85 protein-coding genes and 2 tRNA genes (1 of these 87 cut by a window edge) are annotated in these 115,343 nt (G+C 59.2%); 62 read left to right on the top strand and 25 right to left on the bottom strand.

What is annotated here, in order from left to right; translation table 11 throughout:
• The 8 genes from Mal15_RS30315 to Mal15_RS30280 form a co-directional block, all read right to left on the bottom strand.
• Nucleotides 1–6: the 5' portion of a glycosyltransferase family 2 protein gene (locus Mal15_RS30315; protein WP_147871180.1), read on the bottom strand. It extends 1,074 nt beyond the left edge of the window; only the first 6 of its 1,080 coding nucleotides appear in the window; the start codon lies at nucleotides 4–6; its stop codon lies off the left edge, out of view.
• Between the two features lie 57 nt (nucleotides 7–63).
• Nucleotides 64–729 (bottom strand): class I SAM-dependent methyltransferase, encoded by a 666-nt coding sequence (locus tag Mal15_RS30310; RefSeq protein WP_147871179.1) that lies wholly within the window; start codon nucleotides 727–729, stop codon nucleotides 64–66.
• A 63-nt stretch (nucleotides 730–792) separates the two neighbouring features.
• Nucleotides 793–1,668, bottom strand: a complete 876-nt coding sequence (locus Mal15_RS30305) for a motility associated factor glycosyltransferase family protein (protein ID WP_147871178.1) — start codon at nucleotides 1,666–1,668, stop codon at nucleotides 793–795.
• The gene (locus tag Mal15_RS30300) at nucleotides 1,668–2,345 is read right to left on the bottom strand and encodes an acylneuraminate cytidylyltransferase family protein (protein ID WP_167547145.1); all 678 of its coding nucleotides are present in this window, start codon (nucleotides 2,343–2,345) and stop codon (nucleotides 1,668–1,670) included. The genes Mal15_RS30305 and Mal15_RS30300 overlap by 1 nt, the downstream gene beginning before the upstream one ends.
• A 155-nt stretch (nucleotides 2,346–2,500) precedes the next feature.
• The gene (locus Mal15_RS30295; RefSeq protein ID WP_147871176.1) at nucleotides 2,501–4,477 is read right to left on the bottom strand and encodes an ABC transporter ATP-binding protein; all 1,977 of its coding nucleotides are present in this window, start codon (nucleotides 4,475–4,477) and stop codon (nucleotides 2,501–2,503) included.
• Between the two features lie 152 nt (nucleotides 4,478–4,629).
• Nucleotides 4,630–5,592 carry a S1 family peptidase gene (locus tag Mal15_RS30290; protein ID WP_167547144.1) on the bottom strand — a complete coding sequence of 321 codons (963 nt, stop codon included), beginning with the start codon at nucleotides 5,590–5,592 and terminating at the stop codon, nucleotides 4,630–4,632.
• A gap of 38 nt (nucleotides 5,593–5,630) precedes the next feature.
• The gene (locus tag Mal15_RS30285; RefSeq protein WP_147871174.1) at nucleotides 5,631–6,281 is read right to left on the bottom strand and encodes a hypothetical protein; all 651 of its coding nucleotides are present in this window, start codon (nucleotides 6,279–6,281) and stop codon (nucleotides 5,631–5,633) included.
• Between the two features lie 11 nt (nucleotides 6,282–6,292).
• Entirely contained in the window at nucleotides 6,293–9,736 is a 3,444-nt protein-coding gene (locus Mal15_RS30280) for an archaeosortase/exosortase family protein (RefSeq protein WP_167547143.1), read from the bottom strand.
• Nucleotides 9,737–10,116: 380 nt separating this feature from the next.
• Here Mal15_RS30280 and Mal15_RS30275 point away from each other — a divergent pair, with 380 nt between their 5' ends.
• The 18 genes from Mal15_RS30275 (at nucleotide 10,117) to Mal15_RS30190 (ending at nucleotide 29,713) form a co-directional block, all read left to right on the top strand.
• Nucleotides 10,117–10,527 carry a hypothetical protein gene (locus tag Mal15_RS30275; protein ID WP_147871172.1) on the top strand — a complete coding sequence of 137 codons (411 nt, stop codon included), beginning with the start codon at nucleotides 10,117–10,119 and terminating at the stop codon, nucleotides 10,525–10,527.
• An 84-nt stretch (nucleotides 10,528–10,611) separates the two neighbouring features.
• Complete coding sequence (locus Mal15_RS30270; protein ID WP_147871171.1) at nucleotides 10,612–11,709, top strand: polysaccharide biosynthesis/export family protein; 1,098 nt, start codon at nucleotides 10,612–10,614, stop codon at nucleotides 11,707–11,709.
• 15 nt (nucleotides 11,710–11,724) lie between these two features.
• Nucleotides 11,725–12,207, top strand: a complete 483-nt coding sequence (locus Mal15_RS30265; RefSeq protein ID WP_147871170.1) for a hypothetical protein — start codon at nucleotides 11,725–11,727, stop codon at nucleotides 12,205–12,207.
• A gap of 74 nt (nucleotides 12,208–12,281) precedes the next feature.
• Nucleotides 12,282–13,682 (top strand): O-antigen ligase family protein, encoded by a 1,401-nt coding sequence (locus tag Mal15_RS30260; protein WP_147871169.1) that lies wholly within the window; start codon nucleotides 12,282–12,284, stop codon nucleotides 13,680–13,682.
• Between the two features lie 52 nt (nucleotides 13,683–13,734).
• On the top strand, nucleotides 13,735–15,294 hold the full coding sequence (locus tag Mal15_RS30255) for a lipopolysaccharide biosynthesis protein (protein ID WP_147871168.1): 1,560 nt from the start codon (nucleotides 13,735–13,737) through the stop codon (nucleotides 15,292–15,294).
• A 55-nt stretch (nucleotides 15,295–15,349) separates the two neighbouring features.
• Complete coding sequence (locus tag Mal15_RS30250; RefSeq protein WP_147871167.1) at nucleotides 15,350–16,390, top strand: class I SAM-dependent methyltransferase; 1,041 nt, start codon at nucleotides 15,350–15,352, stop codon at nucleotides 16,388–16,390.
• Nucleotides 16,387–17,427, top strand: coding sequence for a glycosyltransferase family 2 protein (locus tag Mal15_RS30245; RefSeq protein WP_147871166.1), 1,041 nt, complete (start codon nucleotides 16,387–16,389; stop codon nucleotides 17,425–17,427). Before Mal15_RS30250 ends, Mal15_RS30245 begins: the two co-directional genes overlap by 4 nt.
• A complete protein-coding gene (locus tag Mal15_RS30240; protein WP_167547140.1) occupies nucleotides 17,424–18,554 on the top strand; it encodes an acyltransferase family protein in 1,131 nt (376 codons plus the stop codon). Before Mal15_RS30245 ends, Mal15_RS30240 begins: the two co-directional genes overlap by 4 nt.
• On the top strand, nucleotides 18,547–19,710 hold the full coding sequence (locus Mal15_RS30235) for a glycosyltransferase family 4 protein (protein WP_167547139.1): 1,164 nt from the start codon (nucleotides 18,547–18,549) through the stop codon (nucleotides 19,708–19,710). Before Mal15_RS30240 ends, Mal15_RS30235 begins: the two co-directional genes overlap by 8 nt.
• Nucleotides 19,707–20,636: a glycosyltransferase family 2 protein gene (locus Mal15_RS30230; protein WP_147871163.1), complete on the top strand. Its 930-nt coding sequence runs from the start codon at nucleotides 19,707–19,709 to the stop codon at nucleotides 20,634–20,636. The genes Mal15_RS30235 and Mal15_RS30230 overlap by 4 nt, the downstream gene beginning before the upstream one ends.
• Nucleotides 20,636–21,334, top strand: a complete 699-nt coding sequence (locus tag Mal15_RS35025; RefSeq protein WP_167547138.1) for an acyltransferase — start codon at nucleotides 20,636–20,638, stop codon at nucleotides 21,332–21,334. The genes Mal15_RS30230 and Mal15_RS35025 overlap by 1 nt, the downstream gene beginning before the upstream one ends.
• Nucleotides 21,331–22,404, top strand: coding sequence for a glycosyltransferase (locus tag Mal15_RS30220; RefSeq protein ID WP_147871161.1), 1,074 nt, complete (start codon nucleotides 21,331–21,333; stop codon nucleotides 22,402–22,404). Before Mal15_RS35025 ends, Mal15_RS30220 begins: the two co-directional genes overlap by 4 nt.
• Nucleotides 22,404–23,789, top strand: a complete 1,386-nt coding sequence (locus Mal15_RS30215; RefSeq protein ID WP_147871160.1) for a phenylacetate--CoA ligase family protein — start codon at nucleotides 22,404–22,406, stop codon at nucleotides 23,787–23,789. The genes Mal15_RS30220 and Mal15_RS30215 overlap by 1 nt, the downstream gene beginning before the upstream one ends.
• Nucleotides 23,786–24,775, top strand: coding sequence for an endonuclease/exonuclease/phosphatase family protein (locus Mal15_RS30210; protein WP_147871159.1), 990 nt, complete (start codon nucleotides 23,786–23,788; stop codon nucleotides 24,773–24,775). The genes Mal15_RS30215 and Mal15_RS30210 overlap by 4 nt, the downstream gene beginning before the upstream one ends.
• Nucleotides 24,772–25,953, top strand: a complete 1,182-nt coding sequence (locus tag Mal15_RS30205; protein WP_147871158.1) for a glycosyltransferase — start codon at nucleotides 24,772–24,774, stop codon at nucleotides 25,951–25,953. Before Mal15_RS30210 ends, Mal15_RS30205 begins: the two co-directional genes overlap by 4 nt.
• Nucleotides 25,953–27,257 (top strand): glycosyltransferase, encoded by a 1,305-nt coding sequence (locus Mal15_RS30200; RefSeq protein WP_167547137.1) that lies wholly within the window; start codon nucleotides 25,953–25,955, stop codon nucleotides 27,255–27,257. The genes Mal15_RS30205 and Mal15_RS30200 overlap by 1 nt, the downstream gene beginning before the upstream one ends.
• Before the next feature lie 140 nt (nucleotides 27,258–27,397).
• Entirely contained in the window at nucleotides 27,398–28,594 is a 1,197-nt protein-coding gene (locus Mal15_RS30195; protein WP_167547136.1) for a glycosyltransferase family 2 protein, read from the top strand.
• A 48-nt stretch (nucleotides 28,595–28,642) separates the two neighbouring features.
• Nucleotides 28,643–29,713, top strand: a complete 1,071-nt coding sequence (locus Mal15_RS30190) for a hypothetical protein (protein ID WP_147871155.1) — start codon at nucleotides 28,643–28,645, stop codon at nucleotides 29,711–29,713.
• Between the two features lie 123 nt (nucleotides 29,714–29,836).
• On the opposite strand, the gene Mal15_RS30185 is transcribed toward Mal15_RS30190, so the two are convergent.
• From Mal15_RS30185 to Mal15_RS30165, 5 genes are all read right to left on the bottom strand, one after another.
• The gene (locus Mal15_RS30185; protein ID WP_147871154.1) at nucleotides 29,837–30,739 is read right to left on the bottom strand and encodes a sugar transferase; all 903 of its coding nucleotides are present in this window, start codon (nucleotides 30,737–30,739) and stop codon (nucleotides 29,837–29,839) included.
• A complete protein-coding gene (locus tag Mal15_RS30180; protein ID WP_147871153.1) occupies nucleotides 30,736–33,090 on the bottom strand; it encodes a GumC family protein in 2,355 nt (784 codons plus the stop codon). The genes Mal15_RS30185 and Mal15_RS30180 overlap by 4 nt, the downstream gene beginning before the upstream one ends.
• Nucleotides 33,091–33,574: 484 nt before the next feature.
• Nucleotides 33,575–33,880, bottom strand: coding sequence for a hypothetical protein (locus Mal15_RS30175; protein ID WP_147871152.1), 306 nt, complete (start codon nucleotides 33,878–33,880; stop codon nucleotides 33,575–33,577).
• Between the two features lie 269 nt (nucleotides 33,881–34,149).
• Entirely contained in the window at nucleotides 34,150–35,148 is a 999-nt protein-coding gene (locus Mal15_RS30170; protein WP_167547135.1) for an SGNH/GDSL hydrolase family protein, read from the bottom strand.
• 344 nt (nucleotides 35,149–35,492) lie between these two features.
• Complete coding sequence (locus Mal15_RS30165; RefSeq protein WP_147871150.1) at nucleotides 35,493–37,820, bottom strand: GlmL/MutL family protein; 2,328 nt, start codon at nucleotides 37,818–37,820, stop codon at nucleotides 35,493–35,495.
• A gap of 314 nt (nucleotides 37,821–38,134) precedes the next feature.
• On the opposite strand from Mal15_RS30165, the gene Mal15_RS30160 reads away from it, so the two are divergent.
• On the top strand, nucleotides 38,135–38,413 hold the full coding sequence (locus Mal15_RS30160) for a hypothetical protein (protein WP_147871149.1): 279 nt from the start codon (nucleotides 38,135–38,137) through the stop codon (nucleotides 38,411–38,413).
• Between the two features lie 591 nt (nucleotides 38,414–39,004).
• Here Mal15_RS30160 and Mal15_RS34300 read toward each other — a convergent pair.
• Nucleotides 39,005–39,163 carry a hypothetical protein gene (locus Mal15_RS34300; RefSeq protein WP_167547133.1) on the bottom strand — a complete coding sequence of 53 codons (159 nt, stop codon included), beginning with the start codon at nucleotides 39,161–39,163 and terminating at the stop codon, nucleotides 39,005–39,007.
• Between the two features lie 57 nt (nucleotides 39,164–39,220).
• Between Mal15_RS34300 and Mal15_RS34960 the strand changes: the two genes are divergently transcribed.
• The 7 genes from Mal15_RS34960 (at nucleotide 39,221) to Mal15_RS30120 (ending at nucleotide 45,243) form a co-directional block, all read left to right on the top strand.
• Nucleotides 39,221–39,346, top strand: a complete 126-nt coding sequence (locus tag Mal15_RS34960) for a hypothetical protein (protein ID WP_261344542.1) — start codon at nucleotides 39,221–39,223, stop codon at nucleotides 39,344–39,346.
• A gap of 52 nt (nucleotides 39,347–39,398) precedes the next feature.
• Entirely contained in the window at nucleotides 39,399–40,031 is a 633-nt protein-coding gene (locus tag Mal15_RS30155) for a phosphopantetheine-binding protein (protein WP_147871148.1), read from the top strand.
• An 879-nt stretch (nucleotides 40,032–40,910) separates the two neighbouring features.
• Nucleotides 40,911–42,143 (top strand): hypothetical protein, encoded by a 1,233-nt coding sequence (locus tag Mal15_RS30145; protein ID WP_147871146.1) that lies wholly within the window; start codon nucleotides 40,911–40,913, stop codon nucleotides 42,141–42,143.
• A 440-nt stretch (nucleotides 42,144–42,583) separates the two neighbouring features.
• Nucleotides 42,584–43,024, top strand: a complete 441-nt coding sequence (locus Mal15_RS30135) for a DUF4279 domain-containing protein (protein ID WP_167547132.1) — start codon at nucleotides 42,584–42,586, stop codon at nucleotides 43,022–43,024.
• 319 nt (nucleotides 43,025–43,343) lie between these two features.
• Nucleotides 43,344–44,057 carry a hypothetical protein gene (locus tag Mal15_RS30130; protein ID WP_147871143.1) on the top strand — a complete coding sequence of 238 codons (714 nt, stop codon included), beginning with the start codon at nucleotides 43,344–43,346 and terminating at the stop codon, nucleotides 44,055–44,057.
• A 25-nt stretch (nucleotides 44,058–44,082) separates the two neighbouring features.
• Entirely contained in the window at nucleotides 44,083–44,601 is a 519-nt protein-coding gene (locus tag Mal15_RS30125; protein WP_147871142.1) for a hypothetical protein, read from the top strand.
• Between the two features lie 3 nt (nucleotides 44,602–44,604).
• The gene (locus Mal15_RS30120; protein ID WP_147871141.1) at nucleotides 44,605–45,243 is read left to right on the top strand and encodes a hypothetical protein; all 639 of its coding nucleotides are present in this window, start codon (nucleotides 44,605–44,607) and stop codon (nucleotides 45,241–45,243) included.
• A gap of 444 nt (nucleotides 45,244–45,687) precedes the next feature.
• Here the strand turns inward: Mal15_RS30120 and Mal15_RS30115 are convergent, their stop codons facing one another.
• Together Mal15_RS30115 and Mal15_RS30110 are read right to left on the bottom strand one after the other, a co-directional pair.
• Nucleotides 45,688–45,987 carry a hypothetical protein gene (locus tag Mal15_RS30115; RefSeq protein ID WP_147871140.1) on the bottom strand — a complete coding sequence of 100 codons (300 nt, stop codon included), beginning with the start codon at nucleotides 45,985–45,987 and terminating at the stop codon, nucleotides 45,688–45,690.
• A gap of 1,088 nt (nucleotides 45,988–47,075) precedes the next feature.
• Nucleotides 47,076–47,159 (bottom strand) — tRNA-Leu (locus tag Mal15_RS30110).
• Nucleotides 47,160–47,824: 665 nt separating this feature from the next.
• Between Mal15_RS30110 and Mal15_RS30105 the strand changes: the two genes are divergently transcribed.
• A complete protein-coding gene (locus Mal15_RS30105) occupies nucleotides 47,825–48,319 on the top strand; it encodes a DUF4870 domain-containing protein (RefSeq protein ID WP_147871139.1) in 495 nt (164 codons plus the stop codon).
• 314 nt (nucleotides 48,320–48,633) lie between these two features.
• Here the strand turns inward: Mal15_RS30105 and Mal15_RS30100 are convergent, their stop codons facing one another.
• Nucleotides 48,634–49,473 (bottom strand): MBL fold metallo-hydrolase, encoded by an 840-nt coding sequence (locus Mal15_RS30100; protein ID WP_147871138.1) that lies wholly within the window; start codon nucleotides 49,471–49,473, stop codon nucleotides 48,634–48,636.
• 77 nt (nucleotides 49,474–49,550) lie between these two features.
• The gene (locus tag Mal15_RS30095; RefSeq protein ID WP_147871137.1) at nucleotides 49,551–50,741 is read right to left on the bottom strand and encodes a hypothetical protein; all 1,191 of its coding nucleotides are present in this window, start codon (nucleotides 50,739–50,741) and stop codon (nucleotides 49,551–49,553) included.
• A gap of 252 nt (nucleotides 50,742–50,993) precedes the next feature.
• Between Mal15_RS30095 and Mal15_RS30090 the strand changes: the two genes are divergently transcribed.
• Both Mal15_RS30090 and Mal15_RS30085 read left to right on the top strand, forming a co-directional pair.
• Complete coding sequence (locus Mal15_RS30090; protein WP_233903120.1) at nucleotides 50,994–51,662, top strand: HEAT repeat domain-containing protein; 669 nt, start codon at nucleotides 50,994–50,996, stop codon at nucleotides 51,660–51,662.
• A 98-nt stretch (nucleotides 51,663–51,760) separates the two neighbouring features.
• Nucleotides 51,761–52,024: a hypothetical protein gene (locus tag Mal15_RS30085; protein ID WP_147871135.1), complete on the top strand. Its 264-nt coding sequence runs from the start codon at nucleotides 51,761–51,763 to the stop codon at nucleotides 52,022–52,024.
• Between the two features lie 108 nt (nucleotides 52,025–52,132).
• Here Mal15_RS30085 and Mal15_RS30080 read toward each other — a convergent pair whose 3' ends face one another.
• Nucleotides 52,133–53,383, bottom strand: a complete 1,251-nt coding sequence (locus Mal15_RS30080; RefSeq protein ID WP_147871134.1) for a thioredoxin family protein — start codon at nucleotides 53,381–53,383, stop codon at nucleotides 52,133–52,135.
• A gap of 1,191 nt (nucleotides 53,384–54,574) precedes the next feature.
• On the opposite strand from Mal15_RS30080, the gene rho reads away from it, so the two are divergent.
• The 5 genes from rho to Mal15_RS30060 all read left to right on the top strand — a co-directional run bounded on the left by rho (nucleotide 54,575) and on the right by Mal15_RS30060 (nucleotide 60,606).
• Nucleotides 54,575–55,888: a transcription termination factor Rho gene (gene rho / locus Mal15_RS30075; RefSeq protein ID WP_147871133.1), complete on the top strand. Its 1,314-nt coding sequence runs from the start codon at nucleotides 54,575–54,577 to the stop codon at nucleotides 55,886–55,888.
• A 100-nt stretch (nucleotides 55,889–55,988) separates the two neighbouring features.
• Nucleotides 55,989–56,071, top strand: a tRNA-Ser gene (locus Mal15_RS30070).
• A 435-nt stretch (nucleotides 56,072–56,506) separates the two neighbouring features.
• Nucleotides 56,507–60,019: a GEVED domain-containing protein gene (locus Mal15_RS30065; protein ID WP_147871132.1), complete on the top strand. Its 3,513-nt coding sequence runs from the start codon at nucleotides 56,507–56,509 to the stop codon at nucleotides 60,017–60,019.
• Between the two features lie 260 nt (nucleotides 60,020–60,279).
• Complete coding sequence (locus tag Mal15_RS34295) at nucleotides 60,280–60,417, top strand: hypothetical protein (protein WP_167547131.1); 138 nt, start codon at nucleotides 60,280–60,282, stop codon at nucleotides 60,415–60,417.
• Between the two features lie 6 nt (nucleotides 60,418–60,423).
• On the top strand, nucleotides 60,424–60,606 hold the full coding sequence (locus Mal15_RS30060) for a hypothetical protein (RefSeq protein WP_147871131.1): 183 nt from the start codon (nucleotides 60,424–60,426) through the stop codon (nucleotides 60,604–60,606).
• An 18-nt stretch (nucleotides 60,607–60,624) separates the two neighbouring features.
• Here Mal15_RS30060 and Mal15_RS30055 read toward each other — a convergent pair whose 3' ends face one another.
• Entirely contained in the window at nucleotides 60,625–61,563 is a 939-nt protein-coding gene (locus Mal15_RS30055; protein WP_147871130.1) for a hypothetical protein, read from the bottom strand.
• 425 nt (nucleotides 61,564–61,988) lie between these two features.
• Here Mal15_RS30055 and Mal15_RS30050 point away from each other — a divergent pair, with 425 nt between their 5' ends.
• The 13 genes from Mal15_RS30050 (at nucleotide 61,989) to Mal15_RS29990 (ending at nucleotide 83,543) form a co-directional block, all read left to right on the top strand.
• The gene (locus tag Mal15_RS30050; RefSeq protein ID WP_147871129.1) at nucleotides 61,989–63,965 is read left to right on the top strand and encodes a sigma 54-interacting transcriptional regulator; all 1,977 of its coding nucleotides are present in this window, start codon (nucleotides 61,989–61,991) and stop codon (nucleotides 63,963–63,965) included.
• Between the two features lie 235 nt (nucleotides 63,966–64,200).
• Nucleotides 64,201–64,533 carry a putative quinol monooxygenase gene (locus Mal15_RS30045; protein ID WP_147871128.1) on the top strand — a complete coding sequence of 111 codons (333 nt, stop codon included), beginning with the start codon at nucleotides 64,201–64,203 and terminating at the stop codon, nucleotides 64,531–64,533.
• A 48-nt stretch (nucleotides 64,534–64,581) separates the two neighbouring features.
• On the top strand, nucleotides 64,582–65,481 hold the full coding sequence (locus Mal15_RS30040; protein ID WP_233903119.1) for a YybH family protein: 900 nt from the start codon (nucleotides 64,582–64,584) through the stop codon (nucleotides 65,479–65,481).
• A 140-nt stretch (nucleotides 65,482–65,621) separates the two neighbouring features.
• Nucleotides 65,622–67,040 (top strand): hypothetical protein, encoded by a 1,419-nt coding sequence (locus Mal15_RS30035; protein ID WP_147871126.1) that lies wholly within the window; start codon nucleotides 65,622–65,624, stop codon nucleotides 67,038–67,040.
• 17 nt (nucleotides 67,041–67,057) lie between these two features.
• Nucleotides 67,058–68,317 (top strand): efflux RND transporter periplasmic adaptor subunit, encoded by a 1,260-nt coding sequence (locus Mal15_RS30030; RefSeq protein WP_147871125.1) that lies wholly within the window; start codon nucleotides 67,058–67,060, stop codon nucleotides 68,315–68,317.
• A gap of 217 nt (nucleotides 68,318–68,534) precedes the next feature.
• Entirely contained in the window at nucleotides 68,535–71,615 is a 3,081-nt protein-coding gene (locus Mal15_RS30025) for an efflux RND transporter permease subunit (RefSeq protein ID WP_147871124.1), read from the top strand.
• Between the two features lie 198 nt (nucleotides 71,616–71,813).
• Complete coding sequence (locus Mal15_RS30020; protein WP_147871123.1) at nucleotides 71,814–72,515, top strand: transposase; 702 nt, start codon at nucleotides 71,814–71,816, stop codon at nucleotides 72,513–72,515.
• An 861-nt stretch (nucleotides 72,516–73,376) separates the two neighbouring features.
• Nucleotides 73,377–73,580 carry a hypothetical protein gene (locus Mal15_RS30015; RefSeq protein ID WP_147871122.1) on the top strand — a complete coding sequence of 68 codons (204 nt, stop codon included), beginning with the start codon at nucleotides 73,377–73,379 and terminating at the stop codon, nucleotides 73,578–73,580.
• A 40-nt stretch (nucleotides 73,581–73,620) separates the two neighbouring features.
• The gene (locus Mal15_RS30010; RefSeq protein WP_167547130.1) at nucleotides 73,621–75,321 is read left to right on the top strand and encodes a mechanosensitive ion channel family protein; all 1,701 of its coding nucleotides are present in this window, start codon (nucleotides 73,621–73,623) and stop codon (nucleotides 75,319–75,321) included.
• Complete coding sequence (locus Mal15_RS30005; protein WP_147871120.1) at nucleotides 75,318–76,040, top strand: LOG family protein; 723 nt, start codon at nucleotides 75,318–75,320, stop codon at nucleotides 76,038–76,040. The genes Mal15_RS30010 and Mal15_RS30005 overlap by 4 nt, the downstream gene beginning before the upstream one ends.
• A 162-nt stretch (nucleotides 76,041–76,202) precedes the next feature.
• A complete protein-coding gene (locus Mal15_RS30000; protein WP_147871119.1) occupies nucleotides 76,203–78,533 on the top strand; it encodes a transporter substrate-binding protein in 2,331 nt (776 codons plus the stop codon).
• Nucleotides 78,534–78,807: 274 nt separating this feature from the next.
• The gene (glgX, locus tag Mal15_RS29995) at nucleotides 78,808–80,883 is read left to right on the top strand and encodes a glycogen debranching protein GlgX (protein WP_147871118.1); all 2,076 of its coding nucleotides are present in this window, start codon (nucleotides 78,808–78,810) and stop codon (nucleotides 80,881–80,883) included.
• Between the two features lie 182 nt (nucleotides 80,884–81,065).
• On the top strand, nucleotides 81,066–83,543 hold the full coding sequence (locus Mal15_RS29990; protein ID WP_147871117.1) for a glycogen/starch/alpha-glucan phosphorylase: 2,478 nt from the start codon (nucleotides 81,066–81,068) through the stop codon (nucleotides 83,541–83,543).
• 178 nt (nucleotides 83,544–83,721) lie between these two features.
• Here the strand turns inward: Mal15_RS29990 and Mal15_RS29985 are convergent, their stop codons facing one another.
• The gene (locus Mal15_RS29985) at nucleotides 83,722–85,563 is read right to left on the bottom strand and encodes a cyclic nucleotide-binding and patatin-like phospholipase domain-containing protein (RefSeq protein ID WP_147871116.1); all 1,842 of its coding nucleotides are present in this window, start codon (nucleotides 85,561–85,563) and stop codon (nucleotides 83,722–83,724) included.
• Nucleotides 85,564–85,810: 247 nt separating this feature from the next.
• Here Mal15_RS29985 and Mal15_RS29980 point away from each other — a divergent pair, with 247 nt between their 5' ends.
• Together Mal15_RS29980 and Mal15_RS29975 are read left to right on the top strand one after the other, a co-directional pair.
• On the top strand, nucleotides 85,811–87,091 hold the full coding sequence (locus Mal15_RS29980; protein ID WP_147871115.1) for a tyrosine/phenylalanine carboxypeptidase domain-containing protein: 1,281 nt from the start codon (nucleotides 85,811–85,813) through the stop codon (nucleotides 87,089–87,091).
• A 384-nt stretch (nucleotides 87,092–87,475) separates the two neighbouring features.
• The gene (locus tag Mal15_RS29975; RefSeq protein ID WP_147871114.1) at nucleotides 87,476–88,723 is read left to right on the top strand and encodes a carbohydrate porin; all 1,248 of its coding nucleotides are present in this window, start codon (nucleotides 87,476–87,478) and stop codon (nucleotides 88,721–88,723) included.
• Between the two features lie 74 nt (nucleotides 88,724–88,797).
• Here Mal15_RS29975 and Mal15_RS29970 read toward each other — a convergent pair whose 3' ends face one another.
• Complete coding sequence (locus Mal15_RS29970) at nucleotides 88,798–89,556, bottom strand: HpcH/HpaI aldolase family protein (RefSeq protein ID WP_167547129.1); 759 nt, start codon at nucleotides 89,554–89,556, stop codon at nucleotides 88,798–88,800.
• A gap of 220 nt (nucleotides 89,557–89,776) precedes the next feature.
• Here Mal15_RS29970 and Mal15_RS29965 point away from each other — a divergent pair, with 220 nt between their 5' ends.
• The gene (locus tag Mal15_RS29965) at nucleotides 89,777–91,234 is read left to right on the top strand and encodes a sulfatase family protein (protein ID WP_147871112.1); all 1,458 of its coding nucleotides are present in this window, start codon (nucleotides 89,777–89,779) and stop codon (nucleotides 91,232–91,234) included.
• A gap of 110 nt (nucleotides 91,235–91,344) precedes the next feature.
• Here the strand turns inward: Mal15_RS29965 and Mal15_RS29960 are convergent, their stop codons facing one another.
• The gene (locus Mal15_RS29960) at nucleotides 91,345–93,603 is read right to left on the bottom strand and encodes a hypothetical protein (RefSeq protein WP_147871111.1); all 2,259 of its coding nucleotides are present in this window, start codon (nucleotides 93,601–93,603) and stop codon (nucleotides 91,345–91,347) included.
• Between the two features lie 576 nt (nucleotides 93,604–94,179).
• On the opposite strand from Mal15_RS29960, the gene Mal15_RS29955 reads away from it, so the two are divergent.
• The 6 genes from Mal15_RS29955 (at nucleotide 94,180) to Mal15_RS29930 (ending at nucleotide 104,219) form a co-directional block, all read left to right on the top strand.
• Nucleotides 94,180–95,295: a hypothetical protein gene (locus Mal15_RS29955; protein WP_147871110.1), complete on the top strand. Its 1,116-nt coding sequence runs from the start codon at nucleotides 94,180–94,182 to the stop codon at nucleotides 95,293–95,295.
• Nucleotides 95,296–95,867: 572 nt separating this feature from the next.
• Nucleotides 95,868–96,536, top strand: a complete 669-nt coding sequence (locus Mal15_RS29950) for an RNA polymerase sigma factor (protein ID WP_167547128.1) — start codon at nucleotides 95,868–95,870, stop codon at nucleotides 96,534–96,536.
• Between the two features lie 96 nt (nucleotides 96,537–96,632).
• The gene (locus Mal15_RS29945) at nucleotides 96,633–100,664 is read left to right on the top strand and encodes a family 16 glycoside hydrolase (RefSeq protein WP_147871108.1); all 4,032 of its coding nucleotides are present in this window, start codon (nucleotides 96,633–96,635) and stop codon (nucleotides 100,662–100,664) included.
• Nucleotides 100,665–100,687: 23 nt separating this feature from the next.
• Entirely contained in the window at nucleotides 100,688–101,560 is an 873-nt protein-coding gene (locus Mal15_RS29940; protein WP_147871107.1) for an FHA domain-containing protein, read from the top strand.
• Between the two features lie 8 nt (nucleotides 101,561–101,568).
• On the top strand, nucleotides 101,569–102,969 hold the full coding sequence (locus tag Mal15_RS29935) for an FHA domain-containing protein (RefSeq protein ID WP_147871106.1): 1,401 nt from the start codon (nucleotides 101,569–101,571) through the stop codon (nucleotides 102,967–102,969).
• Between the two features lie 77 nt (nucleotides 102,970–103,046).
• Nucleotides 103,047–104,219 (top strand): hypothetical protein, encoded by a 1,173-nt coding sequence (locus tag Mal15_RS29930; protein WP_147871105.1) that lies wholly within the window; start codon nucleotides 103,047–103,049, stop codon nucleotides 104,217–104,219.
• Nucleotides 104,220–104,315: 96 nt separating this feature from the next.
• Here Mal15_RS29930 and Mal15_RS29925 read toward each other — a convergent pair whose 3' ends face one another.
• Together Mal15_RS29925 and Mal15_RS29920 are read right to left on the bottom strand one after the other, a co-directional pair.
• Nucleotides 104,316–107,270, bottom strand: coding sequence for a mechanosensitive ion channel domain-containing protein (locus tag Mal15_RS29925; protein WP_147871104.1), 2,955 nt, complete (start codon nucleotides 107,268–107,270; stop codon nucleotides 104,316–104,318).
• A gap of 82 nt (nucleotides 107,271–107,352) precedes the next feature.
• Nucleotides 107,353–108,081: a hypothetical protein gene (locus Mal15_RS29920; RefSeq protein ID WP_390623435.1), complete on the bottom strand. Its 729-nt coding sequence runs from the start codon at nucleotides 108,079–108,081 to the stop codon at nucleotides 107,353–107,355.
• Between the two features lie 326 nt (nucleotides 108,082–108,407).
• Here Mal15_RS29920 and Mal15_RS29915 point away from each other — a divergent pair, with 326 nt between their 5' ends.
• From Mal15_RS29915 to Mal15_RS29895, 6 genes are all read left to right on the top strand, one after another.
• Nucleotides 108,408–109,655 (top strand): DUF1559 domain-containing protein, encoded by a 1,248-nt coding sequence (locus Mal15_RS29915; protein WP_390623434.1) that lies wholly within the window; start codon nucleotides 108,408–108,410, stop codon nucleotides 109,653–109,655.
• 112 nt (nucleotides 109,656–109,767) lie between these two features.
• The gene (locus tag Mal15_RS34290) at nucleotides 109,768–109,932 is read left to right on the top strand and encodes a hypothetical protein (RefSeq protein WP_167547127.1); all 165 of its coding nucleotides are present in this window, start codon (nucleotides 109,768–109,770) and stop codon (nucleotides 109,930–109,932) included.
• Nucleotides 109,933–110,514: 582 nt separating this feature from the next.
• Entirely contained in the window at nucleotides 110,515–111,738 is a 1,224-nt protein-coding gene (locus Mal15_RS29910) for a sensor histidine kinase (protein ID WP_147871102.1), read from the top strand.
• 16 nt (nucleotides 111,739–111,754) lie between these two features.
• Nucleotides 111,755–112,312, top strand: a complete 558-nt coding sequence (locus Mal15_RS29905) for a response regulator (RefSeq protein ID WP_147871101.1) — start codon at nucleotides 111,755–111,757, stop codon at nucleotides 112,310–112,312.
• On the top strand, nucleotides 112,309–112,827 hold the full coding sequence (locus tag Mal15_RS29900) for a hypothetical protein (RefSeq protein WP_147871100.1): 519 nt from the start codon (nucleotides 112,309–112,311) through the stop codon (nucleotides 112,825–112,827). The genes Mal15_RS29905 and Mal15_RS29900 overlap by 4 nt, the downstream gene beginning before the upstream one ends.
• Nucleotides 112,828–112,853: 26 nt before the next feature.
• The gene (locus Mal15_RS29895; RefSeq protein WP_167547125.1) at nucleotides 112,854–114,980 is read left to right on the top strand and encodes a transglutaminase family protein; all 2,127 of its coding nucleotides are present in this window, start codon (nucleotides 112,854–112,856) and stop codon (nucleotides 114,978–114,980) included.
• Nucleotides 114,981–115,343 lie beyond the last annotated feature (363 nt).

Genomic DNA, 115,343 nt, shown 5'->3' with positions numbered 1-115,343 from the left:
GATCACTAGTCCTGAATTTCCCTGGTTGAGTAGTGTTGGACGATCCGCGAACGATGCCGCGTGCTACAGCACGTACAATCGCTCGGCCAACCGGGTCGGTCCGCCGAATTCCTTGACCGCTTTGATGACGCCGGGAAAGTCATCGCAGTAGTCGTGTCCACACACGATTTTTGCACCGACTTCTTTTGCCCAGACGATGTCCTTTCTGGTTTCCTTGTAGTCATGCATGGCGTCGAGGAAGACCAACGAGGGCGTGGGACCGTCATAAGTCCGAAAGAATTCGTCTTTGTCGATGCGGCAGATTTCGACGTGTCCTGTTTCGACCAGGTACCCAAGGGAAAGCTGGACCAGGCTGAATTGCTCGTCCGGTGTCAGCCCCCAACCGTTCCAGCAAAAGTTGTCGACGGCAAGGATCTTTTGCTCGGGCGATTTGACCGTCGCGATCCGTTGCGTGGTGCGTCCGGCCAACACGCCGATCTCGACGATCGGACCGTCGTGCTGGGCAGATTCGCGGACCAATTCGGCCAACAGTTCCCATTCCTTGTCCCAGACGGAGAACTCCGAAAAATTGGCCTCGGGCCGGGGCTGGTGGACGACCGCGTCCATGCCGCGGCCCATCGACTTGGTGTACTTAATCTCTTTACCCCGCATCACGCGGTAACCGTCACGGACAAAGCGGACAAAATCCTGCGTTCCGCCCTTCCGGGCATTCGTTTTTTCAACAATCATGATTTCTGATTAATGAGGTGGGCAAGTGGGTGTGAGGAAGTCGGGCGGATGACTCGCGAAACGTCATGCAGCGAGTCGTGGAGTCTTTCGTGAAAGCGCTTCTGCAAGCGGCATTCGATCGATCGCGTCGACCTTTCCCCGCGGCGTCGCATTGATGAACTCAATGCCCGACTTGCGGAGCTTTTGGTCGATCAACTCGAACATCGGCTTGGCGTGGTATTCATAGCTGAACCCGTCCCAAGTCACATTGACGCCGGGAACGAAGTTCGTGCCCGAGTCGTAGTCCATGTCGATGCCGATGCAAACGATTCGTGCGGCACCGAAGTAGGCGGCAAATTGAATCGCGCTGAAGATGACGCTGAATCCGTAATAGACAAACTGCGTCGGATCACTCGAGAATCCAGGTTCGAAATCCGGTATCGGTTCCAGCTGGTCTTCTTCCAACTGCCATCGCAACCGTGGCATGTAAACCGACAGATTACGCATTTTCGGCGTGACCCATTCCGGGGGCACGCCCCGCTGGTCGTAATAGATGTTGCCCAGATGGAGCGGGCACTTCAGTTGGCGAAGATCCTGGCCCAATTCGGCAACCCGTTGATTGTCTTGGACGACCAGGTGGAACTCGCGCGGGGTGAACCGGTCGAGCAGTTGGTAGGCACGGTTCGTTCCGACGATCAAGGCCCCGTCCAAACAGCTCAGGTCCATTTGATTGATCGAAGGACCGTTGCCGACACAGACGACCGTTTCGCCCGACCACTGTTCCTTGCACCGGGCGATCCTCGAACGGGTCGCGCGGTTGAGCTCGACCCAGTCCGGGAGATGTCCCAGTTCCGACTTCGGCAGTTGCAGATCGTCGTGCCACTGATCGACAATCGGTTGTTCCAGGCCGAAACGTCGCGCGAGCGACGGACCCCAATTTTCGGCGAAGTCCTGATACATCAAGCCGCCTCCCTCTTCTCGGCCTGCAACGCGTTGTACAGCGTCGACGCGATGAAGAAGTCTTCCTGGGTATCGATGTCGATCGATTCCAGACGCGAGGTTTCGATCATCAGCGGTCGCTTGCCGACGATGTTTCGGAGCTTGATCATGTCGTCGCGGCGGATGATCGAAAATCCGTAGTTGACCGCCATGATGCGGGGCAGGTCCTGTGATCGGACCTGGTTCTGCGGATCGTAATTCAGCGCGACGCCGTCGCGATACAGAAACTCTTTGATCCGACAGCACGAAGTCACCGAGTCGTGTTTCGCATAATCCGCCCGGCGGAACGCCTCGATGCCCTTTTGGTAGCTCTCCACGGTAAACAGGGGAGTGGTCACCGATGCCGAAAGAATGATCTCGGCGGGGCAATTCTCGGCGACGTGCTGATAGTAGTCGCTCGATGTGATGTGATCGTTGGCAAACTGTGGATCACGTTTGATCGTTTCCGCACCCGACGACCGAGCGATGTCAAGCAGGTGGTCGCATTCGGAATTGACGATCACGCGAGCGATGCCGGGGACCCGCCTGAGCGTCGCGATCTTTAATTCCAGCAGGTTGCTGCCGGCAAACGGTCGAGAATTCTTGTTCTTGACTCGTTTTGACCCCCCGCGCACTCCGATTAAGGCAACGATTTCCATATCCCTGTGTCTCCAACTTGATTCGGGTCCGTCCATGTCTACGACGGATGAATTGCCTCCATTCGTCGCGGGATGATCAAGTTATGCAATCTGCTTTGACGCGGTCAAGGTGAATCCCCAACACCCCGATGGTGTCCAAAGGCTCGCCCGATGGACTACGCAACGGCACCGAGTCGAGGTTCCTGGTCGTCTCCCTGACGGTTGTTCTGCAACGCCTGGACGCCACGTTCCACCGAAATCTTTTGGTCCTCGAAACGCAGCACAATGTCGGCGATGTCCAGCATGCCGGGACGGTGCGTCACGAAAAACACCGTGCGATGCTGGCACTGGTCGCGAATGGTGTCAAAAATCAGACGCTCGCTCTCGACATCAATTTGGCTGGTCGCTTCGTCAAGAATCAGAATGTCGGGATCCCGAATCAATGCTCGGGCCAGCGCGATGCGCTGCCGCTGGCCACCGCTCAGCCGGTGCCCGTCCTGGCCGATCACGGTTTCATAACGCTGTGGAAGCTCGTTTTCGATGAACGACTCGGCATGGGCCGCCCGCGCCGCGGTGATGATCTGGTCCCGCGTCGCACCCTCCGACCCGTACCCGATGTTGTAATACAAATCCTCGTTGAACAATTCGGTGTTCTGTGTCACCAACGCGATCCGACCCCGCAGATCTTTCAGCTTCATCTGCCGGATGTCCGCATCGTCCAGGCAGATCCGGCCGCCCTGCGGATCGTAAAACCGACACAACAGGTTGATCATCGACGATTTTCCCGAACCGTTGGCGCCGACCACCGCCACGGTGCTGCCGTGGGGAATCTCCAGCGACACGTCGCTCAAAATCGGATTGCCTTGCTCGTATGCAAAATGCACGCCCTCAAGCTTCAAACTGCGGTGGGGACGGGCAGTCGTCACCGCGTCGTCCGCTTCGACGATTTGGCTGGTCTGGTCCAACATGGGATACAGCAAGTTGGCGGCAACCGCCCCCGTATTGATCCCGTCGATCACCGAGGCGAGCTTCCGCACCGGATCGCTGGCCCCGACCAACATCCCGAAAAAGATGATCATCGATGCCGGGCCCAAGGGCTGGCTGGTGATCTGGATCCCGAAAATGTCCGTCGCCCGGTTCATCACCAAATACGACCCCGCGACGATCGCCGTGCTCATCATGCCCAATGCTAGCAACTCGGTGAGGGGGCGATTGAGCGCGTTGAAACTGACGATCCGCATCGTGAATCGTTGCATGTCCAGGGTCGCCTTGTCGAAACGTTCTTGTTCGTGATCTTCGCGACAGTAGGCTTGGACGGTTTTGATATTGTTAAGCGATTCCAGCATGACGTGGTGCAGTCCCATCGCCCGTTCCAGCAAGTTTTGGCAAACCCGCTTGAGCGACCGACTGACCAGGTACAGCAAACCGAAGACGACGGGAACGACCAGCATGGTCAGCAGCAGCAAGCGGGGGCAAATCACGGCCGCGCCGAACAGACAGGAGGCGAGTTTCAGTGGTTCTCGCACCGCACCGCCATACACGCTGGTGATGCCATTTGACAGCATATTGGTCGTGTAGGTGATGTGGGCGACGAAGCCGCTGCTGGTGTGGCCGGCGAAACTGGCCGGGTCCAGCGTCAGGGCTTTGGAGAAGATCCTGGTTTGAATCCGCCGCGTGATCCGGGCGGCGATCAGCGCCACGATCGCGGTGTTGGCGAATTGAAAGACGTGTTTCAGTGCCGTGCAGAACAAGACGCCCAGCATCACATAAAGAACCGTTTGGAACGGATCTTGGGGCATGTAGCGGTCGATATAGGGTTGGATTTTCAGCGACGAATCCAGTCCGGCTTGCTCGGCATTCTTGCGCGACTGCAGCAATTCCAGTTCGATTTCCCGCTCGCTGCCCGGTTTGACGTTGGCGCGAAGATCGGCGATCTCGCGGTCGATTTTGGCGATTCGGACGTGGCTTTCGGCGATTTCGCCCTTGACCCAATCCTGCAGCGATTCACCGACCATCGTGACTTTGATGACCGGGAACAGCGCGCCGATATTCAGTCCCCAGATCGCACCGTTGCCGACGGCGCAGAGGGTCGCGACAAGCAACAGCGGCCAAAAACCCAGCGCATCGGCAAGTGCTCGACCAAAATTCTTCATCAGTGCTTCTTCTTGTTGTGCAATTGCAGCTTGGGACGGGGCGACACAGATATCGGGTATATCGTCCCCATCGATCGAATCAGCCGCACTTTTAGCGAAGATCACTCGATGACTTCAATCGGAATGTCAGCACAGAATGCCAGCAAAATGAACTAAATCCGGCGTGTCGCCGATCGCGAACTCATCAGCAGCCCGACGCCCAGCACCATCCACATCATCCAGGAGGACAATTCGGGGGCCACGGGATCGTTGCCGGCGGAAATGGTCGATGTGATCCAGGAGGCGTACGAGGAAACCTTGATCGAACCGGCCAAGTCTCCATAGTCGGCGTCGGTATTGCCGTCCACGCTGGCGATGAAGGAGTGGACGCCGGCCAGGACGTCGCCGCTGCCAAAGTCCATGAAGATCGCGCCCCCGCTGTCCCCCCCGGCGATCAGGTATTCCAGGTCCAGTTGTGTTGCCGACCCGAAAAAATTGTCGCCCGCCGATCCGCTGTCAAAGTCTTCGAACAAGATGTCGTCGCTGTAGCCCCCGACGACGCTGCCATCGACATCGACGACATTCTGCCCGGCGCGCTTGGTGCCTGCCGGAGCGGTGATGCCCGTCGCGCCGGTCCCGGTCACGCCATAGCCGACGTGCGTCGCGGTTTGTCCGACTTCCGAAGTGTTGGTATTGATCGTCGCCGGCGTCACGCTCAATTCACTCGTGGCGAGCCGCAACAGTGCGATGTCGGTCCCGGTGGTCAGGTCGCCCGTCCAGCCGGAATAGACGAATCGCTCGGCACCCACGTGGACTCCGCCCCCGCTGTCGGTCAGGTCGAACGTCCAGTCGCTGGCCGAAAAACCGTCGGCGTCCAAACAGTGCCCGGCCGTCAGAATCCAATCCTGGTCGATCAACGTGGCCGAGCAGATCATATTGCTCCACGTCAACGCACCCACGGCGGGATAGCTGGCCGCCAGACTGGTGTAACTGGAATCGGGGCGGTCGTGTCGGATCGTGCCGGCTGTCGCTGACGGCAAGGAGGCCGTTCCCAGCAACAGCAGACCGGCCCCGACCCGCAAACGGGTCAGCGCACGGCAGACCCCAGGCCACGGATCGCGGATTCGTCGTTTCATCGTCTCTTTCGAACGGTTCACCACGGACATCGGTTCGGTTACTTTTGGGTTGAAGGTGGGATCGCAGCGCGGGCCGATCGGAGTTGCGACGGTTGATGGGGCTTGTTGACAGTCAATTCAAGGACCTGTTGCAGCACCTGGCGGGCTTCGGTCGTCAGCCCCCCCGGATGCCGCATCGTGACCAACATTCGCTGCAACGTGCGGCTGCCGGCGAATTGAAAACGGGGTGAACGAGGCGCGCTCCAACGCGTCCCATCATGCCACCCGTAGGCGATCGTCAAAGCCGGTTGGTCCACGTCGCGTGGATGAAGGGTCTGGAACCGAAAGCTGTCCGACGTCTCGGGAAACTTCCAAACCACCGCATCGCTGTGCGAGCTGTATTCCTGGCGGGCATAGCATGTCTCCGGCAGGTGGCTCGCCAGCGGACCGGCGGCACCCGCGATCAAGGTCACCACCACCACCTGCCGGGTTTGCGGATGCTGATAGCCGACCCGCCAATGATCGCTCGCCCGCAGAATTGCTAACTCGCTGGCTTGCAACTCGCCGTGTTCGAGCAGCTGCCACGGGCCGAGCGTCTGTGCGGGCTCGAACGCGCAGCGCGGTGGCGTTTCGGTACGCCAGGTGGAGGTCGCCAGACAACTGAGCAGCGAAAGGACGCATCCGAGCACGGCGATGTTCGACCGAGTCAACGTGAACTCCATCAGTTTGCGCTCCGATCGGTGGGGGCCAGCGCCGTGATTTCCTTGGGCTGCGTAAATGCGTCCTGCAGCCGCGTCCACGCGTGCCGCTCGCTGTGATTGAGTTGGTCCAGGACGATCTCGCCCGACCGCGCCGCGTCGAACGACTCGTTGGCTTGATCGCGATCACCGACGGCCAAGTAGGCGGCGGCCAAATGCAAATGCGCGACGGGATCGCTCGTGTCGGACACCTCGACGGCGTGTTTTAATATCGACAACGCCTCGTCGGCACGACCCATCTGCACCAAGATCCAGCCTTTCGTGTCCAAGAATTCGGGTTGGGGGCCGGTCTGTTTCAGAACATGATCAATCAACTTCAGCGCCCGCGGCAGTTGTTGCGCCCGCGGCAGTTGTTGCGCCCGCGGCAGTTGTTGCGCCCGCGGCAGTTGTTGCGCCCGCGGATCATCGCGGGCTTGATCAGCCAACAGCATGGCCAGATTGTTGGCCGCGATCACGTTTTGCGTGTCGGCTGCGACGGCCCGGTCCAGCAATTCGATCGCGGCAGCAGGCTGTTGCCGGTGCGCGTACCAATCCACGATCGCCAACAGCAGTGTCGTGTCGTCGACCGCTCGCGGCTCTCCGCCGCGGACAATCGGTTCCAATTTCGCGATCAGACCGGGCGACAGCCCCGCGGCGCTGACGCCGACGACGGTTGCCGTGTGGGCTCGCAACGAGGCGTCGACCGTCCAGCGTGGATCGGCGACCAGGGCGACTGCTTCCTCGGCCCGGCCATGCCGCGCTAGCGCGATCGCCAGTGCCGCAACACCCTGAACATCGCTCTCGGCAGCACTGCGATAGTGCCCGATCGCTCGATCCGAATGTCCCACCATCTCCCAGGCTTGGGCAAGCAACTGGTCGGCAGGGGGAGCCGTCTGATCGCGGGGCTGTTGCCGTCGCCGGATCTCCTCGACCGCCCCGGTGGGACCGTAGCGGTCTTTTAACAAACTGACAAATTCCAACCACACCTCGCTGTCGTGTCCGACCGCGGCGACGGCGCTGCGATAACAATCTTCCGCGGCCGGCCGATTGCCGTCGCTGCGCCAGGCTCGCGCGGCAGCCGTCCATTGATCGGCCGCAACGTCGCTTTCGACGGCGCGGGATTCGAACACTCGGGCCGCGTCGCCGTATCGGCCCAAACGAACCAGACATCGGGCCTCAAGCGACTGAAGCGTCTGTAGCCTGCGGGCCGACTCCGCTGGCGATGACGCATGGATCGCGACCAGCGTTTGACACCGCTGGAGCGTTCGCAGCGCGTCTTCATACTGATTGGCGTGGACATCCAGGCGGGCCTGGACCAGCATCAACCGAATTCGCAGTGGGCGACTGACGGCGTGAAATGCATGGTTGTTTTCCGTCACCAGTTGCGCCACCAGATGGGCCGATTCCGCATGCCGTTTCGATTGCAGCAGCGCCTCAGCTAATTTCACGCCCAACTCCGTTGGACGATCGCCCGCCAGTCGCCATGCCCGCAGGTAGGCCGCGGTGGCTTGCGGCCACTGGTCACCACTGGCACACACGTCACCCAGGACCACGTATGCGGCGTGATCTTCGGGGCTCTGCTCGATCGCTTTCCAAAGAAACCGCTTCACGTCCTCGCGTCGGTTCTCCAACCCAGCTTCTCGCGCCGACGCCAGGTAGATTCGATAGGCCACGTGCGTTGGGCAATCACCGTCGATGCTCGAGCGGGCGCGTTCGATCGAAGGTCTGGCGGTTCCAAACAGATGCGCGTAGCGCCAAGCCTGGAAATGGGCCGGCGCCGAATCGATTTGACCGGCCGCTCGGGTGATGGCCGGAGCAAGTTCACGCGCCGCACGGCGGTCGATCGAGTCCTGGTGATCGCAGCAGTACTGGGCGATTGCCATGGCCAACCGGTCACGCCACTCGGTCGCCGGTCCCAGCTGCTGAATCGATCGATTAAATCGCTGGACCGACGTTGCCGAATCGTCGGCGGCGGCAAAACGCAATTCGGCTTCCAAACACAGGCGTTGTGCGGCGACGTTGGTTTGGCCGAGCGCGGTAAGACGAGCCGCACTTCGAAGTGCCGGTTTTGCCAGATCAAAATCCAACGCCAATTCCAAATGCGATTCCAACGCCGCGACATGGCTGGGGGACTGCTTCAAAACCGCATCCAATTGGTCAAAGACCCGCATGCGATCGTCCGATGATGTCGCATCCTGAAGTAAAACCCAGGCGTAGCGATAGCGCTGCTCGACCCGCGCGGGTTGCAGCGTCAGGAGTTGACGGTAGCAGGACGCAGCTTGTTTCCAATCGGCATCGGATTCATGGCTCCGCGCTGCCGACAGCGTTTGGCGAACAATCCGAGTGCGCTGAGCCGCGTGGTGGCCGATCGTCGCAAGCGTCATCACGGCTAGAGCAACGGGAACTGCCGCCAATCGCAATCCTACCTTGCCCCATTGCCGCCACTCGATTTGCGCGTCGGTTCGACCATCTTTCGAATCCCGAAAGGACGTAATGGTACGCAACAAATCACGGACGTTCGCGATCCAGGCCCGCAGTGCGAGGAACAGCATGGCGCAAAACGGCAGGACCAACCAATCAACGATGTCGTGGGTCCAACTGGTCGCTGCGTCATCTTGATAACGGTCCGCAACCCATGCGATGGTTGCGATCCGCGCCGCGTTGGCGAAGACTGCCACCGGAATCACCGACAGCATCACGATGACAAATTCCACCGCCTCGCGTCCGGCCGGTTGCCGGCCGACTCGCGCGGTCCCCGGCCCCCGGCGGTTCAACACCGTGATGACGTAGCCCAAGGCCGCCACCGCCACCGTCATTCGCATCCCGCTGCAATCCTTCGTGATCCCCACACCACCGCCGGCCATCGTGACGGTGTAGCCGTCGGTGATTGCAAACGTCTGCGTCAGTCCCAGCAGAAAACAGCCGCCCCACGCCGACGCCGATTGCAAGCATTGATTTGCCAGCATTTCAAGCTGAAACGGCAGCGGGATCATGAAGGCCAAGAAGCCGACCCCCGGCAGGCTCCAACGCAGCATCGGACGACCGGCCAGCAATCCGATCATGCCGCACAGCTGCAGCGGGATGGTCCAACGCTCCAGTGCGGGCAGATAAAAGTATCCGCCTAGCCACAGCAGGCCGTGAGCGGCTACAAGCAACGCGAGTCCGGGGACCCACGGTTTCTGGACGTTGGGGATGGACGACCGTCGCATCCACAACAGCCAGATGGCGATCGGCAGGACGACCGACCCGTGCGAATAGCTTGCGTTCAATTGCCATTGCCCAAGCAAATCGCCAATGACATGACGGTAGCTGCACAATGCCAATGCGACCCAGACCAGAACCAGCACCCAACGAGCGGTCTCGCCGGGCGATTTCGTTCGCCAGACGCGATGGAAGCGCGCTCCGATAGCCAACAACTGCGAGTGCACGAGAGGGTTCTGTGGGTCAATGGAATGGACACAGCGGTTACTTGTCGATCGGTGCGACCGTCGGCAGCGGACCATCGAATTGTGTCAGGGCCGCCCAGGTGGAGGTTTCGTTAGGACTGGATTGTTGGGACGAACCCGAACAAGCGTGTAGGTCCGAGCGGCCGCGTCGCTTTCGACGACCGATTCTCCAGGTGCGATTGCCCTTCCGGGCCGTCGTCCGTGGGACTCTCCTCGACGACCTGGAAAAGCCGTGGTTCAACGACGTTTGTCTTGAGGCGATCTCGGAACAATCCGGAGTTTTTTTCAGAACGGAGGAAAGATGTGCCGGTTAAGCAGACGATACGGTGGGTAAGCCTGGAACACCCAGTGGAAAACCCGCAATGATGAAACAACTTCGCAAGACCGCCGCCCGATCGATCGCCTTGGTGTGTGTCGGCCTGACCGTGCTGTCGTCGGCTTCAGAAAGCCACGCCCAAGCGCCGGGCGGCCGACTGGGCGGAGGATCGGCGGGTGCGACCAATTCGCCGTACCAACAGCGACTCTCGCCCTACCTGGACCTGCTCCGCAGCGACAACAGCATCCTCAGTCCGTATCACTCGTTCGTGCAGCCGCGGCAACAGTTTCGCCAGAACCAGACCCGGCAGTTCCAACAACTGCAAAAGCTCCAGCGCGCCTTCGAGCGATCCGCGACAGGCGCGTCAGCCCCATCGGAACGGACACAGACCGGACGTGGCGGGACGTTCAACAACTACTTGCACTACTATCAATTTAATTCCGCCTCTCGTCGTTGATCGATCGCAAGTGCCAGCAACACGAACGCGACTGCCGATCGGCAGGCTGCCCACATCCTCCCCCCATCCACAGCAATCAACAACGTGAACTACGCCGTCCGACCTCTGCAACGCTTCGCACTCGCGGTGCTATCGGTGTGCGCGCTGGCAAGCACCGGGTGTCAGCTGATGCACGTTGCTGGCGACCCGATCGGATTGTCGTCGATGGTGGAAACGAACTGCGATTCCGAGGGCGCGGTCGCCTTCGTGCCACGCGAGCTGGACAAAGTGACGGTGCCGATGTATCGCATCGAACCGCCGGACATCCTGACGATCGACGTCCAACAAAACGTGTCGCAAGAACAACATGCGCTGCAACCCGGTGACTTGGTCACGATCAGCGTCAGCGGGACGTTCCCCGGCGAACCGATCGACGGCGAATACCAGGTCGACCTGGGTGGCGTGATTCAACTGGGATTCAGTTATGGGGCGGTCGAGGTCGCCGGACTCGGGGTCGACCAGGCGACGCGTCACATCGAAGCCCACTTGAAGACCCAGCTGCAACAACCCGGCGTCTCGATGTCGCTGATCGGCGTGGCGGGGATCCAGCCGATCGCCGGAGAACACTTGGTGGGTCCCGACGGCACGGTGACGCTCGGCCAATACGGTTCGGTCCGACTGGCCGGATTGACGTTGGACGAGGCCCGTCATGCGATCGCCGCACAAATGGCGACCGAATTCAGCGATCCCAAAGTCTCGGTGTCCGTCTATGCCTACAACAGCAAGGCCGTTTATGTGGTCACGCAAGGCGGCGGCATGGGGGACGAATTGGTCCGTCTGCCGTACACCGGCAATGAGACCGTGATCGACGCGCTGAGCCAGATCAACGGCACCAGCTACGTCTCGTCCAGCCGGATGTGGGTCGCCCGACCGAATCGCGAGCAGGGCACCAGCGTGATGCTGCCGATCGATTGGGAGGGGATCACGCAAATGGCTGATGTCACCACGAATTACCAACTCCTGCCCGGCGACCGCATCTTCATCGCGCACAACAAGTTGGTCGCCATCGATTCGGCGATCGCGAAGTTCACGTCGCCGCTGGAGCGGATTTTGGGCTTCACTTTACTGGGCACCGGGACGGCCTCGCGGTTGTCCGGCAAAGTGCTTGACAAGACCAGCGGAGGCGTCGGGTTCGGCCAATAGCCCGGCACAAGACAGATGCAGCATCGCCTCACATCAACGACACACAAAACAACGGCGATCGCCGCGATCGCCGCGATCGGCCGGCTCGTCCTGGCCGGCGTCCTGTTGACGCTGGCCGGTTGCCAGTCAGGGCGGCTTCGCCAAAAAGCCGGGGTCGTCACGCCCGCGGCCTACGATTCGATCGTCAACAACGCCGGGTATCGCGAAACCAATTGGACCGCCCTGGATCCTTGTGACCCGTGGCAATCGCCGCCGCACTACGAGCAGGTCGAAGAAGAATGGTATCTGAACGAAAGTGGCCAAGTGTTCCCCGGCCCGATCGAACAGACCAGCCACGAAGTCCCCGTCGAGATGGCGAACATTGACCTGGGGTCCGTCGCCCCGGAAATCGAAGCCGCCTCATCGGCACCGGCCGAACCGGGCAAGTGGTACGAAATCGAATCCGAGTCCGGCGACGAAGACCAACTCGAACAAGTCGAAATCGAGTATCTGCGTTAGCAACGTGGGATAGGCTTCCAGCCTGTCAATTCATCAATCGAAAATCCACGCCTGGCAAGGAAGCAACAAGCGAGATGGCAACGGCGGTTTTCAACACCACCGATCACGGCACAGTGCCCCGCATCGACACCGACGTCGATGACCGCCACGGCTGGGGGTTTGCGCTGTTGCTGGCCACCACGGCGACGTTGTTTGTGCGTCCGGCCGACTTGATTCCTGCCCTGGACAAATGGCCGATCTATCAATTCTTGATCGTGGCCTGCATGATCGTGTCGGCGCGGGCCTGTCTGAACCAGCTCAGCCACGCCAAGTTGATCGAACGCCCGATCACCGCATCGCTGTTGGCCTTGCTGCTGGCGGTTGCCATGTCGCATCTTTCGCACGGCTTTCTCTGGGCGGCCAGGATGTCGACCTATGAAGTCGGCAAGTTGATCGCGCTCTATGCCTTGATCACCGGCCTGGTCAACACTCCATCACGCTTGGCGTTTTTTGTCCGCTGGTTGACGATCACCATCACGACCATGGCGACGCTGGTCCTGCTGGATAGTTTTGGAATCATCTCCATCGCCGCACTCGAATCGATCGAAGACCGGGGCGTGATTCAGGACGGAATGGCCGAGCGTGTCGAGCGGATTCGTGGAACGGGGATCTTTCAAGACCCCAATGACTTGGGGCTGATCCTGGTCACCGGACTCGTGTTCTGTGCCTCCTTCTTCACCAAACCCGAAAGGGGATGGGTCCGCTATGGCTGGCTGATCCCTGCCGCGGTGCTGCTGGCCGCACTCGCGATGACCCATTCGCGCGGTGCACTGCTGTCATTGATTTGTGCCATTTCCACCGGGCTGTGCTACTTTCGCGGAGGCAAATTCGGCGCGTTGGCACTTCCCGTCCTCTCATTGATGGCCCTCGCATTCTCCAGTCGGATGTCGGACTTTAGCGCCGTCAATCAAGGGACCGGACAGGATCGAATTCAAATTTGGTCGGACAGCATGGGCGTCTGGCGACAATACCCGCTGTTCGGATTGGGCGAAGGATTGATCGTCGATGAAATCGGCGTCGTCACGCACAACTCGTTCCTGCACTGTTTTGCTGAATTGGGCTTCTTCGGCGGCACCGCGTTCGTCGCCTGCTTTTTAGCCGCCGGGATCGGTCTCTGGTCTTGGCGCCGCCGGCGATCGAGTCGGATCGCCGGCCCGAGGTCGACCGACGAACACGCCCGGTTGTGCGGATTCCTGTTTGCCGCCTTGATGGGTTGCGTCGCCGCCATGCTGACGATCTCGCGACAGTTCGTCGCGCCGACGTACTTGATTCTGGGGCTCGTTGCCGCCGCGACGAATATGCCGTTGGACGCAACATCCCACGGTGGTGCCGTCGGCATGCGAATCGGCAACCGGTTCATCATGCTTTCGCTGCTGGCCGGTGCGGCATCGTTGTTGGTGTTTTACGTGATCATTCGCCTGTTGGTCCGCTGGTAAAAGCTGTCCGCTGGTGATTCTGTGCAGGGTGAATAATCAATCATTGACTTCTATGGTTAGTTTCCGCGTCCTTTCCCGCAACATCTTGAGCAATTGGATGGCGTACGTCGTCCAAGTGGCGATCACGTTTTTCCTGACGCCTTTCGTGCTGCACCAGATCGGTGACGCACGCTACGGCGTATGGACGATCGTGATCAGCATCACCGGTTACTATGGGGTGCTGGACTTGGGATTGCGAGCCGGGATGACGCAGTACATCACGCGGTATTTTTCCAAGGGCGATTTTGAACGCATGAATCGCGCCGCCAGCAGCGGGTTTACGTTGCACTTGGGTTGCGCCGCTTGTGCGCTGGTGGTCACGCTGGCGACGGCCGTGGTCGCGCCGCTCTGTTTTTCGTTTCCGCCCGAGGTCCAGGCGGAATCGGTTTGGTGCGTTTTGATTCTGGGGTGTTCGACCGCGATCCAGTTGCTGTTGTTTCCCTTTTCGGTCGCCTTGACCGCGCGGCAGCGTTTCGACCTGATCACCGCCGCCAGTCTGTTCAGCCGGATCGTGTCGGCCACCGCCACGGTGCTGTTGTTGCTTTCCGGATACGGACTGATCGGTGTCTGTGCGGCCGGTGCGGCGGGAAATCTGCTCGATTACGCACTTCGTTGGGCGATCGGAAGGAGAGTCCTTCCCGAACTGGCGATCTCGTTGCGTCTGGCCAGCTGGGACAGTTGCCGCGAATGCATGACGTTCGGTTTTTGGAGCGCGCTGTTGGCGGTCAGCCATCTGGTCATCAGCTTTTCCGACGCACTGGTGATCGGGCTTTTCATGCCGGTCTCGGCGATCGCCTACTTTGCCCTGGCCAACAACCTGATGAAGTACTTTGCGAACATCTTTGTTCCCGTCAGCCAGGTCTTCTACCCGGCGGCGACGGACTTGGACGCGCACGATGACTTGCGCGGTCTGCAAGCGATGTACCTGAAGGGAACCCGGATGTTGTCGCTGGTCGCAATCAGCGCGGCGTTGATCACCGGTCTGTGGGCCAGCGACTTTTACCGTTTATGGGTCGGCGATCGATACGTCCACACCGACTCGTACCACTCGGTCGCACTGCTGTTTCAGATTCTGCTGGTCGGAGCGTTGTTCACCGCAGGCACCGGGATCGGATCCAAGATCCTGCTGGGCCGGCGCAGATTCAAAGGGTTGACCTGGTTGATGCTGGTCGAGGGGGCGTTGAATCTGTTGATCAGTGTCGCGTTGATCCGGCCGTTGGGGCTGTTGGGTGTGGCGATCGGAACGACGTTGCCGGCCGTCCTGTGCCGCGGCATCGCGCACCCGATCATCGTCTGCGGCAACCTGCAACTCCGCTTCAAAGACTACAGCCGGCAAATTCTCTGGCCGGCCGTCATCGTCGCCGGCGTGCTGACGCCGATGGTGGCGGCGGTCCACCACGTCACGGCAAAAAGCAACTGGACCGAAATGGTGTTCGGGGGAATCCTGGCCACGGCGATCGCCGCGGTCATGATCGGTGGATTTGGCCTCAATACGTCCGATCGACAGCGCTACCTTTTCCCGACCCTCCGACGGATCGCCAGAATCCGCGGCGTCTTGGAGGCGAAACCTTGAACCCGTTTTCCCGCGATCGTCACTTGCCCCACGGCAGCGAAAGGAATCCCCACCGATGAGTACATTTACAGCAACCTGCCGACGGATCACGCGAGCACCGCGAACGCTGGTGTCCCGCGTGATGGCCGGTCGACGGTCTGTCGCGATCAAACGTGACCAGTGGTTTGTCGACTATCACTCCGATCCCGCTCGACAGGTGGTCGGATTGCGTGACAAAACCGACCAGCGGTTGAAATTATTTCGTGCCGAAGACATCGCGGGCAAACGTGTGTTGGACGCCGGGTGCAACATGGGCGCGATCGTCAACCACTGCGTGAAACTGGGGGCCCACCGAGTCATCGGATTGGACTTTGACGGCGCCGCGGTCGATCGTGCGCGGGGGCTGTACAGCGGTCCGACGACCGCGTTCCGATGTGACGACTTGGACAATCCCCTGGCCGCACTCGAGCCGCATGACACCGTCATGTTCCTTTCCGTCTATGGAACGAAAGAACTGGAAGACCGCAATTCCATCCTCAGCCGATTGGCCGGGTTGTCACGCGTCATGTATTTCGAGGGGCATCATGGCGATGACCCGCGTCAATGCGCCTGGGTGTTGCTGAAATACGGTGGGTTTCAAACGATCGAATTCTTGGGGTTTACCAACGATGAACTGCGTGAAGACTCCATCGGACGTCCGTTCTTTCGATGTGATCGTGTCGCACGCGACGTGACGTGGGTGCCGGAGTGGGTCGAGAAACACACTCGCGGTGATTCGGAATTCCGGATGGCGGTGGTCGGTCGATCCGGCGCGGGCAAGTCCTTCCTGGCGAATCAATGGTCCGGTGACAGTCGCTTTGACGGCGTCACGATTCTGGACGACGTCAACGATCGGGATCTGATCGCATCGACCCGACGTCTGGTGCTGCTGGACTATCGCGCCGCCACGTACATCGATCAAATCGACACGCTTGTCTTCTTGGATGTCGACGAGAACACTCGACTGGCACGTTTCGACGGGGATCCTGTTCGACAAGACGAATACAACGCGTTGCTGCGCACGCCGCCGGTGCAAGCGAACTTTTTGAGCTTCTTTCGAATCGAGGCGAGGGCATGATGGCTAGCAACCCGGCCGGGCTCACCGGTCGCACGATGTCTGCGTTCGTTCCGCCACGCACCCGACGCACGGGTTTCGGTCGGGTGTCGGTGATCATCCCGACGTACAACTGCGCCCGATACATCGCCGGCGCGCTGCAATCGGTTGCGACCCAAGCCTATGCCGACTTGGAAATCGTTGTCGTGGACGACGGTTCCAACGATGACACCTCCGCTGCGGTCGACCAGTCCGGTGTGCCATGCACGTACTTGATGAACCAGCGGTCGAAGGGCCCGGCGGGAGCCCGCAACCAAGGGATACAACATAGCGACGGTGACTACATCGCGTTCTTGGATGCCGACGATGCTTGGCTGCCGAACAAATTGAATCTCCAACTCGCTGCTTTGCAGGCCGACCGGCACTTGGTCGCCGTCGGTGGGGTGATGATCCCTTGGGACGACACCTCGCCGTCGATCGCCATCCCCGCGGCGGTTCGTTGCTACAGCTTTGACGAAATGATCCTGCGCAATCGCTTGGGCACACCGACGGTCGTCTGTCGTCGCGATGCGCTCACGGCGGTCGGCTTGTTTGACGAACAGCTGAACATCTCCGAGGACTACGACCTGTGGCTACGTCTGAGCCGAGTCGGGGCGGTCGGCCGAATCGAAACGCCGCTGGCCCGGTACCGCCAGCGGCCTGATGGCATCAGTGCCGGAAATCGTGACCGCACCTTCGCGCTGGACATGCAATTCGCCCGCTCGTTGCCCGGGCGATACGCCGATGTTCCGGGGATCGGGCGTCTGGTCCAACGCGGGCTCTCGGCGAGGGAGCTGGAACGGGCGATCGAATTGTGCGACGTGGAACGGCGATATTGGAAAGCGTTCTGTGCGACCGTCCGCTCGATCCGCCGTTGGCCTTGGACGAATCCGCTCGGCCAGCAACGTCCCCTGACGCGTCTGCGGCGCGTTCGTCGCATCATGCTGGATGCCGTGCAGACGTGGCGATTGTCAGCAGCAAACCGGTCCCATGCTTACGCGGCACAGGAGATCGATCGGTGAAAGAATCACATCCCAGCGGCACGCCGACCTACATCACCGAATTGGACGCATTGCGGGGGATCGCCGCGATCGCCGTTTTGTGCTGTCATCTTCCCCGCGGATTCTGGTTCGGTGCGACGGGCGTGGATCTGTTCTTCGTCCTTTCGGGGTTCTTGATCACCGGCATCATTCAGCGAAACCTCGATCAACCGCGATTTTTGCGGGCGTTCTATTGGCGCCGAAGCCTGCGGATTTTGCCACTGTATTACTTGGTGATCCTGATGGCCTATGCCGTCAATCTGATCCGCGCGACGCCGGCGGACACATCGGGAATCGCCTATTACCTGGTCTATCTTCAAAACATCCATCAGTATTGGGGCGCCGAAACACCACCGGTGGACCTTGGTCTGGGACATACGTGGACCTTGGCGATCGAGGAACAGTTCTACCTGTTTTGGCCGGCAGCGTTGCTACTGATACGCGGGCGTGCAAAGTATTGGCTTGCCGGTGTGCTGGTCGTGTTGCCGATCGCGTTGCGTGTCCAGGGGTTACCCAAAACGGTGCTATTCGGCCACACCGACAGCCTGGCCATGGGGGCGCTGTTGGCGTGGATCATGCACCGAACCCGGTCCATCGGGCGCGAGCGTCAGGCGGTCTGCTACGCGTCGATCGCAGTGACGTGCTTCGCCAGCTATTGGGCACTGTATTGGATTCTTTGTTCCAGAAACCCGACACTGACCGGTGGAGAGTACCTGCAATTGTCGCTGCCGGTCGCCATCATCAGCCTCGCCTATCTGGGCGTTATCGGGCTGTTCGTCTCGATGACCGGCAGCCGTTTGCTGTCGCCGTTTCGCAACAAGGTTTTGGTCGGCCTGGGGACGATCAGTTACGGACTGTACCTGTACCACCTGGTGCTGTACGAGAACTTGGACACGCTGGTGAAATTCCGCTGGAAGATGGGCGACCCCTGGTGGCTGGACGTGAGCAAGCTGATCGTCTCACTGGTCGTTGCCGCGCTGTCATGGCGGTTCTTTGAGCAACCCATTCTGCGGCTGAAAGATCGCTTCCGCTACAACGACGATGCGGTCGTCGTCGCCGATCAACGGGCGCCGTCACTGGCGACCGCGGGAGCTCCGGTCCATGAATAAGATCTGCATTGCATCATCGGGATTGGGACACGTCGCGCGGGGGATCGAAGCCTGGGCCGACGATTTGGCAAGCGCGCTGGCCGCCCGCGGTGAAGACGTCATCCTGTGCAAGGGAGCCGGCGAACCCCAACGTGACATCGATCGCGTCGTCCCCTGCTGGACCCGCGACGCCGTCAAGACGCGTTTGCTGTTGCGGTCTCTGCCCGCGGCACTCGGTTGGCGGATCGGTATGGGCAGCGGCTACGCGGTCGAACAGACCACGTTTGCCCGCAATCTGATCAAAGTGCTGCGAGCGGAAGACGTTGATGTGCTGCACGTCCAAGACCCCTTTGTCGCACTGCAGGTGCAAAAGGCTCATCGCCGCGGCCGCATCACGACGCGAACCATCCTGGCCCACGGGACGGAAGAACCGCTCGATTTTCAGCGGCAGATCACCTACCTGCAACACCTCGCCCCCTGGCACCACGGGCAAGCCCGCGACGCCGGATTGGATCGAGACGGCTGGACGACGATCCCCAACTTTATCGATACCGATCACTTTCGCCCGGGCAGCAATGCTGCACTGCGCAACGAGCTCGGTATCCCCCGAGACGCGCTCGTCGTGTTGGTCGCCGCCGCGATCAAGCGAAAACACAAACGCATCGACTATGTGGTCAACGAATTTCGCACGCTGCTGGATCGACATCCCGATTTGCCGGCTTGGCTGGTTGTGGCCGGAGGTCGGGAACCGGAGACCGACGCCCTGATCGCGATGGCAAACGAAACGTTAGGAGACCGTGTTCGATTCCTGGTTCGATTTCCCCGAACCCGGATGGCCGATCTGTATCGCGCGGCCGACGTGTTTTCGCTCGGCAGCCTGAAAGAGATGATGCCGATTGCGTTATTGGAAGCCACCGCCAGCGGGCTGCCCTGTCTGGTTCATCGGCACCCCGTGATGCAATGGATGATCGGTGCCGGTGGTCGAGCGATTGATCTATCCCTCCCGGGGAATTTGGCCAGCGCTTGGGCGGAATGGTTGACCGATCCCGGTGAATCCCAGCGGATCGGTCGGGCCGCGCGACAACATTGCTGCGATCACTTCAGCACTGACGTGGTGGTCGACCAAATCATGCATTACTACCGTCGGGTCGGCGATGGCAGGAGGCGGGCCGCATGAACATTCCCACCGTCAGCGTCGTGATCCCGGCCTACAACGCCGCGGCAACCATCGCCCGTGCGATCGACAGTTGCCTGGCACAAACCGTCCCGGTATCGCAAGTCATCGTGGTCGATGACGGCAGCCGTGACGGTCTTGCCGACATCGTCCAGCAGTACGCCCCGCCGGTTGTGTTGATCCGGCAAACCAATTCGCGAACCGCCGCCGCCCGCAACCGGGGTCTGGACGCGGCGACCGGCGACTTCATCGGTTTCCTTGACGCCGATGATCATTGGGAACCGAACAAGATTGAGCGTCAACTGGCGATCTTCACGGCGCATCAGCAGGTCAACGTGGTCGCCGGCAGGTTCTACTGCGAAACGCCCGGTCAATCGAGGGAATTGAACCCCTGCAAATCCGAACAGTGGTACGACCGACCGATCCGAGCCACAGGGTCCGACGCCTTCATGGTCGGGACGTTGCACTGGACCGGGACGGTGCTGGTTCGGCGTGCGGCGATCGAAAAACTGCGTTTCGTTTCAGGGTTGGAACCTGCCGAGGATCGCGACATGTGGATTCGTCTGGCGGCCGCTAACACGGTGTTCTTGGATTCACAACCGTTGGCGACCGCCGTACTGGAACCCGGCAGCCTGTCGCGCGGCAGCATCGAAGTCGATTGCACCAAGATGCTGGAAGTCATCGACCGCCACGCCGTGCTGCTCGGCCTTGCGTCGCGGTTGTTCTGGACCTCGTACGTTCGTTATCGCTGGGCCGCGATGGATCCCTCGCCGTCGACGGCGCTTCCCATGCTGATGCGGTCGGTGCTCGGCTGGCCGTTGCCGTTTGCGGGGATGCCCGCCATGAAACGCTTGGGCCGATTGAAGCGACTGGTCGTCTTGTTGCGGCAATCGATGTTGCATCGCAACCAACCCGAAGGAGCGGCATGATGCGTGAACAGCTCAAGACAGTGGCGCGATGGTTGTTGCAATGTCATTTGCCGGTGACAAACGTCAACCGCCCGGTCGTCGCAGGGTTGTACCGGTTGCACGTCGCCGCGCGAGAGTCGATCGCTTGGGCGACTCGGTTCTTCTGGTACGAACCGCTGTTTCGCGGTCAATGCGAAACCGTCGGGCAGCGATTTCGGATGGAACAACTGCCCTATCTGGTCGGTCGCGGAACCTTGTCCATCGGCGACGATGTCAGGTTGTCGGGAAAGTCCTCGTTCGCCTTCAGTTCACGGCACGTCGCTTCACCGGAGCTGACGATCGGAAGCGGGACGTTCATCGGTCACAACTGCGCGTTCGTAATCGGACGCGAGATCCGCATCGGTAACCATTGCCTGATCGCCGGCGGTGTGCGCGTCAGCGATTTTGATGGCCACCCCATCAACGCGGTCGATCGGCGGAACGGGTTGACCACACCGTCAAGCGAAGTGGCGGCCGTTTCGATCGGTCATGACGTCTGGATCGGGCACGGCGCGATGGTGTTGAAAGGTGTTCGAATCGGCGATCGCGCCATCGTGGGGGCGCGGTCGGTTGTGACCAAAGATGTTCCCGATGACACGATCGTGGCCGGCAATCCGGCGCGCGTGGTCAAGTCGCTTGCCCCGGCCGCGGTTTCCTTGTTCAGCGAGGAGGCCGCATGAACGCCCGACACGTCGTTCACATCTCGCTGGGGACTCAGGTCGGCGGGATGGAAAAACTGCTCGTCGAATTCGCCCGCTTCACCGACCGTTCCCGGTACCGGTTGAGCTTCGTCTCGCTTCAGCGGCGGGGCGAACTGGCGGCGGAAATTGAATCGCATCGCTGGCCGGTGATCGCAATGAACAAGGCCGAAGGGCTGAAACCCGCCCTGGTCGGACGGCTGGCCAAAACGCTGCGCCGCATGGTGCCCGATGTCGTTCACACTCACAACACCGCGGCTTATGTCTACGGCGTCGCCGCGGCGCGGCTGGCCGGTGTGCCGCGTGTCATCCATACGCGACACGGCCAACGCTTCGAATCCTCGCGACGACAAACGACACTTTTTCGCGGTCTGTCGCGATGGGTCGACCGGGTGGTCAGCGTGTCCAGCGACGGCGCCCGATTGTCGGTCGACGAAGGCATCGCGGCCGACAAAACGGTCACGATTTTTAACGGTGTTGACCTGGATCGGTTTGCGATGGTCCATCAACGACCCCGCGGACGGGCCGTCGTCGTGGCCCGGCTGAGCCCCGAAAAAGACGTCGCCTCACTGATTCACGCGATCCGAGTCGCCAAACAAAATGGACGCCGACTGGAATTGGACATCATCGGTGACGGCAGCGAGCGGCCCCATTTGGAATCGCTGACGCAATCGTTTCATCTGTGTGATCAAATTCGATTCCACGGCATCCGCGACGACATCCCCGTGGTGCTCGCCCAGGCATCCATGTTCGTCTTGCCCTCGGTCACCGAAGGGATTTCGTTGACGCTGTTGGAAGCGATGGCGACCGGATTGCCGGTCGTGGCCTGTGATGTCGGAGGCAACCCCGAAGTCGTCGCCGACGGCCGGACGGGAATCCTGGTGCCCCCCCGTGACCCCGCGGCCCTTGCCGGCGCGATCCGACGGCTGGACGAAGACCGAGATTTGGCCCGGCGATTTGGCAGCGAAGGACGCGCCCGCGTCGAGTCCAAATTCTGTGTCCGCAAGATGGTGCACGCCTACCAGCAACTCTATTCCGCCGAGGCAGCGTGATGATCGATTGGGCCTATCAAAACGTCATCATTCGCGGGTTCGAATCGGGGCTGAAGCGTCGCAAGACGTTCCCGTATTGGCGCGAACTGGAATCGAGCCAGTGGCGGTCGCGGCGAGACATCGAATCCTTGCAAGTCCGCCGGCTGCGCGTGTTGCTGAACTACTGCAACACGTACTGCCGTTGGTATCGTGATCGTTGGGCCCAGCACGGGATCGACGTCCATGGCATCTCATCGCTCGCTGATTTGCGAGCGTTTCCGATCACGACCCGCGCCATGATGCGCGACAATGCGGCCGACATCCGCTCGTCCCAAAACGGCATCGGATTTGTGTCCAAGGCGACCGGAGGATCCAGCGGTGCCCCGCTGCGGTTCTTGATCGAACGGGACGCCAACGATCGTCGCGTGGCGGCGGCGTTTCGCGGTTACGGCTGGGCCGGAGCGTCACCGGGGACTCGGCAGTCCCATCTGTGGGGAGTCAATTTGAACCCGATGTCGATGCGGCGGAGGATGAAGGAGCATTTCTACGCCCGCCTCCTGTATCGCCGCGACCTCTTGAACAGCTTTCAGATGTCGGATTCCAACGCCGGCGGCTACGTCGAACGTCTGAACCGGTTTCGCCCCAAAGTCCTGGTGGCGTACGCCAATCCCCTGTTCGTCTTGGCCAGGGCCATCGATGAACGCGGCATTTCGGTTCACCGCCCGGAGTCCATCATCGTCGGATCGGAAAAACTGTACGAACACCAACGGGCATTGATTGAGCGTGTCTTCGGATCCCCTGTCTATGAAACCTACGGTTCGCGCGAATTCACGCTGATCGCGGCCGAGTGCGATCACCACCAAGGGTTACATGTGACGAGCGAGAACATGATCGTCGAAGTGGTCGACGACCAGGGCAACGCGGTCGCACCCGGCGAAGAAGGTCAAATCCTGGTCACCGATCTGTACAACACGGCGATGCCGTTCGTCCGTTACGCGATCGGCGATCGTGCGGTGGCAGCCGCCGGCGACTGCTCCTGTGGCCGTGGTTTGCCTTTGTTGGAAAAAATTGTCGGCCGGCAAATGGATGTGCTGCGATTGCCCGACGGCCGCAACCTGCCCGGGGCGTTCTTTCCACATCTGATCAAAGACATCTCGTCGGTTCGCCAATTCCAAGCCGTCCAAACCCAGCCGGACAGGATCCAGTTGAAGTTGGTCGTCGATGAAAGCTGGAACGCCGATGACGGCGCCGAGCTGAGGCGGCGGATCATCAACACCATCGGTGAATCGTCCCAGTTGGAAATCCGGCGGGTCGATCGAATCGACTTGACGGCCGCGGGAAAACTGAGGGTCGTTGTTGCCTACCCCGATCATCGCACCGTCCGTCAACCCAGGATTGCGGGATGAGACGCGCGACGCTGATTCTAGCGATCCTGTATTTGTTGTTGCTGGTCATCGGCGCCGCGTTGATGCACACGCGTCTGAATTCGTATTGGTTGATCACCGTCTTTCTGTTCTCTCCGCGCTGGGTCGTTGCGTTGCCGCTGTTGTTGCTCGTCCCGCTGACACTGGTGTTTCGACGGCGATTGGCTCCCGTCTACTTGATCCACGTCGGTTTGGTCCTGTTTCCGATCCTCGACTTTCAACTCCCGCGTTTCGCCCCGGCGTCCTCGGAGGTGAGACCAACCCTGCGTGTGCTGACCTGCAACGTCGGCGGCGGCACGCTGGATGATCGCCGCCTGATCGAACTGCTTCGCGACCACGAAATCGACGTGATGATGCTGCAGGAATGCACCCAAGCGGTAGCCGATCCGCTGTTTGAACAACTCGGTTGGAACCGCCGACAACTGCACCATGTCGTCATCGCAAGCCCGCTGGAGTTGAGCCGGCCGCGTGTGCTGGGCCGGCAGCCGCGGAACAATTTTCATGCCGTGGCGGCCATCGGGTGCCAACTGACCCTGCCGCAAGGTGAACGCGTTCAACTGGCGTCGATCCACCTGCCCACCTTCCGCCCGGCACTGGAAAAGATTCAACACTTTGATTTCCAGCGCGGCCCAGAAGCCATCGACCGACTGGGCCAGACGCGGCGCGGCATCGCAAAGCAGGTCGCCGAAGCGGTCGGCGACGTCGATCTGCCCACAATGCTCGCAGGCGATTTCAACGTTCCGGTCGAAAGCGTTTTTTATCGCGATTACTGGGGCGAGTATCAAAACGCGTTTTCGATCGCCGGAGGCGGACTGGGTTACACCAAGTACACCCGTTTGCACGGAATCCGAATCGATCACATCCTGGCCGATCAGAATTGGGACGTCTTGGCCGCCCACGTCGGGCCCGATCTGGGCGGTGACCACCGACCGGTGATCGCGGAATTTGCCAGGAGGTCTTCCCAATGAACATTCTGTACATCGCGACGACCTATCCGACGCCGACCAGCCCGCGGCAGGGGATGTTCAATCGCAACTTGGTGGACGCTCTACGCCAACGCCATGACGTGCGAGTGATCGCACCCGTTCCGTGGGTCCAGCGGCTGCGACCGCTCGGCTCGGGCAGCGTGCACCATCAATCACCACACGATTTTCATCCCACTTACGTCTACCCGCCGAAATTGATGCGGAGTCGCTATGACGATTTCTATTGGCAATCGATCTTACCCGCACTCAAGCAGATCGAAGCATCCTTCACACCGGATTTGGTGATGGGCTATTGGCTGCATCCCGATGGCCGCGCAGCCGAGCGTGCTGCGTTGCACTTCAAGTCACCGTGCGTCGTCTTTTCCGGCGGAAGCGACTTGCGGCTCCTGCCTCGCAACTCCGCTCGGCGGCACGCGATCCGAAAGGTTTTGGCCGACGCCGATCGATTGGTCGTGGTCAGCCGTGACTTGGCGGCCAGGGCGATCAATCTGGGCATGCCGGCCGACAAGATTGACGTGGTTTATCGCGGTGTCGACCAACATTGTTTTCATCCGCGTCCTCGCCGCGATGCCCGTGCCGCGTGCGGTCTACCCGATGACGGGATCGCACTGATGTGGTCCGGCCGATTGGAACCGGTCAAAAACCCGACACTACTGTTCCGCGCCGCCCAACGCTGGCGACAGCGATGGGGCGACCGGCTGAAAATCATGATCGCCGGTGATGGTTCAATGCGGAAAGACCTGATCAAGCTTCGCTCACAACTGAACTTGGATTCGTGCGTGCGATTCGAAGGGAATCTCAGCCAGCAAGAACTGGCCGTTCGCTACAACGCGGCCGATGTGATGGTTTTGACCAGCCACAGCGAAGGCGTTCCGAACGTGTTGCTGGAATCCATCGCATGCGACGTGCCCTTTGTTGCGACCGACGTCGGCGGTGTGTCCGAAATTGCGACTCCAGGCATCGACCGACTCGTTCCCGACAACGACCTGGACCGGTTGGTCGACGCCGTCGTGCGACAGGCTGAGCAACCGGTCGAGTCTCCGTCGCAATTCCCGCGGGCGTTTGTGCCCGACGGGTTGCCGCAGATGGCGGCACGCTTCGAAGCGGTCTTTCGGCGGACGCTGGCAGTTTGGAATTCAAAACTCGGCAAGGCGGGATGATGGCTTGCGATCCACGACGCCTGCTTTTGATCAGCTATGCCTACCCTCCCGTGGGCGGCGGCGGTGTTCAACGCAGCGTGAAATTTGCCAAGTACCTGCCCCAGTACCAGTGGCGGCCGACGGTGCTGACCGCGGCCGATCCCTCGGTGCCGGTCCGCGATAGCGATTTGTCGATGGAACTGGATCCGGAAACAACCGTGCTGCGCGCCCGGACGTTCGAACCGTCATATCGAACGAAGCAGAAACTGATCGCGACGCAGCCTTCGTCTTCGTTTTCGCCGAAGCAATGGATCAGGCAATCTGCCCGCAAGGCGGCAATGGCGTTGCTGCAACCCGACCCACAAGTCCTTTGGAACCCGTCCGCGTCACGACTGGCGACGCGGACGCTTCGCGGCATCCCGCACGACGCGGTGTATGTGACCGGTCCACCGTTTTCCTCCTTCTTGCTCGGCCGGACGCTCAAGCGTCGCTTCGGATTGCCGCTGGTCTTGGATTTTCGCGACGAATGGCTGCTGGCCATTCGTCACTTCGAAAACCACCAACGTTCGGTGATCGCAATCCGTCGACAACGGAAAATGTTGGACAAGGTCTTGCGGGCGGCCGACGCGGTGGTGGCAACGACGCAATCGAGTGCGAACGAACTCGCACGCCAGATCGACGCTTCCGGCGGGCAGGCTTCGGTGCACTGCATCTACAACGGCTACGACCAAGACGACTTGACCGGACTGCCATCCGCGCCGCCGATCTCGGAGCGGTTGCGGATCGTCTACACCGGCACGCTCTGGAAGCTGACGGACATTTCGCCGATCGTTGACGCGCTACTTCGACTGTCCACGACGGATCCCGATTCGGCCGCGCGGATCGATTTGATCATCGCCGGCAGGCGCACGCCGCATCAAGACGCGATCGTCGGAAAGCTTGATCCGACGCGCGTCAATGTCCAGCGACACGACTACCTGCCGCACGGCAAGTCGCTTGAACTGGCCGCTTCGGCCGACGTGTTGTTGTTGCTGTTGGCCGACGAACCGGGCGCCGAGCGTGTCGTGCCGGCCAAACTGTTCGAATACCTGGCACTCAAGCGACCGATCTTGGCCGTTTGCGGCGACGGGGAAACGGCCTCGTTGGTTGGTCAGCACAGACACACGTTTCGGTTTTCACCCACTCAGACCGACGGCATCGCCGGTTGCCTGATCAAGCTGTTCGACCAGCGGCCGTCGGTCGTCGACGGGACCTGCCTGGACCAATTCTCGCGCCGCCGACAGGCCGGCCAACTGGCAGGCATCATGGATTCGGTCTGCCGATGAGGTTGATCCCTCACGTGATCCCCGCAGATAGGGCGACGAAAACGGCCCCCAAATGTCGACCCTAAAGGGGTTTCGACGATTGCCGTCGCGTCGTGGCCTCGCTCCGGATCCGTGTAGTGCATGCTGTTCTTGTTACCATCTTGTCGGGCTCCCTCGTGGGGCTGTTCTACGCCTACCTGGGTTACCCGCTTCTGATCGCCGTGCTGGCCCGTGTGTTCGGACGCGATGAATCCCCGGTCGCCGCGGCACGGCGCCAGGATTTGCCCGAAGTCACGGTGCTGATCGCGGCCCACAACGCCGCGAACTATCTGACCGAACGCATCGAAAACATTCTCGCGTGCGACTATCCGCCCGAGCGATTGAACATCCTGGTCGCCTCCGACGGAAGCACCGATCAAACCGGACGCGTCGTGTCGGAATTCAACGACAGCCGGATCAAGGTGATCTCATTCAAGACCCGCCGCGGCAAGGCGGCCACGTTGATCGACGCCGTCGGATCGGTCGCCAGCCCCGTGGTCATCTTTACCGATGCGACCACGCGGTTCGACAAGCATTCGGTGCGACGACTGGCGCGACATTTTGCGGACCGGCACGTCGGCTTGGTCGCCGGAAAGGTCACGATGATCGACGAGCACGGATCGGCCAGCGAATCGCTGTACTGGAAACTGGAAAACAAGATCCGTGCCTGCGAAGCACGCCTGGGAATCACGCTGGGGGCCAGCGGTGCGATCTATGCCATTTCGCGATCCATGTTCGTTGCCCCATCGCGTCCCACCATCAACGACGACATGGTGCTGCCGATGTTGGTCCGGATGACGCATCCGTGTCGGCTGGTGTTTGACCCGACGGCTCAAGCGTATTCATCCAGCACCGGTGGGATCCGGGCTGAGTTTTCACGTCGTCAACGCATCGGTCTGGGAGCGATGCAGTGCCTGGCGGTACTGCGTGGTTTGCTGCGTTGGAAGAATCGTGGCCAAGCGGCCGCCTTTGTCTCGCACAAGCTGCTCCGCTGGGCCGGCCCGTTCTTGTTGATCGCGGCTTTCGTCAGCAATCTCTGCCTGGCCACCACACCGATCTATCAGACGCTGGTGGTGCTGCAAGTGCTGGCCTATGTCGCGGCCGGCTACGGCGTCGTCGCTTCCGGTCGCAGCCTTGCGGCGCGATTGGCGCGTGCCGCGACGTCATTCGTGGTCATGAATGCCGCGATCGGCGTCGGGATTTGCCGCTGGTTGGCCGGTCATGATACAGTGATCTGGAACCCGACCCAGCGACCGAGTTGGAGCCACATCCCGGCGACATCTGAAATGGTTCCTACCACTGAAAAACGTGCGGCGTAACGTCCATTTGATCGCTTTCCCACCCACGACCGTCAAGGTTCCCCAGTGATGCTGATTCGGGGAATGGGGCCGTTGACGTTTGCCCGCGCTTACCGAGCCGGCAAGCGGCTGGTACCGCGGCCGACACACGTTTTCATCGCCGTCACCGACCACTTTGAACCCGAGCGTGACGGAGCGTCGCTGCAACGTCAACGGCAGCGCGTCGATCGCTGGCTGGCAGAATACCCCGCGTCGGTCGATGGATGCTGTGACTCGCGTGGCCGACCGCCGCAACACTCGTTTTTCTATCCCATCGAATGCTACAGCGCCGAGCATTTGGACAAACTCGCCAAACTGAAACATTCGGGCTATGGCGACGTGGAAGTGCATTTGCACCACGACGATGACAACGCCGACTCGCTGCGAGAATTGTTGTCCAAATCCGTTGAAACCATGCACACGCGCCACGGATTGTTGCACCAAGACGCCTCCGGCCGGATCCGCTACGGCTTCATTCACGGCAATTGGGCACTCGACAATTCACATCCCGATCGGTGCCACTGCGGCGTCAACAACGAGCTGACCGTTTTACGCGAAACGGGCTGCTACGCGGATTTTACGATGCCGGCCGCTCCCCACGCCGCACAAACACGAACGATCAACAGCATCTATGACGCCATCGACGATCCGCAGCGGTCCAAGTCCCACGATGTGGGCATACCGGTGACCGTCGGTAAGGAACGCCCGGCCGATGGGTTGCTGATGATCCAAGGCCCGTTGCTGGTCACCCACCGACGGGCGTGGCAAAAACCACGGATCGAAAACGGCAATGTCGCCGGGACCCAACCGCTGTCGCAATCCCGAATCGATGACTGGCTGAAAGCCCGCGTCGGTGTTGCCGGGCACCCCGCATGGCAATTCATCAAACTGCACACGCACGGTGCTTGGGAAGCCAACACCGACCAGTGGCTGGGCCCCCGGGCAACGGAATTTCATCGCCGCTTGCGACAAACGGCCGATCGGTACGGATTCCGGTACTACTACGTGACCGCGCGCGAAATGGCGGCGCTCGTCGAACAGGCCCGACGGGGATTAGGCGAACCCGATTTTGACGACCTGACGATCACGGCACAACCGTAGCGGAACTCGCCAAGAGTTTCGCCTCTCGCTCCCCCGTAGCGGAACTCGCGGAGAGTTTCAATCCCCTGCCGGCTCGCCGAAAGCCTTGGCGGCTTCCGCTACGGTCCGTCTGAGAACGAAATCTCAGGCCACGTTCTGCGTCAGCTCGATCACGGTTGCCTCCTCTGACTCCACGTCGCCCGATCGCGTGACGTCCACCGCGGCGGTCTCTCGCTGCGGATGCGATTTGGGTTTCGCCCTCAACTTGAAACACAACTGCCCCGCGATGTACGGCAGCGTCGACAGCAGCAGCTTCAGATCCTCGACCAGACTCGCAGTGCAAATGTAGTGCAGATCGCAAGCAACTTTTTGCGGGATACCGACGATCGACTCGTCATAGCCCAGCTTCAATTGTGCGAGCCCGGTGATTCCCGGACGCACCCGAGTCCGCTGTAAGTAGCCCGGCACTTCTTCGGACAGGGTGCGTACGAATTCGGGGCGTTCCGGACGCGGACCGACCAGACTCATGTCGCCCGCCAACACGTTGATGAACTGTGGCAATTCATCCAGATGGCAGCACCTCAACCAACGACCCAACCGGGTGACCCGCGAATCGTTGGGGCTGCTCCAAACCGGGCCGGTGTGCTTTTCCGCACCGGTTTTCATGGTGCGAAACTTCCAGATGCGAAAGTTTTTGCCGTTTTTTCCCACCCGCACCTGACGATAAAAAATCGGACGTCCGTCGCACACCAAGATGGCGATCGCAACGAACGCCATGATCGGAATCGCGACCGACATCAACAGCATCGTCATCACCAATTCGACGATCGTTTTGACGCGAAAGTAAGGTGTTGGAACCGCAGGCGATACCAGTGCGGCTTCGACTGCGGCCAGCCGGGTGACGGGCATATCGGGAGCCGCGGCGTCGGTGGTCGTAGCGCTGGACGGATTTGACACAGGAGGATGCGCCGGATGGACGATCCTGTCCGAGTCGGTCGCAAATGCCACCACGGATGCTGCGGGAGTGGTCAACGGTGCGTGCTTCATGAATGGGTCGCTTTGCCTGTGTGGTTCGTCACGTCGGGGGAGGTTTTCTGTTGATTCGATTCGTCTCCGTCCGCCTGAACGCGACGAATCTCTTCTTGCAACGCACCGATTTCCATCTGGAGTGCGGTTTCACTTTCGGTGCCGTCGGCAGCCAGTGATCGGTTCGGCAATACTGGCTTTTGATCGGGGTTTAGACGCAGCCCCGGCTTCCCGGTGCCCGGGTGCAGAATCGAACCGGACAGCGGGATTCCAGATTCAGCGGCCGACTGCTCGCACAACACCAGCTGGTTCCAGCGGCTGTGGTCGACGAACACTGCGATCACACTCGAATCGACTTCTTCGGCCAGCAACGCACCTTCGGCCGACCCCATGATCGATGGGCCGTTGATGATGATGGCGTCATAGTGTTGACGCATGGCGGCGACCACTGCGCGAAGCATTCGTGGATCGATCCAGGTTTGGTCGTCGGCCATGGTTCCGATCGGCAGGAAATCCACCGCCGATTGATTCGTCGCGATCAAACGTTCCGTGATCGCCTCGGCCGACAACGACTCGCTGCCGACGGACAGTTGGCGGATGCCGGGCGACTGTGCCGCCCCCAGTGCATGACTTAATTGAGACCGGTCGGTGTCGCAGTCGACCAACAGGGCGCGCCGCCCAAAGTTGCCCAACAGCATGACCAGCTCCTGCGAAATCAGGTGCCGCGGTTCATCGGCGATGCAGCTGCTGACCATCAGCGCGACGGGACGCGACGCGTCCTGATTCCGCAAAATGATCCTCGCGGCCGCTTCACGGACACCGCCGCTGACATGTTTTTGACGCCGTCCGAACCACGATTTCGGCTGCGATGCGGCGTAGGCATTGGTGCCAAAAACCGGAAACGCGGATCGGGAAATCAGGTCCCGTGCCGACCGCACGCGGCAGTCCCGCCATTCGAGGTAGCCGATCATGAACATCACCAACATCCATCCGCCCACCCCGCTGACCGCCGCGGCTCTCAATTGACGCGAATGATTGGCCTGCTCGGGCAGCGTCGCCAGAGACTGCAACGCAACCCGCGGCTGAGATTGGGATTCGATCCGAAATTCCTGCAGTGCCTTCCACAATCCGTCGGCCAGCCGGCTTTGGCGTTCGACGGCGTGACGTGACATGTCCAACGGCACGGCGGTCTTGGGCGTCGTGCGCGACACGACAGAATTGAGTTCCGTCATTCGCTCACGCAAGTACTCTTTCTCGCTGCGATTGAGTTCGATCTGTTGTTTGAGCTTGGCGAGCGATTGCTGGCGTTCCGATTGTGCCTGGATTTGCAACGTCTCGCTGATTTCAGCCCGTGTTCGATTGACCAGCTCTTCGAGTTCACCGGCATACAAGTCTCGCTGGTCGGTCAATCGCCGCATCTGGGGCGATTCGGCGCTGGCGGCGATCTTTTGCATCTGCTGACACTGCAGCTCCAGCCCCAGCAGTTGCTTGCGAGCGGCGATGATCTCGGCGTTCTGTCGCAGCAATTTTTCGACGACCTCATCGCTGACCGTGGACGGTCCGCCATGGTTGGCCTGGTACTCTTCCAGCTGGCTTTGCAATTGATTGCCCCTCAGCTGTGCCGCTTGCAACTGTTGGGCGTAATCCCGATAGGACTGGAACTGCATTTCGTCGCGAATCGTCAACGATTCCGAACTGTCCGAGCCCACCGACCGCGCAACGCTGTTCAGTTCGTCCCAGAGGGCGTCCAACTGGGCATCCGCAGCCGCGACGGCTTGTTCCAACTGGGTTTCACGAAGTCGGCGGTCCGAGGCGATCCGGTGCGTGATCTCGTCCAAATACGCCCGCGTGATTGCGTTGCAGTACGCTTGTGCCACTTGCGGGGATTCGTGATGAACGGTGATGCTGATCACCTCCGATCCCGACTGGGTCTCGACCCGCAGTAACCCATCCAGCCATTCGACTCGATCCCCCTCGGGGATCGCATCGGGCAGTTGGCGGACCTCTTCATCGTCAAACGCAGCCGACAGGACTTGGTGAGATCGTACCAGGGCGGCCTGGGAACGAAAGAACGCGATGTCTTCTGCCCTCGAGGTTTGCGGCGCAAACACCACGTTGGATTTTTCGCGGACTCGCACCAAAGCTTCCGCATGATAGTTCGGCCGGATCATCGTCCACGCGGCCAGCGCGAGTGACACCGCAAACACACTGCCCACGACGAAGGTCAACACGGCATGGTGCCGACACGCCAACATCAGGTCGCTGAACTCCGGAATTCCGCGATGAAACGATTTCCCGATCGCGCTGTGCATCGTCGGCGGTTGGCCAGGGGCGGTTACCGAGCGGCAACCGGTGTCGGAAGGAATTGACATAGAGTTTGGTTGCTCGCTCGTGCCGAAATTCTGCGGCCTCCAGCCGCCGCGTCTTGAAGACAATCAAAACGCCTGCGACGACTGAATGGTTGGTGGCTCGGACCCCCGACGGATTTTCGTCATCCCCGGACGGACTTGTGAGACAAACACGCATGCCCCGCACAGGGACAGCAATCGGGCGAACTTAAGCCAACGGGATCGCTGACGCGTTCGACAAACTGATCGCCAACCTGCCCAACAGCCGCGCCGACGTGAGGTTCAACCGACAAACCTAAGATCCCGGTGAACTTGCGAATCTTCCTGTGGCGGAAAAGGGGACAGCGACCAAAACTGCGAAGCACCCTTCGTCCAATCGGTTTTGCGTACCTGACCCGAGTGACACGGGCATCAACGCTGGTGTCTAGCCTTTAGGCGATTCCCCCTCGCTGCTTTGCAGCGACAGTGGACGGCCAATGCCTCCACACCAACACGTATGCCCGCCCGATCAAGCGAGCGCCCGCATCAGGCTGAACAGCGGCAGCCCGAACCCGATCGCCATCACCAGAATCACAACGAGTGCCAGAACCAACGCCCGCCATCCGATCCGGCGACGCGACTCGATCGACGCCACGGTCAACCGTCGCAGCACCAGACCGACCGCGATCATCACAAACAGGATGCTGACGGCGGGGTGAAGCAGCAGACGTGTCACCCAAGGCAATTCCAGCTCGAAGTCCGCGAACAACGAAAACAGGATCGGCCGCAGCACGATCATCTTGATCGCCAACCCGCACCACAGCAGACAAGCCAACAGGTAGATGATCGATCCACGTTCAGGGCGAGCCTCTGTCGCACCTGGGTCCGATCTACCCGCCTCCGGTCCACCGGGCGGGCGAAATGGATTGCTCTGCCGGCTCGGCTCGTCGGATGGACGGTGTGTCATAATTCACCCCGCGCGGAGCGTGTCGGTGCCCCGCAACTCACTCGCCGGCTGACGGGGCCGACGGGGTATCGGGATTCGAGGAAGCTTTGAGCGAGAATAGTTTATCGATCCAGCTCCCTGGAAAACACTCCGACGACTTACACGCGGAGCACGAATAGACGACGTCGTACCAAAATAATGTATATCAAAGCGACGGGTATCCAGATCGCCGCGCTTGCCGGTTCCGGCACGGGCCGCACCAACGCCGCCGCTCGCTCACCGATCAGGCTCTGTACCGCCGCTGTCGGATGCACTCCGTCCCACCACAGGTATTCGTCTGGGTTGCCGACAACGTCGTAGGGAAAAATCGGTATGCTCGTGGAGAGTTCGACGTGGAGGGCAGGGTCAACAGTGTTGGTGAATCCGAACGCAGCGGGATCGGAGCTGACCTCCTCAAACAATCCCGCCACGTCCAACTCATGAATGGTCACGTCCAGGTCCGTACGCAGCGTGCCGATTTCTGTCGCAAGTGTCGTATTGAAAGCATGAGAAAATGCCGTTGCGGAGGCAGCCGTCGGCGTGCCCGCAAGCGACGGCGTCAGGCTGAGTGGGATGAGGTTTGCGACGAGAAACTCACGAGCCCCCGCTCCGGCAAGCAACTGGATCTGGTCGGATAGGTTGGATACGGCGAGGCCAGGATCGAATTGACCGAAGAAAAAGTCATTCGCACCGCCCCATAGGGCAAAGATGTCATCGGGTGGGGCCACGCCAGCGTTGGACGAAAGGTAGAGACCGACCTGCTCGGACATGCTAGGGACTCCGAACGGCGACGAAACCTGCGTCCCGGTCATCGCCCCGATGAACGCATAATTCGTCCCACCAATTAGGGCTGGTCCAGGCGGCGTTTCGCCCAGACGGCTCGCCAACACGTCAACCCACAGCACCCCGTTGCTTGCCACCCCGCTCGCAAAGGGCGGCGAAGGAAACCGGCTGCCCGGAGCGTGGGCAAATGCCGCGCCGCCACTTGCAGCGAACACATTCCCGGTGTCCGACAGGCTGTCCCCGAAGACAACGACGCCGGCTTGGACACACTGCGGGGCGGTCACTCCCACCGACAAGGCCAGCACCAGGATCGTCGCAAGTGGTCTGGCCGCCAACTTTCGTGGAACGATAGAAAACGCTGGTCTCCGCATCGCGATAGCCTCAGGTGTCTTAAGGGGCATTCGTAAAGCTCAAGATTCATTCAACGGAGAGGACGCCGGCTGACACTCAAGTGACGCGTGCCCCGCTAAACCAGACAACGGAGGCTGGCGAACCGACCGCGGCATTTGAAAATCAATCGCCCCTTTTTCTGGTCGCTGACGACACCCAGATTTTCTTGCCTCGCTGGCACGGATTTCAGAAAGCCTTGGCAGATCATTAGGCGAAGCTTTGCTCGACGCCGACCTCGGAGAGGACGGCGACTGTCAAAATCAATCGAATCGTACGCCGCAGTCGACAACTAGTGCATCACGCTCTGGTCGGCCTCACGCAAAAACCAACGCGCATGGCCGAGACGCCTGAGCGGTTCCCAGCCGCCGTCGGTCCAGAGGTCGCGTTCCTTCTTGAAGTACCAGGGCATCGCCGGACCTTCGGTCGCATGACGCTGCAGCATCTCGTACGCTTGAAACGGCTCGCCCTGTCGTCGTAAGTACCGCACCAACGTCAGGACGAAACGATGGTCGGTGATGTCGACCATCCCGCACAGCTGGGCAAAGGCCGATTCGTACGCGCGATCCTGCGCTTCGGGGTCTCGGACCGGATGATCGACCACGACATCGGGAAGCTCACGGTAGCCGATCGCACGGACCTTGCGATACACGGCGTCCACCGCCCAGGCATACCACCGAATCGCGTCCGGCGTCGTCGGCACGTCGATGTTCGAGTCCTCGTTCATCCTCGTTTGCGCAACGATCTGGTCGGGATCAACCGGTGCCGGCAATCCACCCAGCTCTTTCTCGCAGCGTCGTAAAACTTGGTCCGCCGCCGCGATCACACGATCCAGATGCCGCTTGCGAAGCGACGGCTGATCGAGTGCCAGTAGGTGAGATCGCCACGCGTCGATGTCGGCCGCAGCGTCCTCGGGCTCTCCGTGTCGCTGCAGGACTTCCCCCGGTGTCGCCCCGGAAACGACACGCTGCTGCAACGATTCCTCCGCCGCGTCATGGTCGTAGTACCACAGCCAATCTCGCCGGCCCGGCGTCGGACTCCGGCGATCACTGTCACCACCCACCGATTCAACCAACTGCGGCGGGGCAACATCGACAGACGAGCCGGCGACAGCTTGCAAAAGAATCCAGGCGGGCTGATGTGTCGCAAGTCCCGGTTCTCCCATCCGCCTGCTGCGTCGATCCAGCCATCCGGATTCCAAAAACGTCCACGACTGCAAACGACGATCATCCCAGCGCGGCACGGTAGCGTCGGTTGCCTGAAACAATCGCCCAGCGTCAGCGGATCCGTCGCCAGCCGCCCCGCGATACCACCAGGATCGCACCAATGGCCCGCGATCCAACAAAGGACGCGCGTTACGCAGCACGACCTCCGGCACATCTGCCTCCGGCACCCGCGGCAACGAAACGCATCGCATCGTCGCCGGCGGCGCGACCGCCTCCGGTCGCGCCAATGCCTCAGCCGCCACTTCGTTTTGATCGGTGTCGGGCAACGGGAGAGGACGACGAAGCATCGCGTTGACCCTCCGCTCAAACGCGACACCCTCATCTAACCGAGGATCGACGGCGTCGGATCCCGCGGCCCGGGATGGCTGAACCCAATGGTCTGGCGAAACCGTCGTCCGCTTGTTCACCATCACCGGAATACCACATCGATGCGACAGTTCGGCAATCAACGGAGTCATCTCCGCCGCATCTCGGTTTGCCGCAATCACGTCGATCAAGACCACGTCGCAGCCGATCTCCTTGGCTGCCTGCATCGACGCCGCCATGTCTGCCGGCATCCAACCGGCGACGTCCAGCCAAATCAGTTCATACTCCGCTGAGTGATGCGCGGGATTCAGCAAGGCTGCCAGCGGTGATCGGCCCCAGTCACCTGTGCGGTCTTGTGCCGTGCCCGTGATCGTCCACAGGCGAAGCTGAATGTGATCCATCGATTGACGGTCAACCGTGTGGTCGGTCGATTGCGCGAGCTGCATCATCACGATCCAGTCGTCATGTCGGAACAACTTCGCTTGATCAAACTCATCCGCCGGGACGACAAACAATTCCTTGCCGTCCAGTTTCAGGTCGGCATCCCAGTCGCAAGCCACGTGCAGCGTCCCCCGCGGATCGATCATCGCGATCACGTCATTGGGATAGTTCGATTCAATGATCGGTCGGAGCGACGCCCACGACGATGGAGCTTGCCCGATCTGCTCGGCACGTTTCTCGGATTCGGGGCGGTCCGGCCCACACGCAACGCCTCGATAGAGTGTGCTTTCCGGTCCCAGCGTCCACGCATCGGGAAGCCGCACGTTGCGACCACAGACGGCTTCGACCGTCCGGTCCGAAATCGAAATTTGCTGCGGTTGGCAAGCCGCCAGATGAATCGAATTTCCGAGCGTCCCGGAAACATCCACCCCAGCAAGACGTTGCTGCAGCGATTCGAACTGCTCGACCGGAACCCCGGTTCCGTCGATCGGGCCGATCACCCCGACACGCGGCCGCTGGGCACGTCCGGGTTCCGCCGCGACTCCCGCGGCCAAGACCAATGCGCAAAGGAAAAAGAGTGGCAATGGGAAACGACGAATCATGAAGTATGCCTGACCGGGAAAACTGAATCGGATCATCTGGTTCATTCTATTGAAACAACAACCTCCCGAAAGTTGTCGTGAAATCTGGCCCCGGCACGGGACCAATCCCGCCCGATCGAGGTGCCGTCGTCGATGTCGACGCGATCCAAAAACGACTGAATCGCCGTGTTTGTGGGCCGTTTCGCCTGGAGATCTCAAGAATCGCGAAAAAGTTTTAGGGGGGCGATGGGGAATCTCGCAGGTACGTGTGAACCAAGAAATCGGCTGGCGAGATTCGCTCCACAGCCCTTCTCCGAACGATCCCCCGCCTCGCAGGAAACAACAACAGTCAAGCTCGCGCGGTCGCCAGAAACGGAAGCGTGTCACGGGCCTACGCCTCCGGCGGCAGCGTCGCCAAATCGTACGCCGTCAACGGCAGTCGGTCCTCGGCGATGGCCCGTTCGGGCAGCACGGCGATCAGTTTTGCGGAATACGGCAGCTACGCCAACGCGGCGGCCAGCAACCAATCCGCTGCGGAAGCCGTCGCGATCGACGGAAGCATCGCCGAAGCCTTTGCCGGAAACAACTTCGCCGATTCACCGTTGACGGAAAACACGGGCCTGACCCTGGCAGGCCTGGACGTCAGCGGCAGCCTGTAAGAAAAGGACGGCATTGGTCCCATTGCACGATCGCTGCCACACCAGCGAGGAATGGCAAAACGATGGGGGCAAAACGATAGAAAGAAAGACTTTTCGGTAACCTGACGACACGCCGCAGCCGGATCATTCTGTCCCGAATCATCCTGCCAATCTCTCCCCATCATCGTCTTGCCACCATCGTTTTGCCGCTTGTTCGATCATCCCAAGACGATCTCTTCATGATCCGGCGTCGGCCACCGGAGCATGGATTTTGTCATGTGTCAGCGAGGAGGTGAATCTGACCGCCGTGGTGAAGGCGAGTTCGCTTCGAGCTAGCGGTCGATGCAGCCGCCTGCACCATACCATCGCGGTTTTTGTGATCGGTGTGATCGTACGCTTTTTATTCTGGCTCCCTTCTCCCCCGCAAAGCCGGGGGAGAAGGGTGCCAGGGTAGGTGCGCGATGCCAGCGGGACGCGTGAGCGACCGGCGCGTGACGGAATGCTTGGTGCGCGGGCGGACTCGGGCCACTAGCTTACGCTGCGTGCTGGCATGCCAGCGGGAAGCGTGAGCGAGCGGCATATGGGAAAGCGAAATCGTCTGAAACGCTTCACTCAATTCGGCAGAAAGTACATCGCAATCGTCTTGAGAATCCATAGCCCAATGACCACCGCTCCCGCGATCAGCATCGTCCACTCCCAGTCCGTGATCTTTCGCGGCGGTGGCCCTGTGGTCGAGTCGTTAATTTCGGTTGGTGGCGTGTAGGGGTTCATGGTGCACCCCCAGTCTATCACAGCGCCGGCTCCCTCACGCACCTGTACCCGACTCGCATGCCACTCAAACGCCTGCAGGACATTCCAACGCACAATGCGCTGGCAGTGACGCAACTCAACATTTTGGAGGACGAAACCGCAATCAACGGATCTCACAGCCCATTGGAACCGGTCATGGGCTAGACTAAATATCCGGCGCTCGCGCCGGAGAATTACTAGTTCTGCCACAGGATCTATGAAACAACTTGTCGTCGCGATTTACTGTGTTCTCATCATCGGTTGCGGACAACGCGGAGCAGTTGTTCGTCACAAAACCGAAACGCCTATGCTCAACGAGATCAAGTCCGTAATCGCGTCGCACCTCGACATGTCGGCCGATGAAATTGCGTCCAACGCCACGTTTGCGGAGCTAGGCGCCGATGACCTTGACCTTGTAGAAATCACAATGGATGTCGAAGATCAATTGAATCTAGTCATTCGAGATGATGCCCTTATAGCAAAAACGGGTTCGGCTTCGGCAAATGATCTTTGTAGACGACTGACTGTTCAGGGATTTGCCGAGGTTGCCTCCGCCGCGCCACCTCCAGTTGCACCGGACGCTCCTCATCCAGATGCGCCTGAGAGTGGAGTGCTTCGAGAATCGCAGGTAGGCACTTACGAACAGTTGATCGCGTTGCCAAATCCAGACAATCTCGAACTGGTGTTCATTCCAAACTTCGATGATGTTCGCCGATTCATGGAAGAGGAGGCAGGGCGGGCACTGGCGGATAATGAGATCGATGTGATTCGCGCATCGTCGGTGGTGATTGCCTTGACTCCCGAGATGGCTGCTAAAATGCGTCAACGCGATTCGGATTCGCAGCCATGAGTAAGAACCGAAAGGCAGAACCATGGGTTGCAACGGAGGGCGGGAGTCACGTTTTTTTGTCGGCTTGCAAGTCGCTCGCCCGTCCCGCGTGATTTCAGCCGTTACCCGACGGAACCGGTCAGGGTCCTGCGTTTAGAGGCATCAATGCAGCACGTTCACCCGAACTTAATCTTCTTCACGATTTACACGCTTTTTGCATGCTTGTCGCTGCCAGTCCTCGAATTGATTCCACCCAAGGGAATAGTACATCCCTGGGAGTGGGTCTTTCTTCCGTTTACCTTATTTCCCTGCGTATCGATCTTCGGCAATCGATTAGACCGGGTCGAAGCTGCATATCCCTATCTCGTTGTGGCCGGAACCACCGCGATCGCCCTCTGGTTTCTTTCCCGCCTCGCTACTTGGGCCTTCGTCAATTTCAATAGCGGGTAACCATGTCGTGAACCGGAGGCCGCGATCCGGCGTTTCACGAGATCAATGTCAATTGCGCGGCCCCGGTCACGACTGACGTTGGACGGCGCGAGTTTGGCGATGAATTGGTAATGAAATCAACTGGTGACAAACTTAGGATCTGAATACGTCATGCTGGACCTCCTAAAGCATGTCGGTGATTGCGGGGCGACAACGAACCTCAGGTTCAAGCAGGATCGATGCAGGATTGCAACTCCAATGTACTCCGCTACATGCGGCGATACCCTCGCGCCGCCCAACAACGCGTTGCAGTGGACGTGCTAGTTGGCCGCGTGGTTGCGAGATGTGCTAGAATCACGTTCGAGTGGTGAATCAAAGAGGCTTGGCACTTCGCCGCACGCCACTGAACGCTCCCGTTCGCCGAAGTCGAGAAATCCGGACGTCAACTTGCAATTTGAGCGATACTTGCACATGACGCGTATTGTGCCGACTACGGAACTGTCACAATTGATTCTTAGTTCAATCGAGAAGTGTTGGGCTGACCTTACTTCACGTGTTGATTCACCGGTTTATGGTTTCTCATTGATCGCGATTGCTGATAGTCCTCGAATTTTCTGTGCAATTGGCGCGTCAGCCTCGACAGAAAAGGGATTCAGCGACAGGAAGAATGAAGCGTTGGAAGACCCTTCTCGATTCGCACTTGCACGCACGATGGGCGTTTCAGTTGACGAACTGATTCAAAGTGCTGAACGCTGGGATCCATTGAGATGGGAGCACCAGTATCTGTGTGGCAGCTACAAAAAGCCGACGGGATTCTTTAAAGAGCCAGAAATATGGGTCCGAGACAAAGAGCGATCGCTACATCACGATCATCATTCTTATCGGAAGTCCGAACTTACGCCAGAAACTCAACGTCAACTGAAGGTGGAAGTGTTCGCGGCAATGACAATCGCTCTCCAGCGATTTTTACCATCAGTTGCTCTTGACTCGGATTCATCGACGATTGTTTGGCTTTGCACCTATCCCATGTCAAATGATTCTGAATGGCTGGAGCGCGAGTCGGCAAGATTCTTGAATCCGAAAACACGCTATGATCAATTTGCTGCGGAACGCGGCTACATGGATGCCTCGAAGAACAGTTCCGCCAGTAGCCTCTTCCGCGAAATCCTCTCAGAACATGCGGGTTATATGATCGAACCCGGAGAGGAGTCGCAGCATCGGAATCCGGCTCGAATTGCAGAAGACAAAGAAACGGAGAAGCGGACGCTACTGATCCGCGAGATCATGCGTCAATACGATCTCGAAGAATTTGAAACATTGCCTTTGGTCCGTTTTGAACAATTCTTCGATGACAACTTCGACGAGCAGTCCATAGCGGCAAACGCTGTATGGAAGGAGATTCCCAACCTCGATGGGATATTTGCTGAACTCAGGCGAATCTCCGAACTTCCAACTGTTGCAGACGTTTACGTAACAATTCATGAGTGCCCGGAAGAGGACGATGAAGAAGACTTGAATATTTGGCCGCAGGCCGAAGGATTGGTTGTTATTACCACGCTTGGACGGGAATCGCTTCAATCAGAACTTTCGGCGCTGAAACCAGATTTTTGTTACGAGGGGTGGGCGTATGATGGGCACGAGGCAACGCGTCCGGTTCCTGAGCTCGAAGAAGGGTATTGGGCGTACACAATCGGATGGGATTGATTCCCGGCGAACCATGCGATGAACCGAAGTCGCGGAGTCGTCGTTTTCGACAATGGAAAATCATTCGCCGCGACTCGGTTATCGCGGTCGTTGGGCGGCGCGAATTTGGCAATCAATTGGTAAAGAAATCAACGGGTGACAAACTTAGGATCTGAATAGGTCATGCTGGACCTCCTTAAGCATGTCGGTGATTGCGGGGCGACAACGAACCTCAGGTTCAAGCAGGATTGTTGCGGGATTGCAACTCCGATTGACTCCGCTACATCCGGCGATAGCCTCGCGCCGCCCAACAACGCGTTGCAGTGGACGTGCTAGTTAGCCGCGTGGTTGCGAGATGTGCTAGAATCACCTTCTAGTGGTGAATAAAGAGGCTTGGCACTTCGCCGCACGCCACTGAACGCTCCCGTTCTGTGCATATGAATGATTCATCCGGACCGAAGATGTTTCGCACGCTACGTGGATTTCTCGACGGCGATGAATCCGACGAGGAAAACTATTTCCACTTCAGCGCCACACTGCGCATCCATGGCATGGACATCCCATTTGACGAAATCACTGAGCAGCTTGGCGTTAAACCAACGATGCATCGACGCAAGGGCGAACGCCGTGAGCCTCGCTCTCCGCAATTCAAAGATGACGCATGGCATTACGAGCCTGACTTGTCAGAAACTGAACCGCTCGAAGCCCACATCGAAGGGCTCATGAACGTGGTTCGTCCGAATCTCAACTATCTCAAATCACTGAAATCGCGATTCAAGATTGACGTATTCTGCAGTTACCGCTCCAACTGCGATCACGCTGGTTTCGAGATACCACACACGGCGCTGGAGTTGTTCAAGACACTAGAGATTCCGTTCGCTGTTTCCGTCATCGTCGCGTAAAGTACGGCACAGAACCATGCCGTGAACCGGAGCGGCGAATTCGGGCGGTTATGAAATGGACAATCTTTCGTCGCCGCCCGGTTACGGCGGACGTTAGACGGCGCGAGTTTGGCGATGAATTGGTAAAGAAATCAACTGGTGACAAACTTAGGATCTGAAGTAGGTCATGCTGGACCTCCTAAAGTATGTCGGTGATTGCGGGGCGACCACGAACCTCAGGTTTAAGCAGGATCGTTGCAGGATTGCAACTCCGGTTGACTCCGCTACATGCGGCGATACCCTCGCGCCGCACAGCAACGCGTTGCAGTGGACGCGCTAGTTGGCCGCGTGGTTGCGAGATGTGCTAGAATCACGTTCGAGTGGTGAATCAAAGAGGCTTGGCACTTCGCCGCACGCCACTGAACGCTCCCGTTCTGTGCAAGACATGAAAACACTCGCCCCATTTGCTGTCGGCTTGGTGATTCTCGTTGGTTGCGACTTTCGCTCGTCATCCGGCGACGCCTGGGATGGCAAAACAGTCGCACTTTTGAATCATGCAACGCTTTTCGCAGCGGAACAGGACGTCACCGCAGATTTGATCGATGATGGGGAAAGGGCATGGCGACCGTGTGACATCGCGAAGGATGAATTTGGCGCAATTGTCCAATACGACAAGGTCGGAACATTCGAGGAACTGCGATCGCGACTAAACACCGAGTACCCAAGTCACGAAACCGCCAACTTTGCCAACGATCCCGACATGGGGATTTGGCGGATTGACGATCCGGGATTCACAATCCAACTTTCACAGGATGACGAGGAGGATGTGTATACCGCGATTTACCTTAGATTCGTCGATCCAACTACAATGGCTGACGCGATTGAAAACGTCGCAACCGACAATCCTGACCTCGTGAACGACTTCAATTGGCAGGGCTTTGCGGATGGCTTGCGCGCGAGCGAGAGGAGCACAGAACAATCCGATGTACCCGAGTCCGCGAGTCGGGGCGATTCGAAAATGGAAGATCAACCGCGCGGACCGGGTGATCGGTAACGTTCGCCACACAGAGAGATTCCGAATGCGATTTATTGCGTTTGCCTTTTGTCTGGCCCTGTTGCTTCGATGCGTGTGTGCCGCTGAGTTCAGAGTTGACCGCGATGTTTTCGTTGTCAAACCGTCCATTTTAGAAAAGACTCCCAAATGGGATCCATCAACCGAAGATATCCCACTGAACGCCGCACAGGCCATGAAGTTGGGGTGCGCGTATCATGACTCGCGAGAGATTGGGCTATTCAAATGGGAACTATCCGGATGCACGTTGGTTCGAGAACAAAATCGCAGATGGTATTGGGTGGTTCAATTCCGCGGCAAATTTGCTCCTAGCGAGATGATGCCGAAAATGCGCAACCCGCCTATTGCGATCTCGTATGGCGGACCAAAAACACTGTATCATCGCGTACCGGTGTTGATGAATGGTAAGCTCGCGCCAAGAAACGCTGGCACAATTGATCCTGATCGACTTCCCGCGGCAGTGAGAAAAACTGAGGACGTTGGCGAACCACGCGATGAACCGAAGACGCGGAGTCGCCATTTCTGACCATTGAAAATCAACCGCCGCGCCTCGGTGATGGCCGCCGTTCTGGCGTATGAATGGGCAGGACTCGAACTACTGAGGATAGTTTTGGCTTTGACCGTGAATCGCAATCGCAAACGTCTAACGATACTTGGTGTTCTGGCGATTGGTCTTGCCGCTGCGTTGCTTCACTGGCAATCGCGTTTCCGACGTGTCGATGTCGTGATCTGCGATATTGGATGCGTTCTCGATGATGGAATTGTTCTCGCAGAAATACCCCTCGTTCGTCACGCGTCGGAGATGCCGTTTCTCAATTCTTTGGTAATCTCTGAACGCAGGGATAGGAACGATAACTGGGTAGCGATGTACGGTGAAACGCAACATGGTCGGCCAATCGCACCTTTTCGTAGTTGGTTCTCTCAGGAACGCATGCAGAACATTTCCGAGTTCGCGGGATTCGGCTACTGGGCGCAGAATAATCAATACAATAATCGCCGTCCTGGCCGATCAATTATGCTGTTCATGCCGGTGTGGGCAGTGGTGATTGTGCTGTGTGGGATATTCTCTCTTATAGTATCTCGCAGGCGGCGCTGGTCGATTCGTACGATGGGAGTGATGGTACTGGTATGTGCTCTATTTATTCGATTGGCAACGCTGACAGATTGAGTGGCGAGCCATAAATCGGGTAAGAGCGTCCCTTTCGGGACGCCCTCGCCACACCACCATGCGTGCGGGTCCGCATACGGCGGCAGAGCGACGGTGAGCAAGCTCGGCCCACAGACTCTTTCAACTCAAAATGCCTTGCGCGGCGAGCCATGCGTTGGTCAGACCAACTCCGCTGGCGATGGTCTTAGACATGTGCCAAGGACCTTGCCGGCTACGGGCATGGCGAATCGCTTGACGACGCGGGACGCCCAAGGCAATCAGATGGCGGCGACGAATCCAGCCATCCATATGGCAACGCGTCGGCTGCACTGCACGACGCAAGTACCGCAATCCGCCAGCAGAGTGGGATCGAAAACGCCTTCGCAGTTTGGTGCAGGGGCCTGCCCGCTTGAGTCGCCCTCGCTTCACGCTGAACAAGGGAGAAATGCCGACTCCACGGATAGCTTATGCGGGCTTTGCGTTACTCACACGCTCCAAGAGGTTCTTCCGGATTCGGATTCTCCAGTTCTGGTAATCGAACAGGTAGCTGCCCCGCTCGATGCTTAGTGGCTCGCCGAGTCGCAAGTCTTTCTGGGTTTGGTAGCTGAACCAGTCGGTCGGTTTGGCGTTGGGGCGGCGGACGGTGACGCGCGTCCCTTTCTTGATGAAGTAGCTCATGTGAGCCAGTTTGCTGGCTTTGCCGACACGTTTGGTCCGCTGGCTGGCGGGGCGGATGGTCGGCGTTGGGGGCAAGCGTGACCGCACGATTTGCCTTGGTTTTCTGTTAGGCGTTTGCGCCCAAGCACTTCGGGTTTGTCGCTGACGGGCTTTCCACGTGCCCTCAAACTGGCCCTGACCTTCCGTGTCATTTTCGCCGGGACAATCCTAGCAAAAGAAAAAGACAGTGCGTTCGCCAGGGTCGGCGGCACCGATGAATGGGCACGTGGAAGGGCGAGCCGCCCCGCTACCCGACGGCTCGATGCAACATGAGTGACAACTGTGGATACGACCTGCGTTTGCGTTACCGGTCTCGGGCGGTATCCTGGAACGCTGACAAAACGACGAAGGGGGCGGACGATCCGGCAAGATCGAGCCGCCCACCATCAAAGCCCATCCGGTTACAGCAGACGGGATCGATGACAGTTGCTCCTTCGTGCGCGTGTTGCTGCGCACGTGCTCAAGCTGGGCTGGTAAAACCGATTCCGCGGTACGAGGTTGCGTTCGTGTTCGATTCATTCGCCGCCCGATCAGTACTCGGGCGTGAATTTCGATCGTGGCCACTCGCTCTGACGATGCGTTCCGCTCCACTGTATGCTTCGTCGGCATCAAGACCAGTCGCTTAGGACATGGCTCACCATCTATGGTCGCGGGTTTGCCGTTGGACGTAAGTCGTGATTGTTTGCTTTCGCTACTGCTACGGTCGATGCAACCGAGGCGCCGTCGGTTTTCGGTGTGTAGGGCGCGATTGGGCAGCGAACGATGGGCAAGACGATGGGGGCAAAACGATCACAGTCTGAAATTATTTTGCCATTCCTTCGAGAATGGGGCCACGATCGTGCAATGGGGCCGATAGGCCACGCACGACCAACAGGTCCCAAATATGAATGAGACGGGGGTATGGAAGAAGGGTCTGCAACCGTTGGTGTTTAGCCTTAAGGCGATTTCCCGGTCGCTGCGAAGCAGCGACAAAGGGCGGCTAAAGTGTGCACACCAACACGTGTGCCCCTGCAATTCGTCCCTTATGTCCGATTGGTCCTATCGATCGCGGGCCCATTCACCGCCGCGGTTGAGCCAACCGACGTCGCGTTCGACCGCTCAGCACTACGGCCAACCGGACGCGCGTTTCTGCGGTATACCGAAGGTGGGACTCGAACCCACACTCTGTTGCCAGAACTGGATTTTGAATCCAGCGCGTCTGCCAATTCCGCCACTTCGGCTGCTGATGTCGGTCGGGCGGTGGGAAAACTCCGCCAGCCGAGTAGGGAGATTATTCAACACGAATCGGGTTCGTGCAAGCGGCGGTGTTTGGCGGTTTTTTTTAAACCTTTTCTCGGTTCGCTTGCGGTGGGGGGCTCGGCGGGCAAAATGGACTCTCGCGATCCACACCACTCCGGCTCCATGCTCCGCCATGTCCAGCGTTCCAAGGCCGTCGCTTTCCGAAGCCGATTAACTGGCCCGAGAACGTCAGGTCGACTCCGAGAGCGAGTTCGATCGGGGGGAAGTGTTTGCCATGGCAGGCGTTAGCCGGCGTCACAGTTTGATCAAAGGTATTTATCGCAAGGTCGACGTTTCCGGTGCCCAAGAATACGGCGGTGGAGGCGATTGTCCGACTCTGGGACGCTGAGCTTTTTGGCGCCCCGTCGCTCGCCCGCGTGAGCCTAGAAATCAACCGCAGCTCAACTTCCGTCCTTTATGATGTGTTCCGAGAGTCGCCGTGTTCTCCGAACTCGGCGCACCCCAAAAGCGAAGCTTTTCCCGAAGTCGACCTCGGAGAGGACGGCGATTATCCCGGGGAAACCGAAAGCCTTGGCGGCTTCCGCTACGGATTGCAGCTTCGTCCTTCCACCACCGTTTTCCCAAACCTTTGGAGTGTTCCTCGACGATGACGATTGCAGATGAACTGGCTCGGTTGCAGGCACTTCGCGATGCGGGGTCGCTGACCGAAATCGAGTTCGAAGAGGCCAAGCGAAAGGTGCTTCATGAGCAGCCCCAATCGGCGGTGTCGGGATTCGGCGGCGGGTCGGTGGCCGGCCAGATTCACGGTGTCAACGAGGACACCTATTGCACGCTGATGCACCTGTCGCAGCTGCTGGTCGTCTCGGGATTGGGGATCGTGGCACCGATCGTGATGTGGGTGATCAGCAAGGACGAATCCGACCTGGCGCGGCGCCATGGCAACCGCATGATGAATTGGCTGATCAGCAGCCTGATCTATGCCTTTATCGCCGGGCTGTTGTGCATGGTGCTGATCGGAATCCCGTTGGTGATTCTGATCGTGATCCTGGACTTCGTGTTCCCGATCATCGCCGCGGTCAAGGCCAACAACGGCGAGCTGTGGTCGTATCCCGGTGCGATCCGGTTCTTTGAGGAGGACTGAATCGATGGCATCGACGGCCCGGAAGGGCCATCGTACTTCGGCATCGACGGCCCGGAAGGGCCATCGTACTTCGGCATCGACGGCCCGGAAGGGCCATCGTACTTCGGCATCGACGGCCCGGAAGGGCCATCGTACTTCGGCATCGACGGCCCGGAAGGGCCATCGTACTTCGGCATCGACGGCCCAGAAGGGCCATCGTACTTCGGCATCGACGGCCCGGAAGGGCCATCGTACTTCGGCATCGACGGCCCGGAAGGGCCATCGTACTTCGGCATCGACGGCCCAGAAGGGCCATCGTACTTTGGCAGCGACGATTAGATCCAAAGTTTGAGGCGTCCTTTGAGCATGTCGGGCAACACGCGGCGGACCATCGTTTTGACTTGCTTGTCATGGTAGCGCGTGCTCAAGTGCCCGGCGATCACGAGTTCATTTTCAAAGCGATCGGCGCGTTGGCGGTAGTCATCGACATGCATGTGGCCGTGCTTGTGGATCTTTTCCTTGCGATGCTCGGGCGCGACGAAGGTCAGTTCGCTGACCAGCACCTTGGCCTTGTAGAACTCCGGATTGTTGTCCAGCCCCGGCGGTGACGTGTCGCCGGTGTAGGCAAACACGGGAACGCGCTGCTCGGTCGTGATCTCGGTGCCGGCGAGTTTCAGGTCGCGGATTTCAGGCCCGGACAAGTTGACGAATTCGGGTTTCAGTTTGTGGCGACGGTGATAGACGATAAAGCCGAGCGAGGTGATCGTGTGCCGCGTCGGCACGGCCGTCACCAGGTACTCGCGGCCGTGTTCGATTTCGTCTCCCGCGTTCAGCCCGACCAATTCGCAAGGCATCGCGCCGCGGTCCAGGCGACGGAACGTTTGCAACATGTCCCAGGCTTCGTCGACCGCCGAGTCGGGCAGGTAGATCACCGGAGGGTCCATCTTCATCATCCGCCGCCGCGACACATAGGATGGCAGCGACACGATGTGATCCAAATGGGCATGGGTGATGAACAACGTGGGTGTGCCCATGAAGTCCCAGGGTTGAGCCCCCACGTCGAACAGCAGCTTCAACTCGTTGACTCTCCAACACGTCTGCACGGCCGCGCGTGAAAAACCCTCGATCGTAAGACCATCGTGGTGGTGCGAGATCAGGGGGATGTTTTCGACCATGATGTGGGATTCGTTCTGGGGTGACTCGTTCGTCCTTCACGAGCATTCGGCCGGGAGAGAGCCAAAAGACGAGGCGGTTAGTTCGTTGCCGAGACGCGAAGCTTGTCGCCGGCAGCTTCGATCTTCAAGGATGCTTGGTCAGTGATCAACCGTACAAGTTGCCAAAGTGTTTGGTCAACGGCCGACAGCGAGACCCGTTTCTCCAACTGGGGGGTCGCCGCCGGGTCGAATTGACACTGCAGCCCCAGCTGTGCCACCAGCGCTTGGATCAATGCCCCGGCCGGCTTGTCCGTCACCTCCAGTGAGAACACTCGCTCGTTTTGCTTCAAAATCTCCAGGGCGTTGGCCCCGGCCGGAACCGGTTGATCGGCTGGTGAATCTCCCCTGGGAATTGACAGCATTTGTCGGCAAAACGCTTGGTGGGCGGCCGGAGTGGCTTGCAACCGAAGTCGGCCGCCGCTGACATCAAAGCGGAGATTCGGATCGATGTTTTGAATCGATTTCAAAGCGTCCTGCGCAGCTGCAAACTGATACGTCCGAGCGAACGGCGCATCATTTTCGTCGGCTTTCCGGACGTCCAAGAACTGTCCGGCGATCAAATGCAAGGCCAGCTGCGGTGAAATGTCACGCAGTAAGGTTTCCGGCCACAGGTCATGTGGAAACGTGTTGGTCGCTGGCAGATCGGCGCGGCGGTCGTCCATGTGTCCCCGAATCATTTCCAGCGCTTCGTTCGGAGTCGTCAGGTCGGGCCATTGCAGGTCGATCCGGTTTCCGGCAGGGCCGCGAGTGGCGTGACGGTTCGGCGCGGCGTCGTCGGCTTGGGAGTAGACTTGGCGTGAGAGTTCGGCAACCCATGCGGGGCGTCCGATCACGACACAGTTGTCCAGCGGATAGCAAACGCAACCGGCCGATGCGGCGATCTTGCAAAGCGATGCATAGCGCGTTGGCCCGAGGTTGCCGGGTGAAACTGGAGAGTCTGGGTTGACCCTGCGATCGACCCAAACGTTGATGTGTCGACTGGGTTGAGTTTGATGCGCGGCGGCGATCTGGAGGGCGAGGCGTAATGACCGGCCATCAACGAGCCCGGTGTGTGGTTCTTGTAGCCACTGCGCGAATTCGTCTTTCTGGCTGAGTGGTTCCGCCGCGGAGATTTGATTAGACAGTTCGCCAGGATACAGAAACGTGATGACCGCCAGGACGCCGGCGCCGAGCAGCGTCTTGAAGAGCGCGTCTGGGATCCTGCAGCGAGCGTCTGAAGGCGTCGTCATCGGTGATGGCAAAGTCTGGATACGCAAGACACTTTTTGCGGTATTTGACGGGAAGGGGCTTGATCGGCGGGTTGTGGTTGATCCGTCGCGCCGGCGCGGTGAAGTGGCGAGTTGTGGAGGCCCGGGCGGGCAACTAGACTCGTGAACCACCGGGGCTGGAATTCTGGCATGGATCGGTTGCCTGTAACACCTTTGTGCCTAGTATACACGCGACTTGCACCACGACTTCTCCCACCTTCGACGGATGGCAAAGTGACTTCACCTCTCGTGCGGACAACCCGACTGGCCACAGCCTATCGCCGACTTCTTTCCAGCGCGGACGCGCCACGGTATGCGGCTGAGGTTGACGAGCATTACTCGCCGACGACCTTGGCGACGTTGCTTCAGCGGGGGGATGTTGAACTGCGCCGCGCCGCCGCGATGGCACTGGGCCTGCTGGGCAACAGCCGCTCGGTCGATCCGCTCGGGCGAGCGCTCAGCGATGTCGATCGTGGCGTGCGTTTGGTTGCCGATGATTCCTTTCGCGGGTTGCTGTTGCGTGATGCGGCGCCGACCCATCATCAGCAGTTGCTCAAGGTCATGCACCTGACCGATGGCGGTGAGTTTGCCGCGGCGCTCGCGCCGGCAATGATCTTGGTGGAACAGGCGCCGATGTATGCGGAGGCTCATTTTCAATTGGCCAGTTGTTGGCACGGATTGGAAGACTATCGCAAGGCATCTCAGTCTTATATCGCATGCTTGTGGCGCTGCCGTTTTCACTACACCGCTTGGCAGGGGTTGGCCCGGTGCCAAATCATGTCCGGTGAATACGTGGCCGCATCAAAGTCACTGGAGCGGTGTATCGAAATCGTTCCGGACTTGGAAAGTGCCCGTGTTCAACTGCGGGCACTGCGGCGGCGGATGCGACGCAGCGACGTTTGAGTGATGGCTGATGGAGCGACGCAGTATGATTGCGCGATGCAGTATAATTGCGCGACGGATCTGAACCGCGGTACTGATCGAGCCTAGGGTGTAACACCATGACCAGCTACAACGACCTCTTTGTTGCAACCGTCGCGTTTGTCGGCAGCACATTGGCGTTTGCGGTGGCGGTCGGCCCGTGGCGGCAACCTTATCATCTGCGATCGATCGCCAGTGTGGTGGACCGCTACGGCATGTCTGCCGCCCGCTTCGTCTGGATCGTCGTCGCGATCATCTCGTTGATCGCCGGCATGGCGATCGCCAGCGGTGTGCGTCCCGGATATGCAAAGCCCGATCCGGGGCTGCGCGATCTGACGCGTTAGAGGATTGCTGTACGACGTCCTTTCTAGGTCGTCGCTGCGAGTCCTACGGACGACGGCCCGGAAGGGCCATCGTACTGGCGAAACGCGTCGCCCTTAGCTGGATGGCTCTTACACGCCGGGGTTGGATTCTTCGATCGCTTGATCCATGACTTCGATGGCGGCGTCCAAGTATCGGTCGAACGTCTTTTCGAAATGCAGCATGGCGGCTTCGTCGGCGAAGAAGAACATGCGGTTGTGGATCGGGTCGATCACGCCCCATTCGCGTTTGCCGGGGACGATCTTCTTTTCTTCAAAGAAGCGGACGACGTCGATTTCGTTCAGCATCGGAGTGAACGGAATCGGATCGGAAAGGAACAGCTCCATCGCTTCCTTGTCGGCGAACAGATAGAGTTTGCCCAGGTGGATGACGCCGAGTTCCGGTTTGCCTTCGACCCACTGGCCGCGATTGACGACCGAAACGGCACAGTAGCCTTGGATCGCGAGATCAGGTTTGCTTTCCGGGCTGGTCGTTTCGGCGGTGGTGGCTGCACGGGCCGATGTTGCGTCGGCGGGTGTCATGTCGGCGGCCGTGTCCGTGGGCAGCGTGAGGCCGCCGGTACGGGCGCTCGCCAGTGAGGCTTGAACCGAACCGGACGTGGCGACGCTTGCCGAACGGACGTTCCCCTTGGTGCCACCGGGAAGCATGAACTGGTTTTTTCGAGAATTGTCGGTCACGGTGGCCGGCGTCGCGGATTCCATTGTCACGCCGGGTGCCGGGATCTGCACCGGCAGTTCGCCCGGTGCCATGTCGGCCTTCGGGCGATTCGAGGTCGGCTTGGGCAGGGTGTGGTTTGCCAGCGAATGATTCACGGCGACGCCTGCTGCCGGAGTCGTGGCTGGGGCAGCGGTTGCAGCGGGCGATGCAGCGGTTGGTGCGGTTTGCTGGGTGCTCGCCAGGGTGCGCGTCTTGGCGTAACTGACTTGGGCATCGGTCAGCATCGCGATGTAGCGATCGGGTTGCTGCGGGCTGACCGAATGGGACAGGGCTTTGCCGTCGGTGGTCACAATCACGTCGGTCGGGTACTTGGTGACCTTGAACATCTCGGCCAATTTCGGGTTCTTCGTCCCGTGGACCTTCACCGCCACAAAGTTCTGGTTGATCGACTGCGAGACCGACGCGCTGCGAAAGGCACCGGCTTCCAGTCGATCGCAATAGATGCAATTGTCGGTGTAGAAGTGCAGCAGCATCAACTTGCCTTGCTGCTTGGCTTTGGTGTGGGCGTCGCGAAGCTTGCCCTCCCAAGCGATTTGTGCAGGCGATGATTGCGCGGCGAGAGCGGTGAGCGTGAAGACAACGAGATAGATCGCGGCGTTTCGCATCCTGCGTTCCTGTGTCGATCCGGGAGGAAAAACTGACGTGTTGCGCGACCGGATCGGCGACCCGGACCATGCGCCTGGTGACTCAATCGGCCCGTGGGAGGCTGTCACTTAATCCGAAAGTACAAAATGGGGCGACTTTGACGCCAGTTCATCCGGCAGAGGTTTCGAAGTCAGCGCGAGCGGAGCGGCCGGCAAAACGCCTCCGGCTTCCAGTGACGAGAGACGATACTGAGGCGGGTGCAGAGGTCGGATGATTTTGAGAGGTCGGAAAACTTGCTCGATCGAATGGGCTCATCCGTATGGATGGTGTCTTTCGCAATGTTCCTGCCGCGAAAATCTTCGTACCCAATATTCCAAAAAACGGGGCGGATTGCGCGAGTCCTCACGGTCTCGTAGCCCACCCGTCAGAGGGCCCTGTTTCAGGCTTCGCTTGACACATCCTGTTGCTCGGCTATATTTCGGATAGCTTTAGTCGGCGGTGTGACTGGTTTGAAAGCCCACCGCTCCACGATTCACTGCGTCGCTCCACGACGATTCTGCAATTCGGCTGTTGCGAGCCGAAAAGGTTGATGAGCCTCTCGTCCCCGTTGATTGGCCCCCGGTCGGTTCAAGGATGGGAGCAGAGTCGGGGATCCGCCAGCATCGGCCTGTCCTGGTGTCGGGCGACGGAAACAGAAAGGAATTGGTAGTGTCCACGGGGATGAGTTCTCCCGGGATACCGAACAACCCTAAGATCGACACACGCCAGAGGAAACGGCATTTTGCTTGGCGGCCCGCGTCGCCCGCCACTTCGGTCCAGCCTGTGACTCCGATACCAACCGGTCCGTGTTGCCTCGGCCCGTGTCTCCTCGGCGCAGTCGGTCTGTGATCCGGTGGCGATCGTTCAGGTGAGAAGATCAATCGCGACTTCTCGTCCTCCGGACTGATCCGGCAGCGGCGAGTGGTTGTTGAACCGTCAGTGCGGCGTCAGAGCGACGATCGCGCTGACCAGCGAAAACAACGTCGCCAACAAGAGAACACGTTGGCGAACGAAAACTATTTGGTTTGACCCTGCGCGGGATGATTTCCGCAGCTTCGCGTTCGGGTCCTTTATCGTTCCATCCTGCGGATTCTTTACATGAATGCCGGCCGACTTCTGCCCCTCAGGGGTGGAAGACGCTTGTCAGCGCGTCGGCGCTCTCTGGATTACACATGGCGAAAAAGAAACGGTCTCCTCGTCGCGGCCCGAGCTCCAACGGACAATCCGGAGGCGGAGGTGGTGGTAAGCCACGCTCGCGCAGACGGCGACGCGGCGGTGGTGGTGGTGGAAACGGCGGGAATTCGAGAGATCAGGGCCTGGATCGCGAACCTGCGGATATCCCCAGCGACGCGCCGCTGGAAGAGTGCGAGGGGATTCTGGAGCTGCACCCCAACGGCTACGGGTTCCTCCGCAGCCGCGACAACAACTACTCCCGTGAACGCAGCGACCCGTTCGTTCCGGGAACCATGATCGAACGGTTCGGTTTGCGGCAAGGCGTCTACATCAAGGCGATGATGCAGCAAGCCAAGCGGCAACAGGGGCCGCGGATCCGCGAAATCCAGGATGTGGACGGGATTCCCCCGGAAGAATATCCGGACGTCAAAAGCTTTGACACGCTGACCCCGATCAACCCCGAAGAGTGGTTGGTCCTTGAACGCGGTCAGCGGCCGATCACCAACCGGGTGATCGATTTGCTGGCGCCGCTCGGGAAAGGTCAACGTGCGTTGATCGTTGCGCCGCCGCGGAGCGGGAAGACGGTCATGTTGCAAGACATCGCCGGTGGCATCGCGGCCAATCACCCCGACCTGAAACTGATCGTCTTGTTGATCGACGAGCGGCCCGAAGAGGTGACGGACATGCGCCGAAACGTGGTCGGCGGAGAAGTCGTCGCGAGCAGCTTGGATATGGACGTGGAGAGTCATGTCAGGCTAAGCCAATTGGTGATCGACCGCGCCCGTCGTTTGGCCGAAATGGGCCAAGACGTGTTCCTGATGCTCGATTCGATCACGCGTCTGGCCCGTGCGTTCAACAAGTGGGTCGGTCGCAGCGGTCGAGGCGGTGCGACGATGAGCGGCGGTCTGGACATCAAAGCGATGGACATTCCCAAAAAGCTGTTCGCAACCGCCCGGGCGTTCCAAGAAGGCGGCTCGCTGACGATCGTCGGTACCTGTCTGGTGGATACCAACAGCCGCATGGACGAAGCGATTTTCCAAGAGTTCAAGGGAACCGGGAACATGGAACTCGTGCTCGATCGTCGCCTGGCCGACCGACGCGTCTGGCCGTCGATCGACATCAGCCAGTCCGGCACGCGTCGTGAAGAGTTGCTGCATGATGAAGAGACCTATGAAGCGGTGACGATGTTGCGGCGAACGCTCTCGAGCATGCATCCCTGCGACGCGATGGAGCAGCTGACCAAGCAGCTCGGCCGATTCGAAAGCAACGACGAGTTCATCAAGCTGATCAGCGGCGCCAAGACGTCGCTGTAGAAGTTTGAGGCTGCAGTTTCAAGTTGCAGGTTTCAAGTTTCAAGTTCCGGGCAAGCCAGCTTGGAACAGGAGACGCGAGACGGTAAACTTGAGTTCAGCCGGAGGATAAGCGAATTGGTGAGCGGCCTCACTGGAACTGAGGTACCCCGTAAGGGGCTGCGGGTTCGAGTCCCGTGTCCTCCGCTGGTTTGAGCCCGTAATTTACGGGCTTTCTGAATATTCGTCTTCATCCGGCGGAATCAGCGAATCCAGCATGTCACCCAAAGTGGCACCCTGGACGCGCCACAAAGCGTCGCCAGTGCGGTCAGCATTGAGACCTACGTCATGCATAAGCGTGGTTTTTGGCGCGGCTATCTGTTCGTTGGTTGGTCCCCACCATGACCAACGTCCCTTTCGTCGGGCAGTGGGAACGCGCCCCCGCGCAATCTTTGGACACCCGGTCCATAGCTGATAGAACAGGGGCTTTGGGCGCCGGCCCCTGAGTCCGCGAGGTTTCTGATTGCAGTCTCGCGATCGTGCGTTTCTCGTGTTGACTTGGATTAGACTGCTCGTCGCGGAGCCTGTCGGCTCTGCTGGTTTTTCTGATCCATCAGCCAAGTACGTGACGCTCGACCCGCGATGCCACAACGACGACGATTCACTTTGCAGCCTTTGGAGCATCGGCACTTATTGACAGGCCTGTCGATTTCTGCGGCGAGCGTGCCCGAGACGGAGTCGCACGTCATCTTCACTCTTCAGCAGGACGAGACCGCATCGGAGGTTCGTCGCTACTTGTTCGACACCGTGGACGGAACGGCAACCGCTGGAAACCACTATGTTCCGGTCGACGGATTGCTGATCGAGTTCCAGCCAGATGAGTTGACCAAGACGGTCGAGGTGGAGCTGATCGACGACGCGTTTCGCAACTTGGACCGCGAGTTCTATGGACGTGTGCAACAGCTTGGTGATTCCGGCAATGCCGTCGTTGCTTCGCATCAGCGGCTCTTGCCCACCGATGGACGGAACGTCTTCAGTTTCGACTTTGACAACACCGGCAACACGCTCGTCTATTCTCAATTTCTGGGCACGACCGTCGGGCTGTTTAGCGTTCCGGTGGACGGGTCTTCTCAACCAACATTGCTCGCCGACTTGGGGTTTTCTGGAGGAGGTCCAGGCTCCGTTCAAATCAATCGAGCGACGAGCGAGGTGATTCTGCCCGGTGAGGACAGCCAGGGTAACGTGGAGCTTTTTCGCGTACCCGTTGACGGTTCTCGAGATCCGATTGTGCTGACTCACTCAGGCGACGAATCAACCTTAGTGGCATATCAAGGTGTCGGCCCTGATCTTTCGCACGTCGTTTACGAAAGGAGAATTCACGGCTCAACTGAAATTGCACTCTTCAGCGCTCGAACGGATGGTTCCACCTCACCTGTGAAACTCTTCCAGGGTGATATCGGTAGCTTTCCATTCGTCGGGATATCACCCGACGGAGAATCTGTCGTCTTCAAGGGAAATACATTTCCATTGCCCTTCGTCGTGCCGATTGACGGGGGCAGCACTGCCCAAAGGCTCTCGGACGATCTGATCGGCGCGAGTACCGGCCTGCGACATACGTTCTCGCCGGACGGCCAATTCATTTACGTTGCGGCCAGACCGAGCGAAGATGTCAGGCAATCGGACCTTTATCGATTCGCAGTTGACGGATCGCAACCGCCACTGATGTTGGCGAGCAATGTAGGGGATTCCCAGCCACAGATCACCAAGGACGGAAGTCGATTGGTGTTTAACGTCAATCGTGGTCTGTCCGCGGCGCCCGATCTTTATTCAGTGTTGACCGATGGCTCCGAGCCGCCGGTGGCGCTACACCCGCCCATCGAGCAGGCCGGTGGAAGCCTCCGCACGTACAAGATTAGCGACGATGACCAGCGAGTCGTGTTTCGGTCGAACTTCGATGACCCTGCGAAGTTCGCGTTGTACTCGGTGAAAATCGATGGATCCGAATCGCCGATAAAACTCACGTCGTTGCGGTCGTCTTTTAATGTCGACCTGATACTGTCGACGAATGATCCCGAAACGGTCGTTTACCGGACAAACGTCGGGTACGGAAGCAACGCGCCGCAGGAGCTTTATGCCGTCGATATTTTGGGGAATTCGGATCCTGTGCTGCTGAGTTTTGAAGTGCCCGACAGCGAGTCGTTTGACAACTACTCCTACGTCAATCTTCACGCAGGAGGCAATTCGTTGGTGTTCACATCCAATCGTGAAGTGGGAGACGGCTCCGTCCGACTGTTCCAGGCACCAATTGACTCAATGGCGACGCCGACCCTTCTGAGCCAGCCCGGCACAAGAATGGATGATTTTTCCATTGCGACCAACATCTTAGAAAGTATCCACGGATACGCCTACGAGATTGAAACGGATGGTGGATTTGGAAGCAATCGGAACGTGGTTCTAACAAAGCTCTTTGAAAGCAGCGGCGCCCGGATCGTCGATGATGACACGAACGTCGTTGTTGATGATTTTGGTGATGCTCCCACAGCGGCAGAGACGGGTTTCCGTTACGACTATCCGGTCATGCTTGAGGACAATGGGGCACGGCACGCCGTCGGCGGCCTCTTTTTGGGCGAGGGTGTGGATGCGGAGCCGGATGGGCAACCGCACATTGTCGCTGGTGCGGACGGCCAAGGCGGAGACGAGCTTGATGGCTTAGCCGATAACGGGATCGACTTCTTGACGGACTTGGTGACCAGTTCGAGCGACACCATCGCAACCGTCGACGTGACCGCATCGGGTACCGGGCGAATTGACGCGTGGATTGATTTCAATCGGGACGGTGACTGGTTTGATCCCGGTGAAAAAGTTCTCCACAGCGTTCCGGTCAGTAGCGGAGACAACCGCATTTCGTTTTCGATTCCTGCGGGAGCCCAAGCCGGTGGCACGGCAGCTCGGTTTCGTCTCAGCAGTGCCGGAGGACTGGGCAGCGTTGGTCGTGCAGCTGATGGTGAGGTGGAGGACTACTGGGTGACCTTGCGTGACGGGAACGATGCACTGAGCAATCTGGTCGTCTCGCTCGATGCGTCTCCATTGACCTTGGACGGTTCGGCTGGCAATCTGGTGGTTGGCGAAGACGGTGTCGAGCGTTTTTCGGTTCCGATGTCGGCTGTCGCGGGCGTTGAATTGGTTGGAGGTTCACGCGATCAGACCATCGAATGGATCGCCGCTGACTGGACAGGGAAAACGATATCGATCGATGCAGGAGAAGGATTTGACACGCTTGTTGTTCGGCCACCGTCTTCGGCGGGTGACTTCGTGCCGACAATCAGTCTGGTCGATTCACTGTTGCCAAGAAACGTTGAGAGGATCGATTTAACGTCTGACAACGCATTGACGGTCACGCTTGACCATAAAGCGATCGCGTCGACCGCTGACTTGGAACTGGCCGCAAACCTTGCCGAGCAAATCGAATTTGTCGATCCTGAACAGTGGCGGATGGGCGCGCCTCTGGTCGGTGACGGCCCCCTTCGTCACGTGAATCATCTCGATGGCTCTCGTTTCAAGGTTGAGATTCCACTGCCGTGGAAGAATGTCATCAATCGATTTGATGTCAACAACGATGGCATGACAACCGCGTTGGACGCTTTGGTTGTCATTAACCGACTTGCCATCCAGGCGGGAAACGAACTGCCTGATCCCCATGACGTCGATGTTTGGCCAGGGGCCTATTTCGATACCACAGGCGACAACTTGGCAACCACGCTTGACGCCCTGTTTGTGATCAATGAAGTAGCAAGGATTCAAGCTGGCCAGTCTGCTGAAGCAGAAGAAGGCATCGAATTGAGGCACGATGGCGTTGTCCGAATTGGTCCCCGGCGAAGTGCTTTGCAGTTCGTCGACGCGTTTTTTGAAATGGGCGCGTCCATGCAATTTGAAGATCCTGCTTCCGCCGTTCACCCCGTGCGTCCAGCGTCAACCATTCACGTCAACGGCGACGAGGTCTTGCTCGGTCCGGTGTCGGAAAATCCTGAGTTCGAACTGGACGAGGGGGAATCAGATTCCGATCCAGGGACCCAAAGCAGCTTGGAGGCAAATCTGGAGGGTCAAGGCCCTTTCGATGACAAGCTGCGGGCTTGTGCCTTGGAGTCTGGCTTGTGACCTAGCAGGGATGAAAATCGATCGGCAAATTCGGCTTGATGCGGTGCGAGTGGCTCGGGACAAATGATATGTCGATCGTTGGCAGCGTCGACTCGCGCCCTACGGCTGGATTATTTCAACAGGCTGTTACGTTTCCCGCTGGCATGGTGACGTGCCGCTCGCTTACGCTTCCCGCTGGCATTCGGGTGCCGCTCGCTGGCATTTCGGGGTGGGGCGTTGACGCTTGCCGCAGGCGGGATTGTGGTAGACTGGTCGGTGTCATGAATCCGTACGCACCACCATCGGAAACCGATCAACGCGAGCCGCCTTCGTCCGATCCGTCTGCGATCGCATGGGCGGGGATGGCTCTGACGATCGCAATCTTTTCCGCCTACTTTGTGGCATTGATCGCAGGGTGACGCACCATGAACCTTTCCACATCAACCACCGGCACCAACAAGAAGAAGCGAAAACGACAGGACAAGAAGCAACCGCGGCGGCGGAAGCCGATGATCCCGAGTTCGATGAAACCTGTGATGTGGGGCTTGGGGCTGCTGATCGGTTTGGGGGTGATTCAGGCGTTGATTGTCCTTGTGAAAAGCCACTGAGTGATGGGCGTTGGTCGGCTAGTCCGGCTTCATGATTGCTTCAAGGATTTGTTCGACTTGTCGCGGAGTCAGGGCACTGCCACACCCGCGGGGCGAACCGCCGATCATATCACTGCCACCCCATTGTTCCGAATCAGCCGTCGATGGCTCGGCTTCGTTCAGTGCCGAATAAATTCGATCAAGCGGAAATCGCACGAACGGTGACATCCGGCCCAGCGTGTAAGTGTATCGGCCATCGGGACACTCTCTCACCGCCACGAAAGCGCGAACGCCTTGTGCAAATAAGCGGGTCCGAGCGTACTGGCCGTGTTCACGAATCATCTGCCATCCCATTCCGCCACCGAGCACGTCGAAGCTTCCACACAGTGACCGCTCTTCGCCCTCGCCGGATGCAAGGTGTGAAATGCGATCGGAGGTTGTTTCAATCAACTGCCGCATCTCCTCGCCATTCATTTGCTGGAGCGCGCCAGACGCCCTCGCCTGGTCGTACAATTCGAACGCCCATGCCTGTTTGCGGATGATTGTTCGGTCCGGATCAAAGGGAATGGCGCCCGCGGTCGCATCCATCAGGTCTTCGATGATGATCAGTTGGGAGATCTCCATTTCGACGTGCAACTCGCGCACCTGTTTGGCATGGCTTAACAACCAATAAGCCACACAAACGTCCTGATCACAATCATTGACAAAGACATGGGCGCCGGATTCGCCGTCCTGGCCGAAACTGTCGAAAAGCCCCAGCAGGATTGCCACCAACACTTGCCCGCAGGTGCTGCGGGTTGCCAGTCGGTTGACCCCGCGGTGGTGATCAAAATTGGCGTAGGGTCCGTCCGGATCAAACGCCGGCGGACCGGTGACGTAACCGTCCAACGCGATCGAGTTGGGCGGGTGGTCGCGACAGAAGGCGTGCCAGCTCTTTTCGACCCCCGGTTCGACATGGAGTTCGATTTTCGGATGCATGCTGCGGCTCCATGGTTGGTTGTATGACGGTCTCTTGCGGGGCCCTGGTTTTGAGCCCTGTGGGGTCGCGGCCTGTTAATTTACTGGCCCGCAGGGCTAGCAAGGGGCGGAGCTGTTCGACTCGCTAACGCTTCTTGCCTCGTCGTTGACTTGTTCTTTCATCGAAAATGATTCAATCGACAGGCTGTTCAGCCCGGGGGCTGAAGGGAAGGGCAACCCGGAAGGGATGTCCGACGTGGGTGATTGTTTTGTAGCCGGAAGAGCGGTGTGCAAAACCGCAGGTCGTGTCCGTCAAAAAGAGTATCTCGTTTGCGCTCCCTCGAATCAAATCCGGCGTCGTCTATATTGGGCGGTCGTCAAAGGCCGGGCACCAATGATTGCGGAATCCCATTGAGAAAGATTACGACACCCTTGCGACGCAGAAGATGAAATCGGCATTCTCTTTAGTGAGCGGCGACCGACAGGAGGGCGATCCGTCGGATTGGGATTTTCGCCTGCTTTTTGATCGCTCCCCGGTCGGCGTGTATGTGGTCCGGACGGGGCGGATTTGTTACGCCAATCCGGTGATGGGGCAGCTTCTGGACCGTGACCCCGAGTCGATCGCCGGTGAGCCGCTGTTGAGCTTCGTCCATCGTGACGACCGTTCGGAAGTAGAAACGCTGCGTCGGCAGGCTGGCGACACGGACCCGTCCCGTTATCTGACTCGTCTGGTCCGCGCCGACGGTCAGCCCGCGACCGTCGAAGTGATGGAATCACCGCTGGACGTCGGATCGGATGAAAACAATCGCGAAGACGCTGCCTGGGTCGGTGTGATGGTCGACGTCACGGCCCACCGGCAGGCAGACCTGAAGATTCAGGATCGGCTTAACTTCGAGCAATTGTTGGCCAACCTGTCGGCCGGGTTTGTCAATCTTCCGTGCGATCAAATCGATAGCCAGATCGACGCGAGCCTGCAGTCGCTGGTGGAGTTTTTGGGGAACGATCGCAGCACATTTATCGAGTTCGGTGACGATGCGGATCACGTGATGGTCTCGCATTCCTATGCCGCGGCGGGTTGCCAACCGTTTCCGATCGGTCCGTTCGCCGTCGCCCGATTGCCCTGGTACATCAACGAGTTCCGCAGTGGCAAAACCGTCTTTCTGCGCAGCCTCCCGCAGGACCTTCCCGAGTCTGCGGTGAAGGAGCGGGCGCATTGTCTGGAAGAAGGGATCCAGTCGAATGTCGCCATTCCGATCAAAGTGGGCGGCCAGCGGCTGGGAGGGCTGACGTTTGCGTTCATTCACAAGCCGTGCGATTGGCCGCGCGAGATTCTCTCACGATTGGGCTTGATCGGTGAAGTGTTCGCCAATGCGCTCGTGCGACGCCGGAACGAACAGTTGCTGCAAGAGGCGCTGTCGGAGAACGTTCGGCTGCGGCGGCAATTGGAGCAGGAAAATCTGTACCTTCGCCAGCAGGCCGTCGTGACACAACACCACGGGCGAATCATCGGACACAGTGACGCGATCACGAGGGTGCTTGCCGACGTCGAACGTGTCGCAACGACCGACGCACCGGTGTTGTTGACCGGAGAGACAGGGACGGGAAAGGAACTGCTGGCGCAGACGATCCACGAGTTGAGTGCCCGCAAAGATCGCCCCATGACGGTCGTCAATTGTGCCTCACTTCCGGCCACGCTGATCGAAAGTGAATTGTTCGGCCGCGCCGCGGGGGCCTACACCGGTGCGGCGTCCGCGGCGATCGGTCGCTTTGAGTTGGCCGACGGATCGACGTTGTTCCTGGATGAGATCGGCGAAATCCCGTTGGAGCTGCAGGCAAAGCTGCTGCGTGTCTTGCAGGACGGTCGGTTCGAGCGACTGGGCACGGCAAAGACGATCTCGGTCGACGTGCGGATCATCGCCGCGACCAACCGCGATCTGGAAGCGGCCACGCGGAAGAACCTGTTTCGGTCCGATCTCTACTACCGATTGAGTGTCTTTCCGATCCACGTCCCGCCGCTGCGTGATCGGCGCGACGACATCCCCTCGTTGACCTGGGCCTTTGTCGAAGCGTTCGGGCGGCGGATGGGGAAATCGATCAAGACGATCCCGCGGAGGACGATGAAGCAGTTGCAGGACCACGACTGGCCCGGCAACATCCGCGAGCTGAGCAATGCGATTGAACGCGCGATGATCCTTGCCGACAGCGACACGCTGCACATCGAAACGCCCACAACGGCACGCGAGGGTGCGGATGAGCAAAAAACGCTCAAGGAAGTCGAGCGGGAACAGATTCTACGCGTGCTGGAAAAGACAGGCTGGCGGATCCGCGGCGGTGGTGGAGCCGCCGAGCGGTTGGACATCAAGCCGACGACGCTGGAGGCACGGATGGCAAAGTTGGGAATTCGGCGGCCGAACCAGCGATGAAAATCTGATGATGCTCTCCATTATATTGGAGAATCCCCATCGTTTTGGGGATTGTATGGAGCGCGAGCAGCAACCGTCCGTTCACGTAAGCCATTTGTAGTCGGCGGCTTACGGCACTTTGCGTGACAATTTCTCCAGCCGGTATGCCTTTTGCCTTCAACGCGACCGGTCCAATCGACATTGGGCCCGTCGGTCCGTCGTCATTCATGGGCAATGACCCGTTGGGGTAGATCGCATGATCCAAGCCGTGTTGCGAGTGGTGGCGCCACCTGACAAGCGAGAGGAGATCCTGCAGGTTTTTTGCAGCCTGTCCGGACCCACGGAGGTGGCAAAAGGATGTCGGTTTTGCCGCGTCCTTTGCGATGCAGATGATGACAATGCGATCACCTATTGGGCGCAGTGGGAAACGCGTGAAGACTTGGAAGACCATTTTCGGTCCGAGCGGTTTCGTCGGCTGTTGCCCTACATCGACATGTCGCTGGAGCCACCCGATGTGGATGTCAGCGACGTGGACGCGATCGGCGGAATCGAGTTGGTTTTGTCCGTGATTCGTGCGCAACGTCAATAAATGAATCAAACCTTTTCATTACCGAAAGAGAGGCGACAAGTGAAACGAGTGACTCTTGCACTCATGGCAGCGGCGTTGGTTTCGCTGTGCGTGAGACCGGTGGCGGCAGATCAGGCTGCCGACGAAGCGACGATTCGCAAGGACGTCGCGGCATACGTCGCGGCATTCAATCAGGGAGATGCCAAAGCGTTGGCGTCGATGTGGTCACCCGAGGCGGTGTACACGAATCCGCTGTCGGGCGAACAGGTCGTCGGTCGCGAGGCGATCGAGCAACAGTTTGCCGCGATCTTTGCGGAAAACAAAGGCGTCAAGCTGTCCGCGACGACGCAGTCGGTTCAGTTCATCTCGCCCAGTGTTGCGTTGGAAACCGGCACCGCGGCGGTGATTCGACCCGAACAGGAGCCCGAGGAATCGGAATACACCGCGGTATACGTCAAACGTGACGGTGCATGGTTGCTCGACCGCGTGACCGAAGAAGACGTCCCCGTTGTCGTGTCAAACGAAGATCATTTGAAAGACCTGCAGTGGATGATCGGCAGTTGGGTGGATCAAGACGATCGGGGGCGTGTCGAAACGACGTGCCAATGGACGAAGAATCGAAACTTCATGGTGCGAATGTTCTCGATGGTGGTCGGTGATCAAATCGAACAGTCGGGGATGCAGATCATCGGCTGGGACGCCGCCGCCGGACAGATCCGGTCGTGGGTGTTCGATTCCAGGGGTGGATTCAGCGATGGCGTCTGGGAACAAAAGGACAAGAAGTGGTACATTCAGTCCACCGGCACGATGCACGACGGCAGCAAGATGTCCGCGACCAATATCTTGACGTACGTTGATGACAATACGTTGACTTGGCAATCGATCAACCGGATTGTCGATGGCGAGCTCTTACCCAATGTGGATGAAGTGGTGGCCGTTCGAGCAGGAGGGGTGGAGGGATCCCAGTGAGCAAGACTCCAGTGAGCAAGACCCAACTGAGCAAGAGACTGCACGGACGTCATCAACAGCATGGACGAGGTTTCATCGGGCAGCACAAGGCGGCTTCGGTGGCATGCATTCGAACAATCGCATCCGGTAAGGGGAATCAAATGAAACGTGCTTTTTTGTTTTTGGTCGTCGTCAGTCTGAGTTTACCGACGGCATCCGATGCACTGGCTCGGGGAGGCCGCGGCGGTGGCGGCGCGCGTGGCGGAGGATTTAGCGGTGGCGGTGCACGTGGCGGATTCAGCGGTGGTGGCGGTTTCTCCCGCCCGTCCCCTTCGATGAGCCGTCCTTCCTCGATGAGCCGTCCCAGCGTCTCGCGTCCCAGCGTTTCGCGGCCGAGTATTTCTCCGCCCAGTGTCGGCAGCCGGCCCAGTGTCGGTTCACGGCCCAACGTCGGCACTCGACCGAGCGTCGGCAGTCGACCCAGTACCGGCAGTCGCCCTGGAGTTGGCACACGCCCCAGCCAAGGCGGGCGGCCGAGCGCGGGCGACCTGCAGAGCTTTCTGAATCTGGGCGGATCGGCAGGCGCACGTCCCAGTACGCTCCCCAGCACGCGCCCCGGTGGCGCCGCGTCGAACCGACGCAGCAACATCGCCAGCGGCATTGCCGGTGGTGTCGCCGGCGGCCTGGCCGGAAGCGCGGCGGCGGATTTTCTGCGTGACTCCGGCCCGCGGCCGAGTCAGTTGCCCGCGACGCCTCCGGGAATCGGCAACCGGCCGGGAGTCGGTGATCGCCCCGGCATCGGCGACCGTCCGGGAATCGCAGACCGACCTGGAATCGGCAACCGACCAGGGATTGATAATCTGCCCGCCGATCGGCCTTTGGTGGGCAATCGCCCCGAACGGATTGACAACCGAGGCGACCGACAACAGATTCGTTCGGACCGCCGCGATGAGATCCGCGATCAGATGAAAGACACCCCGATTCGCGACTTCTGGTCCGACCATCCGATGTGGGGCGCGTGGGCGATCACGCGTCCGTACCGCTGGGCCGCCTGGGGCGGAGTGACCGGCTGGGTCAATTACGGATGGAGCGAACCGATTTACTACGGCTATGGCGAAAACGTCTACTACCAAGAGGGTTCGGTCTACTACGGCGATCAAGTCGTCGCGACGGAGGAAGAGTATGCGGCACAGGCGGAAGCGATTGCCGCCAGTGCCCCCGACGTCCCGGTCGATCAATCGGAGTGGATGCCGCTGGGCGTGTTCGCCGTGACCCCCGACGGTCAGGAAACGGGACCGGAACCCACGCTGTTTCTGCAGTTGGTGATCAGCAAGGAAGGGATCATCTCCGGCACGCTGAACAACACGGCCGACAACAGTACGCAGACCATCGAAGGCATGGTCGACAAGGAAACGCAGCGATCGGCTTGGAATGTGGTCGACAAGACGCGTCCCATCATGGAAACGGGAATCGTCAATTTGACCAAAGACTCCGCGCCGGCGCTGGTACACTTTGCCGACGGAACCACGCAGCAATGGTTATTGGTGCGAATGGACGATCCCCAAGGCCAACAGGAATAACGAAGGAGAGCGACCGGATGACCCGGATACTATTGAAAATCCGAGCGGCGATCTGCATGACGGTCACCGCCGCGCTCGTGTCCGGGTGCGGCGACCCGCCTGCCGAACCGCCGCCGATTCGCCCCGTGCGGACGGTCAAAGTCGGTGATCTGACGGTGATCTCCGGTCGCGAGTTTCCTGGTCGCGCGTCGGCCAAGTCAGAAGTCGAATTGTCATTCGACGTCGCCGGTCCGCTGATTTCGCTGCCCGTCGACGTCGGGAGCGAAGTCGAGAAAGGCGACGTGATTGCCGCCATCGATCCTCGGGATTTCGAAACGGCACTGGCCAGTAACCAAGCCAACCTGGATCGCGCCAAAGCGAATCTGTCGGCGATGGAAGCCGGGGCTCGCCCGGAAGAAATCGAGCAACTCAAAGCGTCGCTCGCCCAGGCGGAGGCTTCTGCCGAACAGGCTGCCGCCGAACACGATCGCAATTCGCGATTGATCAAGGACCGCGCGGTGTCACAAACGGAATTTGACATCTCGTTGGCACGCAAGAAACGAACGATCGCGGAAGTCGAGAGCGCCAAAGAGGCGTTGAACATCGGCATGACCGGTGCTCGACCGGAAGACATCCAAGCCAAACGAGCGGAGATTCGGGCCTTGGAAGCCGCCGTCGCGGACGCCAAGAATCAGCTGGAAGACGCGACACTCTCGGCGCCGTTTGACGGTGAAATTTCGGTCCGTTACGTCGATAATTTCCAACGGGTCCAGGCCAAACAACCGGTCGTCCGGATGTTCGATCTGTCGGAGATCGAAGTCACGATCCAGATCCCGGAGTCCCTGATCGGCCTTGTCCCACAAGTCAAGAAAGTGGCCTGCCGGTTCGACGCCATTCCGGACCGCGACTTCTTCGGCACGGTCACGAAGATCGGTCGAGAAGCGTCGCAGACCACGCGGACCTACCCGGTCACGGTTCAGATCGCGCAACCCGATGACGTCAAGATCCTGCCCGGGATGGCCGGGATGGTTCGCAATCACCGCGAGGAAGGCGAGGTCGCCGAAGAGGCTGATCTGATCGTGCCGCCCAGTTCGGTGTTTACTCTGCCCGATGATGACACCCAAACCTACGTCTGGGTCTACGACGAAGGCACCAGCAAGGTCGCGCGTCGTGCGGTCAAGACCGGAGAGCTGACGCCCGTCGGTTTGAAGGTCGTCGAAGGCATTCAGCTGGGAGAACGCGTCGTCACCTCCGGTGTCAACTCGTTGACCGAAGGCCAGGAGGTGAAGCTGCTATGAAACCGACCCCCGCTCACCCATCGCCACAACACAGCGCCTGTACGACGGCCCTTCCGGGCGGCCGCACCGCGCCCCATCCGGTCTCTACGTGTACGACGGCCCTTTCGGGCGGTCGCACCGGTGCTCGCACCGCGCTGGACGGCCCGAAAGGGCCATCCTACCAATCTGCCGCGTCCAACAAACCAAACGCGTTCCCCAAAACCGTGGTGGAGCGTCGATGAGTCTGGCTGCAATCTCCATTGAAAAACGCGCGATCACCTTCTTCGGTATTCTGCTGATCGTCGCCGGCGGTGTCTTTTCCTACCTGCAACTCGGCCAACTCGAAGACCCCGAATTCTCGGTCAAGACGGCCGCCATCACGACGGCCTATCCCGGCGCGAGCGCCGAGCAGGTCGAATTGGAGGTGACCGACCGGATCGAAACCAAGTTGCAAGAGATGGCCGAGGTCAAGGCCATCTATTCCAACTCGCGGCCCGGACTGTCCATCATCAAGGTGGATATCAAAAGCAATTACTGGTCCGATCGATTGCCGCAGGTGTGGGACGTGCTGCGGAAAAAGGTGGCGGACATTGAACCGACGCTGCCGCCGGGGGCCGGCAAGCCCAAGGTCGGTGACGATTTCGGTTACGTGTTCGGATTCTTGTTGGCGGTCAGCAGCGACGGGTACAGCTACGCGGAACTGGAACGCTACGTCAAGGACATGCGGAAGGAGCTGAGCGTCGTCAAAGGCGTCGCGCGCGTCGACTTCTGGGGCGTCCAAGAAAAACGAATCTACCTGGACGTCTCCTCTTCACAGCTCGCCGAGCTGAACATCACCCCGGCGCAGTTCATCCAGACGTTGCAATCGCAGAATCTGGTTGTTGATGCCGGTCACGTCGATTACCAGACACAGCGGATGCGTGTCACACCGACGGGCGAATTTGCCACCCCGGACGCGATCGGCGAATTGGCGATCACCGGCGTGGTCGACGGACGTGATGAAATCATCCGCATCCGTGACCTGGCGACGGTCAATGTCGGCTACGTCGACCCTCCGACGCAGTTGCTGCGGCACAACGGTCGAGAAGCGATCGCGTTGGCGATCGCCCCGACCGCCGGTGAAAATGTGGTGGCGGTAGGTGAGCGCATCGACGCGCGGATCAATCAATTGCTGGCCCAATTGCCGGTCGGAATCAGCGTCGAACGTATCTCCTGGCAATCCGATCAGGTCAGCGAATCGATCCGCGCGTTCATGATCAGCCTGCTCGAAGCGGTCGCGATCGTGTTGGCGTTGCTGGCGATCACAATGGGGGTTCGGCCCGGCATCATCATCGGGATCAGTGGGCTGGTTTTCCCGATTCTCGGCACCTTCGTCGTGATGGCGATCATGGGGATCGACCTGCACCGCATCTCGCTGGGCGCCCTGATCATCGCGATGGGGATGATGGTCGACAACGCGATCGTGGTGACCGACGGCATCATGGTGCGAATCGCCAAGGGAATGGACCGTAAACAAGCGGCGATCGAAGCGGCCGACGGACCGGCGATCCCGCTGCTGGGCGCGACGGTGGTGGCCAGCATGGCGTTTTATCCGATCTTCGCATCCAGCTACGACACCGGCGAGTATGCAGGCAGTCTGTTCACCGTCGTGGCGATCTCGTTGTTGTTGAGCTGGGTCTTTTGCCAAACGATCGTGCCGCTGTTGTGCATGGCGATTTTACCGGACCCCAAGCCGGGCGAGGGAGCGACCGACCCGTACCAGGGATCGCTGTATCAAAGATTCCGCGCGCTACTGTCGCTGACCATTCGCTACCGCTTTCTGTTCCTGGCCAGCATGGTCGCCCTGTTGGCGGTCAGCGTGGTCGGATTCCGCTGGGTGCCGCAGTTGTACTTCCCCGATTCCAGTCGATTGCAGGTGATGATCGACTATTGGGCGCCCGAGGGAACTCGGATCCAGCAAACCGATGCGGATTTGCAACGGATCGAGGAATACGTCCAGCAGCACGAAGCAACCAACACGGTCAGTGCCTTTGTCGGCAAGGGACCGCCGCGGTTCTATTTGCCGGTCAGTGCCGAAGACCCGTACACTTCGTATGCCCAAATCATCGTCAATGTCAACTCATTGGACGGTGTCAACCAACTGGTCGCCGACGCCGATGCGTGGGTCAAAGCGAATGTCCCCGAAGCGATGGTGCGGGTCCGCAAGTACGCCGTCGGCGCGTTCGATGACTGGAAGATCGAAGCCCGCTTCAGCGGACCGGCCAACGCCGATCCGACGACGTTGCGACGATTGGCCGAAGAGGGCGCACAGATCTTGCGCGACACGCCGCTGGCCAAGGAAGTGCGGGTCAATTGGCGCGAGCGCGTTCAGGCCTTGTCGCCACAGTACAACCAGGAGCGTGCCCGTTGGGCCGGTGTGTCGCGGGACGATCTGGCCCGCGTGATGAAACGTGCCTCCGATGGCGTCGTCGTCGGACAGTACCGACAGGAAGACGATTTGATTCCGATCGTGGCCCGGAGCGTCGAATCGGAACGCGAGCGTGCCGCCACCTCGCTGGAAGAGCTTCAAGTCACACCGAAGTTGTCGACCGCCTCGGTGCCCGTTTCCCAGGTCATCGATGGCATCGAGGTGCCATGGGAAGACCCGATCATTTGGCGTTGGGACCGCCGCCGCGCCATCACGGTGCAGTGCTCACCCAACGACGTCACGGCACCGACGCTGCGCAACGTGGTCGTGGATAAGTTCAATGCCATTGAGCTTCCGCCGGGCTACCGACTGGATTGGGACGGCGAGTATTGGAGTGCGAAGCAGTCGCAAGAAGCCCTGGTGCCCGGGATCGTTCCGGCCATCGTCATCATGCTGTTCATTCTGGTCGCACTGTTCAACGGGTTCCGCCCCATGCTGATTTGCATCGGCGTGATTCCGTTTGTGATGATCGGCATCACCGGCGGCATGTTGGTGACACAGACTCCGTTCGGATTCATCGCGTTGTTGGGAGCGATGAGTCTGTCGGGGATGATGATCAAAAACGCGGTCGTGTTGCTGGATGAAGTGAACGCCAACCTGGGGAAGGGCCTGACGCCATACAACGCCGTGGTGGAAGCCGGTGTTTCGCGTTTGAGCCCCGTGGTCAACGCCGCGGGCACCACCGTGCTGGGTGTGTTGCCGATGCTGCAGGACGTATTTTGGGTCGCCTTGGCCGTGACGATCTTCTTCGGGCTGATCGTCGGAACCGGGCTGACGATGGTGATGGTGCCCACACTCTACGCGACCTTGTACCGAATACCGCACGACGGCCCGGAAGGGCCGGCGAAATGATTGTACGACGGTCCCTTCCGGGCCGTCGCTTGAAGCCCGCGGCTTCAGCCGTTGGCTGAAGGGGAGGACAACCCGGAAGGGATGTCCTACGTGGATGATTGTACGACGGTCCCTTCCGGGCCGTCGCTTAGAACCGTCTGGTTCAGATGGTGCCCGAACCTGACAGCCCGGAAGCGCAATCGAGCATTTCAACTGCCGATGACGACCTTCAACCTTTCCGCTCCGCCGTACTTTCGTGGGCTTGATCCCGATCTGCCCATTCGGTTTTACCAGCGACATCTGCCGCACTGGCGGCAAGATGGGGCAACGTATTTTGTGACGTTTCGACTGGCCGATTCCATCCCGCGAACACAACGAGACGATCTTAAACGATGGCGGGAAATTTGGGAAAAGACGCATCCGCCACCAAGGTCCGAAGCACAATGGCACGCATTCGCGCATGAGATCACTCTACGAACCGAGCGTTGGATGGATGAAGGCTACGGTGAGTGTTACCTTCGCGATGAAGCCCACGTGAAGCTGATGTCCGATTCACTCCTGCATTTTCAGCAACAACGGTATTTCACATCTTGCTATTGCATCATGCCCAATCATTGCCATTTGGTCGTGAAGCCGTCGGAAGGATTTGAATTGGAGGGCATCCTGAATAGTTGGAAGGGCTATGTGGGGTTCCAGATCAACAAGCAACTGGATCGTCATGGAGTCGTTTGGGCCGACGAAAGCTATGACCGCATCATCCGCGATGAAGAACATTTGTTTCGCGTCGTCCGGTACATCGGAAACAACCCCCGACAAGCCGGATTGCCGTCAAGTCAATGGCATCGCTGGGTCCATCCCGATTGGGAAGCCGCAGGTTGGCGTTTTCAAGAGGTCGACGAGAAGAGGCGCGGCGGGAATTGACTGTACGACGGTCCCCTTCGGGCCGTCGCTTGGACGCTGGCGGGTTCAGCCGGGGGCTGAAGGGGAGGACAACCCGGAAGGGATGTCCTACGTGGATGACTGTACGGCGGACCCTTTCGGGCCGTCGCTTTGAACGCTGGCGGGTTCAGCCGGGGGCTGAAGGGGAGGACAACCCGGAAGGGATGTCCTACGTGGATGACTGTACGGCGGACCCTTTCGGGCCGTCGCTTGGACGCTGGCGGGTTCAGCCGGGGGCTGAAGAGGACAACCCGGAAGGGATGTCCTACGTGGATGACTGTACGGCGGACCCTTTCGGGCCGTCGCTTTGAACGCTGGCGGGTTCAGCCGGGGGCTGAAGGGGAGGACAACCCGGAAGGGATGTCCTACGTGGATGACTGTACGGCGGACCCTTTCGGGCCGTCGCTTGGACGCTGGCGGGTTCAGCCGGGGGCTGAAGAGGACAACCCGGAAGGGATGTCCTACGTGGATGACTGTACGGCGGACCCTTTCGGGCCGTCGCTTTGAACGCTGGCGGGTTCAGCCGGGGGCTGAAGGGGAGGACAACCCGGAAGGGATGTCCTACGTGGATGACTGTACGGCGGACCCTTTCGGGCCGTCGCTTTTAACGCTGGCGGGTTCAGCCGGGGGCTGAAGGGGAGGACAACCCGGAAGGGATGTCCTACATGGATGACTGTACGGCGGACCCTTTCGGGCCGACGGCGTCACCCTCGGCGACGTGGCGGAGGTCGAGAAAACCGACGGCGAGATGTGCTTGGCGCGGGTGATCGGCCTGGGTGGTGGGCTCGCCAGTTTGCAGGTCTTTGTCGTTGGCAAGACGCCGGTGACGAAATCGACGCCTGCATGCCACGATCAAGACAATTCGAGAGTGTACAATTGATCAAGAAGCTGATCGACCGTGACTACGCGTTTAAGGACCGCGACGAAGCACGCAGTTTTTTCACCAAAGTGATCGGGCTGTACAAAAACTGGAACTACAGCCCGCCGGACTCGGCCGATTATCAACGGTACAAGAACGAATTGGAACAAGCCGCCGCTTCGACGTAGGCTGCGCGCAATTGGGTAGGGCTGGCAGAGCATGCACTTGATGGCAAGATTGATCGTCGGGGTGGTGGCGACGCTGTTTGCGTTTGGCAGCGCGACGGCGTGGCCCCAGGCCGCTTCGGTCGAAGAGTCGCACCCATTAAGAGCGACCGACACCTCCAGCCCACGCGCAACCCTAAAAACATTTCTCTCCTCGGTACACGAGGTCTACCAGGGCTTCAGCCAAGAAGGCCGGAGTTTTGAAAGTGAAGCCGAACGCAGCGCCCTCGGGGCTCGAATCCTCCGTTGCCTGGATTTGAGTGAGGTGGCCGAATCGGTGCACGACGGCGTCGGCCGGGAAACCGCCGCCTGTCTTAAAGAAGTGCTGGATCGGATTGAACTTGGCCCCGAAGATACGTGGCCGGATACCAAGCAGGTTGACGAAGGAGGGCTTTCCAAATGGGCGATCTCGGATACAGAGATCATCATCCAACGGGTCAAGGAAGGCCCGCGTGAAGGTGAGTTCTTGTTCTCGCCCGAAACCGTCGATCGGGCCGCCGACTTCTATGTGTTGGTGAAAGACTTGCCCTACAAAGAACGCCAATCCATCACCCCCGGATTGTACCAGCTGTATCTTTCCGAACCGGGTTGGCTTCTGCCACGTTCGCTGGTCCAAGGTCTGCCCGCGTGGGCGCACGTCCGATTGCTCGGTCAAGCCGTCTGGCAATGGGCCGGACTGGTACTTACGACTGGCGTGTCGCTGGTGCTGATGTCGGTGATCTACTATTTCGGTCGGTGGAGAACGAGTCATTTGCGGCCGAATTGGCTGCGGTACCTGGTCATGCTTGTTTGCCCTTTGACCGCCATGCTGATCCCGTTGGCGGCACTTTACTTTTTGGAGCAACACATTCGGATCAGTGGAACCGCCTTGCTGGTGGTCAGCTATTTGTCGTGGTTAATTTTTTTGCTGACCTTGATGGTCGTGCTGCTCGGTGCGGGAAACTACTTGGCGGCATTGATTATCGCAACACCTTGGGTTCAGCCGCATGGGCTGGATTCTCAATGGGTGCGACTGGTGTGCCGCGTGGGCAGTATCCTGGCCGCGATCATCGTCTTTCTCGAAGGCGGCCAACAATTCGGCATCCCGCTGACGACCCTGGTTGCCAGTGCGGGCGTCTGTGGCTTGGCGGTCGCCTTGGCGGCCCAGGACACGCTCAAGAACGTCTTCGGCAGCATCATGGTGACGCTGGACAAACCCTTCCAAGTCGGTGACCGGATCGTTGCCAAAGGCTACGATGGCATTGTCGAAGAGATCGGATTGCGTTCGACAAAACTGCGTTTGCTGACCGGCCATCAAGTCTCCATTCCCAATGACGACATGTCGCGCTGCGACATCGAGAACATCAGCCGCCGCCCCCACATTCGTGGCGTGGCCAAGATCCAACTGCCATCGGACACCCCGACCGCCAAAGTCAAACGAGCGGTGCAAATCGTGCGTGATGCCCTGCACGATCACGAAGGGATGGAGGAAACCTATCCGCCCCGCGTGTTCTTGCGAGACGTGAACGAGTCCTCCACCGGAATCGTGTTGTTCTACTGGTACCATCCGGCGAACTACTGGGCGTACTTGGCGTTCACCGAAGGGTTGAACCTGCAGGTGATGGAGCAGTTCGAGGCCGAGCGGATTCCGTTCGCCAGCCCCGCATTGACCGTTCATCTGCCGGATAGCGAGGAATCAGGAATTGACATGCGGAGCGAAAGATGAGCAAAACAGAAGCGTCAACGGTCAGCCTTGGCGATGAAGACGAGGTCAAAGAAGTGCTCGCCGATGCCGTGCTGGGGCTGTGGGATGTCGTCAACAATCTGACCCGTTTGCGTCCGTCCAAGCGTGATCGATATCGCGTGACAATCTTCGGCTCGGCCCGCGTCCAGCCCGGTACGTTCGGCTACGAAGAAACCAAGCGGTGTGCAGCGGCTTTGGCAGAAATGGGCTGCGACATCATCACCGGTGGTGGCCCCGGGTTGATGCAGGCCGCCAACGAAGGTGCGTCCAGCGCTCCGGAGCGTTCAAAGTCAATCGGAATCCGTGTCGATTTGCCGTTTGAACAGGAAATCAACTCGTTCGTCGGCCAAACATTCGAACATCGCACGTTCTTTACCCGGTTACATCAATTCGTGCTTACGTCCGATGCGTTTTTGGTCGCGCCTGGCGGGATCGGAACTGTGTTGGAAACGTTGATGGTCTGGCAGCTCTTGCAAGTGCATCATTTGAACGACACACCGCTGATCCTGGTGGGGAAAATGTGGCCGGGATTGATCGAGTGGGCCAAGGAGTCGATGCTGTCGACGGAATCTCCGCTGGCTAGCCCCGAGGATATGAGCATCCCACAATGCGTCGCCAACGCCGACGAGGCCCTGGCGGTGATTCGACCACATCACGCCGCCTGGCTGAAACAACAAGGTGACGCGGGTGGCGAAACGTAGAAAGTTTGTACGACGGTCCCTTCCGGGCCGTCACTTGAACCCGACGGGTTCAGCCGTAGGCTGAAGGGGAGGACAACCCGAAAGGGATGTCCTACGTGATTGACTGTACGACGGTCCTTCCGGGTCGTCGAGCGAATACCCAGTAGACGGATTTAGAGCGACATGTCGCCAGACAACAAACCTTCTGCCGACTCGCCCGAACCAGGCGACGATGTCACGCGAGCGCCATTCGGTGAAACCGAGAGCCTTGCCGCGACTCCGGGGGACACGGCCGAGTTTGAATTCGCGCCGGTGAGTCTGCCGGCGGAAAACTGGATCGGAAAGTCACTGGGCAAATATGAAATCACCGGCGTGCTCGGCCAAGGGGGCATGGGGGTCGTGCTGCAGGCCCACGATCCGACGCTGGAACGCGACGTCGCCATTAAGATTCTGACCGGGAATTTGGCCGCCAATGCGACCGCGCTCCATCGTTTTCAATCGGAGGCCAAGGCAGCCGGAAAACTCAGCCACGCCCACGTCGCGGCGATTTACGAGATCGGGCAAGAAGGACCGTCGCACTTTTTGGCCATGGAACTGTTGACCGGCGGAAGCGTTGCCGCGGAATTGCAGACCTGCGGCGCCTACACCGCACTCGAAGCGACTCGGATTCTGATCGACGCCTGCCGTGGCATCGCGGCCGCCCATGCCGAAGATTTAGTCCACCGCGACATCAAGCCGGCCAATCTCGTGCGGGCGGCCGACGGAGCGGTCAAGTTAACCGACTTCGGGCTGGCAAAATTTTCTTCGGCAGGCGGCGCAATGCAACTGACCCAGTCGGGAACCATCGTCGGCACCCCGTACTTCATGAGCCCCGAGCAATGTCAGGCCCAAGCGGTCGATGCCCGCACCGACATTTATTCTCTCGGCGCCACCTACTTCTGTCTGTTGACCGGACGGCAGCCCTACGATGATTCCGACAGTGTCGTCCAGGTCATGTACGCCCACTGCAACAAGAGCATCCCCGATCCACGGGAGGTCAGCCCGTCGGTCCCGCCGGCCTGCTCGGCAATCGTCTCGCGCGCCATGGCGAAAGATCCCGACGATCGCTATCAATCCGCCGAGGCGATGTTGCGTGATTTGGAAGCGGTGGCCGCCGCCTTGTCCGGTGAAGCCCGTATCGATCTCCCCAGCCAGTCCGGCGCAACGCTTCCGCCGATCGTTGTCCCCAAGCCGTCGCAATCGCGTCGCTGGATGATCGGCGGAATCGTCGGGTCGGTCTTAGTGCTCGGACTGTTGCTTTGGAGTTTCCGTCCATCCGTTCCAACACCGACCACTCCGCAAGGTGAGCCGATCAAGGTGGGCGTGCTGCAATCACTCAGCGGCACGATGTCCGCCAGCGGCAACAGCGTGATCGATGCCACGCTGTTGGCGATCGAGGAGATCAATCAGTCGGGAGGTCTGTTGGGGCGCCCCGTCAAAGCGGTTGTCGCCGACGGTCGGTCGGACACGCAAGTCTATGCCCGCGAAGCGGAACGGCTGATCACCGAGGAGCAGGTCTGTACGGTGTTCGGTTGCTGGACCTCGGCGAGCCGCAAGACCGTCCGGCCGATCATTGAAAAGCACGACCACTTGCTGGTCTACCCGCTGCAGTACGAAGGGATGGAGGAGTCTCCCAATATCGTTTACCTGGGCGCCGCGCCCAACCAGCAGATCATTCCCGCCGTCACGTGGGCCGTCGAGAACCTCAACCGCAAACGTTTCTTTCTGATCGGATCCGATTACGTTTTCCCGCGGACCGCCAGTGAAGTCATCAAAGACCAACTGTCGGAAATGGACGCGGAAGTGGTCGGCGAAATGTATGTGCCCCTGGGCAGTTCGGAATTCGCTCCGGTCGTGCAAGCGATCTTGCAGACCAAACCGGATCTGATCCTCAATTCGCTCAACGGGGATTCCAACGTCGCGTTCTTCCGTGCCATCCGCGCCGCCGACATCAATCGCGACGACACGCCCTGTTTGTCGTTCAGCATCGGCGAGCAGGAACTCCGCGGCCTTGAAATCGCCTCGGTCGATGGCGACTACCTTGCGTCGACTTATTTCCAATCCTTGGATACGCCGGCCAACGAAGCCTTCCTTGCGCGATTCAAGGCCGTTCATCCCCATCGCGTGGTTTCCGACCCGATGGAAAACGCTTACGCGGGCGTCCATTTGTGGGCCCAGGCCGTGCGTGAAGCGGAAAGCATCGAACCGAAAACGATCCGCAGGGCGATGCTGGGTCAACAATTTGCCGCCCCGGAAGGCCAGGTTCGCATCGATCCGGAAACGCAACATTGTTTCCAAATCCCGAGAATCGGCCAGATTCAGGGCGATGGGCAGATCCGAATTGTTTGGAGTGCCGACCAGGCGGTTCGGCCCGAGCCCTATCCACCTAGTCGTACCGCCGAAGATTGGAAAGCCTTTCTACACGACCTTTACGTCGGCTGGGGGAATGAATGGGAATCGCGGCTGGCCGAATAAAACCGTACGACGGTCCCTTCCGGGCCGTCGCTTTGAACGCTATGCGTTCAGCCGTTGGCTGAAGGGGGGACAACCCGGAAGGGATGTCCTACGTGGATGACTGTACGACGGTCCCTTCCGGGCCGTCGCTCTGAACGCCACGTGTTCAGCCGTTGGCTGAAGGGGGGGACAACCCGGAAGGGATGTCCTACGTGATTGACTGTACGACGGTCCCTTCCGGGCCGTCGAGCGATCGATATTGAATCTTTGACAACTCGATCAGGCACCGCATCCGATGACGCAATCCAACACCCCGAGTCGGCCTTCGCCACTGGGCGCTACCGTCGTTGATGAGGGCGTCAACTTCAGCCTCTTCTCGCGCACCGCGACCAGCGTCGAATTGCTGTTGTTCGATCACGAGGACGATGTGACCGCGGCACGGGTGATCCCGCTCGATCCACACTGCGATCGGACGTATCACTATTGGCACACCTTTGTGCCCGAGATTCGCCCCGGGCAATTGTACGGTTACCGCGTGCACGGACCGTCCGATCCGGAGCGAGGCCTCCGCTTTGATGCCTGCAAAGTGCTGCTGGATCCCTACGGCCGCGGCGTGGTCGTACCCGCCGGTTACGATCGCCAAGCGGCCTCCGACCCCGGTGACAATTCGGCAACGGCGATGAAAAGTGTCGTCGTCGACCCCGCGGACTACGACTGGGAAGGCGACGTGCCTCTGTGCCGCCCGGCGGCACAGACGATCATCTACGAGATGCACGTGCGTGGATTCACGCGGCATCCCAGTTCGGGACTCGACGAATCCAAACGCGGAACCTACGCCGGCTTGATCGAAAAGATTCCCTACCTTCAACAACTCGGTGTCACCGCGGTCGAACTTTTGCCGGTGTTTCAGTTCGATGCTTGGGATGCTCCGCCGGGAAAGGTCAACTATTGGGGCTATGCGCCGATCTCGTTCTTCGCGCCGCATGCGGCCTACAGCTCACGTCGGGATCCACTCGGTGCAGTCGACGAATTCCGCGACATGGTCAAGGCGTTGCATCGCGCGGGGATCGAGGTGATTTTAGACGTCGTGTTCAATCACACCGCCGAAGGCAACGATCGCGGGCCGACACTGTGTTTTCGCGGCATCGACAACCCGACGTATTACATGTTGGAACAGGGTGGGGGCCGCTACGCGAATTACTCCGGATGTGGCAACACCGTCAACGGCAACCATCCCGTCGTCCGCCGCCTGATCGTCGATAGTCTGCGTTATTGGGTCGAGGAAATGCACGTCGATGGATTTCGGTTTGATTTGGCATCCATCTTGTCGCGTGACGAATCAGGCCAGCCGCTTCCCAATCCGCCCGTGCTGTGGGACATCGAGTCTGATCCGGTGTTGGCCGGCACGAAGCTTCTGGCAGAAGCATGGGATGCGGCGGGGCTGTATCAGGTCGGCAGCTTTGTCGGTGACGCCTGGCGGGAATGGAACGGTAAATTCCGCGACGACGTCCGCGACTTTTTTCGCTGCCAGCCGGGTTCGGTGCGGCGGATCGCGGATCGGATCGTCGGCAGTCCCGAACTCTATGGTCACAAGGAGCGCGAAGCCGAACAGAGTATCAACTTTGTCACCTGCCACGATGGATTTACGCTGAACGACTTGGTGTCTTACAACGGCAAACACAACGAAGACAACGGCGAAGGCAATCGGGACGGCGAAAACCACAACCGCAGCTGGAACTGCGGCGTCGAAGGCCCGACCGATGACCCACTGATCGAAGGCCTCCGCAATCGTCAGGTGAAAAACTATCTCACCACCACGCTGTTGTCGCTCGGCATTCCCATGATCCTGATGGGTGACGAAGTGCGACACACCCAGCGTGGCAACAACAACGCCTACTGCCAGGATAACGAATTCAGCTGGTTCGATTGGACGAATCTGGATCGGCACGCCGACCTCCATCGCTTTGTTTCGCTGCTGTGTGCGCGGCGAGCGCTTCGCAACGTCGATCATGAACGCCAACGTATCAGCGTCAGTCGAATGTTGCACGAAGCGAACAAGGCGTGGCACGGCGTCAAACTGAACCAGCCCGACTGGAGCGACACGTCACATTGCTTGGTCTTCGGCGGGGAAATGCCCCGCACCGGAATCCATTTCCATTTGATCCTCAACGCCTGCTGGCAGCCGCTTGAGATCGAATTGCCGGGATTGCACCGCCGGCCTTGGCGACGGTGGATCGACACGGCGCTCGATTCCCCGCAAGACATCGTCCCCTGGGAGGAGGCTCCGGAACATCTCGGCGAATCCTATCAGGTGGTCGAACGTTCCGTCGTCATGCTGTTCGCAATCGACGACAATGGTCCGCGACGGTGACCGTACGACGGTCCCTTCCGGGCCGTCGCTTTGAACGCTATGCGTTCAGCCGTTGGCTGAAAGGGGGACAACCCGGAAGGGATGTCCTACGTGATTGATTGTACGACGGTCGCTTCCGGGCCGTCGCTTTGAACGCATAACCAATCCACACGAGAACCACACGACTCGAAAGGAAAAACTTAATGGCCGGCCACACCAAATCCAACATTGCCGCAGCTCCCGGCGATCCCGAACTCGCCAGCGAGGCTTCCGGACGCGAATCTTACGACCGGCATCTGCTGCTCGATCACGTCGTCCGTCCTGAAGATGCTAGCCAGCGCGAACGTTTCGAGGCGGTCGCCCGTACCTTGCGAGATTTTTTGACTCAGCGCTGGTTGCTCACGCAGCAAACCCACGACCGCGAGAATCCGAAGCGGGTCTATTATCTGTCGATGGAGTTTCTGATCGGGCGGACGCTGATCAACAACATTATCAACCTGGGTGTTGAACCGTACGTCCGAAAGGAGCTTCGAACCGATCCGCGTCAGGACTGGAGCGAAGTCGTCGAAACCGAACCCGATGCCGGCCTGGGAAACGGTGGTCTGGGACGACTGGCGGCTTGTTTCATTGAATCGCTGGCCACGTTGCAAATTCCCGCCATGGGCTACGGCTTGCGATATGAGTATGGAATCTTTCGCCAAGCGATCGAAAACGGCTATCAAATCGAACAACCCGACCACTGGCTGGCACAACCGGATCCCTGGGAAGTCTGTCAACCGCGCCAGACGGTCCAGGTTCCGGTGGCCTGCCGATTTGAATTACACGACGGTGTGCTGCGTGCCGTCCCCGGTTATGCAACGCATCTGCTGGGGGTTCCCTATGATCGGCCGGTTGTCGGTTATGGCGGCCAGACCATCAACACGCTGCGGCTGTGGGGCGCGTCGTCACCGGATCATTTCGATTTTGGCGAGTTCAGCTCCGGGGATTTCGTGGGTGCGATCGTCGATCGCATCCTGGCCGAGACGGTCACGCGTGTCCTGTACCCGGACGACTCGACACGCGCCGGCCAAGCGTTGCGGTTTGTTCAAGAGTACTTTCTGGTGTGCTGTTCGCTGGCCGACATCGTGGCGCGCTTCCGACGCACCAATGACGACTGGGGACTGCTGAGCGAAAAGGTCGCGATCCAACTGAACGACACGCACCCGGCAATGGCCGTGGGAGAGTTGATGCGGCTTCTGTTGGACGAGGCAAAGCTTGGTTGGGACGAGGCCTGGGAACTGACCGTGGAAACCTTGGCCTACACCAATCACACGCTGTTGCCCGAGGCGTTGGAAAAGTGGCCGGTGCGGTTCTTTGAACTGGTCTGCCCGCGATTGCTGGAGATTGTGTACGAGATCAATCGCCGATTCGTCGCCGATGTACAGCAACGTTACCCCGACGATCACCCGCGTGCGTCCCGGATGAGTGTGATCGAGGATTCTGGTGAGCGGCAGATCCGGATGGCCAACCTCGCAATCGTGGGCTCGCACAGCACCAACGGCGTCGCCCAGATCCATTCCGATCTGCTCCGCACACGCGTCGTTGCCGACTTTGCCCAGATGTTCCCCGAGCGGTTCAACAACAAGACCAACGGCGTGACGCCGCGTCGTTGGCTGCTGGCCGCCAATCGGGACTGGGCTGGATTGATCACCGAATCGATCGGCGATGCTTGGATCACCGATCTCAGTGAATTGCGACAGTTGTTACCCTTGGCCGACGACCAGACGTTCCGAAGCCGATTTCGTCAGACGAAACAATCTGCAAAAGAACGATTCGCCGATTGGCTGAGGACCACCACCGGACAGGTCGTCGACCCGGAGACGATTTTCGACAGTCAGATCAAGCGGATTCACGAGTACAAACGCCAACTGCTGAATATTTTGCACGTGATCGTGCTTTACAATCGTCTACGATCCGACCCTTCGATCAGTATCCCGCCGCGGACATTCTTCTTCGCCGGAAAAGCAGCCCCGGCCTATCGGTTGGCCAAGTTGATCATCAAGCTGATCAACAATGTCGGCCGGGTGATCGACGAAGACCCGGTTTCCCGCGGTCGCATCAAAGTCGTGTTTGTGCCGAATTATAACGTCTCCCTGGCCGAGCGATTGATTCCCGCCACCGACGTCTCCGAGCAAATCTCGACGGCCGGCTACGAAGCCAGCGGTACGGGCAACATGAAGTTCATGATGAACGGCGCGCTGACCATCGGCACCCGCGACGGGGCGACGATCGAAATGGCCGAAGAGGCGGGCGAGGAAAACTTCTTTCTGTTCGGATTGAATGCCGAACAAGTCGCCAACAGCCGCCAGTGGTATAGCCCCCACTGGCATTACGAGAACGAGCCGGAAACGCGCGACGCATTGGACCTAATCTTCAACGATCACTTCAGCCGTGATGAACCGGGGATCTTCACACCGATCCGCGAGTCGCTGTTGGATCACGGGGATTTCTTCATGCACTTGGCGGACCTTTCGTCGTACGCCGAGGCACAACAACAGTTGGGCGAACTGTACGCCGATCCCGACGCCTGGACGCGGAAAGCGATCATCAACGTGGCCGGTTCAGGCAAATTTTCCAGCGATCGCACCATCGCCGAATACGCTGCCGAAATCTGGAACGCCGTGCCCTGTCCGATCGACTGAAGGAGGACAACCCGGAGGGGCTGTCCTACGTGGTTGATGGTACGACGGTCCCTTCCGGGCCGTCGCTTTGAACGCTACGCATTCAGCCGTTGGCGAAAGGGGGCAACCCGGAAGGGATGTTCTACGTGGTTGACCGTACGACGGTCCCTTCCGGGCCGTCGATTCCTGCGCCGCCACACTACCGAAACAGTTGTGGATCGAGTTTGTGGAGCATCGCCTTGAGCCGCTCGATCGATTCGTTCGTCGCTGCTTCGCCGATCACGGCCATTTCGTCGGCGCGTGTGAATTCGGACAGGTCGAACGACGTGACGTCCGGGGCGATGACCAGATCGGCGGGCTGGACGCCGACATCATTCATGCTGTAGCCCTGGATCATGTGTTGACGCATCATGACCTTCAACGTGGGAAAGAATCCGCTGACCGCCGAGGATCGCTTGCCACGAATCGACAGAAAGTCTTTCTCCAGACTCGCAGTCACGGTCGACGCGATGACGAAATTACAGCCTTGGTCGAACAACGCGTTGGCCGGAACATTATTCAGCAACCCTCCATCGACCACGGCTTGTCCTTGTTTCACGATCGGCAAAGCCAACGGGGGCAGATTGATGCTCTCCAAGATATTGTGCGTCGCGTCCCCACAGTGTCGCTCCAACAGTGCGCCTTCAACCAGATCCACCGCGATCGTTGTCATCGGGATCGCCAACTGTTCCATGCGGAAGTCATGCAGGTATTTTCGGAGCATCGGGTCGAATTGGTCATAGCGGTACTTGTAGATCAGGTACCAATATCCGCCCGCCGGAAGCCGGCGAAACAACCAGCCCGGCATCAGGTCCGTTTTGAAACATTGCGTGGAGTACTCGGGATCCATACCGGCGGCGTACACCGTTCCCGTCATTGCGCCCGCACTGGTGCCGGCAAGTCGGTCGACAAAAATTCCATGCTGTTCCAGACACTTCAGCACACCCAGATGGGCCATGCCACGCGCCGCACCGCCGCCGAGCGCCAGACCGATGTGCACGCCTCGCAAATGGTGGATGATCCGCTCCAGGCCTTGCTGAAGTAGCCTTCCGTGCTGCGGCGATGGTTGGCCGGAGTAGGTCTTGAAGTCTCCCGCAGAAAGTTCATTGAGTTTCGCAGCATACGGCGGAGCGGCATCCTGGTACGTCAAATGCCACACGATTCGCACCTTGTCTCGCAACCAAGGTGCGTCACGTTGCAAGGCCTGCAGTTGATTCGTGGCTTTGTCGACCTCCGCCGGCGCGATGCACCACAGCACGACTTCCGAGTAGCTCAGCAGGCGATTGAGATCGTCTTGCGGATGATCGGCGCGCACGTCGATGAACAAGCGACCGAGCGAGGACCATTCTTTCAAGCTGCTCGTGATTGCGTCACGGGAAACCATCTGACCGTTTTCGTATAGCTGCTTGAACGGAACCCCATCGCTAGGCGAACATCGATCGTCGTCGCCGGCCACGCAAACGGCCTCCTCAAGCTGCCTTAGCCGCCGGACAAGATCGACCGTCAAGGAGCGACTGGTATCCGATTGATGCACGACGCCCACCACCGCCGGCTTGGGCAGATCGCGATCGACCACGACCAATCGCTTCACCACGTTCGCCGCCGCAGAGAAGATCGAAAGCTGGAACTCGCGATGCTTGGTCGTCAGACGCAGCAATTCGTCCAACGTAAAGTGGATGGCCGTCGTGGGCTCGATCGCTGACACCTGCAAGTGAGAACGTTCCGGCAAGACAACCGAAAAAAGTCCCAGCACCGAACCGCGGGCCAACCTTTCACAATGAATCTGCTTGTCGAGGCGATCGAACAAGCTGCTTTCCAGACTGCCTTCGATCACAAAGTAGACCTTTGTGATTTCGGCGCCCACGGCGATCACCTCGTCGCCCGGCCTGAACTGCGAGATTTCTGCGGCCGCCGCGATGTCCTCGATCACGTCCGACGACAGGTGGCGAGCCCAGTCCAATCGCTGCAACTCCACACAAAGCCGTTGCCGATCAAGAGTCATGGAAGTCCCTCCTGGAGCAGGTTGCGATCGATCCACATCACGCGAGGTGTGGCCCGGGAAATGGCCAAGGACTCCCGGAGTGGTTCCAGCAAAAAACCTTGGATACACGAATCCTTTTCCAAGTGCAAGTCGCGCATCTTTAGCGATAAAATGCGCCACGCGTGTCACTGGTTTCGTGATGGTGCGTTTGGGGACTTTAACTTTAACTTCAAGGGGCTTCGACGCTCCTATCGTCAAGCCGAATTACATGACAATCCTAACTGCGTTTTCGGACCGGATTGCAGATCTTGATGCCCGATTGCCCAAGCTGGCCAAGTCGATTCTGGTTTTGAAACACTTGAACTGGCCCGACTCGCTCGAAGAGACATTTCTGAAAAACTGGCGAGTGGGAACGCCGGCCCTTCCCGTCGTCGAATTCAACTTGCCGGATTTCGGCGCGGAGATCTCTGCGCTCGACGACTTCGGCGAATCGTGCGCGGGCGACGATCCGATTCTTCAGTTCTTGCGACGTACCGCAACGAGTTATGCCTTGGCGGGCCGGATGCTGATGGCCGCGGGCACTGCCGAGTTCACCGAGCGTTCGATCCAGCTTTACGGGCGGCCTGACGACGCCTATGCCAGCCAATCGTTCACGGGCGTCGATGCGGCAGCGTTTCTGCTCGAAAAGACCGACCACCTGCTCGGCGGCGCTTCGATTCCGAATGGCGAAGCCGATCAACCCGCCGATCCGTTTGCCCGGCGAATGCAACAGGCGATCGACGCCTACTTCGTCGACGACACCGTCGAGGTGGTTGTTGATAACGAGTTGTCGTCCAAGGCGATCGCGGGAACCACACGGCTCCGGATTCGTGGTTCGGCGGTCTTCTCCGAACTCGACTTTGATCAACTCTATCAACACGAAGCACTCGTCCACATGGCGACGGCAATCAACGGTCGCCGGCAAACGAATCTCCGATCCCTTGGACTCGGTGCCCCGCGGACGACTCGGACGCAAGAAGGAATTGCCGTGTTCGCAGAACTCGCGACCCGCGCGATCGATATCGATCGGCTCCGCCGGCTGGCCCTGCGGATCCAGGCCCTCAAGCATGCCTTGGACGGAGCCGACTTCATCGACTGCTTCAAGATCTTTCTCAATGCGGGCCAAAGCGAACGCGAATCGTACAAGTCGGCCCAACGCATCTTTCGTGGCGGAGACGTTCGTGGAGGCATTGCGTTTACCAAAGACAGCGCTTACCTCAAGGGCGTGATGGAAACGCACGTGTTGTTGAACGTGGCGATTCGGGATAACCAGCCCAAGATCATCCAGCGGCTGTTCGCCGGCCGATTGACGATGAGCGACACCGTGACGCTGGGCCCCTACTTTGATTCGGGGTTCCTGCAACAACCACGCTATGTCCCCCCATGGGCCTCCGACGTGCGCCGGCTCGCTGCCTCACTCGCCTACTCGTCGTTCATGATGAGTGTGAACCTGGAGCCTGTCACCCTGGACGCCTTCGTCGCCGCCGCAACACGCTCGGAGGTCGATTGATCGCATCGAACACCTCGAACGGTCACGATAGTTCAGCCGTTGGCTAACTGGACAACGCTACTTTGCAAAAAAAAAGTGAATCGCCGGTCGAACGTCGCTGCCTTCGCCAGAAGGTGGATCCCCAGAGTTCTCCACGCTCGCATCGAGCGTTGCCACGTCAACGATCAGCTCGGGGACACGGCACCACGACACTCGCTCAGGACTTGTGCCATGTCCCTGACATGATGATGAATGATGTTTGCTAGCATGTTGCGATTGCCGCGGATCTGACAGGTGCCATGTCCCCGAGTTCATCGGTCCCCGCAGTCCAAAACTGGATCAGGGCGATCAATCTGCCGACTCAAGAAGGTATGGGTTCTGCACGATTTCGTTTGGATCGATACCATGCTTCCGCGCCAGCGGTACCTGCACCACCGATTTCACCTCCCGGCGTATGGCATTCTGCTCTTGGCTGGGTTGATTGCATCGTTGGTTCCGCGACAGCAGTGCGCCGGGGAACCGCTGCGCAGTGCGCCCGCGGTTTGGACTGCTGACACGTCGGATCCGGCTCTGCTCGGTCCTCTGTTCTGCCCACATTCCGCGATCACGTGCGATCCGATTTACTACGGGGAACTGTTCACCAACGCGCGCGGTGGGATCGCGACGAAGAGGGCGACGCGGTATCAGGGGCTGCTCGACCTGCTGGTCACGACTGATCTGGAGCAGTTGCCGATTTCGCTGCCGGGGCGTTTCATGCTGCTCGCCCAAAACACGCACGGGCGCGGGTTGACCGACGACTTTGTTGGGGACACGCAGGTGATCAGCAACATCGACTCAGGCGACAACATCATGCAGGTCAGCGAGTACTGGTGGGAATTCGCATTGCTGGACGAGAACATCACCGTCCGGATCGGCAAACAGGATTTGAACACCGAATTCCTCGTCATGGATCTAGCGGCGGACTTCATCCAATCGTCCTTCGGGCTTTCACCGTCGGCAGGGTTTCCGTCTTACCCCGACCCGGGAATGGCTGCGGTGTTGCTGGCAAAACTGACCGACTCGGTGACGCTCAAGGTCGGCTTCTGGGACGCTCTTGGCAACGGCGGCGGATGGGGATTCTCGGACAACGACGTGACGTTATCGATTCTTGAGATGGAGTATCGGTATGCGCTGGCCGATGGAGAATTGCCTGGAACGCTGGACTTGGGAGTCGGCTATCAGTCAGAGGGAGACGTCACGCCGGGTGTCTCGCTCTCGTCGGGCTACGGCTATTACATCCAGGCTGAACAATTGTTGTTCCGCGAGACGCCGCGGCAGGAAGAATCTGTTCAAGGGCTGGGGATTTTCGGAGCCTACTTTCCCAGGTTTGCCAACGGGGCGATTCCGATCAGTTCGATCGACGACGCATTGGTGTGCGGACTCGTCTACACGGGCCTGATTTCTGGACGCGACGAAGATGTCGCCGGTGCCGGCTATGCCTGGGCGGGCCTAAACCAGGGCGGCACGAATGAAGAATCCGCCATCGAAGTGTTTTACAAAGCCAAACTGACACCACGACTGACCCTGCAACCCGACCTGCAGTACATCTCCACTCCATCGGGGATCTATTCCGATTCCCGTGTTGTCGGCACCCGATTGGAACTGCGGCTGTAGAACGCACTCCGGGGGTTCGGAAGGGGCTGAAGGGGAGGGCAACCCAGCAGGGATGTCCTGCATCTGAGTATTGTTTACCCGCGAAGCTCGGACAGATAGCGCTGCATCCCGCTGATGATGGCGCCGGAGTCGGAACCGTAGGCGAGCAGTCGAAAGCCTTGATCCTTATGTTGTCGAACCAGTCCGTCCTTGGTCAGGATCCCCGCCGATTTGCCTTGACGGTCGCAACAATCGACCACGTGCTTGAGTGCTTGCTCGACCTCCGGATGGTCGAATTCGGCGGGGTGCCCCAGGTTGACTGAAAGGTCCAATGGGCCGACGAACAGCACGTCCACACCATCGACCGCCGCGATCTCGTCGGCCGCCGCGACAGCTTCCGGCGTTTCGATTTGAACAATGACCAGGCTTTTCTGGTTTGCTTCTTCGAAGTACGGCTTCCAGTTCCGCCCATAGTCGGTCGCTCGGATCACACCGGCCACGCCACGACCGCCCTGCGGCGGGTACTTCATGCAACGAACCGCGTTACGAGCCTGATCGACCGAACTGATGTAGGGAAACATCACGCCTGCGGCGCCGCTGTCCATCACGAATTTGACGGCGTCCGGGTCGATCGAACGGAGGCGTACGATGGGAGCGGCATTGCCGGCGCGACAGGCCAAAAGCATCGCCCGCAGATCGGCCAACGATCCCGAACCGTGTTCCAGGTCGATCAGCAGCCAATCAAAGCCCACGCCGGCGGCAATCTCGACCGTCGTTGCCGACCCCAAATTCAAAAAGGTGCCCGCCAGGTTTTCACGCCGCAATCGTTGTTTGTCGATCCACTGCATCGTCATTCTATTGTCCTTGTCGAAACGAATTGCTCTGCCGCTCGGTCGCATCATACTGAAATCTCGATCCTTGCGTTTGACAACATTCCTCATTGCCACGACGGATGATCTCATTCAGACGTCTTGCAAGCCGGGGTAGAATAGCCGCTTGCATCAACCGGCCCGGGCCTGTGCGGGCAAGGTAAATCGAAACCAAACCACCGGATTCCCACAGATAGGATCAACCATGATGCGAAGTATTCTTCCCGTTCGTCGTTGGCTCACGCCGTGTGTCGCGCTGCTGGCGGTTGTTGTGTATGCCGTTGGCATTGAAACGTCATGCCAAGCCGCAGAGACACCGCCGAACATCGTCCTGGTTTTCATCGACGACATGGGCTGGGGGGATTTTTCGTGCTTCGGCAACGATGATGCCGCGACTCCGAACATCGACCGTCTGGCTGCCGAGGGGATTCGATTCGAGCAGTTTTACGTCAACTCGCCGATTTGTTCTCCCTCGCGGGTTGCCATTTCGACCGGGCAATACCCCCAACGTTGGCGGATCACGTCGTACTTGAACAACCGCAACAGCAATGAAGAGCGAGGCATGGCCCAGTGGCTTGATCCCGAAGCTCCGATGTTGGCGCGTTCGTTGAACCAAGCCGGTTATGCGACAGGGCACTTCGGAAAATGGCACATGGGCGGCCAGCGAGACGTGAACGATGCACCGCCGATCACCGACTATGGTTTTGATGCGTCGCTGACCAATTTTGAAGGCATGGGACCGAAGTTGTTGCCGTTGACGCTCAAGCCCGGCGACAAGGAGCCGGGACGGATTTGGGATCGCGCCGAAAGCCTCGGCGAAGGATATCAATGGATGCTTCGCTCGGAGATCACGTCGGGCTTCGTCGAGGCGGCCGTCTCGTTTATCGACCACGCCACCGCTGCCGACAAGCCGTTCTACATCAATCTGTGGCCCGACGACGTGCACTCGCCGTTTTGGCCACCGGTGGAGACCTGGGGTGACGGCTCCATGCGTCGACTTTACCTGTCCGTGCTCGAAGCCATGGACAAGCAATTCGGAGCGTTGTTCGACCGCATTCGAAATGACAAGGAGTTGTATGACAACACGTTGATTCTGATCTGCTCGGACAACGGACCGCAGCCGGGGGCCGGAGAAGCGGGGCCGTTTCGAGGCTACAAGACGCATCTGTATGAAGGCGGAGTGCGATCGCCGTTGGTGGCTTGGGGGCCCAAGATTCTCAATAAGCAAAACCATGTGGACACCGACTCGGTGTTTGCCGCGATCGATCTTGTGCCGACCCTGTTGGAGTTGACGGGGACGCCGCGACCGGCTGGTGTCACGTATGACGGCGAGACACTCGTCGGAACGCTGCTGGGCGACGGCGGCTCGCGGACTGCGCCGATCTTCTTTCGTCGGCCGCCCGATCGTGACACGTTCTATGGCGAAGACGATCTGCCGGATCTGGCCGTCCGGTCGGGCCGATGGAAACTGCTCTGTGAATACGACGGATCGGATCCGCAGCTGTACAACCTTGAAACCGATCGCTCGGAGAAGCACAACATCGCATCCCAGCACCCCGATACTGTGGCCGAGTTAACGCGAGCATTAATCCAGTGGCATCAATCGCTCCCGGCCGACAACGGAGCCACGTACCGGACCCAACCGAAACGCAAGAAAAAGTGACGTGAGACGGCAGGGGCGCACGACGATCGTAAGAATGAATGGTGGCGTCAAGAAGTGGCGTGTCTCTCAGCAACATGCCCCTCAGCAAGATTTTGAGCAGCGTTTCAGCCTTACAACACGATCACGCAGTCCGGTAGTTGTTTTTGCAACTGCTCACCGAGCTCTTGCTTGAGCCCGCCTCGGTAGGCGGGCTCCGCTTCGTTGTAGATCACGATCTGCAGCGTGTCATTTAATGCAGACATGTCCCAGTCCGCGTCCTGCAGTGATTCACAGCCCGTTAATGTCAGGGTGTGAAGGGAATCGGCGTGCCGGGGTAACTCCCTGAACAAGCGTTTGACATCGAATTGGTAGCAGTCTGTCAGTGATAGACGTTGCAACTGAGCGAACGAGGAATAATCGAGGTCAGAGCACAGCATTTGCGGACAATAGTGGACGTTCAACCTTTTCAGTGAACCCGGCAGTCGACTGCCCAGCGATCGCAGCGACTCACACTTCGCGATTCGCACTTCAGCCAGCTTGCCAAGCGTGTCGAGTTGCCATGATTCGCCGGTTAACTGCTCGCAGTCCTCTAGCCGTAACGATTCGAGCGACGCCGGCAGGTGTTGGAGTAGGTTGTTCCCCAGCTTGGGCAACTCTCGCAGGTCCAAGTCGTTGAGCTTCGGTAGACGGTCGAGCTGCCACTGGCGACCCGTCAAATGACGTTGCTCAGCCAGTTTTAAAGATTCTAAACCTTTCAGCTGCTCCGAGATCCGCTGAATCAACTCATCGTTCAGGTAAAAACACTTGCTCAGGTCGAGCGTCCGCAATCGGTCGCGACAGGCAAAGTCCCACCCCTCTCCCGTCACCGCTTCTGAATCGTCCCCATACCCTCGTCCTCCGTGTAGCCAAGTCAGGCTGAGTGTTTCCAGACGGTCGAGTCGCGACAATAGTGCCGCGACGGTGCTGTTAGGCATATCGCAATGATGCAATGCCAGAGATGTGAGTTGGTTCGGCAACGATTCGATCAGTTCCGCTTCCAACGAACCGGCATCGAATGTGAACGACGTTAGCTGAGTGAGGTGTGCAAAGCTCACGTCTGTGTTTGCAGTGTCTGGCTTGGTTTTCGCAAAATTTGCCAAGCGGATCGATTCCAAAGATCCGGGTAGGCCAGCAAGCACGGTCTGGGTTGCGCCGCAACTGGCAAGGTCAAGTGTCCGCAACGTTTTGAATTGCGACAAGTTCACGCGCGATAACGCTTCAGGTGTAACGCCTCGAATTGTCAATGATTTCAGGCTCGCCGCCGATGAGAGTCCATGGAAGCTCAGTCGTGATTTCCTGTTGGGCACCACGATAGAGAGTTCCTGAAGCTTGGTGGATTCCGAAAAATCGAAACGGGCCGTCAACGAGTCGCGCCAGATTCTCAGGCTGAGTGATTCGAGCAGTGGTGTGGAAGAGAAGATTGCCTCAAGTTTTTCCGGTGAGATGCCCTCACAGCCATACAGTTCCAAGTCGCGAACCGCCGAGAGCTTGTTCGGCATCCAGCCGTCGCCGGTCAATTGGTCACCCGAAATGCTCAGCGATTGCAAATTCGGCAACTCACTTAACATGCTCTCGACCAATGCGTCCTGGGTGTAGTCTCCCAGATGCACGGTCCGCAGATTTGGCAGGTCGGCAAACGGCCAGTCGGTTCCGGCAATGCTGCCTTGCTCGCGAAAGTGTGCGCTCACACGCAGCACTTCCAGCTTCGGTGTCCAGGCAAGCAGTTGTGCCCATGATTGGTCGATCGTATTCGTCCAAGCCATGTCGAGCTCGCCGCTGCTGGTTTCGATCCGGCGCCCGCCGAGACAGCTAGTCAGCGTCAGCTTTCGCAAGTTGGACGAGGTCGAAGTTGCGAATTCGACGGGTTCGTCGACGACGATGCAGGAGAGCACCGCCAGCTCTTGCAGGTTCTCTGATTGGACCGCGACGGCAAGGTCACTGATTTTAAGAGTCCATTGATGTATCCGGAGTGATTCGATGTTTGGGCAAGCGCGGAGGATTCTCGGTAACAAAGTCAGTTGGTCCGCAACCGACAATCGGCCGGGACGACGCAACTGCGGATGGGGTTTAAGTGTCAGTTTGCGGAGATCGCGACCATTGACTTCCGCAACAAACGCGTCCAGGTTTCGGGAGGAAAGGAACGGGGCTTCGAAAAACCCGTCCGCTTGCTCGGTGAGGAATCCCTGCGCAGCCGGTTTCGCAGAAGCCGTCGGGTGGGTTGGACGCTCGATCGCGGCGGCCTGCGTCCTCGGCGTTGGCAACTCACGTCGGCAGCCGCCGGCAACGGCAATTAGCAAAGACGCGGTAGGTGCAATGAGCCAGGTGCTAAGACGAAGATGCTGGCAATGCATCGTGAACCTTGTTGGGGTGGTGGATAGGATCGAGCAAGACTCCATTCATTCTATGGGGTGGAGGCGTCGCGACGTGCAATCCGCTTGTATCGGGCACTGATTCAGTGGATCGCACAAATCGCGTTGGGTGCATGGCATTTTTCGTCAATCTTGCGTAACCGCCCCGAAGGGGTTGGCGTCGCTAGCTCGGGGAAAAAGCCCCGAGAACATGTTTCGCCGGGGATGTTTCGCCGGGGACATGGCACTGTTTCGCCGGGGATGTTTCGCCGGGGACATGGCACCGTCGTGTTTCGCCGGGGACATGACACCGTCGCGTGGGGACACCGGCACTGGTCGTGGGGACACGGCACTGGTCGTGGGGACACGGCACCGTCGTTTGATTCAATGATATCAATCCTCGTTGGACGACCGGAATGGAGTTCGAAAACTTAGGCTGAAACGCTTGACTTTGAATTCGATCTGCGTTGCAATGACAAGCCGTGGAGTCGCATGGAGCGACTCGTTTTAGGCTGCGATATTTGGAGATGGGCTTCAAGTCGTGGCAGAATCTGAAACGAGTCTCTGTATGAGGATGCGATGTCACGTTCTAACCGCGGCGATAAGCTCGACCCTCGCGAAGTTCAAATCGTCCACGCCATCACCCGCACCACGCGTGCTTGTTATCTGCTCGGTGATGATCCTGCGACCGGCAAGAATTACGATCATCGAAAACGTTGGGTCGAAAGTCTCATCGAACGATTTGCCGCCCAGTTCGCCATCGATGTTTTGGCGTATTCCGTTCTTTCGACTCACCATCATCAAATGCTTCGGTCACGACCCGATGTCGTTGCGACTTGGGACAATACCGAAGTGGCTCGGCGCTGGCTGATGATCTGTCCCAAACGCAAAGATGCTGACGGCAACCCCATGGCACCGACAGATCCGGAGCTCGACACGATTCGAAATTCCCCGGACCGGCTCAGCGAAATCCGTTTGCGACTCAGCGACGTCTCCTGGTGGATGCGACTATTAAATCAACGCGTCGCCCAAAGAGCCAATCGGGAAGACGGAGCCAGCGGTCGGTTCTTCGAAGACCGCTTCAAGGGAATTCCTGTCATTGATGACGAATCGGTATTGGCCTGCGCGGTCTATGTGGATCTGAATTGGATTCGCGCTTGCATGGCGGAAACGCTGGAGTTGAGTGACTACACCTCGGCTCAACGCCGTATCGCCAGCCTGGAAACGGAGCCCAAAGAACCTGAAATCGACAGAGATCTGCAAAGCGAGGCGTCAGCTGAGTCCGACGCGGGTGAGGAAGCGAGTCGTCAACGGCTTTCTGATTCGTTTCTGGCGCCCGTGAATCTCTGTGAAGCCACCGCACAACCCGGGCCGCAACCGAGTGGGAAACACGCACGATGCAGCGACAAGGGCTTTTTGCCGATCAGTAACGCTGAATATTTGGAATTGCTCGACTGGTCGGCACGGCAGGTGGTAAACGGGAAATCGGGAAAAACTCCAGGGCATCTCCCGCCGATTTTACTGCGGCTGGGCCTTTCGCCAACGATTTGGCTTGAATTGGTGGCCGACTTTGATGACTTGTTTACGACGATGGCAGGCTTGCCGGAGAACATTGATCAACAGCGAGGCAAACAAACTGGACGCCCATTCCACGTTCGCAAGCGAACTCGCGAACTGTTCGCCCAAGCGGCGTAGCATCAGCGGATGCTCTCCTACCGACCAGACGCGGTCGGGTCGCCGGATCTGCCGGCGAAGATCGTTTTGGCTTTCTCTCCGCAGCTGTTGACACCGTCATCCGGCGATGTGTTTCGGCAACCGGTGTCTCAGACCGATTTCTCGCTCATCTCTGGCACTGGCCGATGATCCACCATACGGCCGGTCGGGCGATCAAACTTCAGGGAAGTTTTGCCCCGCATCCTTTCCGGGAGATCTTTTGATCCAGCCCAGGTGTTCCGACGGCCGATCCTAATTCGAGCCGTGATGATTCGGGACCGAGAGGTCGCAATAACGTCCCGCACCGCCAGCGTGGGCTCGATTCCATCGCAAGCAATGCCCCCGACAGCCACTCCCTCACCGCGTCTCTGACAACTTGTGCCATGTCCCCGTTAGGCGATTCGTTGGGGGATTTCTAAGTTGTGCCGTGTCCCCGTTGGGTGATTTGTGGGGGCGGGAGTGGTTAAACTGGGGCCGTTGCCGCATGCGGGTTGCCGTTAAGGTTCGCGGGGGCGATCAATGGGGCGGTTCCGGCACGAATGGCAGAGGTCGACATGTCCGAATATGGAGCATCAGAACATCGGGACGGATCGTCCGGATTTCCGGCGCAGCGGTCGGCTGACTTCGCTGCGTTCCAGGACCGACTGCAGCGCGGCGAAGCCGATGCGGTGCGAAAACTGTTTGATGACTATTCGCGGCGGCTTGTCTATCTGGCGGGCAAGAACATTCACCCCGCGCTGCTGAAACGGTTCGACGGCGAAGACATTGTCCAGTCGGTCTTTCGCACCTTCTTTCGCCGTCACGAAGCGGGCGGTTTTCAAATCGCGCACTCGCAGCAATTGTGGCAGTTGCTGGTCACGCTGACACTTCGCAAGACACGTTCGCACGCCCGTAAACACACCGCCGATCAGCGCGACGCCCAAGCCGAACGTGCCGTTCGCGACGACATGCAAATGCTCTCCCACCAACCGTCGGCCGAAGACGCCCTGGCACTTTGGGAGGAGATCGATCTGGTGATCGAAGGGCTGCCGCCGAAAACAGGCGAAATCATCGCGATGCGTCTGGAGGGACGCAGCAAAAGCGAAATCGCGGGGCAATTGCAGGTCTCACGACAGACGATCCATCGGATCCTCAACCTGGTCCAAGAGCGTCTGGAGCGGCGTTTTACGCTGTTTTCCGACGAAGCCGCAACGGATCCTGAAAAAAAATCGGATTCGATGTGACAGTCTCCATGCCGATCGCGATGCTGCCTGTGGGACGAGCGATCTTCCCAATCCGATCCCTCACGCTCGCATTCCACTCCTCGTCAAGCGATCAAAATGGCCGATCAACGACTCGCATTGCTGGAAGTCAAGGAACGCAACGAACTCGAATCGCTGCTGATGGGGTTCGATCTGGAGTGGTCTGCGGACGCACTCGGCGCCTGGTGTGATCGGCTGATGTCCGAATCGACGCCCCCGTATCGAGAGATCGCGATTTCCGAACTGGTCAAAATCGACCTGCACCGAAGCTGGTCCGCCGGGCTTTCGCCACGGCTCGAGGATTACGTGCGTCAGATCCCGACACTGGGAACGGCCGAGACCGTTTCGGCGGACCTCGTCTTGGCGGAGTACGAGGCGCGAAGGTCGTCAGGATCGAACGTTGATCTGGCAAGTTATGAGGCGCGTTTTCCACGTCAATTCGCCAGACTGCGGCGATTGGTTCGTGAGCTTGCCGATTCCCGCCTGACACCGCGGGCGGACCACGAAGACGGGGCACACCCCGCCCAAGCGTCGATCGACACCAGCCGCATCGAGCAAGTCCGTGACACCGCGGTCGGAACGGCGAATCGTCGAAGCATCGGCGACTTGCCGTCAGAATTCGGCCGCTATCGGATCATCCGGGAATTGGGCGCCGGCGCGATGGGCAAGGTCTATCTGGCACACGACAGCCAACTCGATCGCCAGGTCGCATTGAAGACGCCCGGCTTTGCCTGTGACGATGACGAATCGCTGGTCACGCGATTTTACCGCGAGGCCCGTGCGGCGGCGAAACTGCATCACCGCAACCTCTGTCCGGTCTTTGACGTCGGAGAAATCGACGGACGTCATTTCATCTCGATGGCGTTCGTCAAAGGACGCTCGATGAGAGAGCTGATCAAGCCCGACAAGCTGCCGCCGCAGAGGACATCCGCCATTCTGATTCATCGTCTTGCAGTCGCGCTGGCCGAGGCACACCGGCACAACGTGATCCACCGCGACTTGAAACCCGCCAACATCATGATCGACAATAAAAAGGAACCGGTCGTGATGGATTTCGGGTTGGCCAGGCAGACCGATGTGGAAAGCCGCGTGACACAAAGTGGGATGGCGGTCGGCACGCCGGCTTACATGTCGCCCGAACAGATCCGTGGAGAATTGGACGACGTCGATGCGGCCGCCGACACCTACGCGCTCGGTGTGATTTTGTATGAACTACTTACCGGGCGGCTCCCGTTTCGCGGCCCGATCGCCAAAGTGGTCTACGGTGTTGTGCACGAAACCCCCGCGACACCTTCTTCGATCCGGCCAGAGATCGATCCGCAACTCGAGTCGATTTGCGCCAAGATGATGGCGAAGCGGCGGAGCGACCGATATCCGTCGATGGAAGCCGTCGCGTCGGACTTGAAGGACTACCTGAAAGGAAACACCCAACCCAAACCACCACGATCCACACACAGCAAAACGCCGCAAGTGTCGTCAGGGTCGGAGGTGGCCAGCGGAATCACGGAAACAGGGGCACTCAATGCGTACTTTGCAGCCCAGGCTGCCCAAGACCCGACAAACACGATCGTAGAATCCTTGCCGACACAGACGCCCGAATTGATCGTCCGCCCCAAAAAACGTGTGGCTTCGCGGCGTGGTCGCGGCGGCGGGCGCGGGAAATGGATTGCGACCGGATTCGGAGGCGTCCTGTTTCTCGCTGGCGTGATCGTCTACTTCGCCGACGGCAGCAGACTAAAAGTGGAAGACGGAACCGCCGCGGTCATCGAAACCAATCCTGACGGGACGCTCAAACGCGTCACGACCGCACCGAATCCCGCAACACCGACCGATGCCCTCAAAGGGCGAAGGGCCGACAGCCCCGCAGACGACTCTGCAGCGATTCAATCATCGCCGACCGCTGGCTCGGTAACCGTCGCAGCCGACGGAATCACCATCCGTACCGGCGGGGATGCCCGTCAGCTTGCAATGTCGCCCAACGGCCAGAGATTCGCGGTCACCGGAGTTGACTCACCAGGACGCTTCACGATTCATGACACACAATCCGGTCGCCAGATCACGCAGTTTGACGACCCCGAACGACCGGGGCTCGATACCAGCCAGCTTTCTTATTCACCCGACGGACAGTCACTGCTGTACTGCACCGGAAACCACGTGACCGTCATCTCCGCAACCGACGGATCTGCGAAAGCCAGCTACGAATTCCCGGCCCCGCCCCAGCTGGCCGTGTTTCCCAAGCGAACTTGGGCGCTGGCGTTGTACCGGATCGATTCGGTTCACCGCAAAGAACGTGCCGCAGTCCCGCAGCGGTTGAGGATCTGGGACTGGAAGTCCGGAGAGACACTGCATGACGAATTGGCACCGGACCAAAATCACAATTTCCCGGCAATCTCGCCGGATGAACGATTCGTGACGTTTGGAGCCGAGCATTATCACGTCCGCCGAACCTTGAGCGTCGAAGGCAAACAGATTGCATTGACAACACCGACACCTTTTGAAAACACCACCCGGGTCCGCGGACCGCTGATCTTTTCACCCGACGGAAAACTGGCCGCGTGCAGTCTGAAGAACGCCAATGCCATGGCCGCCGTCGTCGACGTTTTCACCGGGCGTGTCGTCACACGACTTGATCCGGCCTCAGCACAACAGCACAACGAAGGCCACCTGTACGGATGCAGTCTGCGCTTCACACCCGACGGGACTCAAATCGTGATGGCCGACCACAGCGGCCACGTGGCAGTCTGGGATGCCCACAGCGGCGCACTGGTCCGCGAGCTCGATCAGTTTGAAAATTCCGGCAATCACTTTCCGCCCGGCGTCGCCGTCAGCCGTCACGGTCACGTTGTTGTCGGCGGCACGACCCTGGACGGCCGGATCACAATCAAGCATCTCTCTGCCAGCGTTCCACATGAAGACGGCTTCGTCAGCCTGTTCCCCGGCGGCGATCTAAGCGGATGGAGTGGGATTCCTGGCCGCTGGACGATCCGCGACGGTGAACTTGTCGCATCGGAGACCAGCGGCAACTCTGCGTTGCAGTCCAACACGGCTCTGTGCAGTGACCGCGAATACCAGAACTTTGAATTACGAGTCGACGTCAAACTCGAGGGCACTGGCCAGCGTCTCGCCAACAGCGGCATCCAATTTCGCAGCAAATTGATCGACGCCAATTCCTATGTCGTCGCAGGGCCACAGGCGGACATCGGAGACGGCTACTGGGGAAGCGTCTACGGTGAGAAAACGTCCGGGATGATGCGAGCTGCCGAGGAAGATGTGATCGCCGACATCGTCCGCCGCGACGATTGGAATGCGTACCAGTTGAGGGTCCGCGGAGACAATGTTGCCATCTCGATCAACGGTAAAGAGGTGCTCAACGATGACTTTCTCGGGTTGCCCAAGAGTGGCCTGATCGGTTTTCAACTCCACTGCAACCGTGACATGACGGTACGGTTTCGCAACGCGAGGATCAAAGAGTTTGCTGACACACCGACACTCGCTCCCCCCGTATCCAAGGTTGATGAACGGTCGGACTGGGTCGATCTGTTTAACGGCCATGACCTGACAGGGTGGAAGCAACGGTTGCGGAGCGGTGCCTGGTCAGTGAACTCAGGTTACATCTTCGCCCGTGCGTCGCGGCGCGGAGAAAAGGTGGGCGGCTGGCTGGAATCAGAACGACAGTTCAAAGATTTCGAACTGGAACTCGAATACTACCTGGAGCGTGATGGCAACAGCGGTGTTTTTCTGCGGACCGCGCCGGCAAACAAACCCACTGGTTCGGATCAATTAGAAATCCAGTTGCTGGATGATCACAGCCCAAAATTACGTGGAAAGCTCAATGGCACGCAACTCACCGGTGCGATCTACGGCGTGGTCGAACCACGCCCCCGCGCCAGCGCGCCGATCAATCAATGGAATCAGATGTCGGTCCGTGCCCTGGGGTCGAAGATCACCGTGCACGTCAACGGCGTCAAACTTGTCGACGCGGATCTGGACACTTGGAAACAACAGGTCAACGGAAGATTCCAGTACGGCCGTGGCGGACCGATCGGACTACAGTGGTACGGCGACCTTGTTCGATTCCGCAACATTCGCGTCCGCGAACTCAATCCATAAGCTTACGCCTACAATCAAACGATATGAACAAGGCCTCCGCGGGCGACCCCGATGACGAACCGATCATCCAGACGGTCGCCGAACCGCTGCAGCAGTACTTGCAAAAAGCCGCGTTGTCTCGAAATCCGACGACAAATAAACCCGGCGAAACGGGTGCGAATCCGGCGGCGAAGGTGCGTGCGTTTCTGCCCACCCATCGGCAACCGCTGGCAATGCTTCAGATTCTGGACGATGGCTGCCGCGAGCAAGGTGAATCGATCCGCATTCGTGATTCGCGGTGGACCATCGGGCGTGACAAAGGCGACACCGTCATCCCCTTTGACGGCGACATCTCCGGGCGGCATGCTGAGCTGCGCTGCCAACGCCAGAAGGGGCGATTTCGTTGGTATCTGCTTGATCGCAAAAGTACCAACGGGACCTTTGTGCGAGCGTTTCGGGCGTCGCTATCACGCGAATCCGAGTTGATCCTCGGCGGCCGACGCTATCTGTTTCAGTTGCCCGAGCCAGGGGCCGAAGCGACCGAAACGGAAGCCCTGCAGACACAAGCCTACCAGGCGCCATCGCGCACGATGTTAGAGAAGTTTGTCCCGCGCCTGATCGAAGTGGGGGTCTCGAGTGAACACGAACGTACGTTTTCGGTCAGTGGTAAAGAAACCTGGATCGGATCCGATCAGCGTTGCCAGATTACCGTTGATGACGATCCGTTTATCAGCCAAAAACATGCCAGGATTTACGAGGATGAAACCGGTCGCTGGATGATCGAAGACCAAAAGTCGCTCAATGGTGTCTGGATTCGCATCAAAAAGTTTGCGATGGACAAGACCACGGAATTTCAACTCGGACAGCAACGTTTCCGCTTTCACCCCGTCGTGAATCAAGATCGACCTGGCAACTGAATAGAGTCATGACTCAAACAGCTTCCGCCGAGCGGCGAATCACGATCGGGCGAGTCGCGGACAACACGATCGTGTTGGATCATGCGAACATCTCCGGACACCATGCACGACTGATCATCCATGGTCGCGAGATCGTGCTCGAAGATCTGGGTTCCACCAACGGGACCTCGATCGGAAAAGTTGAAAATAAGATCAGCCGAGCCAAGGTTGAAGCGACCGACACGGTCTTCTTTGGTTCGACAGCGTATCAAGTCCATCGCTTGATCGAATTGGCCAACCAGTCTGACAGCACACCAGCACCATCGCAGGTACCGTCGGCCCCGAGTTCGTCTGGAACCGCCGGCAAGGCGGGAGATGGATTGCGGGGCCTGAAGTTTGCCGCCGTTGCCGTCGCCTTGGCGTCGTGCCTGGCCCTCATTTTCCTGGTGTGGAGAAGTGGCTCGAACGACGGAATGGGGACTCCCGAGCAGACGACGGTCGATCAGCGGATCGTTGCAGCAGAAAACAACAACGCGACCACAGCCCCTTCCGATCGCGCTCCCGAAAAAACGCCCCGCGCAGCGGAAAATGTCCTACCCGAGGCATCGGGCCGCGAATCAACTCCGCCGGACGATTCGATCGGCCGATCGTTGTTTTTGATCGTTTGTTCGGATCCGGAAAACGAAACACCGTTTCGCGTTGGGAATGGATTTTCGATCGGTCCCAATCGCATCGCCACCAGTGCTTCGGTCATCGATGCGATCGCTGAGTTGCAAGCCAACGGGTTCCCGAATTCATTTTTGTATTCTCCTTCCGCCCAGCAAAGGTGGAAGATCGTGTCGATGAAGCCCCACCCGCAGTACATTCGATGGAACGAGCAGGCGCGGGCGGCTCGGCAGACCCACGACGCGTTGTTCGATCAATTTGAATCGATGCCGCCGAAACCGGAGATGTTTGACAAGGCCAAAGAACGTCTGATCGAGGCCCGGATGAAAGCGATTGAGGCAATGGAACGCAAGACCGCCTATGACGTCGGTGTGATCACGATCGATCGGGCAACCGACCATTGGCTTTCGTCTGCTATGTCCTCAACGTCATTGCGGCCCAAACAAAAACTGGTCGTCGCCGGATATGCCTTTGACCATCAAGACCCGTTCTTCGATCCGGCATTCCCGCTGGTCGTCTCTGAAATGTCTTGTCGAGTTGACCGACAACTGTCGGGGCCCGGCGGATCGGCCGACCGTTTGCTGGCCAGTGCAACGGACGTGCAATCGGAATATGCGTTTCTGGGAAGTCCCGTCATGAATGCTCAAGGAAAAGTGATCGCGGTGTATTCCCGGCCCGGCCCGTCGGACAATGGTGACTCGCAATCCGAGCCGCCGATGTTTGACGCCGCTTTGATTCAACGCATCAATGAATACGATCTATGAGAGCACACCTCCGCAACGAGCGATCACGAACCATGACGAAGCATTCGTTCCAGCATCGTCCGGCCAAGAGCCGATCGATGCACAGTCTCCTTCTTGCGGTCTCGGTCTTCAGCGTTGCTATCGGCGGCGCGGGCACGTTGCGGTCACCGGCAAACGCGCAAGACGTCATCGTCCGACCTGCTTATCCCTCTCGAATTCCGTACCGGGTCCGTTGGGCTGCTTATGATCCGTACTTTGCCGTCACGTCGCGAATTTACGCGCAGGCCGACCTGATCCGGGCCCAAGGCGACGCTGCGGTCAGCTTCGCGTATGCCCGCAATCTGAACGCCGATGCCTACAGCAAAGAGCTGGACAACTGGATCAAGGAGTTGCGAGTTTATTGGGACCGAAAGACGCTGGCGGAGCAGAAGAAATTGGAATTGGAACACGTGCGTCAAATCAAACGGATGAGGTACTTGAACGACCAAAAATGGCAGAACAGCCGGTTTTGGGATCGATTGAAAAACCATCCGGAGTTGAGCAGCAGCCGAATCAAGAACGGATCGGCGTTGAATTTTATGCTCGCCAGATTGGCCGCAACGTCACTGCCCTACCGCTATGATCCCGCCAACAGTCGATTCTCCGATGACGCGCTTGGCCAGTTGAGTCTGGATAAGAGCCTGCTGGCAAACGTCACGCTGAAACAAGGCCCGTTCAAGTTTTCCGCCGATCATGACGTCGACGAAACGATCCAACTGTGGCCCTACATCTTGCGATGGGAAGAATTTGATGACGCCCGCCAAACCTTCCAGCGGATGCGAGCACGCGTCGTCAATGAATCGACCGAGCGGGGGCAGGCGTCGGTGGCCGGCATCCAAGAGTTGCATCAAAGCTTGGTCGCGTTGACCAACGTCTTCCACCGCTCAAAACACGTCGCCGACTGGGTGAAACAACACCGCCGATACACGCAGTTTCACGCGGCCGATCGGTTCCTCCAGGAACTGGACCGGGAAATCGTCCAGCTGGAAAAGACGGGCGACATTCGACCGTTGCGTGGTCAAAGCGGCTATTCCCCCGACACCGATGGCAGCAACCTGATCAGTTTGCTTTGTTTCATGAATCGCAACGGGGTCGAGTTTGCGCCGGCCAGCCCTGGCGGAGAGTTCGCCTATCACAACCTGTTTGTCCTGATGCGCGGACTGTATCTGACGGTGGCCGAGGAAGACGAATCGCTGCGACCGGAAAACCTGGGCGAGCTGGCAACGCCGTAGTGGACGACGCGAGGAGTCCTCGCCGTTTGCAATCCGTTGGGACTCGTCGCCTCGTCCACTACCCCTAAACTCAGGTGTCGACGAAGCACGAGCGATTCACGCCGAGCGTCGCTTGGGGCGGGACGTATCGGTCATCGGGTCGATGTCCGCGTGGCGGATCGCCGGTTGAGTCGGCTGGGTTTTCGCCAACAGGTTGCGCTCGCGCAGATTGCTGCGGACGGTTTCCAAAAGTGCCAGTTGCAACTGTCGGGCGTCGTGGCGGTCTTCGGTCCAGACGTGCAACTCGTAACGCTGTGTCTTTTTTGCGATGCAGACCAAGGTGACTTGAGGTCCCGGGGACTGCAACACATATCGCTCCGCCGAGGCCCACTCGCCGAGCATCCGCCCGATGTCGATCGGTCGTTCTTCACGTCGGACGGAAATCTCGATCGCGACCGTGGTCAGTTTTCCGGCGCCGCGCCAATTGGTGACTTCGTCGCTGAGGAATTTGCGGTTCGGGATCTGCAGTTCGCGGCCTTCGTCGTCGGCCAGGATGGTTGTTCGCAACGTCTGGCTGGCGATCCGTCCGGTCAGCCGTCCGACCGTCACACGATCGCCGACGTTGACCGGTCGCGCGAACAGGACCACCAATCCTCCCAACACGTTTCGCACGATATCCTGAAGCCCAAATCCGATGCCGATCGTGATCCCGACCATCAACCATTGGATCGTCGCCCAGCGCACCCCGATCAGTCGACAGGCCACAAAGCAACCGATCGCAAACAACACGCCGCGTCCGAGCACCAAGATCAGATGCTCCATGCCCTCGTCATAGTCGACTCGCTGAAGCACCAAGGCGTCGAACAGATTCGGCAACAATCGCGAAACATGAATCGCGGCAAACAGAATGGCGGCCGCCCAAACGACATTCAACAGTGTGATCGGCGACGCCTGGGCGACCGATTCTGCAACCGATTGCCCCTGCGCGTTCTCGGCGTAGCTGGTCACCGTGTCCTGGACCGTCCACAAAACAGGATTGGCCAGGCTCATGTTGGGAACCACATCGACCCATAACGCGACAAAGCTGGAGATCAATGCGACGCCGGCGACACACTGCCCGAGAAAGCCGATTTGGTGTTTCAGCACGACATGGGTCTCATTCACCTCTTCTTCGGATTCCGGTTCCTCGATCAAACCGTATTCGTCGTACCGTGGCTCGACTTTGGGCCCCGTCAGGTTGCGCCAGATCTGTTGAAACCCCAGCTGTCCGATTTTCCACACCACGCCCGCGGTCATCACCAAGATCGCCGACCACGTCGCTCGCTTGATCAATTCGCTGGCGGTGTAGCCATAGCCGAGTGCGGACAGGATGCCCATCAAGATCGGAAATCCCAATGCGATCGCGTACCACAGGTGTCCGAATCCGGTTGCCAATCGCCCGCCGAACGCTTCAATCGCCGGGCACAAGAATCCTTTCCCCGGACGCAGCGCAAAGTGCGCCAAACCGGCCACCACCAGCATCATCGTCAGAAAGCCGAACCGGCCCAACGAGTCGCGCCAGATGCCATGGTCGATTTGACCGAGCATCGTGATCGCAAAGGCGCCGGGAACCAACATCAATCCGGCGATCGACCAGTCCTTGAATGCCTCGGCGCGGGTCGTAAACTTCTGCGTCAAATGTTTGTCGACCAAACCGAACGGCCGCAACAACTGTCGTGGCAGTTCGACCAACAATGCGATCAGACTGGCCGCGTAGAAGCCGGTGGCAACTTGCAAGATCAGCTCGGAAACGATGCCTTGATTCAGCCACCACGCGACCGCATAGAATTGAAGTGGCACCACTGCGGCCACACCGAGCGTCAACACGCCCGCCGCCACGACACGGGTCTTTCCGGCTGTCCGCATCTTCGCCCGGCTGCCGATTGCCACCAGCCAGCTTTTCAGCCTCCAACGCACCGCGAACAGGATGCCGACAAAGACCAACAACAGGATCCCCGAGATCTGGTCGTCGGACAGTTTGTCTTGAAGATCGCGTCCCAGTTGGCGCGTGTGCCGAAACTCCAACAACGCCGCCATCCCGCTCTTGGTGTCGGCGAAGTCTTGAATCCTTATCGGGTCGCCGCTGCGAATCCAAGTCGCGTGTCGATTGATCAGCTTGCGGAACTCCGCAGTCGTCGCGCTCGTCGCCGACGCGGTCGAATCGAGTCGGTCCAGGTCGTGGTGGTAGGTTCGGTACCCCGACTTCAGCTCGGTGACCAATTGCATTTGCTGTGACAACAAGTCGATGACTTGCTGACGCAACAGCGGCGTCTCAGTTGGGCGACCGGTGGCGGTCGATTGAGCCAGCATCTGGTCGGCCTGCTGCTGCAGCTGGCCTTCGCCGACCGGCATCAATTCCAGCTCCAACGCTTCGTGTTGAGTGCGTTGAAGCTCTGCCCGGGCAAAATGGTTTTCGTTGTCTTGGGTCTGCCAGGAATCCAGCTGTTCCTTTCGGTGTCGCAGCAGCAGCCCGATCGTCGGGGTCAATCCATACTCCGCCAGTTTCCCGCTGACGGATTGATAATCCGATTGAATTTCAATCAACTTCCGCTCGGCCGTTGCGAGCCGACCTTTCAGGTTGGCGACCGACCACCCAAGCTGCGCAAGTTGTTCGGCGAGTCCGGCATTGGTGTTTGCGATTCCGGCCAGCGGCGGATCGGAACGCTCGGCCAGTTCTCGATTCCAGCGGGCGATCTGGGAGGCGACTTCGGGGGAGATCGCTTCGGCGGTGCGAGCGTCAAAGACGTGGTTCTGCGGCGAATCGGCGACCGAAGTCGTTTTGCCAGCATTTGCGGGGATCTGCAGCAGCGGTCGCTCAGTCGGAGGCCACTGAGTCGCCGGCCACTGGATGCTGTGTTGGGACGCAGCGATTTGAGACGCGGTATTCGAAGGCGCGGTATTCCAAGGCACAGTGAACGGTGGCACGGCACTTTGCCCCACTGCTTGGCCGGCTGCGGACGTCGTCCAGAGCGTCCACGCGATCAGACACGTGGTGCGGAAAAGCGAGCGAGGGGCGAGGCACTGACCGGACATTGTGAATCCAAGGGGATTGCGAAGTTTGCCAAGTCTGTAGATACGGGCCCCGTCGGTCGCGAGTCAAGATTCATGTTTCACGTCAATCCCGCGAATAGATTTTCAGGTCGTCGACGACCACGTTGCGGTGGACGGCCAATCGGAGCATTCGCTTGGTGGGGTGGGCGATGCCCGGCGAGGAGAACGATCCGACGTGCTTGCCGTCGATCGACACGCTCAGGGTGTCGCCGTTTACGGTGGCAACGGCGGTGTACCAGGTTCCCGTATCTAGTTTGTAGTCGAACTTCTTTGATTTCGTCTTCAGCTCGGCTTGCCGGGCCGGCGTGAGCGTGTTGGCTTTTCGGGCCTCACGCGTTTTCAGGTCCATGACCCCGGTTTTCAGATCGGCCAGCTCGGTTTGCTTGACGCCGATGACCACTTTGAACAGGTGCCCCGCCCAGACTTCCTTGCACTCGAGGTCGGCAAAGTTCAGACCCAGCGTGTCCTTGGGGTGTTCCAACATGAACTTCAATTCGACCGATCCGTTTCGGAATTCGGCCGGATGGGTAACCGAGACGCCGTGGTCGGCATCCTTGTGCAGATAGATGTACATGGCACCGTTTCGCAAGTCGACTTGCTTGTTGCCGCCGGCGCGTCGCTCGCTGTTGGTCCCCCAGCCGTTGCCGACTTCGTCTTTCAGCTCCTGAGATTCGTTGCGTTGAAAGTCATCGGAAAAAATCAACCTGCCTCGATCGGCGGCGTGGAGGTTTGCTGCGACCGAGCAAGCGGAAAAAAAGAGCAGACAAGCAACGAGAGTCGGTGACTGGGTCATGGTGTTGGTGGAGGATTCAAGGGGAGTGATGATTTGAGCCATTGTCATGGTAAGCCTAAGGGGACAAACCGGTCCACTAAGTACAACTCCATCCGGGTTCGGCCAGATCGGCCAGCGGTCCTACCGGTCGACCCGAAGGGAAATCTCCAACATTCTTTGGTTAATTCTCGGAACTGGAATCCGCTGGGCGAGTTTATTGTGCTTAGACAGTTCGGTGAAGCGCGCTTCGGCGTTTGCGGCTCAATGACCCGCTTTGCCGGGCCAATATATTCGACCGCGTTTGTTTGCGGTCGGAATCTGAGTTTCCATATTATTTAAAGACGTCTATGAACCACATGCCCGTCCGTCGACGAGCGTTCACGTTGGTGGAATTGCTTGTCGTTATCGCCATCATTGGCATTCTCGTTGGTCTGCTGCTTCCGGCGGTTCAAGCGGCGCGCGAAGCGGCACGACGAATGAGTTGCAGCAACAATTTCAAGCAGATCGGCCTGGCGATCCACAATTACCACTCGGCGTACAAACAGCTTCCGATCCACGGAACGGGGACGTACATTCCCGGCGGACGCGACATTTGGGACACGAACCCGGGTCGGGAGATTTCGGCAAACCACCGGCTATCGTTCTTGGTGGGAATCGTGCCCTTCGTGGAACAGCAAGGATTGTGGGACATGCTCGCGAATCCACACGGATTTAACACCGACGGCTCGGTGCACAGCCCGCCTTGGCAGGCGATGGGGCCGCACCCGGACCGTGTTCTCTATCCGCCGTGGGCATTTGAAACCCCGACGTTCCGTTGCCCCAGTGATCCCGGAGTCGGACTGCCGGCACTCGGACGAACCAATTATGCCGCTTGCGCAGGCGACTCGGCGGTTCACTCCCGAGACCCCTACCTGAACATCGACGAAAAGTCGGAAGATGCAACCGTGACATTCCCATACTCCGTCGACACGGGGCATGCCAATCAGTCCAACGGTTCACAGCGGGGGATGTTTGTCAACAATCGCGGCATGAAGTTTCGTGACGTCTTGGATGGACTTTCCAATACGATCATGTGCGGTGAGATCGCCACCGATTTGGGTGACAACGACAACCGCACGACGCTTCCGACCAACACGGGTGCGCACGCGGCCCCCCAGGAAAAGAACCAGTGTCGTTTGGACCCGTCCTACGCGGTGCCCTATATCGATCCGGACCGTCCGCGGTTTTGGTTGCCGACCGGTTTGACCAGCAATGTTGCATGGGGACGGGGATTTCGTTGGCATGACATGATGCCGCCATACACACAGATGACGACCGTTCTGTCGCCGAACAAGCTGCTCTGTTCCGACGGTCGGGATCACCGCGATGTTGTTTCTCCACCGTCCAGCCGTCACCAGGGTGGCGTCCATGTCTTGATGGGAGACGGTGCGGTCGTCTTCATTACCGATTCGATCGAAGCGGGAAATCCCAACGCCCCGCAAGTCTCGCACCGCGCCGGTTCGCCGCCGCCGGGAAGCCCCAGCCCCTTCGGGCTGTGGGGCGCGCTCGGCTCGCGTGCTGGCGGCGAAGTGATCCAAGAGCAACTCAACCAATAGGTAGGTCGCTCAACCGATCGAGACCTCGATACCATGCACGAACGCTCGATGCACACCAGCGTCGGGCGTTCAAGCGATTCATGACCTTTAGAATTTAACGGACAATCAATCAATGAAATACTGGATGATCTTGCTGTGCCTTGTTCTGACCGGTTGCAAACCGTCAAGTTCGGGGAACGTCGTGGACACCTCGGACCAGACTGCCATGGAGGCGTATGAAGCAGCGATTGCCGAAGGCGATCGCATGCAAGCGGGGGACAAGGAATTCAAGGATTGATCTCAAGCCACCGCTTTGCGTTTCAGCGACCTAGTGCAGCGACCTAGTGTTCTGTCAGCATCAAGTTTTCGGGTTGCGTTTGTCGAGCGGAAAATGGATCAGGTACCAAAAACGGAATGGCCCGAAGGGTGCTTCGCATTTTTGGTACCTGATCCGAATGGCACGGGGATAAGCCGATATGCTGAGCCGTCGGCGCTAGCCTCGGGTCTTACCGCCGTGTTAAAAACGTATCAAGGCCCGCGGCTAGTGCCGTCGGCTCACTAAGCCCGTGCCATTCGTGCCTGATCCCGTTTCCGCGGCACCCTAAGTTCAAAAGTTGACGTAGCACCAGTGCCAACGGCCAGCTTTACCATGCGGGCCGTTGGCACACTTCTTTTATTCGCCCGACGTAGTCTTCGCCCGAAGCTGAATCCGCGGCGATTTCGATGTTCCGGCGCGCCAGAGGACGGTTGATCGGCGCTATCCTGTTGCGCATTGCCGCTGGGGTTTTCGGATAAACGGCTGGTCGGATGAAAACCACCCGACGATACCGTAAAGTGATAGGCGTTTGAGTTCGAAGTCTTCGCCAAGGAAACGCCGGTCATGAAAATCCTGGTTGCCGATGACTCGGCGATGATGCGGCATGTTCTGGTCGAATCGCTGAAACAGTGGGACTATGAAATTGTCGCGACGGAAAACGGTGCCGAAGCCTGGCAGCGGTTCCAGCAGGAGCATTTTCCGCTGGTGTTGAGCGACTGGATGATGCCCGAAATGGACGGGTTGGAGTTGGTCACGCGGATCCGGGCCAGTCAGTCGGCCGAGTACACCTACATCATCTTGCTGACGGCGAAATCGGAAAAGGAAGACCTGGTCCATGCGATGGAAGCCGGGGCGGACGATTTTCTAATCAAACCTTGTGATTCCGAAGAATTGCGTGTACGGGTCCGCGAGGGCGAGCGGATCATCCGTTTGGAGCAATCGCTAGCCGAGCAGAACCGCCAGCTCCGTGAAACGCAGGCGGCGCTGGTGCAAAGCGAAAAACTTGCCGGCCTGGGCCAATTGGCCGCCGGAATGGCTCATGAAATCAACAATCCGATCTCCATCGTCTCCAACAATTTGGCCGTGCTTCGCCGCGAGGTCGTCGGGCTGTTGGAATTGGTGGAAAAGCACCGCTCGCTAAGCGACGCGTTGGCGGCGTCACGCCCGGATTTGGCGGGCGAATTGGAACAGCTGGACGAGGACAGCGATTGGGAATGGGTCCAGGAAAACCTGCCACGTCTGTTCGAAAGCTCCTCCGACGGCTTGAAACGGGTGCGTGACATTGTGAAAAACCTCCGCGATTTTGCCCGTTTGGATGAAGCCGAATTCGACCAGGTGGACATCAACGCGTCGCTTCGCTCCACCATCGCGGTGCTGGCCCATAAAATGCAAGCCGGCCAGATCACGGTGAACGTGTCACTGCAAGACGATTTGCCGAGTCTGGTGTGTCATCCGGCCAAGATCCATCAAGTACTGTACAATCTATTACTTAACGGAATCCAAGCGAGCGAGTCCGGTGGACGCGTTGATGCGCGGACGTCGGCGGACGACGATGGAACGATCACCGTCGAAGTGCAAGATCATGGCAGTGGCATCGATGCCGAGCACCTGCCACGCATTTTCGATCCATTTTTCACGACCAAACCGGTGGGCGGGGGGACCGGGATGGGCCTGGCGATCAGTTACGGGATCGTCCGTGACCATGGCGGGACGATCGACGTGAAAAGCGAAAAGGGACGCGGCAGTACCTTCCGTGTGACACTGCCACCGCGGCCCAAATCCGAGTAACATTGGCGTGGGAGTGATGATGACCGGAAAGACGCAGCCGAAACATTCGATTCTACTCGTTGACGACGAACCCGAGATCCTGTTTTCGATCAAGGGGTTGTTGCGACGCGAGTTCAACCTGTACACCGCCGAGAGCGGGGCGGAGGCGTTGGAGCTGCTCCGCCAACATCCCATTCATGTCGTGATGACCGACCAACGGATGCCGGAAATGACCGGGGTGGAATTGATGGGGAAGGTGAAGAACGAATACCCCGACGCGATTCGAATGGTCTTCACCGGATACGCCGACATCAAGGCCGTCATCGACGCGATCAACAAAGGCGGGCTGTTTCGCTACATCACCAAACCCTGGGACCCCGATGAATTGGTCGAAGTGCTCCGCGAAGCCGCGACCGAGTATGATCGCTTGGTCGAGCGACGGCGACTGTTGACCGATCTGCACGACCACGTCGAGCAAGGTCAGCGCTATGCCGAACGGATGCTCGGCCAAAGCCCCGACCTTGATGCCGAAGGTTTGAATCGATTCAATGAAAACGCGACACAACTATTGAGCCGACTGCAATCGCAACGATGACCGACAAAGTCCCCGTCTTGCTGACCGTGCTGGTCGAAACCGGCAACCGTCGCTGGTCTGTTTCCGGAATCACTCCCGATGACCAGGGGGTGCCGCTGATGTGCACCGAGCCGGGGGATTTCGAACCCGTCGTCGGCGAAACGCTTGATGAACAGACCAGTTACCTCCGCCATCGCCTGTCCGGCGTGCTCCAACGCGGCTGCGATCGGCTTTGGGGGCGGCAGATGAAACCGCGGCAAATCATCTTTGTCGCCGACGACGGCATGGAACGCTCTCACCCGACTCTGACCCGCCGCGTCGCCGATCATTTCGTGGAGTGGATGACCAGTCCGCCGGTGGCGTTCTTCGTCTGCACCGGCGGGTTGGTAGACGACGCCGAGTTCACACTCGATCGAATCGCCGGCGACCTCGATTCGGCCGATCAAGACAGCCTGATCACAACGTTGCCGCAGTTGATCAAGGCTCTCGAAGATCGTCAGGCATGGGAAATCGCGGTCAGCAATCCGACCGCGTAGCCGAGGCTCATTGGGAAGGAATCGCGATGGATCCTGACGACGAGGTGATGCAGGCGTTGGCGGACCATGACCGGCGCGTGACTCGTGCCGGACTTTCGATCTGGGTCGGCGCCGAACCGACCTACACCGATCGATTCTCCGAGGCCCCCGAGTGGCTTTTTGATGCGCTCGGTGACGACAAACAAGACCGCGCGCTCAAGATGCTCGCGCGATTGGAGCGGCATCACAAGGGCGCCGCGATCTTGCGCAGCGTCGGCCGACAGTACGGCGGCGAACCGCACCCGCGTTGGTGTGTCGGAATCTATTCGCGACGCGATGGTTTGCGCGTCTGGCCCGGGCCGCCAGATCCGGCCGTCGCAGCCGTTGCGACCACGACCGCAGAAGAGTCAAACGCGACCAAGGTTCCGGCAACACTTTCCGCGACACTGTCCCGCGTCCTGCGATCGATCGGCTTGAGCGCGGCAACCGCGCAAACGCCGCTGCAGGACCGAGTGGTTTTTCGAACCGACGGGACGCCGCCGCCGGTCTGCCAGGGCGACGAACCGGCGCTGGCCCGGGCGTCGCTTCACAGTGAACGCGTCGAGGGGGCAGAGCTGGAAGACGAATTGGCCGACTCGGGCAACTACCTGATCGTCTGCCGTGAACAAGACGGCATCGCGACTCTGGAGTTCCCCAAAATCCCCGATGTGAAGCTGTTCGAACGACTGCTGGACGCCATTGCCAACGTCGCGATTGAACTGGAATTGCCCTCGATCATCCTTTGCGGGTATCCGCCCCCGGTCGATTCCACCGTCTGTTGGACGACGATCACGCCGGACCCGGCGGTGATCGAAGCCAACATGGCACCGGTTGCCGGAACGGTCGACCTGCTGCAGCACTTGCGCCAGTTGGAAAGCGCCGCGAAGCAGGAACGACTGGCCCCGTTGCGGTTGCAGTACAACGGCGTGGAAAGCGATTCCGGCGGAGGCGGGCATATCACTCTCGGCGGTGCCCGGCCTTCGGTCAGCCCGTTCTTGGCCACCGGCCATTTGTTGCCGGGCATCGTGCGTTATTTCAACCAGCATCCCTCGCTATCGTACCTGCACGCCACCGATTCGGTCGGCCCGTCCAGCCAGGCACCTCGCGTGGACGAAAGTCTGAATCATGACTTGTCGGAGTTCGCCCTCGCGCTGGAACTGCTCCGTCGGGTCGACAGCCCAACGCCGGAAACCCTTTGGTCCAGTTTGGCACCGTTTTTGGCCGACCCCTCCGGCAACAGCCATCGCGCCGAGATCAACATCGAGAAACTGTGGAATCCGTTTCTGGGCGGACGCGGCTGCAACGGGCTGGTCGAGTTTCGCGCGTTTCGCATGGCGCCCTCGGCGGAGACAACCGCATCGTTGGCGGCGCTGCTGCGTGCGGTCGTCACGATGCTGGCCAAGCATCCTTTTGAAGAACCGTTGGTCTCGTGGGGCCCGGAGTTGCATTCGCGGTTTTCGCTGCCGTACTTTTTGCATCGGGACATGAAGGAAGTGCTGGCGGATCTGCAGGCCAATGACCAGGGACTCGGGACTCCGCTGGTCGAGCGACTGTTGCGGGATCGCGACCTGATCCTGGCCCAGCGGACGCTCGGTTCGGCACAACTGGAGATCCGCAAGGCGTTGGAGTTCTGGCCGCTGGTCGGCGATGTGGCCACGCAAGAGCGCGGCGGTTCGCGGCTGATCGATTCCAGCACGTCGCGGGTGGAGATTCGATTGCGGTCGAATGATCCGAGTGAAACCCTTGATGACTGGAAAGTCGTCGCCGGCAGTTGGTCGGTCCCATTGCATCAGAGCGTTGATGAAGACGGGCCGGTCGCGCTGGTCGGACTCAGGTATCGAACCTTTGTCCCGCTCCGTGGGCTGCACCCGACGCTCGGCGCCCAGTCGCCGCTGGTACTGACGGTCTCTCATCCACGCCATGGTCACTGGCATGTTTCGCTGCACGAGTGGCATCCCGAAAGCGAACCCTACGCCGGCCTTCCCGCGACGGTCGATGATGCCCGCCGGCGGCGTGAACAACGCTGTGTCATCAAACCGATCGACGCGACGTCGGTCTCATCGCCGACGCAACCTCCCCGTGATGCGATCAGCGATCCGGTCGTCGATCTTCGTTGGCAACAGTTAAACGTGTAGTGGTCGACGCCGGTCAGTGAATCGTCAGCCACCACGATACACGAACTCCGCAAATCATTCCCCTGCCCATCAGGTGAATCGAGGGCGAAGCGGGCGGGAATCGGAAGGCAAAGCGGAAAGCGAAGGGGGGCAAAACGATGGGGGCAAAACGATGGGGGCAAAACGATCGATCGGAATCCGCAGGTGTCCGCACAAGCCCCATCGTCCCCATCATTCTGCCATTTCCGATCACAACATCGTTTTGCCCCCATCGTTTTGCCCAGTTCCCGTCCTCCAGGTTCCACCTCGATTCCGCTCACACGCACATCTCACCTTGCTTCAATGCAATCGTGTGATCCAAATCGCCCCCTTGGGGGCCGAACA

Origin of the sequence: Stieleria maiorica (assembly GCF_008035925.1) — a bacterium.
Classification (GTDB): domain Bacteria; phylum Planctomycetota; class Planctomycetia; order Pirellulales; family Pirellulaceae; genus Stieleria; species Stieleria maiorica.
Note: the sequence above shows the minus strand (reverse complement) of the source record. Positions and strands in the feature narration are given on the sequence as shown.

What these genes read in the sequence shown, in the direction of transcription:
- Mal15_RS30310 (WP_147871179.1), bottom strand. Translation starts at nt 729, where the DNA reads ATGATTGTTGAAAAAACGAATGCCCGGAAGGGCGGAACGCAGGATTTT.
- Mal15_RS30305 (WP_147871178.1), bottom strand. Translation starts at nt 1,668, where the DNA reads ATGTATCAGGACTTCGCCGAAAATTGGGGTCCGTCGCTCGCGCGACGT.
- Mal15_RS30300 (WP_167547145.1), bottom strand. Translation starts at nt 2,345, where the DNA reads ATGGAAATCGTTGCCTTAATCGGAGTGCGCGGGGGGTCAAAACGAGTC.
- Mal15_RS30295 (WP_147871176.1), bottom strand. Translation starts at nt 4,477, where the DNA reads ATGAAGAATTTTGGTCGAGCACTTGCCGATGCGCTGGGTTTTTGGCCG.
- Mal15_RS30290 (WP_167547144.1), bottom strand. Translation starts at nt 5,592, where the DNA reads ATGAAACGACGAATCCGCGATCCGTGGCCTGGGGTCTGCCGTGCGCTG.
- Mal15_RS30275 (WP_147871172.1), top strand. Translation starts at nt 10,117, where the DNA reads ATGATGAAACAACTTCGCAAGACCGCCGCCCGATCGATCGCCTTGGTG.
- Mal15_RS30265 (WP_147871170.1), top strand. Translation starts at nt 11,725, where the DNA reads ATGCAGCATCGCCTCACATCAACGACACACAAAACAACGGCGATCGCC.
- Mal15_RS30260 (WP_147871169.1), top strand. Translation starts at nt 12,282, where the DNA reads ATGGCAACGGCGGTTTTCAACACCACCGATCACGGCACAGTGCCCCGC.
- Mal15_RS30255 (WP_147871168.1), top strand. Translation starts at nt 13,735, where the DNA reads ATGGTTAGTTTCCGCGTCCTTTCCCGCAACATCTTGAGCAATTGGATG.
- Mal15_RS30250 (WP_147871167.1), top strand. Translation starts at nt 15,350, where the DNA reads ATGAGTACATTTACAGCAACCTGCCGACGGATCACGCGAGCACCGCGA.
- Mal15_RS30245 (WP_147871166.1), top strand. Translation starts at nt 16,387, where the DNA reads ATGATGGCTAGCAACCCGGCCGGGCTCACCGGTCGCACGATGTCTGCG.
- Mal15_RS30235 (WP_167547139.1), top strand. Translation starts at nt 18,547, where the DNA reads ATGAATAAGATCTGCATTGCATCATCGGGATTGGGACACGTCGCGCGG.
- Mal15_RS30230 (WP_147871163.1), top strand. Translation starts at nt 19,707, where the DNA reads ATGAACATTCCCACCGTCAGCGTCGTGATCCCGGCCTACAACGCCGCG.
- Mal15_RS35025 (WP_167547138.1), top strand. Translation starts at nt 20,636, where the DNA reads ATGCGTGAACAGCTCAAGACAGTGGCGCGATGGTTGTTGCAATGTCAT.
- Mal15_RS30220 (WP_147871161.1), top strand. Translation starts at nt 21,331, where the DNA reads ATGAACGCCCGACACGTCGTTCACATCTCGCTGGGGACTCAGGTCGGC.
- Mal15_RS30215 (WP_147871160.1), top strand. Translation starts at nt 22,404, where the DNA reads ATGATCGATTGGGCCTATCAAAACGTCATCATTCGCGGGTTCGAATCG.
- Mal15_RS30210 (WP_147871159.1), top strand. Translation starts at nt 23,786, where the DNA reads ATGAGACGCGCGACGCTGATTCTAGCGATCCTGTATTTGTTGTTGCTG.
- Mal15_RS30205 (WP_147871158.1), top strand. Translation starts at nt 24,772, where the DNA reads ATGAACATTCTGTACATCGCGACGACCTATCCGACGCCGACCAGCCCG.
- Mal15_RS30200 (WP_167547137.1), top strand. Translation starts at nt 25,953, where the DNA reads ATGGCTTGCGATCCACGACGCCTGCTTTTGATCAGCTATGCCTACCCT.
- Mal15_RS30190 (WP_147871155.1), top strand. Translation starts at nt 28,643, where the DNA reads ATGCTGATTCGGGGAATGGGGCCGTTGACGTTTGCCCGCGCTTACCGA.
- Mal15_RS30185 (WP_147871154.1), bottom strand. Translation starts at nt 30,739, where the DNA reads ATGAAGCACGCACCGTTGACCACTCCCGCAGCATCCGTGGTGGCATTT.
- Mal15_RS30180 (WP_147871153.1), bottom strand. Translation starts at nt 33,090, where the DNA reads ATGTCAATTCCTTCCGACACCGGTTGCCGCTCGGTAACCGCCCCTGGC.
- Mal15_RS30165 (WP_147871150.1), bottom strand. Translation starts at nt 37,820, where the DNA reads ATGAACCAGATGATCCGATTCAGTTTTCCCGGTCAGGCATACTTCATG.
- Mal15_RS34300 (WP_167547133.1), bottom strand. Translation starts at nt 39,163, where the DNA reads ATGAACCCCTACACGCCACCAACCGAAATTAACGACTCGACCACAGGG.
- Mal15_RS34960 (WP_261344542.1), top strand. Translation starts at nt 39,221, where the DNA reads ATGCCACTCAAACGCCTGCAGGACATTCCAACGCACAATGCGCTGGCA.
- Mal15_RS30155 (WP_147871148.1), top strand. Translation starts at nt 39,399, where the DNA reads ATGAAACAACTTGTCGTCGCGATTTACTGTGTTCTCATCATCGGTTGC.
- Mal15_RS30145 (WP_147871146.1), top strand. Translation starts at nt 40,911, where the DNA reads ATGACGCGTATTGTGCCGACTACGGAACTGTCACAATTGATTCTTAGT.
- Mal15_RS30135 (WP_167547132.1), top strand. Translation starts at nt 42,584, where the DNA reads ATGTTTCGCACGCTACGTGGATTTCTCGACGGCGATGAATCCGACGAG.
- Mal15_RS30125 (WP_147871142.1), top strand. Translation starts at nt 44,083, where the DNA reads ATGCGATTTATTGCGTTTGCCTTTTGTCTGGCCCTGTTGCTTCGATGC.
- Mal15_RS30105 (WP_147871139.1), top strand. Translation starts at nt 47,825, where the DNA reads ATGACGATTGCAGATGAACTGGCTCGGTTGCAGGCACTTCGCGATGCG.
- Mal15_RS30100 (WP_147871138.1), bottom strand. Translation starts at nt 49,473, where the DNA reads ATGGTCGAAAACATCCCCCTGATCTCGCACCACCACGATGGTCTTACG.
- Mal15_RS30095 (WP_147871137.1), bottom strand. Translation starts at nt 50,741, where the DNA reads ATGACGACGCCTTCAGACGCTCGCTGCAGGATCCCAGACGCGCTCTTC.
- Mal15_RS30085 (WP_147871135.1), top strand. Translation starts at nt 51,761, where the DNA reads ATGACCAGCTACAACGACCTCTTTGTTGCAACCGTCGCGTTTGTCGGC.
- Mal15_RS30080 (WP_147871134.1), bottom strand. Translation starts at nt 53,383, where the DNA reads ATGCGAAACGCCGCGATCTATCTCGTTGTCTTCACGCTCACCGCTCTC.
- rho (WP_147871133.1), top strand. Translation starts at nt 54,575, where the DNA reads ATGGCGAAAAAGAAACGGTCTCCTCGTCGCGGCCCGAGCTCCAACGGA.
- Mal15_RS30065 (WP_147871132.1), top strand. Translation starts at nt 56,507, where the DNA reads ATGCCACAACGACGACGATTCACTTTGCAGCCTTTGGAGCATCGGCAC.
- Mal15_RS34295 (WP_167547131.1), top strand. Translation starts at nt 60,280, where the DNA reads ATGAATCCGTACGCACCACCATCGGAAACCGATCAACGCGAGCCGCCT.
- Mal15_RS30060 (WP_147871131.1), top strand. Translation starts at nt 60,424, where the DNA reads ATGAACCTTTCCACATCAACCACCGGCACCAACAAGAAGAAGCGAAAA.
- Mal15_RS30055 (WP_147871130.1), bottom strand. Translation starts at nt 61,563, where the DNA reads ATGCATCCGAAAATCGAACTCCATGTCGAACCGGGGGTCGAAAAGAGC.
- Mal15_RS30050 (WP_147871129.1), top strand. Translation starts at nt 61,989, where the DNA reads ATGAAATCGGCATTCTCTTTAGTGAGCGGCGACCGACAGGAGGGCGAT.
- Mal15_RS30045 (WP_147871128.1), top strand. Translation starts at nt 64,201, where the DNA reads ATGATCCAAGCCGTGTTGCGAGTGGTGGCGCCACCTGACAAGCGAGAG.
- Mal15_RS30035 (WP_147871126.1), top strand. Translation starts at nt 65,622, where the DNA reads ATGAAACGTGCTTTTTTGTTTTTGGTCGTCGTCAGTCTGAGTTTACCG.
- Mal15_RS30030 (WP_147871125.1), top strand. Translation starts at nt 67,058, where the DNA reads ATGACCCGGATACTATTGAAAATCCGAGCGGCGATCTGCATGACGGTC.
- Mal15_RS30025 (WP_147871124.1), top strand. Translation starts at nt 68,535, where the DNA reads ATGAGTCTGGCTGCAATCTCCATTGAAAAACGCGCGATCACCTTCTTC.
- Mal15_RS30020 (WP_147871123.1), top strand. Translation starts at nt 71,814, where the DNA reads ATGACGACCTTCAACCTTTCCGCTCCGCCGTACTTTCGTGGGCTTGAT.
- Mal15_RS30015 (WP_147871122.1), top strand. Translation starts at nt 73,377, where the DNA reads ATGCCACGATCAAGACAATTCGAGAGTGTACAATTGATCAAGAAGCTG.
- Mal15_RS30010 (WP_167547130.1), top strand. Translation starts at nt 73,621, where the DNA reads ATGGCAAGATTGATCGTCGGGGTGGTGGCGACGCTGTTTGCGTTTGGC.
- Mal15_RS30005 (WP_147871120.1), top strand. Translation starts at nt 75,318, where the DNA reads ATGAGCAAAACAGAAGCGTCAACGGTCAGCCTTGGCGATGAAGACGAG.
- Mal15_RS30000 (WP_147871119.1), top strand. Translation starts at nt 76,203, where the DNA reads ATGTCGCCAGACAACAAACCTTCTGCCGACTCGCCCGAACCAGGCGAC.
- glgX (WP_147871118.1), top strand. Translation starts at nt 78,808, where the DNA reads ATGACGCAATCCAACACCCCGAGTCGGCCTTCGCCACTGGGCGCTACC.
- Mal15_RS29990 (WP_147871117.1), top strand. Translation starts at nt 81,066, where the DNA reads ATGGCCGGCCACACCAAATCCAACATTGCCGCAGCTCCCGGCGATCCC.
- Mal15_RS29985 (WP_147871116.1), bottom strand. Translation starts at nt 85,563, where the DNA reads ATGACTCTTGATCGGCAACGGCTTTGTGTGGAGTTGCAGCGATTGGAC.
- Mal15_RS29980 (WP_147871115.1), top strand. Translation starts at nt 85,811, where the DNA reads ATGACAATCCTAACTGCGTTTTCGGACCGGATTGCAGATCTTGATGCC.
- Mal15_RS29975 (WP_147871114.1), top strand. Translation starts at nt 87,476, where the DNA reads ATGCTTCCGCGCCAGCGGTACCTGCACCACCGATTTCACCTCCCGGCG.
- Mal15_RS29970 (WP_167547129.1), bottom strand. Translation starts at nt 89,556, where the DNA reads ATGACGATGCAGTGGATCGACAAACAACGATTGCGGCGTGAAAACCTG.
- Mal15_RS29965 (WP_147871112.1), top strand. Translation starts at nt 89,777, where the DNA reads ATGATGCGAAGTATTCTTCCCGTTCGTCGTTGGCTCACGCCGTGTGTC.
- Mal15_RS29960 (WP_147871111.1), bottom strand. Translation starts at nt 93,603, where the DNA reads ATGCATTGCCAGCATCTTCGTCTTAGCACCTGGCTCATTGCACCTACC.
- Mal15_RS29955 (WP_147871110.1), top strand. Translation starts at nt 94,180, where the DNA reads ATGTCACGTTCTAACCGCGGCGATAAGCTCGACCCTCGCGAAGTTCAA.
- Mal15_RS29950 (WP_167547128.1), top strand. Translation starts at nt 95,868, where the DNA reads ATGTCCGAATATGGAGCATCAGAACATCGGGACGGATCGTCCGGATTT.
- Mal15_RS29945 (WP_147871108.1), top strand. Translation starts at nt 96,633, where the DNA reads ATGGCCGATCAACGACTCGCATTGCTGGAAGTCAAGGAACGCAACGAA.
- Mal15_RS29940 (WP_147871107.1), top strand. Translation starts at nt 100,688, where the DNA reads ATGAACAAGGCCTCCGCGGGCGACCCCGATGACGAACCGATCATCCAG.
- Mal15_RS29935 (WP_147871106.1), top strand. Translation starts at nt 101,569, where the DNA reads ATGACTCAAACAGCTTCCGCCGAGCGGCGAATCACGATCGGGCGAGTC.
- Mal15_RS29930 (WP_147871105.1), top strand. Translation starts at nt 103,047, where the DNA reads ATGCACAGTCTCCTTCTTGCGGTCTCGGTCTTCAGCGTTGCTATCGGC.
- Mal15_RS29925 (WP_147871104.1), bottom strand. Translation starts at nt 107,270, where the DNA reads ATGTCCGGTCAGTGCCTCGCCCCTCGCTCGCTTTTCCGCACCACGTGT.
- Mal15_RS29920 (WP_390623435.1), bottom strand. Translation starts at nt 108,081, where the DNA reads ATGACCCAGTCACCGACTCTCGTTGCTTGTCTGCTCTTTTTTTCCGCT.
- Mal15_RS29915 (WP_390623434.1), top strand. Translation starts at nt 108,408, where the DNA reads ATGAACCACATGCCCGTCCGTCGACGAGCGTTCACGTTGGTGGAATTG.
- Mal15_RS34290 (WP_167547127.1), top strand. Translation starts at nt 109,768, where the DNA reads ATGAAATACTGGATGATCTTGCTGTGCCTTGTTCTGACCGGTTGCAAA.
- Mal15_RS29910 (WP_147871102.1), top strand. Translation starts at nt 110,515, where the DNA reads ATGAAAATCCTGGTTGCCGATGACTCGGCGATGATGCGGCATGTTCTG.
- Mal15_RS29905 (WP_147871101.1), top strand. Translation starts at nt 111,755, where the DNA reads ATGATGACCGGAAAGACGCAGCCGAAACATTCGATTCTACTCGTTGAC.
- Mal15_RS29900 (WP_147871100.1), top strand. Translation starts at nt 112,309, where the DNA reads ATGACCGACAAAGTCCCCGTCTTGCTGACCGTGCTGGTCGAAACCGGC.
- Mal15_RS29895 (WP_167547125.1), top strand. Translation starts at nt 112,854, where the DNA reads ATGGATCCTGACGACGAGGTGATGCAGGCGTTGGCGGACCATGACCGG.